This window comes from Paenibacillus donghaensis, assembly GCF_002192415.1.
GTDB classification, from domain to species: Bacteria; Bacillota; Bacilli; order Paenibacillales; family Paenibacillaceae; genus Paenibacillus_AQ; species Paenibacillus_AQ donghaensis.
In genome coordinates this window covers 461,372-576,714 of sequence record NZ_CP021780.1, presented here as the reverse complement: position 1 = coordinate 576,714, position 115,343 = coordinate 461,372, and the positions used below count along the sequence as shown (strand labels likewise).

Annotated in this window: 92 protein-coding genes and 2 pseudogenes (2 of these 94 running past the window's edge); 28 read left to right on the top strand and 66 right to left on the bottom strand. The window is 52.1% G+C overall.

Annotated features, from left to right (window positions below; all coding sequences use genetic code 11):
- Positions 1 to 466 carry the 5' portion of a LysR family transcriptional regulator gene (locus B9T62_RS02240; RefSeq protein ID WP_087913775.1) on the bottom strand. Its footprint begins 422 nt before the window's first position, so only the first 466 of its 888 coding nucleotides appear in the window; it begins with the start codon at positions 464 to 466; its stop codon lies off the left edge, out of view.
- Positions 467 to 564: 98 nt separating this feature from the next.
- On the opposite strand from B9T62_RS02240, the gene zwf reads away from it, so the two are divergent.
- From zwf to gndA, 3 genes are read left to right on the top strand one after another with little or no spacing between them, the layout of a single operon-like run.
- Positions 565 to 2,076 carry a glucose-6-phosphate dehydrogenase gene (gene zwf / locus B9T62_RS02235; RefSeq protein ID WP_087913774.1) on the top strand — a complete coding sequence of 504 codons (1,512 nt, stop codon included), beginning with the start codon at positions 565 to 567 and terminating at the stop codon, positions 2,074 to 2,076.
- Positions 2,077 to 2,115: 39 nt separating this feature from the next.
- Complete coding sequence (gene fsa, locus B9T62_RS02230; RefSeq protein ID WP_087913773.1) at positions 2,116 to 2,784, top strand: fructose-6-phosphate aldolase; 669 nt, start codon at positions 2,116 to 2,118, stop codon at positions 2,782 to 2,784.
- Positions 2,785 to 2,819: 35 nt separating this feature from the next.
- Positions 2,820 to 4,238, top strand: coding sequence for an NADP-dependent phosphogluconate dehydrogenase (gndA, locus tag B9T62_RS02225; protein ID WP_087913772.1), 1,419 nt, complete (start codon positions 2,820 to 2,822; stop codon positions 4,236 to 4,238).
- A gap of 295 nt (positions 4,239 to 4,533) precedes the next feature.
- Here the strand turns inward: gndA and B9T62_RS02220 are convergent, their stop codons facing one another.
- Positions 4,534 to 6,129, bottom strand: coding sequence for an alkaline phosphatase family protein (locus tag B9T62_RS02220; protein ID WP_087913771.1), 1,596 nt, complete (start codon positions 6,127 to 6,129; stop codon positions 4,534 to 4,536).
- Between the two features lie 130 nt (positions 6,130 to 6,259).
- Here B9T62_RS02220 and B9T62_RS02215 point away from each other — a divergent pair, with 130 nt between their 5' ends.
- On the top strand, positions 6,260 to 6,871 hold the full coding sequence (locus tag B9T62_RS02215; RefSeq protein WP_087913770.1) for a class I SAM-dependent methyltransferase: 612 nt from the start codon (positions 6,260 to 6,262) through the stop codon (positions 6,869 to 6,871).
- Between the two features lie 65 nt (positions 6,872 to 6,936).
- On the opposite strand, the gene B9T62_RS02210 is transcribed toward B9T62_RS02215, so the two are convergent.
- From B9T62_RS02210 to B9T62_RS02205, 3 genes are read right to left on the bottom strand one after another with little or no spacing between them, the layout of a single operon-like run.
- Complete coding sequence (locus tag B9T62_RS02210) at positions 6,937 to 8,334, bottom strand: 2-hydroxyglutaryl-CoA dehydratase (protein WP_245864313.1); 1,398 nt, start codon at positions 8,332 to 8,334, stop codon at positions 6,937 to 6,939.
- A 2-nt stretch (positions 8,335 to 8,336) separates the two neighbouring features.
- A complete protein-coding gene (locus B9T62_RS40425) occupies positions 8,337 to 8,528 on the bottom strand; it encodes a hypothetical protein (protein WP_245864312.1) in 192 nt (63 codons plus the stop codon).
- 7 nt (positions 8,529 to 8,535) lie between these two features.
- Positions 8,536 to 11,976 (bottom strand): BadF/BadG/BcrA/BcrD ATPase family protein, encoded by a 3,441-nt coding sequence (locus B9T62_RS02205; RefSeq protein WP_087913769.1) that lies wholly within the window; start codon positions 11,974 to 11,976, stop codon positions 8,536 to 8,538.
- 147 nt (positions 11,977 to 12,123) lie between these two features.
- On the opposite strand from B9T62_RS02205, the gene cls reads away from it, so the two are divergent.
- The gene (cls, locus tag B9T62_RS02200; protein WP_087913768.1) at positions 12,124 to 13,539 is read left to right on the top strand and encodes a cardiolipin synthase; all 1,416 of its coding nucleotides are present in this window, start codon (positions 12,124 to 12,126) and stop codon (positions 13,537 to 13,539) included.
- Positions 13,540 to 14,437: 898 nt separating this feature from the next.
- On the opposite strand, the gene B9T62_RS02195 is transcribed toward cls, so the two are convergent.
- Together B9T62_RS02195 and B9T62_RS02190 are read right to left on the bottom strand one after the other, a co-directional pair.
- On the bottom strand, positions 14,438 to 16,216 hold the full coding sequence (locus tag B9T62_RS02195; RefSeq protein WP_087913767.1) for a phosphatase PAP2 family protein: 1,779 nt from the start codon (positions 16,214 to 16,216) through the stop codon (positions 14,438 to 14,440).
- Between the two features lie 177 nt (positions 16,217 to 16,393).
- The gene (locus B9T62_RS02190; RefSeq protein WP_087913766.1) at positions 16,394 to 17,572 is read right to left on the bottom strand and encodes an MFS transporter; all 1,179 of its coding nucleotides are present in this window, start codon (positions 17,570 to 17,572) and stop codon (positions 16,394 to 16,396) included.
- A gap of 389 nt (positions 17,573 to 17,961) precedes the next feature.
- On the opposite strand from B9T62_RS02190, the gene B9T62_RS02185 reads away from it, so the two are divergent.
- Positions 17,962 to 19,158, top strand: a complete 1,197-nt coding sequence (locus B9T62_RS02185) for an MFS transporter (protein WP_087913765.1) — start codon at positions 17,962 to 17,964, stop codon at positions 19,156 to 19,158.
- Between the two features lie 24 nt (positions 19,159 to 19,182).
- Here B9T62_RS02185 and B9T62_RS02180 read toward each other — a convergent pair whose 3' ends face one another.
- On the bottom strand, positions 19,183 to 19,830 hold the full coding sequence (locus B9T62_RS02180; protein WP_087913764.1) for a TetR/AcrR family transcriptional regulator: 648 nt from the start codon (positions 19,828 to 19,830) through the stop codon (positions 19,183 to 19,185).
- A 428-nt stretch (positions 19,831 to 20,258) separates the two neighbouring features.
- Between B9T62_RS02180 and B9T62_RS02175 the strand changes: the two genes are divergently transcribed.
- From B9T62_RS02175 to B9T62_RS02165, 3 genes are read left to right on the top strand one after another with little or no spacing between them, the layout of a single operon-like run.
- The gene (locus tag B9T62_RS02175) at positions 20,259 to 21,074 is read left to right on the top strand and encodes an ABC transporter ATP-binding protein (protein ID WP_245864311.1); all 816 of its coding nucleotides are present in this window, start codon (positions 20,259 to 20,261) and stop codon (positions 21,072 to 21,074) included.
- Positions 21,075 to 21,130: 56 nt separating this feature from the next.
- On the top strand, positions 21,131 to 21,961 hold the full coding sequence (locus B9T62_RS02170) for an ABC transporter permease (protein WP_169834313.1): 831 nt from the start codon (positions 21,131 to 21,133) through the stop codon (positions 21,959 to 21,961).
- Positions 21,962 to 21,969: 8 nt separating this feature from the next.
- Entirely contained in the window at positions 21,970 to 22,761 is a 792-nt protein-coding gene (locus B9T62_RS02165; protein WP_087913761.1) for an ABC transporter permease, read from the top strand.
- A gap of 161 nt (positions 22,762 to 22,922) precedes the next feature.
- Here the strand turns inward: B9T62_RS02165 and B9T62_RS02160 are convergent, their stop codons facing one another.
- The 11 genes from B9T62_RS02160 to B9T62_RS02110 all read right to left on the bottom strand — a co-directional run bounded on the left by B9T62_RS02160 (position 22,923) and on the right by B9T62_RS02110 (position 35,481).
- Positions 22,923 to 23,369, bottom strand: coding sequence for a hypothetical protein (locus B9T62_RS02160; RefSeq protein ID WP_087913760.1), 447 nt, complete (start codon positions 23,367 to 23,369; stop codon positions 22,923 to 22,925).
- A 227-nt stretch (positions 23,370 to 23,596) separates the two neighbouring features.
- Entirely contained in the window at positions 23,597 to 25,183 is a 1,587-nt protein-coding gene (locus B9T62_RS02155; RefSeq protein WP_087913759.1) for an FAD-dependent oxidoreductase, read from the bottom strand.
- A 39-nt stretch (positions 25,184 to 25,222) separates the two neighbouring features.
- The gene (locus B9T62_RS02150) at positions 25,223 to 26,146 is read right to left on the bottom strand and encodes an ROK family protein (protein ID WP_245864310.1); all 924 of its coding nucleotides are present in this window, start codon (positions 26,144 to 26,146) and stop codon (positions 25,223 to 25,225) included.
- A gap of 137 nt (positions 26,147 to 26,283) precedes the next feature.
- A complete protein-coding gene (locus tag B9T62_RS02145; RefSeq protein WP_087913758.1) occupies positions 26,284 to 27,111 on the bottom strand; it encodes a MurR/RpiR family transcriptional regulator in 828 nt (275 codons plus the stop codon).
- A complete protein-coding gene (locus B9T62_RS02140; RefSeq protein WP_087920097.1) occupies positions 27,089 to 27,808 on the bottom strand; it encodes an N-acetylmannosamine-6-phosphate 2-epimerase in 720 nt (239 codons plus the stop codon). The genes B9T62_RS02145 and B9T62_RS02140 overlap by 23 nt, the downstream gene beginning before the upstream one ends.
- Positions 27,809 to 27,839: 31 nt before the next feature.
- Entirely contained in the window at positions 27,840 to 29,381 is a 1,542-nt protein-coding gene (locus B9T62_RS02135) for a DUF4127 family protein (RefSeq protein ID WP_425436634.1), read from the bottom strand.
- Between the two features lie 8 nt (positions 29,382 to 29,389).
- The gene (locus B9T62_RS02130) at positions 29,390 to 31,093 is read right to left on the bottom strand and encodes a protein O-GlcNAcase (RefSeq protein WP_087913757.1); all 1,704 of its coding nucleotides are present in this window, start codon (positions 31,091 to 31,093) and stop codon (positions 29,390 to 29,392) included.
- Positions 31,094 to 31,108: 15 nt separating this feature from the next.
- Entirely contained in the window at positions 31,109 to 31,957 is an 849-nt protein-coding gene (locus B9T62_RS02125; RefSeq protein ID WP_245864309.1) for a carbohydrate ABC transporter permease, read from the bottom strand.
- Positions 31,954 to 32,835 carry a carbohydrate ABC transporter permease gene (locus B9T62_RS02120; RefSeq protein ID WP_087913756.1) on the bottom strand — a complete coding sequence of 294 codons (882 nt, stop codon included), beginning with the start codon at positions 32,833 to 32,835 and terminating at the stop codon, positions 31,954 to 31,956. Before B9T62_RS02120 ends, B9T62_RS02125 begins: the two co-directional genes overlap by 4 nt.
- Positions 32,836 to 32,902: 67 nt before the next feature.
- On the bottom strand, positions 32,903 to 34,231 hold the full coding sequence (locus B9T62_RS02115) for an ABC transporter substrate-binding protein (protein WP_245864308.1): 1,329 nt from the start codon (positions 34,229 to 34,231) through the stop codon (positions 32,903 to 32,905).
- Positions 34,232 to 35,244: 1,013 nt separating this feature from the next.
- Entirely contained in the window at positions 35,245 to 35,481 is a 237-nt protein-coding gene (locus B9T62_RS02110; RefSeq protein WP_087913755.1) for a hypothetical protein, read from the bottom strand.
- A gap of 265 nt (positions 35,482 to 35,746) precedes the next feature.
- On the opposite strand from B9T62_RS02110, the gene B9T62_RS02105 reads away from it, so the two are divergent.
- Positions 35,747 to 36,622 carry an aldose 1-epimerase family protein gene (locus B9T62_RS02105; protein WP_087913754.1) on the top strand — a complete coding sequence of 292 codons (876 nt, stop codon included), beginning with the start codon at positions 35,747 to 35,749 and terminating at the stop codon, positions 36,620 to 36,622.
- Positions 36,623 to 36,778: 156 nt separating this feature from the next.
- Here B9T62_RS02105 and B9T62_RS41155 read toward each other — a convergent pair whose 3' ends face one another.
- Complete coding sequence (locus tag B9T62_RS41155) at positions 36,779 to 41,392, bottom strand: LamG-like jellyroll fold domain-containing protein (protein ID WP_087913753.1); 4,614 nt, start codon at positions 41,390 to 41,392, stop codon at positions 36,779 to 36,781.
- A 269-nt stretch (positions 41,393 to 41,661) separates the two neighbouring features.
- Entirely contained in the window at positions 41,662 to 44,049 is a 2,388-nt protein-coding gene (locus B9T62_RS02095) for an ABC transporter ATP-binding protein/permease (RefSeq protein WP_087913752.1), read from the bottom strand.
- 161 nt (positions 44,050 to 44,210) lie between these two features.
- On the opposite strand from B9T62_RS02095, the gene B9T62_RS02090 reads away from it, so the two are divergent.
- Genes B9T62_RS02090 through B9T62_RS41150 form a run of 3 tightly spaced genes read left to right on the top strand, consistent with a single transcriptional unit; the run spans position 44,211 to position 46,085 of the window.
- The gene (locus B9T62_RS02090; RefSeq protein ID WP_087913751.1) at positions 44,211 to 44,885 is read left to right on the top strand and encodes a response regulator transcription factor; all 675 of its coding nucleotides are present in this window, start codon (positions 44,211 to 44,213) and stop codon (positions 44,883 to 44,885) included.
- Complete coding sequence (locus B9T62_RS02085; RefSeq protein ID WP_087913750.1) at positions 44,882 to 45,922, top strand: HAMP domain-containing sensor histidine kinase; 1,041 nt, start codon at positions 44,882 to 44,884, stop codon at positions 45,920 to 45,922. Before B9T62_RS02090 ends, B9T62_RS02085 begins: the two co-directional genes overlap by 4 nt.
- Positions 45,900 to 46,085, top strand: a complete 186-nt coding sequence (locus B9T62_RS41150) for an S-layer homology domain-containing protein (protein ID WP_087913749.1) — start codon at positions 45,900 to 45,902, stop codon at positions 46,083 to 46,085. Before B9T62_RS02085 ends, B9T62_RS41150 begins: the two co-directional genes overlap by 23 nt.
- A 356-nt stretch (positions 46,086 to 46,441) precedes the next feature.
- Here the strand turns inward: B9T62_RS41150 and B9T62_RS02075 are convergent.
- Positions 46,442 to 46,848 (bottom strand): annotated as a pseudogene (locus B9T62_RS02075) (RidA family protein).
- Between the two features lie 253 nt (positions 46,849 to 47,101).
- Between B9T62_RS02075 and B9T62_RS02070 the strand changes: the two are divergent.
- Both B9T62_RS02070 and B9T62_RS02065 read left to right on the top strand, forming a co-directional pair.
- Positions 47,102 to 47,941 (top strand): YitT family protein, encoded by an 840-nt coding sequence (locus B9T62_RS02070; protein ID WP_087913748.1) that lies wholly within the window; start codon positions 47,102 to 47,104, stop codon positions 47,939 to 47,941.
- A gap of 88 nt (positions 47,942 to 48,029) precedes the next feature.
- Positions 48,030 to 48,248, top strand: coding sequence for a hypothetical protein (locus tag B9T62_RS02065; RefSeq protein WP_087913747.1), 219 nt, complete (start codon positions 48,030 to 48,032; stop codon positions 48,246 to 48,248).
- A 53-nt stretch (positions 48,249 to 48,301) separates the two neighbouring features.
- Here B9T62_RS02065 and B9T62_RS02060 read toward each other — a convergent pair whose 3' ends face one another.
- Positions 48,302 to 49,057, bottom strand: a complete 756-nt coding sequence (locus B9T62_RS02060; protein ID WP_087913746.1) for a class I SAM-dependent methyltransferase — start codon at positions 49,055 to 49,057, stop codon at positions 48,302 to 48,304.
- Positions 49,058 to 49,310: 253 nt separating this feature from the next.
- On the opposite strand from B9T62_RS02060, the gene B9T62_RS02055 reads away from it, so the two are divergent.
- Entirely contained in the window at positions 49,311 to 50,417 is a 1,107-nt protein-coding gene (locus tag B9T62_RS02055) for a GIY-YIG nuclease family protein (protein ID WP_087913745.1), read from the top strand.
- Positions 50,418 to 50,533: 116 nt separating this feature from the next.
- Here B9T62_RS02055 and B9T62_RS02050 read toward each other — a convergent pair whose 3' ends face one another.
- Together B9T62_RS02050 and B9T62_RS02045 are read right to left on the bottom strand one after the other, a co-directional pair.
- Positions 50,534 to 51,352, bottom strand: a complete 819-nt coding sequence (locus tag B9T62_RS02050; protein ID WP_087913744.1) for a sugar phosphate isomerase/epimerase family protein — start codon at positions 51,350 to 51,352, stop codon at positions 50,534 to 50,536.
- Between the two features lie 75 nt (positions 51,353 to 51,427).
- The gene (locus tag B9T62_RS02045; protein WP_157685405.1) at positions 51,428 to 52,186 is read right to left on the bottom strand and encodes a methyltransferase domain-containing protein; all 759 of its coding nucleotides are present in this window, start codon (positions 52,184 to 52,186) and stop codon (positions 51,428 to 51,430) included.
- 137 nt (positions 52,187 to 52,323) lie between these two features.
- Between B9T62_RS02045 and B9T62_RS02040 the strand changes: the two genes are divergently transcribed.
- Positions 52,324 to 52,947, top strand: coding sequence for a CPBP family intramembrane glutamic endopeptidase (locus tag B9T62_RS02040; protein WP_087913742.1), 624 nt, complete (start codon positions 52,324 to 52,326; stop codon positions 52,945 to 52,947).
- 30 nt (positions 52,948 to 52,977) lie between these two features.
- Here B9T62_RS02040 and B9T62_RS02035 read toward each other — a convergent pair whose 3' ends face one another.
- Complete coding sequence (locus tag B9T62_RS02035; RefSeq protein WP_087913741.1) at positions 52,978 to 53,559, bottom strand: TetR/AcrR family transcriptional regulator; 582 nt, start codon at positions 53,557 to 53,559, stop codon at positions 52,978 to 52,980.
- Positions 53,560 to 53,833: 274 nt separating this feature from the next.
- Between B9T62_RS02035 and B9T62_RS02030 the strand changes: the two genes are divergently transcribed.
- The gene (locus tag B9T62_RS02030) at positions 53,834 to 54,982 is read left to right on the top strand and encodes an MFS transporter (RefSeq protein WP_087920093.1); all 1,149 of its coding nucleotides are present in this window, start codon (positions 53,834 to 53,836) and stop codon (positions 54,980 to 54,982) included.
- A gap of 386 nt (positions 54,983 to 55,368) precedes the next feature.
- Here the strand turns inward: B9T62_RS02030 and B9T62_RS40135 are convergent, their stop codons facing one another.
- Complete coding sequence (locus tag B9T62_RS40135) at positions 55,369 to 55,743, bottom strand: hypothetical protein (RefSeq protein WP_087913740.1); 375 nt, start codon at positions 55,741 to 55,743, stop codon at positions 55,369 to 55,371.
- Between the two features lie 278 nt (positions 55,744 to 56,021).
- Here B9T62_RS40135 and B9T62_RS02020 point away from each other — a divergent pair, with 278 nt between their 5' ends.
- Both B9T62_RS02020 and B9T62_RS02015 read left to right on the top strand, forming a co-directional pair.
- Positions 56,022 to 56,240 carry a PspC domain-containing protein gene (locus tag B9T62_RS02020; protein WP_087913739.1) on the top strand — a complete coding sequence of 73 codons (219 nt, stop codon included), beginning with the start codon at positions 56,022 to 56,024 and terminating at the stop codon, positions 56,238 to 56,240.
- A 38-nt stretch (positions 56,241 to 56,278) separates the two neighbouring features.
- Positions 56,279 to 56,986: a PspA/IM30 family protein gene (locus tag B9T62_RS02015; protein WP_087913738.1), complete on the top strand. Its 708-nt coding sequence runs from the start codon at positions 56,279 to 56,281 to the stop codon at positions 56,984 to 56,986.
- 329 nt (positions 56,987 to 57,315) lie between these two features.
- Here the strand turns inward: B9T62_RS02015 and B9T62_RS41420 are convergent, their stop codons facing one another.
- The 8 genes and pseudogenes from B9T62_RS41420 to B9T62_RS01980 all read right to left on the bottom strand — a co-directional run bounded on the left by B9T62_RS41420 (position 57,316) and on the right by B9T62_RS01980 (position 67,511).
- Positions 57,316 to 57,987: a vWA domain-containing protein gene (locus B9T62_RS41420; protein ID WP_342746182.1), complete on the bottom strand. Its 672-nt coding sequence runs from the start codon at positions 57,985 to 57,987 to the stop codon at positions 57,316 to 57,318.
- 114 nt (positions 57,988 to 58,101) lie between these two features.
- Positions 58,102 to 58,617 (bottom strand): annotated as a pseudogene (locus tag B9T62_RS41415) (TerD family protein); the annotation flags it as partial.
- Between the two features lie 340 nt (positions 58,618 to 58,957).
- A complete protein-coding gene (locus B9T62_RS02005) occupies positions 58,958 to 61,150 on the bottom strand; it encodes an alpha-galactosidase (RefSeq protein WP_087913736.1) in 2,193 nt (730 codons plus the stop codon).
- 21 nt (positions 61,151 to 61,171) lie between these two features.
- Positions 61,172 to 61,999 (bottom strand): carbohydrate ABC transporter permease, encoded by an 828-nt coding sequence (locus B9T62_RS02000; RefSeq protein WP_087913735.1) that lies wholly within the window; start codon positions 61,997 to 61,999, stop codon positions 61,172 to 61,174.
- Positions 62,000 to 62,029: 30 nt separating this feature from the next.
- Entirely contained in the window at positions 62,030 to 62,905 is an 876-nt protein-coding gene (locus tag B9T62_RS01995; protein WP_087913734.1) for a carbohydrate ABC transporter permease, read from the bottom strand.
- A gap of 31 nt (positions 62,906 to 62,936) precedes the next feature.
- Complete coding sequence (locus B9T62_RS01990; RefSeq protein ID WP_087913733.1) at positions 62,937 to 64,268, bottom strand: ABC transporter substrate-binding protein; 1,332 nt, start codon at positions 64,266 to 64,268, stop codon at positions 62,937 to 62,939.
- A gap of 247 nt (positions 64,269 to 64,515) precedes the next feature.
- Positions 64,516 to 65,706, bottom strand: a complete 1,191-nt coding sequence (locus B9T62_RS01985; RefSeq protein WP_087913732.1) for a response regulator transcription factor — start codon at positions 65,704 to 65,706, stop codon at positions 64,516 to 64,518.
- Positions 65,707 to 65,720: 14 nt separating this feature from the next.
- Positions 65,721 to 67,511, bottom strand: coding sequence for a sensor histidine kinase (locus tag B9T62_RS01980; RefSeq protein WP_087913731.1), 1,791 nt, complete (start codon positions 67,509 to 67,511; stop codon positions 65,721 to 65,723).
- A gap of 227 nt (positions 67,512 to 67,738) precedes the next feature.
- Here B9T62_RS01980 and B9T62_RS01975 point away from each other — a divergent pair, with 227 nt between their 5' ends.
- Positions 67,739 to 68,374, top strand: a complete 636-nt coding sequence (locus tag B9T62_RS01975; RefSeq protein WP_087913730.1) for a 3'-5' exonuclease — start codon at positions 67,739 to 67,741, stop codon at positions 68,372 to 68,374.
- On the opposite strand, the gene B9T62_RS01970 is transcribed toward B9T62_RS01975, so the two are convergent.
- The 5 genes from B9T62_RS01970 to B9T62_RS01950 form a co-directional block, all read right to left on the bottom strand.
- Positions 68,296 to 68,646, bottom strand: coding sequence for a hypothetical protein (locus B9T62_RS01970; protein WP_087913729.1), 351 nt, complete (start codon positions 68,644 to 68,646; stop codon positions 68,296 to 68,298). The genes B9T62_RS01975 and B9T62_RS01970 overlap by 79 nt on opposite strands.
- A 24-nt stretch (positions 68,647 to 68,670) precedes the next feature.
- Positions 68,671 to 69,090: a hypothetical protein gene (locus tag B9T62_RS01965; protein ID WP_087913728.1), complete on the bottom strand. Its 420-nt coding sequence runs from the start codon at positions 69,088 to 69,090 to the stop codon at positions 68,671 to 68,673.
- A gap of 3 nt (positions 69,091 to 69,093) precedes the next feature.
- A complete protein-coding gene (locus B9T62_RS01960) occupies positions 69,094 to 69,291 on the bottom strand; it encodes a helix-turn-helix transcriptional regulator (protein WP_087913727.1) in 198 nt (65 codons plus the stop codon).
- Between the two features lie 293 nt (positions 69,292 to 69,584).
- The gene (locus B9T62_RS01955) at positions 69,585 to 70,541 is read right to left on the bottom strand and encodes a 3'-5' exoribonuclease YhaM family protein (protein ID WP_087913726.1); all 957 of its coding nucleotides are present in this window, start codon (positions 70,539 to 70,541) and stop codon (positions 69,585 to 69,587) included.
- A gap of 238 nt (positions 70,542 to 70,779) precedes the next feature.
- A complete protein-coding gene (locus B9T62_RS01950; RefSeq protein WP_087913725.1) occupies positions 70,780 to 73,062 on the bottom strand; it encodes an FMN-binding protein in 2,283 nt (760 codons plus the stop codon).
- Positions 73,063 to 73,540: 478 nt separating this feature from the next.
- Between B9T62_RS01950 and hemH the strand changes: the two genes are divergently transcribed.
- Positions 73,541 to 74,593, top strand: coding sequence for a ferrochelatase (gene hemH / locus B9T62_RS01945; protein WP_087913724.1), 1,053 nt, complete (start codon positions 73,541 to 73,543; stop codon positions 74,591 to 74,593).
- Between the two features lie 46 nt (positions 74,594 to 74,639).
- Here hemH and B9T62_RS01940 read toward each other — a convergent pair whose 3' ends face one another.
- The 14 genes from B9T62_RS01940 to B9T62_RS01875 all read right to left on the bottom strand — a co-directional run bounded on the left by B9T62_RS01940 (position 74,640) and on the right by B9T62_RS01875 (position 92,738).
- The gene (locus B9T62_RS01940) at positions 74,640 to 75,092 is read right to left on the bottom strand and encodes a hypothetical protein (RefSeq protein WP_087920092.1); all 453 of its coding nucleotides are present in this window, start codon (positions 75,090 to 75,092) and stop codon (positions 74,640 to 74,642) included.
- 577 nt (positions 75,093 to 75,669) lie between these two features.
- Positions 75,670 to 76,887: an IS4 family transposase gene (locus B9T62_RS01935; protein WP_087913723.1), complete on the bottom strand. Its 1,218-nt coding sequence runs from the start codon at positions 76,885 to 76,887 to the stop codon at positions 75,670 to 75,672.
- A 385-nt stretch (positions 76,888 to 77,272) separates the two neighbouring features.
- Positions 77,273 to 79,102: an adenine deaminase gene (locus tag B9T62_RS01930; protein WP_087913722.1), complete on the bottom strand. Its 1,830-nt coding sequence runs from the start codon at positions 79,100 to 79,102 to the stop codon at positions 77,273 to 77,275.
- A 174-nt stretch (positions 79,103 to 79,276) separates the two neighbouring features.
- Positions 79,277 to 80,509 (bottom strand): pyridoxal-phosphate-dependent aminotransferase family protein, encoded by a 1,233-nt coding sequence (locus tag B9T62_RS01925; RefSeq protein WP_087913721.1) that lies wholly within the window; start codon positions 80,507 to 80,509, stop codon positions 79,277 to 79,279.
- 760 nt (positions 80,510 to 81,269) lie between these two features.
- Positions 81,270 to 82,541, bottom strand: coding sequence for a Zn-dependent hydrolase (locus B9T62_RS01920; RefSeq protein ID WP_087913720.1), 1,272 nt, complete (start codon positions 82,539 to 82,541; stop codon positions 81,270 to 81,272).
- Positions 82,538 to 84,049 carry an allantoinase AllB gene (gene allB, locus B9T62_RS01915; protein WP_087913719.1) on the bottom strand — a complete coding sequence of 504 codons (1,512 nt, stop codon included), beginning with the start codon at positions 84,047 to 84,049 and terminating at the stop codon, positions 82,538 to 82,540. Before allB ends, B9T62_RS01920 begins: the two co-directional genes overlap by 4 nt.
- Positions 84,050 to 84,085: 36 nt before the next feature.
- Complete coding sequence (uraH, locus tag B9T62_RS01910) at positions 84,086 to 84,454, bottom strand: hydroxyisourate hydrolase (RefSeq protein ID WP_087913718.1); 369 nt, start codon at positions 84,452 to 84,454, stop codon at positions 84,086 to 84,088.
- On the bottom strand, positions 84,451 to 84,993 hold the full coding sequence (gene uraD, locus B9T62_RS01905; protein ID WP_211296397.1) for a 2-oxo-4-hydroxy-4-carboxy-5-ureidoimidazoline decarboxylase: 543 nt from the start codon (positions 84,991 to 84,993) through the stop codon (positions 84,451 to 84,453). Before uraD ends, uraH begins: the two co-directional genes overlap by 4 nt.
- Positions 84,994 to 85,348: 355 nt before the next feature.
- Positions 85,349 to 86,278, bottom strand: coding sequence for an ABC transporter permease (locus tag B9T62_RS01900; RefSeq protein ID WP_087913717.1), 930 nt, complete (start codon positions 86,276 to 86,278; stop codon positions 85,349 to 85,351).
- Between the two features lie 24 nt (positions 86,279 to 86,302).
- Positions 86,303 to 87,418: an ABC transporter permease gene (locus tag B9T62_RS01895; RefSeq protein ID WP_087913716.1), complete on the bottom strand. Its 1,116-nt coding sequence runs from the start codon at positions 87,416 to 87,418 to the stop codon at positions 86,303 to 86,305.
- Positions 87,415 to 88,947: an ABC transporter ATP-binding protein gene (locus tag B9T62_RS01890; protein ID WP_087920090.1), complete on the bottom strand. Its 1,533-nt coding sequence runs from the start codon at positions 88,945 to 88,947 to the stop codon at positions 87,415 to 87,417. The genes B9T62_RS01895 and B9T62_RS01890 overlap by 4 nt, the downstream gene beginning before the upstream one ends.
- A 124-nt stretch (positions 88,948 to 89,071) precedes the next feature.
- Positions 89,072 to 90,244, bottom strand: a complete 1,173-nt coding sequence (locus tag B9T62_RS01885) for a BMP family ABC transporter substrate-binding protein (protein ID WP_087913715.1) — start codon at positions 90,242 to 90,244, stop codon at positions 89,072 to 89,074.
- Between the two features lie 217 nt (positions 90,245 to 90,461).
- Positions 90,462 to 91,079 carry an NTP transferase domain-containing protein gene (locus B9T62_RS01880; protein ID WP_157685404.1) on the bottom strand — a complete coding sequence of 206 codons (618 nt, stop codon included), beginning with the start codon at positions 91,077 to 91,079 and terminating at the stop codon, positions 90,462 to 90,464.
- Positions 91,080 to 91,157: 78 nt separating this feature from the next.
- On the bottom strand, positions 91,158 to 92,738 hold the full coding sequence (locus B9T62_RS01875; protein ID WP_087913713.1) for a PucR family transcriptional regulator: 1,581 nt from the start codon (positions 92,736 to 92,738) through the stop codon (positions 91,158 to 91,160).
- 404 nt (positions 92,739 to 93,142) lie between these two features.
- Here B9T62_RS01875 and B9T62_RS01870 point away from each other — a divergent pair, with 404 nt between their 5' ends.
- Together B9T62_RS01870 and B9T62_RS38595 are read left to right on the top strand one after the other, a co-directional pair.
- Complete coding sequence (locus B9T62_RS01870) at positions 93,143 to 93,526, top strand: RidA family protein (RefSeq protein WP_087913712.1); 384 nt, start codon at positions 93,143 to 93,145, stop codon at positions 93,524 to 93,526.
- Between the two features lie 486 nt (positions 93,527 to 94,012).
- A complete protein-coding gene (locus B9T62_RS38595) occupies positions 94,013 to 94,162 on the top strand; it encodes a hypothetical protein (protein WP_157685403.1) in 150 nt (49 codons plus the stop codon).
- A gap of 882 nt (positions 94,163 to 95,044) precedes the next feature.
- Here the strand turns inward: B9T62_RS38595 and B9T62_RS01865 are convergent.
- Both B9T62_RS01865 and ggt read right to left on the bottom strand, forming a co-directional pair.
- Positions 95,045 to 96,283 carry an amidase family protein gene (locus B9T62_RS01865; protein WP_425436674.1) on the bottom strand — a complete coding sequence of 413 codons (1,239 nt, stop codon included), beginning with the start codon at positions 96,281 to 96,283 and terminating at the stop codon, positions 95,045 to 95,047.
- A gap of 371 nt (positions 96,284 to 96,654) precedes the next feature.
- On the bottom strand, positions 96,655 to 98,247 hold the full coding sequence (ggt, locus tag B9T62_RS01860; protein WP_087913711.1) for a gamma-glutamyltransferase: 1,593 nt from the start codon (positions 98,245 to 98,247) through the stop codon (positions 96,655 to 96,657).
- A 201-nt stretch (positions 98,248 to 98,448) separates the two neighbouring features.
- Here ggt and chrB point away from each other — a divergent pair, with 201 nt between their 5' ends.
- Both chrB and chrA read left to right on the top strand, forming a co-directional pair.
- Complete coding sequence (gene chrB / locus B9T62_RS01855) at positions 98,449 to 99,027, top strand: chromate efflux transporter ChrB (RefSeq protein WP_157685402.1); 579 nt, start codon at positions 98,449 to 98,451, stop codon at positions 99,025 to 99,027.
- Positions 99,027 to 99,575 (top strand): chromate efflux transporter ChrA, encoded by a 549-nt coding sequence (gene chrA / locus B9T62_RS01850; protein WP_087913710.1) that lies wholly within the window; start codon positions 99,027 to 99,029, stop codon positions 99,573 to 99,575. The genes chrB and chrA overlap by 1 nt, the downstream gene beginning before the upstream one ends.
- Here the strand turns inward: chrA and B9T62_RS01845 are convergent.
- On the bottom strand, positions 99,568 to 99,945 hold the full coding sequence (locus B9T62_RS01845) for a PH domain-containing protein (RefSeq protein WP_087913709.1): 378 nt from the start codon (positions 99,943 to 99,945) through the stop codon (positions 99,568 to 99,570). The genes chrA and B9T62_RS01845 overlap by 8 nt on opposite strands.
- Positions 99,946 to 100,556: 611 nt before the next feature.
- On the opposite strand from B9T62_RS01845, the gene abc-f reads away from it, so the two are divergent.
- Positions 100,557 to 102,503: a ribosomal protection-like ABC-F family protein gene (abc-f, locus tag B9T62_RS01840; RefSeq protein WP_087913708.1), complete on the top strand. Its 1,947-nt coding sequence runs from the start codon at positions 100,557 to 100,559 to the stop codon at positions 102,501 to 102,503.
- A gap of 743 nt (positions 102,504 to 103,246) precedes the next feature.
- Here abc-f and B9T62_RS39855 read toward each other — a convergent pair.
- The 4 genes from B9T62_RS39855 to B9T62_RS01825 all read right to left on the bottom strand — a co-directional run bounded on the left by B9T62_RS39855 (position 103,247) and on the right by B9T62_RS01825 (position 105,640).
- On the bottom strand, positions 103,247 to 103,393 hold the full coding sequence (locus tag B9T62_RS39855; RefSeq protein WP_169834311.1) for a hypothetical protein: 147 nt from the start codon (positions 103,391 to 103,393) through the stop codon (positions 103,247 to 103,249).
- Positions 103,394 to 103,595: 202 nt separating this feature from the next.
- The gene (locus B9T62_RS01835) at positions 103,596 to 104,213 is read right to left on the bottom strand and encodes an NUDIX hydrolase (protein WP_087913707.1); all 618 of its coding nucleotides are present in this window, start codon (positions 104,211 to 104,213) and stop codon (positions 103,596 to 103,598) included.
- Between the two features lie 33 nt (positions 104,214 to 104,246).
- The gene (locus tag B9T62_RS01830) at positions 104,247 to 105,197 is read right to left on the bottom strand and encodes a TRM11 family methyltransferase (protein WP_087913706.1); all 951 of its coding nucleotides are present in this window, start codon (positions 105,195 to 105,197) and stop codon (positions 104,247 to 104,249) included.
- Between the two features lie 41 nt (positions 105,198 to 105,238).
- Positions 105,239 to 105,640: a winged helix-turn-helix transcriptional regulator gene (locus tag B9T62_RS01825; RefSeq protein WP_245864306.1), complete on the bottom strand. Its 402-nt coding sequence runs from the start codon at positions 105,638 to 105,640 to the stop codon at positions 105,239 to 105,241.
- A 908-nt stretch (positions 105,641 to 106,548) separates the two neighbouring features.
- Between B9T62_RS01825 and B9T62_RS01820 the strand changes: the two genes are divergently transcribed.
- Complete coding sequence (locus tag B9T62_RS01820) at positions 106,549 to 107,904, top strand: dipeptidase (RefSeq protein WP_087913704.1); 1,356 nt, start codon at positions 106,549 to 106,551, stop codon at positions 107,902 to 107,904.
- A 69-nt stretch (positions 107,905 to 107,973) separates the two neighbouring features.
- Here B9T62_RS01820 and B9T62_RS01815 read toward each other — a convergent pair whose 3' ends face one another.
- From B9T62_RS01815 to B9T62_RS01795, 5 genes are all read right to left on the bottom strand, one after another.
- Complete coding sequence (locus B9T62_RS01815) at positions 107,974 to 109,044, bottom strand: undecaprenyldiphospho-muramoylpentapeptide beta-N-acetylglucosaminyltransferase (RefSeq protein ID WP_425436632.1); 1,071 nt, start codon at positions 109,042 to 109,044, stop codon at positions 107,974 to 107,976.
- Positions 109,045 to 109,561: 517 nt separating this feature from the next.
- Positions 109,562 to 111,352: a glycoside hydrolase family 36 protein gene (locus B9T62_RS01810; RefSeq protein ID WP_087913703.1), complete on the bottom strand. Its 1,791-nt coding sequence runs from the start codon at positions 111,350 to 111,352 to the stop codon at positions 109,562 to 109,564.
- Entirely contained in the window at positions 111,349 to 112,311 is a 963-nt protein-coding gene (locus B9T62_RS01805; protein ID WP_087913702.1) for a glycoside hydrolase family 43 protein, read from the bottom strand. The genes B9T62_RS01810 and B9T62_RS01805 overlap by 4 nt, the downstream gene beginning before the upstream one ends.
- Positions 112,312 to 112,390: 79 nt before the next feature.
- Complete coding sequence (locus tag B9T62_RS01800) at positions 112,391 to 114,109, bottom strand: cache domain-containing sensor histidine kinase (RefSeq protein ID WP_087913701.1); 1,719 nt, start codon at positions 114,107 to 114,109, stop codon at positions 112,391 to 112,393.
- Position 114,110: 1 nt separating this feature from the next.
- Positions 114,111 to 115,343 carry the 3' portion of a response regulator gene (locus B9T62_RS01795; RefSeq protein WP_087913700.1) on the bottom strand. The gene runs 333 nt beyond the window's last position, so the window shows 1,233 of its 1,566 coding nt (coding positions 334-1,566); its start codon lies beyond the right edge, outside the window; it ends in the stop codon at positions 114,111 to 114,113.

Genomic DNA, 115,343 nt, shown 5'->3' with positions numbered 1-115,343 from the left:
GATCGGTGATCGGCATGCGCACTACGCCCAGATCAATGAGGCCTTCTTTTAAATATGAGATGACTTCCGGTGTGGTTCCGTGCTTCAGATGAATCTGAATGCCGGGGTAGCGTTGGTGAAAGATTTCGATGAATGGTAGTAGAAAATGCTTGAACAGAGAATCACTTCCACCAATCCGCAGCTCGCCGTTATCGAGGTTTTTGAGTTTAGCCATTTGCTTCTCGGCTTGAGTGATAAGGATGTGCGACTGTTCAATATACGAGTACAGAGCGACTCCCTCCGATGTCAATACGACGCCCTTGGAATTCCTGATAAAGAGGGTTAGACCAAAGTTGTCCTCCAGTTGCTTAATCGCATGACTGACACTTGGCTGGGTAATATACAGGGATTTGGCGGCTTGGGTCAGACTGCCAGTCTTGGCTGCCCAGTAGAAAACCTTATATAACTCAAAATTGATCATAGACATGGTCTATAGCTCCTGTGAAATATATTAATTACTTGTATGGGTTGTATTTGTATTATAGTGTAACCAGGAAAGATAAACCAGAGAGAAGGAGAATGGAGATGGAGGCAACCACATTTGTTTTATTTGGAGCGACAGGAGATTTGGCCCGGAGAAAAATCTACCCTGCGCTGTATAATCTGTTTCTCGACCACAAGCTGAACCATTCATTCTCTGTGATTGGTCTTGGCAGAAGAGAATTGGGTGACGAAGCCTTTCAGGCTATGGTGGAGCGGTCCATCCGGGACTTTTCCCGGCGGGAAGTGAATGATTCAGCGTCCGTGCGCGGCTTCCTGAAGGCCTTCCGATATAATGTGCTGGACGTAGGGCATACAGAGGATTATCTCAAGCTGCTGCAGCGGGTTGAGCAGCAGGAGAAAAGAGCGGGTGGTTCCCCGAACCGGATGTTCTATTTATCCGTCGGACCTGAGTTTTTTGAGACGATTGCCTTGAACATTAAGGGAAGCGGGCTGGGTTCCGCGAAGGGCTGGAAACGCCTGGTGATTGAGAAGCCCTTCGGACATGATCTGCAGTCTGCGCAGGAGCTGAATCTGAAGCTGAGCGAAGCTTTTAGCGAGGATGAAATTTTCCGGATCGACCATTACCTGGGCAAACCGATGGTGCAGGAGCTGGATGTATTCCAGCAGACGAATCCGGTGCTTCATGCACTCTGGAACAACCGCTACATTGCCAACGTGCAGATTACTGCGGGGGAAACGGTGGGCGTGGAAGAAAGAGCGGGCTATTACGATCATGTTGGTGCACTGAGAGACATGTTCCAGAATCATATGCTGCAGCTGCTGATGATGCTCGCGATCCGCTTGCCGAAAGACAGCTCCGCAGACGAGGTGCGCTTCAAGAAGAAAGAGGTGATGGAGGCCCTGGAGCCGTTGGAAGAAACGGATATCCCGTTTAAAGTGATCCGTGGGCAGTACACTGCAGGCGCCATCAAGGGCAAGCAGGTCCCAGGCTATCTCTCCGAACCGGGAATTCCGGCAGGATCGATGAACGATACATTTATTGCGGCCAGATTGCAGATCGATGATCCATTCTGGAAGGGCGTGCCGTTCTATATCCGAACCGGGAAGAGAATGAAAGAGAAATCAACACGTATTGTGATTGAATTCAAAGAGCCGCTCAAGCAGAACTCGTCAGCCGCCGAGGATGATATCCCCAATCTTCTGGTGTTCGAGATCAGCCCGAACGAGGGCATTACTCTACAGCTCAAGGCAAGAGATCCCCAGCACAAAGGGAAGTTCAAGGCAATGCATATTGACTTCCATACCAGATCTATTGAGGTCCCGGAGGCTTATGAGAACCTGATTTATGATGCTTTGCACGGAGATCCGTCATTCTTTGCGCATTGGAATGAAGTGGAGCTGTCCTGGAAATGGGTGCAGCCGATCCTGAATGCTTTTGACAAGAATGCGGTTCCTCTTCATCCCTACGCTGCGGGTACGTTCGGACCTATTGAATCAGATCAGCTGCTGGCGAAGGATGGAAATCACTGGTGGCTCGACTCTGCCATTGAAGAAGTAAACGATCTTTCTCTCCCTGATGCTTCAAATTTTTAAAACTGTAATTAATTCAACTAAAATTGGAGGTTTACGAATATGAAATTTTTTATCGATACTGCAAATGTGGAAGACATTAAAAAAGCATACCAGATCGGAGTCCTGTCCGGAGTCACTACGAATCCGTCTCTGGTGGCCAAAGAGGGCGTGAAATTTGAAGACCGCATTGCGGAAATTCTGCGTACTGTGCCTGAGGTAGAGTCCGTATCCGCCGAGGTAACACCGGATGCCGTCACTGCGGAAGAGATGATCGCACAGGCGAACGAGCTGATCAAGATCAATAACTATGATAAAAACATTACGATCAAGCTCCCGATGACGCTCGCGGGTCTGGAGGCCTGCCGGCATCTGACTCAAAAAGGCGTGAAAACAAACGTAACGCTGATCTTCACCGTGAACCAGGCGCTTCTCGCTGCCCGTGCAGGAGCTACCTACGTATCGCCATTCCTGGGCCGTCTGGATGATATTTCGGAGGATGGGGTGCAATTGATCGTGAAGGTTGCTGAACTGTTCCGCATTCATAACCTGGATGCGCAGATTATCGCCGCTTCGGTCCGCCATCCTGACCATGTGACCCGCGTTGCCATGGCCGGTGCGCATATTGCCACCATTCCGTTCAGCCTGATCGAGCAGATCTCCAAGCATCCGCTGACCGACCAGGGGCTGGAGAAGTTCGCTGCCGACTGGAAGAAAGCGCCGCAGGTCTAATTGTCCAGCACATATTATAGGGAGGTCTATTGTCGATGGGTAAACAGCAGATTGGTGTGGTCGGCTTAGCCGTCATGGGTAAGAATCTGGCCTTGAATATGGAGAGCAAAGGGTTCTCGGTGGCCCTGTACAACCGTTCCCGGGAGAAAACCGATGAACTGATTAAAGAAGCGGAGGGCAAAAATTTCACGGGTGCCTACAGCATTGAAGAGTTCGTCCAGTCTCTGGAGCTTCCGCGCAAAATCATGATTATGGTCAAGGCTGGCAAGCCGACAGATGATACGATTCAGCAGCTGGTGCCGCATTTGTCGCCAGGGGATATCCTGATTGACGGCGGGAACGCCTTTTTCCCGGATACGCAAAGACGGAACAAAGAGCTGCAGGCTCAAGGCTTCCGCTTCATCGGCGCTGGGGTATCGGGCGGTGAAGAGGGGGCGCTGAAGGGACCGGCCATTATGCCAGGCGGACAAAAGGATGCCTACGAGCTGGTGGAGCCGATCCTGACAGCCATTTCGGCCAAAGTGGACGGCGATCCGTGCTCCACTTACATCGGAGAAGATGGTGCCGGACACTATGTCAAAATGGTCCATAACGGCATCGAATACGGCGATATGCAGCTTATTGGCGAAGCGTATCAGCTGCTGAAGGATGTGCTGGGTCTTGGCACCACTGAACTGCATGAGATTTTCTCGGAATGGAACCGCGGCGAGCTAAGCAGCTATCTCATTGAGATTACAGCCGACATCTTCGCCAAGGTAGACCGGGATACCGGCAAGCCGATGGTCGATGTGATCCTGGATTCCGCCGGACAAAAGGGAACCGGCAAGTGGACTAGTCAAAATGCACTCGATCTGGGCGTTCCGTTATCCATCATTACCGAATCGGTCTTTGCACGATTTATCTCGGCCATGAAGGAAGAGCGCGTGGCTGCAAGCCAAGTCCTGAAGGGGCCCGCAACCAAAGCCTACGAAGGAGATGCCAAGGAATTCATCGAGGCGGTCCGCAAAGCGCTCTATGCCAGCAAAATCGCCTCCTACGCCCAGGGCTTTGCCCAGATGAGAGTGGCTTCGGACGAATATAACTGGAACCTGAACTACGGCAGCATTGCGATGATCTTCCGCGGTGGATGCATTATCCGCGCAGGCTTCCTGCAGAATATCAAGGATGCGTATGACCGCGACCCTGAGCTCAAAAACCTGTTCCTCGACGAGTATTTCAGCAGCGTCGTTCATAGCTACCAGGATGCTTGGAGAGATGTAGTAGCAATCGCTGTGAAACGTGGCATTCCGGTTCCGGCCTTTGCTTCCGGACTGGCCTACTATGACAGCTACCGTTCCGAACGGCTTCCGGCCAACCTGCTGCAGGCGCAAAGAGACTACTTTGGAGCCCATACCTTTGAACGGGTGGATCAACCGGGAAGCTTCCATTTTCAATGGATGAACAGCAACGAATAATGAGCTATTGTTAGTTATAAACGTCTATCTAGAAGTCCGGGTGTATAAGCCCGGACTTTTTGAGCAATCCATGAGAAATAAAAATGAAAGACTTTATTAAATCTCTCATCTACAGTAGACCATATGTTCGGAGCAGGTAGCATAGTGAATGGGTTAATTTTTTATTATGTCCGAATTAGAGGGAATCGGCTAAGAGACCCTGTTCTTCCCCTACTTTTCCTCACTATATTCCACAACACTGCTTGGCCCTGTTACTCCTAATTCCTGGTTCTGCCTCATCGAATTCGACATATCGTCAGTGTTTTCCAGTAGTCAAAAGGTTAAGCAAATAAGCTTTTAAATCAACAATTCGTAAATATTCTGGTTTTTGATCCGTTCCACAGATGATCAAGGGAACAAGCGATTCCATTTTACGAATGGAACCGTGACCGCCGCCACCTTTGTGCGTTGGTGAACTTCTGTCCGCTAATTCATATCCCGGTTTTGCCGTAACAACTAAAAACTTGCCTGGATGCGAATCGAGCGAGCCTGACAATCGCCGCAGAACATCGGGATACTGATCGTAATCCAATGAATGAGCAGCAGCATTCACCCTTAAATCCAATATCTCACTGTCCTGTTTGACCGTCCATGATTGTTTATAAGCATCGGTCAGGTTTCCGTTGGCTTTGAACTTGAGCTGCTTGGCTGTTGATCCCTGGATTACGTTAATCCAATCCTTTTCTTTCCATGCAATAAAATCAATGCGCGGATCGTTTTTTATTAAATTCGCCACATCTCTTAGGGAGCGCTCCGCTTTTAATGGATATACATAGGCCATCGTTTCATTGACAGCCAGAATGATTTCTGTCTCCTTCGATACGGCTTCACCCGGACGCAAAATTCGGGCATCTCCGAACATAGAGGACAGATCAATGATCGGATTTTGTTCAGCAGGCAGGATTTGGGTCATTCCGCTGTCCCCTGCAATGATAATAATCGCATCCTTCAAAGCTTTTTCCGGAGAACCGAACGTTTGCAACAAAGATTGAAGCTGCTGATCCAACTTTTTGACCCCATTTAGTTCAGTGGGGCCTTTCTTATGTAACTCCCGGTCCAAATCGGGCAAATAAACAAACAAAAAATCCGGCAATTTATTGGCTTGAATCAAGTATTTTACGGCTTCTATAGCGAAATTATTATTGATTCCCAACCGATTCGTTATTCCATCGGGCAAATTTTTTATACCTTCAAACGGATTAGTCAACGAACCCAAGGACAAAAAATCCGGTCCTTTCACTTGAATTTCTTTCGGCAAAGAGGTAGGTCCTTGAATCCAGCCAGGAATCGATAACTTATGATCCGATGCCCCGCGGTAAATTAGGCCGTTTATCGATCCGGACTTTAACCCTTGCCGGGCTAAATCTTCATAGATCGTGGGCAAATTCCGGTTTAAGTGACTCCCGTTCAAATGGATTAGTGCATCGGTTAACACCGGATTAATTCCATGTCTAAGCAATTCCATCGGCCCGGTCCCGTAATTGATTTTTTTTTTGTCGCCCGCAGAATACCAAGTCAAACCCGGCACACGGTGAACATCCGGATACTTTCCGGTGAGCAACGAGCTGTCGATCGTAACGGACATCGTGGGAAAAGAACTGACCAGGTCTTTATAATATTGCCCGTGATTGATCAGGAATTTAAAGGCGGGAAGCTCGTGCTCTCTGATTCCTTGGTCGATTGCCTGAGCCATTAAAGAGTCCGCCATCAGTAAAATGACTTTCTTCGTATTTTCTTTGTTAGCGGATTTTATCCGCATCAAATCTTGTTCTTTAGGTTTCGGATTCTGGCATCCAATAATCAAGATCAATAGTAAGATCGACGGCAAAATTCGACTCTCTTTTATCCACATGACAATTCACCTACTTCATATACATTTTGTCGCGGAACTCTTGAAGTTATACAGCGAGACACCGTTTGGTGGATTTTTCCTTTGTATGATCCTAGAACGTTAGAGGCACACTATTTTCAACATTAATGAAATGGTGGGTGAGTTTAATCTCATGTATTTGTCCCCGCGTTTGTATCACCGGTTTGTACGTCCACAATGGTTCACCAATAAATATATTCACGAGCGTATCAGAAGCCGTTTCTCATTAGAAAATAAAAGCATTCTGGATTTTGGCTGCGGAACCGGAGCAAACTGTTCCCTATGCGATGCAGATCATTATTATGGCATTGATCCCGATGCCAAAAGAGTACAATTCGCCAAACAGTTACATCCCAACCATACCTTTATGGTGTTTGACGAAAAACGTATTCCGATATCGGATCAAACCGTAGATCTCATTCTCATCATCGCGGTTCTCCACCATATCTCCAACGAACAAATTACCGGATATTTGAACGAGTTCAGCAGAGTAATGAAACCCGAAGGGAAATTAATTATCATCGAGCCATATTTATGTCCGCGGCACAAAATCAACAACTGGTTTATGAAACAGTATGACAACGGTGAGTTTATTCGCAGTGAGGATGAATATCTGCAGCTGTTCAAACGCCAACAATATGAGTATCAAGTGATCAAAAAGTTCAGGAAGGGCCTTCTCTACAACGAAATCTTTTTTTCAGCTATGCCCAAAGTACAAGCTTAATCCTCTAGACGCTAAAAAGGGCCTGTCCATAAGTCATCAAAGACTTAAGGCAGTCCCTTTTTGATTTATCTAACGGTACGCCTGCCGTATACCCAATTTGCCGCCGTACAAGCAACTACATGACGGGTTGTTTGCAACGGACGGGCCGATTTTATATCCTTCTTTTTCTGAAGCTGTTCGAGCGTCAGGCTTTTTTTTAATAAGGCTTCGTCAAATTCTTTCTGGGCCGCCTGCTTCGCTTTAAAAAGCATCATCTGCACCCGGCTATATACGTTTATTGCTCCATCTCCCGTCGTTTCTATCGGCAGAAAGATGGCATCGGGGTATCTTTCGGTGATCAGGGACTGCACACCGTCGGAAACGCCGGAAGACGGCATGCATCCAAAAGGCTTGACAGAAATAGTCATGTTCACTTTCCGCTTGGTTACGTTCAGAATCAGCTTCCCCACCTCCATGTGCCCCTCTCCGCCGCGCAGATGGTTATTATAGTGTTCATGGGCAACCCGGGCGATCTCTTCCATATCGGGCAGGTGGTAATGATGCAGGCCAATAATTTTGGCATACGTCTGGAACGTCACACGAAGGACACGGTCAGCCAACCCTAACATACGCAGATGCAGGAACGGGTGCTTTCCCTTCAGACCATTTTTTCCAGAATCCGCTTCGCGCAGATGGATTCGCTTTAAGGTATCGAAGCGCCCTGACCAGATGAGGAACAAGATCCAAGCCGTCAACGATTGCACCTCCACCTCGCCTCCCTCGCTTTCTATAAAGCGCTGCAGCTGGTAGTTCCCGTCACCCTCGGTAGTCATCGCCCAGAACTCTCCGATTATGCTTACCTTCGGTTTGACTCTGCTACGATCCACCCGAACGGTTTGCAGTTCCCTGCGGCTTCTAATCAACGCCGGTTTCAACCGTTTATGCTCGCTCAGGGCATCATATATGTACTGCTTGCATCGCTCCAGAGCTGCGTCTGTTGAGCCTGCTTTCACCTCATAAGGACGGATACGGTAAGCCAGCGCATTTAAGATGTCTCCCACAAAAATGGCTTTCAAGAGGCTGATAAAAAACGGCATATCCAATTTCAGCGCCGACTCGCTGCCGGTCATCTGTTTCAATCCATTCGCCTGTTGGAACTGAAGAACCCTAAATCCGTCAAATCCCGCATCACGCAGAGCCTTTCGATACTCCGTAACATAGGTTCCGAAGCGGCAGGGGCCGCAGGAACCGCAGGTAACGAGCAGATAGTTGCCGATGATCTCTTCCTTTGATTTGCCTTCCACATCACGAAGGTAATGCAGATATTTAATTAAATTGCCGACCGTGAAGTATGTCGGGTTGCATTGCCCGCGGTTGCCGAACTCTTTACCGTAGCGCAGGGACTCATTGTCCGGACATTCCATATGCTTCACCCGATAGCCTAACCCTTTTAGCGCCGCCTCCACCAAATAATCGTGAGCCATCGTCAGCCCCCGAAAAGAAGGGTGGTGGTGGATTTATCTTTGGCCAAAAACTGATGAGGAACGGGATCAAACCACTGGTTCTTGTTTTCAAGATCCAAGCCTAACGCTTGTTCCTGTTCCTTCTGAAAGTTCAATAGCCTCTCCTCGAGAGAAGACGGAACCCCGGCATTTTTCTTTTTTTGGGCGATATTCAAAATCGATTCACTCCTTCATCAATTCAGCGCGTTTTTGCTCCAGTCGCTGCTGCAGCTCCGCTTTTTTGCGGGCCAAATCCTGCAGACGCTCTTCATGAAGCTCCAGACTGTGAGCATATGTCTTAACCCGGATTTTGATCGAACCGCTCGGTTTGTTGGCATCGATATCATGCAGCGCCGAATACGGGGTACCCGCGGCCGTGATCATCGAGTCGATCAACCCATAAGTGGGAGCATCATGTCCACATTTGAAGCTGGACAAGTCCAGCACAGCCACATGGGGATGGCGCGTGGCAAACTTGGCTGCCCACACTTTTTGCACGCTGTTGGAACTGAAATTTTCCGGCCACACATCGCTGACTTCAAGTGCTTGTTCCACCCGCCCGCTCTTCAGATCATCACTGAAAAAGCGGTGCAGCCACGCCTCGTCTTTGGGAATAGAACGCATGGAGAGAATGGGGTAGCCGAGTACCTGGAATTCTTCAAGCACACTGTGATTCAGGCCCGGATCGGAATGGTAGGGGCGCCCGATCATCAGAATGGCAAGGCGGTTTTCCTGCTCGACCTGCTCCAGGATGATGCGACCCTTCTCTTGCATTTCCGTATCGAACAACTCCATGGCCTTCCAGCCCTGCTCAACGGCAAAGTCGCTTTCATCCCCGGTGATTTGCAAATGTCCGGCAAATGCTTCATACAACTGCTTTTTCATCATATTTGGCTCGGTGAACGTAACCGCCGGATCCAGATAGGAAATTCCTCTCGTCTCGAAGAAATTTACTTCTTTGGTAAAAGCGGCCTTAATCACCTTCGGGGCGCCAGCCACAATCGGGCAACTGGCCGAATCCATTACATTGTGCATATACGTCGGGATATGGGTGATGCACGGGAAGAAGATGTAATCCAACGTTTTTTGCTCATGGTGCTTAAACAGCAGGTTATGAACATGTGCCTGGGCCACTTTCGATGGGTAGCATGGATCGATAGAGCCGTATTTGCCGCCTTCCTGCCACATTTCCCCGCTCGTATGATCGCTAAACACAATATTGCGGCCATCAATGCCCAACGTCTCGAAATACGTCCGCCAAAAAGGTGCAGTGGACCAAATGTTCAATACCCTGGGAATCCCGATACGGATCCGGTTGCGCCGCTTCATGGCCTCGGTGGAAGAACGCGCAAACTGCCGCTGTTTCGGCTTTGTACGACTTCCGCCAAAGCCAAACCACCCCCGGTTCAGCCAGACATCATCCATCGGCAGCTTGGGTTCCGGAAGAGGCTCAGCATCGTACAAATGCTGAAACATGCGGCGGGCCTCGTATTCCACGAGATTGGGATAGTGTTTTTTTAGTTCCTGCCGCTCCCTTGTTAATTTGATGACCGCTGCTTTGTCTTCCACCGTTCCCTTTTCGCAGGAGAAGCCGGAAATGTATCGGGCGGTTTGCCCGTCCGGCGTCTCGGCATCAATAAAGGTGCGGCTGCAGTGGTTGGGACAAAAATGGCAGCGGGTCGATTCGTCGTTACGGCTTTCATAACGCAGGTCGATTACGGTATCCAATCCCAAAAAGGTGGAATACCCCCGCCGCTTCACTAGACGCAATGTTTCCATGGCAGCACCAATGGCCCCCGCTTCTCCCGGATGCGGATGGACGTATATTTCGGCATCGGGAACCCGCTGTTTGATATAGTCGACCTGGGCCTTGACTGCAGCCAAATTATATTGGGTTCCGCCCTGCAGGACGAACTTGCGGCCAAGTTCGGCCATACGCGGAATCTGCACTACGTATTGCCATATATTTTTCGGCAGAACCAGAGCGAGTCCGGCAAGCAATTCCTCTTTGGAATACCCCTCCTTCTGAAAATTGACCCGATCCGCGTCCAGAAATACTGCGCAGCCATAGGAAAATTTAGGGCTCAGAGCTGCGCCAAAAGCCGTATCCGCATACTCCTGAACCGGAATACCGAACTGATCTGCCATCGCCTGCAGCAGCATCCCGTTCCCGGCGGAACATTGATTGGACAGTTTGAAGTTGCGGAGATCCTTGTTTTTCAGAAACAGGACCTTGATGTCCTGCCCCCCGATGTCACAGATCACATCGATGTCGCCGAATTGGTGAACGGCGCTCATCATATGCGCGACGGTCTCCACGATATTGACGTCCGCTTTTAACGTTTTCCCCAAAACATCAGCGGCATAACCCGTGGTACCAAAGCCGATAATCTCCAAATCGGCCCCCTTCCCCTTCACCTTATCCCGGATCCGCGTTAACATTTCTTTCGTATCTTCAAGTGGATTCCCTTTGGATAGCTGGTATTCTTTAAGCAGAATATCTCCTTGATCATCAACCAGCACAGCCTTGGATGAAGTGGAGCCGCCGTCAAGACCGATCACTGCTCTCACCTTCTGCCCCGGGGAGAAGGTTGCCCGCGTAAATTCGGGGATGCTGTAATTCCGGTGAAATTGTTCGAGTTCATTGTCACTGTTCACCAGCGGCGGGCCCGCTTTCTCGCTCAGTTTGGCTTGGCGGCCGTGGGCAATAAATTCCTTCAGCCCCTTCAATCCCAGGTATACACCAGCATCAACCGGTTCATACATCCCGTACAGGACCGCTCCGTAGGCTGCATAATACTGCGAATGGTCCGGAACAAAAATCATGTCCTCGACGGGCTTGTCTTTCGGATAATCGTATCCCCGTTCCTGCCAAGTCTGAGGGATCCTCCTCTGCCAGCATTCCTGCAGAAAGGTCAAGTAAGTATTCGGTCCTCCCAGCAACAGAACATTGTGCCGCAGTGTATTGCCGCGGGTAAGGACAGAAAGATTCTGCATGACGATGGCATCCGCCAGCGAACACATAATTTCTGGGGAAGGGATTCCGCTTTTAACGAGATTGACAATATCTGTTTCGGCAAATACCCCACACTTTGCGGCCACATGGTGCAATTTTGAATCGTCAAAGTGCAGTTTGTCCATATCATCCATAAGCATCCCCACCTTGATCAGACACTTGTCGATCATGGCACCGGTGCCGGATGCACATTTGTCATTCATAGAGGTGTACGCTTGCTTATAGCCTGTTTCCTCGTTTTTCTTAAAAATGATGATTTTTGCATCCTGTCCTCCAAGTTCAATCACGCTCCCGACGTCGGGATGAAGCTGCTCTACAGCCATGGTAACCGCGTTGACTTCCTGCACGAATTTCGCTCCGATATGGGGAGCAATAGGGCCGCTGCCGGAACCCGTCGCAAACACGCGAACGTTTTCTTGTTGGATATCCGGAAATTCATTCTCAATGGCGATTAACATTTCCAGAGCTTTTTCCGCCTGCTTCGTATGATGGCGCTGATAGTCCGACCACAGGATTTGCTTGCTTTCAGGATTTACTACCGTGGCCTTGACGGTCGTTGAGCCTACATCAATGCCAATAATTAGAGAATCCCGACCTATGTGACTCATAACATTGCTCCTTATTCCAATTCACATTCTGCTTAGCTTATACAAAAAATGCAACTTTTATCATACTTGGATTTTTTAGAGGGTGGAGGGTGAAAATAATCGGAACGGTCCCATACATCAAACGCTTTTGAAAGGGAGACTAAACAATTGCTTTGGATCATTCTGGCTTACTCGTTATTGATCATCCAAATCATTACCATTGTCATCACCGAATATCGTCGCCCGGACAAAGAGGCAGCTTGGCTAGTGATCTTGTTTATGATCCCGTTGATTGGTTTCCTGCTGTATTATTTTTTATCGAAAAAATATACCTGCCACCGTATCCTTAGCCAGAAAGAGTATAGCCGTCGGGAATCGTTCAGGGCAGACCTCATAGATCGTTGCAATCAGCGGATACCGAAAAACAGGCTTGCTGAAACGGTTTCAAAAAATAATAAAATTTATACTTTACTCCAAAATAAACAGACCCTGCCCATCACCGCTTGCAATGAAACGACGGTATACACTGAAGCAGAACAAGCCTTTAAAGCAATCCTGGAGTCGATTGCCATGGCCAAGCATCATATTCATATGGAGTTCTACATTATCCGTGATGATAATCTCGGTACTCAATTTAAGCAGCTGTTGATCCAAAAAGTACAAGAAGGGGTTAACGTGCGGCTTTTATATGACGGGATTGGCAGCAGGCGTTTGGGAAAGGCTTTTGTGAAACGGTTGCAGCAGGCTGGTGTGGAAATCGGGTGCTTTGCCCCTCCGCTAACCACTTTTTTCAATAGACAGCTCAATTACCGTAATCATCGTAAAATCGTAGTCGTCGATGGAAAAATCGGTTTTTTTGGAGGTTTAAATATCGGAGATGAATACTTGGGGAAAGATCCCTCTTTTGGTTATTGGAGGGACACTCATTTCAGCATGAAAGGCTATGCTGTACTGTGGATCCAATATACCTTCCTGACCGATTGGTATACGGTTAAAGGACAATTGCTCACCGATCCAACTTATTATCCGATTCAGGAAACTCAAGGAAAAGAACTTGTTCAAATCGTGAAGAGTGGACCGGATGAGACGATCCTGGAGCTTATCTTCTCCCTGATCGTTTCGGCGAAGAAGCGAATTTATATAGAGACGCCTTATTTCGTTCTTGATCCCAGTGTCCTGTTAGCTATAAAAACGGCCGTCATGAGTGGTATAGATGTTCGCATCATCATTCCTGGCATCCCTGATAAAAAACTTGTTTACTACTGTTCTTTGTCCTATGTCCAGGAATTGCTGCAGGCGGGAGTGCGGTTTTATTGCTATCAAAAAGGGTTTCTCCATGCCAAAGTATTGATTTCAGATGACTTGGCTTGCGCCGGCAGCACAAATATGGATTTGCGCAGCTTTTGCGACCAATTCGAGATGAACGCAGTCTTTTTTGACGGGAAGGTCGTGAACCGTTTGGTGGAGGATTTTTTCACGGATCTTAACGTAAGCCAAGAGATTGCATTATCCGAATTCGAAAGGCGGCCATCCCTTCAAAAAATGAAAGAAGTTTTCGCCCGGCTGCTCTCACCATTTTTTTAGATTTATTCTTGCTTTAATGTTACTGCTTAGGATTCAGCCAGGATTTAGAGTGTTGCCCTGGAACCTTCGGAGTAATTAGATGCGAAACTGCAACTAATTTCCGCCGAAACACCCATTATCAGGAGAATAAGTGCAAATCTCGTTACTACTTAGGACCCTGCGAGGGTATAGAAGGTTACTCGAGAAGGTTATGGGATCGCGCTACCTTAACCCAAACACTCCCCCTTCTGGTAACCCACGTCCTAGCGGACCGTATAGCTCCTGTTTCCGCATTCCTGCGATGGTTTGGAGTCTAGCGGACCGCATAGCCTCTATATTGGAAAAACAGGCCCTAACTAGTGGGTTTTTGCCTGAATAGAGGCTCCTGAGTCCGTTAGACCTGCAAAACAGCCTTTTTTCAGCAAATAGAGGCTCCTGAGTCCGTTAGTAGTCTGAAAGTTAAGCGCTGGTTACTGGCGACGGCCTTCATTTGTTATTCTTAGCCTCCTTGTCGTGTTGTATGACAGGCTCGGACGAGTAACACATGAAAAAAAAGGGGGTCCTAAGTAGTAACCAAATCTGCAACTAAATGCGGACCTCAACAAAACGGTAATAACGATCCAATTCTTCACCATCCGAAGCCAGTGTATCTTTAAATTTCCAGAATCATCCCTTAATTGTTCATCAGCTACAGTCTCAGTAAAGTCGTTCATATCGCCGAACCCTTCATATGATTCGCTTTGCGGAACTCGAAAATAATTTTTAGTTAAAAAAGAGAGGGAGCCTCATTATTTCGGGGTTCCCTCTTTTTTTGCATTAACATCAACAATATTGCTTCACATAATTCTTACCGCATCTCGTGCGGACAAGACAGCCCTCAGCCTTTAGTTTAGCAATTGTGTCAATACTGCCTGGATAGCTACTTCTTAACAATCTGAAGTTGAACGCTATGCCCGTTATAGATCAGTTTGGTCTTATACTGACTGTTAAGGCCTGTGGTTTCTACAGATGAGAACACACCGTTCTTCAAGGAACTGCCATCCGTAATGATCGTTACAACACCCTTAGGCATATATTTGTTGGTGAAATTAAGCTTGAGCTTGCCGCCATAGGTGCCCGAACCCATAATTCGCAGTACATCAGACGGGCTGCCTACGTTCAGTGCAAGCGTACCTTTGGCGGATTGTTTGAAGTTTCCCTTAACAGCGAGTTTGCCAGACACTGCTTTACTAAATGTACCTCCGTTGTTCACTACACCCCCGTTACCCAGAGCAGTCAACGACTGTGCTTCAAGCTTGCCCTGCTCCAATTGGGTGCCGCCAGTATAGCTGTTTCTGCCGCTCAGCTGCAATGTACCTGTGCCCTTTTTCGTCAGCTTGCCTTTGCCGGAAATGTTGTTTCGCCATTGATCCAGAGCATTGTAGCCGCCTTTTGTAGCATCCATGGCGACCGTTACATCGGTAGCGAATGCGCCATAACCGTTCACGGCAGCAAAGAGGTTCAAGCGCCCCCAGCCTTCGGCATCATCCAGAACAGGATATCCGGATTCTACACCGGTCGTCGCGAGCACCCAGCGGCGCTGCGTGTTGTCTAGATACGGCTGACGCGTCTCTAGTAGTACTTCCGCGCCTTTTGGTACCACAACTGTTTTCGTTGTTGAGCTGATCTGCGGGAATCCATAGGTCAAGCGGTCTGTGAAGCTTTTCTCATTAGCAGTATAGCTGCTGAATTTATCGGCTGCAGTCCCTTTTTGAGACAGGAGCATGCTGTGGGCATCGGTATAGGCAGTTTTCTTCAGTTCCGCGTTCTCCGGATCATTCAGGATCGCTGCGGCCAGCGCTGTCGCCATTACGCGTCCGCCCATGACATCAAAAGGAGAATGCATACCGGCCACAATCCGGTTGTTGCCAAGCTCCGAAGCGCGGGTCAAGAGTTCCTGGTAACGTTCCGGTACGGCATGGGCCATAGCGAAGGCAGTCAAGTAGGCAGCATTCGTATGTCCACTCGGATATCCTCCGTCACTGGTAGGATCGGATTTGATCGCGGGCACTAGTGTCGGAAGCACCGTTACATCCGTGCTCCAGCGGAAGGGACGCATATAATTATAGAAACTTTTGGACGGGTTCGTGGTGGAGTACGTGCCGCGAACCGTATTAACCAGGTTCACCATACTGCCCAGTTTCGATTTGGGATCGCCGGAATTATTGCCTTCATCCTCATATTTCACACTCGTCGCGTCGGGCGGTATGCTGTTGATCGTTGTGATTGCACCAGTTAGATTGCGGTACACATCCGTCAGTGACCCGAGACCTTCCATCATACTGTAGCTCTGGTTCCTGCGGTCGTCATAATACGTTGCTTCCGCCTGCTGCGGGGTAACCTTCTTGGTCATTTGCACGACCTTCTGGATGTTGGCATCCAGCACTTGGCTGTTCAACTTCGTCCCGTTCTCCCAGGTTTCCCCCGGTGTCCACAGTTTGATATATTCCGACAGCACTCCGATCGCCGGATTAGATTCTAAGGCCATATTATCCTTGGAGTTGTTCTTGTACACATCGACGAAATAACCCCACGATGGCTCTACGGGATTCACGTTTGTCGGAATAGTCGCTGCGCTCGCATAAGCGCCACCGGAGGCGGTAAGCAATACGGATGCAGATAGTGATAGGATGAGCAATTTCTTCTTGTGCTGGTTCATTGTTAGCATAGTCCTCCCTTGTGGTCTTCACCTGTTTCATAGATGCATGGAATATGAAGTACATCTAATAAGGTAACCTCTATGTGTTAAATGAGAGCAGCGTTGTTGTAAAATAACCGTAAATTAAAAACCCTCTCCGGTTGGCGAGGGTTCTGCGTCTGTATCTTGTAGTTTGAACTACGGGTTCAGGGTCCTTTTGGTGTACGTGGATCTATTGACCATTTCCGAAGCTACGAACATGATTCCAAAAAGCAGAAGCAAAATCAGGGGTACCATAAACATTCCAAATTGGCTTGCAATAATCCCCATTATTAATGGAATCAGTGTAGAGCCCGTATAAGCGCTTGCCATTTCGAGTCCAATTACACTCGAAGACGCTTTTTCCCCAAAACGTTCCGGTGTTGCATGAACAATACTCGGATAGATTGGTGCTCCACCTAGTCCCACAATAAATAATGCTCCTGCAGCAACCCAAATAGGAAGCGGTAGAATAAGAATTACAAGTCCAGCACAGCCAACTAATCCACCGTACCTGATCAGACTTTTACTTGATACCTTAGTCGAGAGAAATCCCGATACTATTCGTCCTATTATGATTCCAATATAAAACAAGGAAGAACAGGCTGCTGCCGTGCCGGGAGAAATTCCTTTGCTTGCTATAAAGAAGGATGCCATCCATAGACCAGCGGCTGTTTCCGAACCATTGTAGCATAGCATGGAAACCATGGACATTTTCACACCCCGGATTCGTAAAGCTTCTCTGTTACTGAGTAGCTTCTTTTCGTCGCCTTCTTCTATTTTTCCATTCTCAAAAACCCTCCACAAAGACAGCGATGCCAATAATATTACAACTATAGCAGTAAGTATTATCCCTATCGTAAGGTATCCTGCACGCCAGTTATTCCCATTATCCAGCGAAAATGACATTACAATAGGACCTGTCATGGCTCCAATTCCCCAGAAACAATGCAGCCAACTCATATGCTTGGCTTTGAAATGCAGCGCTACATAGTTACTTAATGCTGCATCTACAGAACCAGCGCCTAATCCCAAAGGAATCGCCAGAAGTATAAAGAATAAGAACTCGTTGGATAAAGAAAATCCAAGCAAGGCAATTGTTGTGGATAGGATACTGAACAGAGTTACCTTTCCTGTGCCAAATCTATGCAACAATCTGCTTGCAAATAAACTGGATATAACCGTACAGAATGAGACCGTTAACGATATATAACCTGCCATTTCTGTTGTGGCACCAATATCATGTTTCATAATGGACCATGCACTGCCAAGCAAGGCATCAGGCAGTCCAAGACCTATAAATGCCAGGTAAATAATAAGTAGTAGTAACGTAGCCATCCTTGTTCTCTCCTCAATTTGTGCAATCTCGTTTCACTAATTCGTGCTTCTGCTATTTCTCAGAATTACATAATAGCATTATAACGATATATACCTATATTAAATAGCAATTAACGATCAATTTATAACACGATAGTGATATCTAAGATTGCAGCTAAGTGGAAACGGCTTCGCCGTCCTTTTAAAGGACGGGGTATTTCAGCGAGAAATAGAAGGATAATTAATAACGTGGAACATATAAACTCTTATATTTCAAAGAAAGGATGTCTCTGTGACATCATTTCGTACCGGGCTGAAAATGTTCATTTACAAATAGTTAACCTATCTTTATAATGGTTTACACCAAGTAAATGTTTACTAATAGTAAACATCATAAGGAGATTAGTTACATGAGTCGATTATCATCTGCAGCGAAATTCCCGCTTTTTATTCTTATGCTTAATCTGTTTATCGCGTTGCTTGGTCAGGGTATGGTGATTCCCATTCTGCCAGATTATCTGAAGCAGTTTGATGCAGGCGGCACCGTTGCAGGCTACCTTGTTGCTGCTTTCGGAGCAGCACAATTTCTTTTTTCTCCGATAGGTGGACAGCTATCAGACAAGCTGGGACGCAAGAAGATGATTATGTCCGGGCTGTTTCTAACCGTGCTGTCTGATTATATGTTCGCAGTATCAACTACCCTGCCATCCTTATATGTAGCGCGTTTCATCGGGGGGATGGGCCTTGGATTGATGGTCCCTTCAGTTATGGCTTACGTTGCTGACATGACAACTATGGAGACTCGTGCAAAAGGAATGGGCTATCTTAGCGCTTCCATGAATCTAGGCATGGTTCTGGGACCGGGGCTTGGGGGTATCATTAGCGAATTTGGCATTCGTGTTCCCTACTTTTTCGCAGCTGGGTTGGGGTTGCTCGCTACCGTTCTTACTCTGTTCTTACCGGAGACTCGAACTCGTGAATTGTTACACTTGAAAAACAAGGTGATTGAGAGAAAATCATTCAGTCGGCAAATAGTAAGCTCATTCCAGACTCCGTATTTCCACTATTTGATTCTAATTTTCGTAATCACTTTTGGTTTGATAAATTATGAAACGGTGTATGCCCTGTTTGTCAAACAGAAGTATGGCTATACTGCTAGTCAGATATCCATAATTATTACTTTGGGAGCGATTGTAGGCATTATCGTACAAGTATGGTTATTAGACCAAATGATCAAATATGTCGGTGAGATAAAGCTCATACGCATTTCATTGGTAATGACTTCTGTTACCCTTCTGTTAATGCTTTTTCAAGTTAATTTAGTGTACCTTCTGGTTGTATCCACTTTATTTTTTGCATTTAACGCCTTCATCAGACCGACGGTGAGTACATTGATCGCGAATGCCGCAGAGGATCGTCAAGGATATGCATCAGGTCTTAACACAACCTATACCAGCTTGGGGAGTATTATTGGTCCCATTCTGGCTGGCATCTTATTTGATTATCACATCCATTTACCTTACATATTTGGAGCTGTTATTCTCTTGGCTGCTGTAGGCCTCACCTTTCAACAACAACAAAAATTAAAACGGAGCGTTACACGGTAAGAAACCTATCTGAATTGAAAATGATTAACGATATTTATTCTCCAAATAATAGAGAACAAACTCCTTGGACGTCTTCGTAAGCTCTTCGATATCCACACCTTGCTCTTCCTCCAAAAGTTTTCCACGAAACGCCAAACGCTGCATTAGACTTATGATCATCTCAATGATGAAGGAACTGGTCTGTTCCAGACTAACCTCGGATCGTATAGATCCATCCTGAATTCCTTGAGCTATGAAATTTCGCAACACTTTCCCTAACATTCCTTCTTTGACCAATTCAAGATAAGACTCCTGTAATTCCTCGTTGGGGTAATTCTCACGGTAAGTATGATCAAAGAAACCGATATATTTAAGATGACCCGGAGTTGTCTTCAGGAATACGATCCAGGCATCCAGATACCCTGCAACACTTTCTAATCCATTGCTTCTTGAGGAAGGGTAATTTTCAATGAAATCCGTAATTTCCCCAAATACTTTTTGCTGAATCGCAAATATAAGCTCATGCATCGAGTTAAAGCACTTATAGAAGGTAACCTTGCTTAGATTGGCTTGAGCGCAAATTTCTTTAGGTCCCACATTTGTGAAATTATTCTCGATCATGATCTTTTGTCCAGCATGAATAAACTCTTCCCGATTTCGATTTCGTACCTCTTGGTGCCATGTAGTAGCCATTAAGGTCTCCTCTTCTCTCTCAGTAGTTAACCATTCACTCAGAGTAAATCATTTAAAGGATAATACAGCAGTATGCAAATAGCAACTTCAGTCGTACAACAAAAAAAGCCGCCAGAATGGCGACCTACAAGTGTATATGCCGGTCATTTGTAATATGTCTATAAACGCAAAAATGCCAGTGAAATATTCACTGGAATCAACATATAATTATGAGATACATATATAAAAATAATCCCTATTTGCTTGCGTTAACTATAAAATTAATATAGCACGGAAATGTCAAGATAGCAAGGATTTTTATGAAAAACGGAGTAAATATATGTGATCTCCCCTCCCAGGCAGTGCCAAAGAAGCAACAGAAGGTAGAGTGCCATTTTATCTCTTTTCCAGGTAATGGTATGATCTTCTGCACGAAGGAGGGGTTACAGATGCAAATTATACTCAAAGATATTCGAAAAACCTTTAAGGTGTACAAACGGCCTGAAGGAAAATGGGGGCTGCTTAAGGGAGCCTTTATGCGCAATGTGACGCATGTGGAAGCGCTGGGCGGCATTGGTTTTAAGATTGCCGAAGGCGAACTGGTGGGCTATATCGGCCCTAATGGTGCTGGCAAATCCACCACGGTCAAGGTGATGAGCGGCATCCTAACACCGGACAGCGGGGAATGTACCATTATGGGCAAGGTACCGTGGAAAAACCGTGTGGAGCATGTGTCGAGAATCGGTGTTGTCTTCGGGCAGCGCTCCCAATTGTGGTGGGATGTGCCGGTGGCCGATTCTTTTGACGTGCTGAGGGATATATATGCCATCCCCCTTGGGGATTACAAGACAAGGCTCACTGAACTGACGGCAACCCTAGGCGTGGAAGCGCTTCTAAAAACACCCGTCAGACAGCTGTCACTGGGACAACGGATGCGCTGCGAGCTTGTAGCCGCCCTCCTGCATCGGCCTTCCATCCTCTTTCTGGATGAACCGACCATCGGCCTCGATGCGGTCTCCAAGCTTGCGCTGCGCAGCTTCCTGAAAGAGGAGAACCGTCAGTACGGAGTAACCATGGTGCTGACCACCCATGATATGGACGATATTGAAGCGCTCTGCGAGCGCGTAATGGTCATCGGGCATGGACAGCTGCTGTATGACGGACGGCTTGACGGTTTGCAGGAGAAATATGCGCCTGAGGTGATTATGAAGGTGAATACAGATGCCATGATTGCCGCTATGTATAATGACTTGTCGCTTACTTAAGCAAGCAGAGAATGGGCCACCCGGCCGCTGCGCTCCATACATCCAGGAGGTGTGAAATGAACTTTAGTGCTACCTGCAAGGCCTGCAGCTCCCTTTTTCGCATACGTATGGCTGAAGGACTGCAATATCGCGTATCCGCCATATCCGGTGTGTTCGTCAGTGTATTCTGGGGATTGCTGGAATGCATCCTGTTCACCGTATTTTATACATACAGCGACAACGGCGCCTGGAATAACAACGGACTTACTCTAGCCCAAACCCTATCCTATGTGTGGCTGGCCCAAGGGCTGTTTGTGCTGCAGACGATGAGCATAGACAGCGAGATTATGGGCAAAATCAACAACGGCGATGTTGCCGTGGAGCTGTGCCGCCCGCTGAATCTGTACACACATTGGTTCGTCAAAAGCTCGGCGGGCAAGCTTGGAACCTCCTGGCTCCGCAGCCTGGCGACCATTGGCGCTGGACTGCTGATGCCTGCTGGTTATGCGCTCGGCGCTCCAGCTTCCGCCCTTGGATTTGTCTGCTTCCTTCTGTCAGTCGTGATGGCTTTTGTACTGTGTTCCGCGTTCGCTATGCTCGTTACTGCCATACGCTTGAACATCACATGGGGTGACGGGCCGACCTATATGCTGTTGCTGCTAAGCGGCATACTATCTGGCACCTACCTTCCGCTCCGGCTCTGGCCCGACTCTATGCAGACCTTTCTCTATCTCCAGCCGTTTGGAGGATTTGCAGATATTCCGCTGCAATTATACGTAGGCACTCTTACGCCTTCACTCGCCCTGCCAAGCATTGGTCTGCAGATCCTGTGGAGCGCGGCGTTTATCGCTGCCGGACGGTCCATCATGAACCATAAACTGAAGAGCATTATCGTGCAGGGAGGCTGAACGAAACTATGATTGCTGAAGGCAAAATCTATTTCAAATACTTGCGGATGCATCTCTTGTCAGGCATGGAATACAAAGGCTGGTGGCTGATGCTGATCCAGGTGTTTGTCGTGGTCATCTCGGACCCTATTGCGACTATTCTGCTCTTCTCCCGCTTCGGCAATATTGGAGAATGGACGGTTGCACATATCATTCTGGTCTATGCACTTGCGGTTGCTTCCTTTGGACTGGCGGAGAGCCTGTGCCGTGGCTTTGATTATTTCCCGTGGCAAATGCTGCGCTCCGGTGATTTCGACAGGCTGCTGCTCCGCCCCCGCTCCCTGTTTGTGCAAGTGGCCGCCTCAAGATTTCATCTGCACCGACTGGTCCGGCCAATCACGGGAATCTGCGCGATAGGCTGGGCACTCTCAGAGCTCGGCGTTTCGCTTACTCCCGGGAAGATCGCTATTCTAGCCATGGCGCTGGCGGGAGGCTGCATTATGTACTGCGGAGTATTCGTGCTTACCTCGGGGCTGGCGTTCTTTACTATCAAAGGCCTGGACTGGATCTTTCTCCTGACCAATGCCAGCTACCAGATCACCCGTTGCCCCGAGCCCTATATGCCAAGGGCGCTGAAGTCCATGTTCAGCTTTGTGCTGCCGATGCTCTTTATCAGCTTCTACCCTGCGGCCACGGTTTGCGGCTGGGGATACCCGCAGTGGCTGGGGTACCTGTCCCTTCCCGCCGGAACCGCGTTCTTAGGCTGTTCACTGTTGGTGTGGCGTTTTGGCGTCAGGCATTACAAGAGCACAGGAAGTTGACTTGAATAGGGGATTGGAATTGAATACGGTTGCTAATCCTTGAGAGGATAGCAACCGTTTCTGCGGGAAAGAGAAGGATCATGGATTAGGTGACACTAATCCTTCCTTATAAAGAGTCACACAGTACATGGTGTGAACTCTCCACTCTGGAGCAGTCCCTATCAGGACTGCTCCTTCTTGATTATGATTTCCGGCGATGGAGCCGTATTCTGTGGTGCGGGATTCGCGGGTAGGGCAACCGTTCCTGCGGAATCGGGCAAAGCCTTAATGGGTAGGGTTAGGTCTGCCGGAGTAACATCTGTGGCAGCTTCCACGGCGTCAATATATTTGGCATTGCTTAGCTCGGAGATAGTCCACAGATTGGCGTTTATCTCCTCTTTCAGTCTAAGAATGCGGCTCACGTGCTTCTCATATTGCACTTTCGGCAGAGGTTCTGCCCCAGAGACAGCGGCTTCGAACAGCAGCTTGCCCATCGCCTGATATTCCCGTTTGATCTCATTCTGCTTGCTGTTGTTCTGCAGCTTCAAGCGGTTAATCTCAACAACAACTTTAGCCTTGTTCCCGGCCTCGGCTACACCGGCCTTGAATTTGTCCAGAAAGCTCACCATTCACCCTCATTTCTCTAAAAAGTTGTGATGCCCTGCTTATTTTCCAGTCTATTATACTTAGCACAACAGAACAAGGACGTGATCCCGGCCAGCTGCCAGAATAACGTCCTTGTTGATTTGAATTGCGGGTAATTAGTCACTTGCACTTGTCACTTGTTTCTTGTCGTCACCATTACGCCTATAATTCTTCGTTGGACCTAAGTAGTAACCACTTGCGCATCTATTCACTACTCCCCCAGCTCCTCATCCGTCCAGTGCAGTTGCACTCCAGAGCGGATCAACTGCTCCTGGTAGGCACGCAGATGATCTGCGGAAGCTCTAACCGCAGCGGGTTCCAGCTGCTGAGTAACGGCATAGGCAGCGAGGGTACCCGCAGCTTCCCCGATATTCCATTCCGTCGGGTGGAGCCGGTAGCAGCCGTTGGCAATCTGGGTCATGGAGATATTTTTGCAGGCTGGCAGCAGGTTCTTGACCCGCACGGGAATCAGTGAGCCCAATGGGATCTCGTACGGATGATTGGGAATATAGAAGGTCCGCTGGCTTACGGTGGTGGGGTGAAGATCGAGATGGTAGCTGCCTACGCCCACACTGTCCTCGTATCGCTTCGGTCCGTGCTCTCCGCGCAGCTCCTTGCTCACATCCTGCTCAGCCACCGTATATAGTCCGCGAATGCGCCGGGATTCCCGGATATAGGGAGCCTTCGCCAGGCCATCCTCGGTGCCAAGCACATCGCCGCGCAGCCTTACTCCGGGATAACCTTGTCCGCCATCCAGACGCGGGGCTTCGGTCTGCAGCCAATACACCAGCGACAGGGTCAGTTGCCTGGCGCCTTCCAAATGCCGCTCCCGTTCCTCCAGCGGGACGCCGATCAGCGGTCCGGCATAATAATCGTTCAGCGCCCAATTGAGCAGGGTTACCTCACCGTCATTCAGCGGCTCTGCCCAGATCGCCGGATCGACGATACGCCGGTAATCCCACAGGGAGACAACCCCCTGGTTGTTCGGGAACATGGTGAATTGCTTCAGCTTGCTGGTATCGTCCGCATCCGAAGCGAACCAGCTAAGGATCGGGTACTGTGAGAACGAAGGCACATACTGCCGCCAGTAGTCGTAATCCCGAGGGCGGGGGATCGTAAAATCACCATCCGCTACATAATCTACAGCTGCCACATGGGTAATCGACTGCATATCGAGCGGGTCCGCCTCATCTAATGCATGCGGCTCGCCCGTCTCCTGCCGGGACTCCGCACCGCTGACATGCTCCACTCGGGCCAGCGGAAGCAGATCGCCGCATTCCGTGGCGTCCAGATAATACGCTCCCCGCAGTCTTGTGAGCGCTCCACTCGGCAGATGCTGTACCGTTACCCCTGTTACCAGATCATCCTCGGTATCTGCATCAACAGGAAGCGTATGATAGAGAACTTCAATTCTGCCTGTGTTCACATACGGAGCAAGCATCTCGTGCAGAACAGCCAGCGCTACCTTCGGTTCATGCGCCAGTCGGCTGACCCAGCCATTGCCTGGGTTCAGGATGGGATTATTACGCGCTTTTTCCGTAAGCGGATAGTTACGTTTGTAGTAATCTCTCACTCTACTGCGAAACTCGCGGTAGGATGCGGTGCTGCCCGACTGTTCAATCCAGCGGTGCTCATCCGGCGGAACCGCCTGCGAGGTCAGCTGTCCCCCCAGCCAGTCCGTTTCCTCAGTCAGGATGACACGCATTCCTGCCTTGGCTGCGGCCAGCGCTGCGGCGGTTCCGCCCAGCCCACCGCCGATAATAATCACGTCACTAATCTTCTCCTGCTCAACTGCCATGCTGTAAGTCCTCCTTCTCCCTAAGCCGTATTCACCTGCTTATCTCTGCTGCTGCAGCCAGGTTAACGCCAGCTTCGCCGCTCCGAAGCAGCCTGCGCGGTTGCCCAGCTCGGCAGCAGCAATCCGCTCGTCAAGCCCTGCCTCGCCTTGCAGCTTAGCGGTCAGCATGGGCCACCAAATGGCCCGGTCATGAATAACCCCGCCGCCGATAATAATCAGCTCGGGGTCAAGCTGCACGCCAATATTGGCAAGTACCCGCGCCAAATCGGAGGTGTAGCGCTCCAAAACCTGCACCGCAGCCGTCTCTCCCTTGCCTGCATCGGCCATAAGTTCCCGGCCATGATTGTAGGTTCTGCCTGTCATTTCATGTGCCAGCCGCACAAGCGCGCTGCCAGAGATGTATTGCTCCACACAGCCCTGTCTGCCACAATTGCAAGGCCGCCCGCCGGGAACAAGCACACTGTGCCCCCATTCACCGGCACTCCAGGTCGCGCCCCGGCTCAGCAGTCCTTGCGCCATATTCGCCCCGCCTACTCCGGTGCCCAGGGTCAGCATCACTTGATCCCGCTTCCCTCGCCCGACGCCGAGCCATGCTTCGCCGAGCAGCGCGGCGTTCGCATCGTTGTCGGCAGCGGCAGGCAATCCCAACTCCGCCGCTGCCCATTCTGTAAGCTGCATCCCTTGCCATCCGGGCAAATTGTCAGTGGCATAGACCACTTCACCGGTATTGACATTCACTCTTCCCGCCGTGGCAATGCCTACGGCTTCTGCGGACGTGCCGCCTGCCCGCAGTTCGTCCACCAGCTCGCGCAGCTTGCCAAGAATGGCCTCCCGCCCGAGCCGGGCATCCGTATCCCGCGCGGCTTCTGCGAGAACCGTTCCGGCTTCGTCAACCACCAGCCCTTTGATCCCCGTTCCACCGATATCTACACCAATAACCTGCCGCACCCGTTCCTCCTCCAATCTGTCTGTCCTCCACCGATCTGCCCTCCACCTATAAAAAAACTCAAGTGGAAACGGCTTTGCCGTCCTGTTATAGGACGGTACCGTTTCAGCGAGAAATAGAAGGCTAAGCTATCGCGTGAAACATATACCTTATTTCAATAAATACGGTCAATAACCGCCCTTGCCGTCAGTTCCTTCATTTTCTTGGTTTCCTCAGCATGAAGGCGTTCCAGCTCCTGGCAGAGCAGGTCGATAATGAACAACTGGGAGATCTTTGCGCCTATGGAGCCGCCTTCGAGTGGAGATTCCTTCCCGGCGGTCAGCAGCACGATATCGGCAATCGAGGCAATCGGAGACTTGGCATAATTGGTCATGGCAATCACCTTGGCCCCGTTCTGCTTGGCCTTCATCAGCATATCATTCGTATCCAGCGTACTGCCAGAGACACTGATGCCAAAAGCGACATCCCCTTCGCCCATCGTCACCGCCATCATCGACTGGATATGGCTGTCCGCAATCGCCTCTACCCGCCGTCCGATACGCAGGAAGCGGTTCTTGGCATCCAGCGCGGTTATACCTGATGAGCCCACTCCGAAGAACTGCACATGGCGCGCAGAATCAATACACTGCACCGCCTGCTCCAGCTGTTCCCGGTCCAGCATCCCGAGGGTGGACTGGAGCACGCTCACCATCGAGCCATACAGATGGGAGGCGTAATCGCCTTCCCCTTCCGCGCCTTCCGGCAGGTTCTGCCCTTTAGGCAGTCCCTGGGCCAGCATCAGCTTGAAATCCTGATATCCCTTGAAGCCGATCTTGCGGCAGAACCGCATGACCGTGGTCTCCCCCGTACCGGCGAAATCGGCCAGCTCGGTTACAGAGAGATAGATCAGATTATCCGGGTGCTCCAGCACACACTGAGCTACCTTTTGCTCCGATTTGGTCATGGAAGGATAGTACGTGTTAATTCGGTCGGTCATTTCCATTGCTACTCATCCTCACTTTTCTCGTCACTGCCGCAAAACGCTGGGTGATGAGCTGCGGTCTTGTAATCGCAGAACCTACTACGACTGCGTATGCCCCAAGACCCAGCGCTGCTTCAACCTGGGAGGGCTCATGAATTCGGCCTTCGGCAATCACCGGAATACTCAGGCGTTCCGTCGCCATCCGCAGCAGCTCCAGATTCGGCCCTTCCTGCTGCAGGGAATACGGCGTATAACCGGCAAGGGTAGTCGAGACACAGCTGACCCCCAGCGACTCGGCATATACAGCCTCCTCCAGGATTGAAATATCCGCCATCGAAGCCCTTACGCTCCGGTTCAGATACGTGGTGATTTGTTCCAGCGTACAGCCGCCTGGCCGGGTCTGGCGTGTCGCATCGAAGGCAATCATATCCGCCCCGGCCTCCAGCAGCTCATCTATCTCTCGTAATGTCGGGGTGATATATACAGCAGAATCAGAATAATCCCGCTTCACTATTCCGATAACCGGCAGTGACACGGTCTGCTTGATCGCCCGCACATCGGCTGCGCCATTCGCCCGTATGCCCACTGCGCCGCCTTCTTCCGCAGCTCTGGCCATCCGCGCCATGATATCGGCTCCGTGCAGCGGTTCATCTGCCAGTGCCTGGCAGGAGACTATCAGCCCCAGATGCAATTTCTCCACAATGCTACTTGTAGTCAGCTTCCCCACCCTCTCTCTTGTATTCTACTCTCTATCTCAGCTCACGCGATGGCTTAAATCTGACGGACAGCCCCACCTCGAACATCCGGTTCCACGGCATGTAACAATCCGTAATCTCAACGCTTCCCGCTGAACTGTCAATCCGTACGGCAAGCTCCTGGCGCAGCCGTTCTTCCACACGGGACGCAACCTCGCCGCGGGGTCCGTCCAGCAAATATTTGCCGTACCCCATCTCCTGCACCGGGCCATTGCTGAGTTCACCCCTCACCACCGAGCAGTAGCAGACATCCTCCGCATACCGCAGGGCCAGGAAATCCAGATGCTCCTGCGTGCTGCCGTAGAGCAGGAAGATCATCGCTTGCGAGATCACCGTTCCGAGTGAGTTCGAGCTGGTGTTCCAGCCGGCATAGCCGGCAAGCTCGAAGAGCATCTCTTTGCTCCGCAGCATCTTGACCAGCTTCTGGTCGCCTCCATTGGCGTACCCGACATCCGCTACAGCGACCGGCTTACTCTTGCAATGTAACATGTAATCCCCGTATTCTACCAGCTCCATCAGATTCCGGTATACATCATAGCTGTGAAAAGGGTGCTGCTGTGACACCGCCTCCATCATTGTCTCTCCCGGTGTATTGACCAGCAGGATCAGATCCGCTTCGGCGGCACTGGAGGCGATCAGACCGCCTGCCGCCAGAATCTGGTATTTCAGCGTCTCATAGAAGAAGCGGTCCTCGAACAGCGGCGTAACATAAGCCCCCTGCACAGCGGATAAGCGGGGATAGATCAGCGGCATCTGCTCCCGGGCTTTGTTCATCATCCTCGCGAGCAGGATACAGCCCACTTCGTCCGCCCCTGGATACATATAGACGTCTAGCTCCAGATCAAGTGCGGTAATAGTTGAACGCACCTTTTCCTGGTCCTTGGCGGTATGGCCATAAGGGGCCGAGTCATCCTGCGGTACAATCATGAACTCGATAATGCCTTCCTCCACCAGCGCCAACACCTGCTTATTCGCTTCAATATTTACGGCCCGCCGGCCCAGATAATCCTCCAGCACTGCTGCGGGAAGCCGGTTGTCAATATCGGCCAGCTCACGGATCTCCTCGTCTGTAGCGATTCCCAGCTCCAGGCGGTGCCCAATGAACCCTTTGCGGAAGATCTCCCGGCCCCAATCGGCATAATAATCCGGCTCCTCATCGGACAAGGAATACTGCGGACAACGCATAATCAGCTGGAACGCGTACAGGGTCAGCTGCGGGTAACGCTGTTTGATGCCGCGCAGTCTGGCCAGCCTGGCCGACAGCTCATCCAGCTCCAGCTCATGCAGCCGCGAAGGAATAATTCCGCCGTACAGCAGGGTATCCAGCGCAACCACCGCACCGTCCGCTCCTGCACAGCTCTCTTCGAACCAGGTCCATAGCTGCTCCACATCCCCCGGACGTTTCTTCAGTCCCATCATCTCCATAGGGGGACGTTTCACGGTGAAGTCCGTTCCCTGGGCCAGCAAATAAGGGAACTCGTAATTGCAAGGCCGTTCATCCAGCGGCATAAATGTGATCTGATACGGTGTAGACATGGAGGCCATCATCCTTTCTTCTCTTCAGCAATCGGTGGTTCAGGCAATTCTATGCCCAGCGCTTCAGCTGCCCGCATAGCCGGATCACTGCCCAGACGGACCGCGAGGCTATGGCAGAGCGCAGCGCATTCACGCACTTCCTCCTGCGCTTCCGGCAGCTGCGGCTCAGCCAGCTGTCTGCGGATCGCCCGCCATAACGCGGCATCCGCTTCGGCCCGGCGCAGCCAGGGTGCTGCTTCGCTTATAAACTTGGCGTTATCCATCCGGCCAAGGCGCTGCGCCGCCTGTTCCAGCCGGAGGAAATAGTCATCGAGCTGCGGCAGATCGCGCTGCTCCAGCGCTTGCTTCAACTCCTCATAGCCTCCCGAGTAGAGCCGGCTGTTCAGGTTCTGGCGGCAGAAGAACATCATCTCTTCAGCAGCCTCCCCGGCAAATTCACGGACCGCGAGGTCCCAGGACAGCTCTGGCATGTAGCGCTCACTGTTCCACATATAATGGGCCATCGTAGTCAGGGTGATTTTGGAGCATTCCCACTGATTCATCGGATTGGCGACCACAGCGGTATGCCCAAGCTGACCCAGTCTGGAATACCGTCCCCGCACCGGATCGAGGAACAAGCGGTCCCGGTCACAGTCATTCACCGGAATATTGTCCCACAGCCACAGGTTATGTCCATAATATTTGTGGTTGTCCTCTGCATGCTTGCGGCCGATTTCCGGGGCGAAGACGAAATATCCGGTCCAGAATACGTTCACCTCGGGATGAAGCTTCTCCTGCATATCCTTCTTGTACTCCGTGTTCCAATAGGACCAATACTCCGATGGGCACATCGCCAGCGTAAAGTTCGACAGCTGCCCTGCCAGATATTCATATACCTTGTTCGTCACATAAGCATGGGCCACACCTGAGCGTTCGAGGAAATGCTTGTTGTCACCCTTCAGCACATAATCAATATCATCCATCAGCAGCGCAAAATGCCTTACCCCAATCGCGATCATCGCCGCCAGCTTCTCCTCCAGCCGCGCGAAGTCATCCGCGCTGCGGAACTCCAGATCATTGCCCGGGCTAATACAATAGTAGAAATCCACCAGCTGCTTGTCGCATTCCTGCTTCAGCTCCTGAATACCGGCGAATATTTCGTCCGGATACGGCTCACGCCACAGCTCCCGGTGATACGGATCATCCTTCGGCGCATACATGAAGGCATTCATGCGGTGATCTGCCATATACCTCACGGCATCCATACGGTCATCGAAGCTCCAGGGCGTGCCGTAGAACCCTTCAATAATACCCCGCACCGCAAAAGAAGGCTCATCCTCCACCGTCACCACCGGCAGCCTGCATTGCCCGTCCTCCACCGTCAGCAAGCATTGTAGCGCATCTATTCCATATTTAAGCCCCCGTCTGCCCGACGCGGCAATAACAATCTTGGCGTCCTTGCCGATCACGAGCCGGTAACCATCTGCAGCGAGCGAGCCATCGTAATCCAGCTCCAACCGGGCATTGCCCTGCTCATCCGCTGCAACGCCCGGTCCGCGCGGCTTCAGCATGACTAGGCTGCCGCCTTCGTCCAGCAGCCCTTCCACATCCTGATTCATCGCATACCGCGAGGACAGCTCACAGCGCAGCTGCGCACCGTCCAGCACAAGCACCTCGCCTTGATCATAATAATCTCTAAACAGATACTGGCAATGGCTGAGCGCAATTCCCATGCGTTCTCCCTCCTTCTACCCTTTGATCGCACCTGCAATGCCTTCCATATAATATCGCTGTGTGAACAGAAACACGATGATAATCGGCAGCACCGAAATCATGGTTCCTGCGGCAATCCAGCCGAAGTTATAGGAGAATTGCCCGTTCAGATAGGTTAGTGCTGCCGCCAGCGGATATTTCTGCGGATCATCCAGCACCACAATCGGCCAGAGGAAATTGTTCCAGAAGGCCATCACTTCAAGCAGCCCAATAACGGCAATGCCCGGCTTGACCAGCGGCATGACAAGCTGGATAAAGATCCGGAATTCGGAAGCTCCGTCCATTTTGCCGGAATCGCGAATATCCATCGGCACGCCGAGAAAGGTCTGGCGCATCAGGAAGATGTTGAACACCGATACCGCAGCCGGCAGCACCACACCCAGGTAGGAATTGCCCAGATGGAACGCCTGAATGGTCAGATAATGGACAATCATCGCCGTTGCCGACGGAATAATCATGGTCGAGATCAGCAGTGTGAAGACCAGATTCCGGCCCTTGAACCGGAAGGTCGCCAGCGGATAGGCCGTCAGACAAGACAATACAATATTGAAGACTACGCCTAGCAGCGTGATAATCACCGTATTCGAGATATAACGCGGGAACTCCATGAACTGCCACACCTGCACATAGTTGTCGAAATCAATGAAGGTAGGCAGAATCGCCGGCGGGCTCGCGAACACATTCCGTCCCGGCATCAGCGATACGCTGAGCAGCCACAGGAACGGCCCCATCATAAACAGGGCGAGCAGGATCAGCAGAATGTAGGTGATCAGGTAACGTGTGACTTTTTGGATTCGTTTAGTGGATACACTGGTCAGATTCAATAGGAATTCACCCCGCCTTTCCGGTTGAGCCGGAATACCAGCACGCTAAGCGCACCCACCAGCACACTGACGATCAGGCCCAGCGCCGAGGCATAACCGAAGTTGAATTGCTCCAGCCCTTTTTGAAAAATATAGACACTGGAGGTCAGCGTAGATGTACCCGGTCCGCCCTTGGTCAGAATATACACCTCGTCGAAGACGCGAATCGCCCCCATCACCGAGATCAAGGTGCAGAACAGAATATGCGGCCGCAGCAGCGGAATCGTCACATGAACAATCAGCTTCAGCGGACCTGCCCCATCCACCCGGGCGGCTTCATACAGATCTGCCGGAATGCCCTGCAGTCCCGCGAGATAGAGCATCATGTAATAGCCGAGACCCTTCCACATCGTAATGAACATCAGGACGTACAGCGCGGTGCTGCTCGTAGAGAGCCAGGACACCTGTTCACTAATAATTCCCGCCTGCATCAGCAGATAATTCACAACCCCGTTATTGCCCAGCAGCCAGCTCCAGATCAGCGCCACCGCGACCATGGAGGTAACCACCGGGATATAATAAGCGGCCCGGAACATTTTGACGCCCGGAATCCGGCTGTTGACCAGAATCGCCATTAAGATCGACACAATCTGAATCACCGGCACGACCAGCACATACACCAGTGAGTTCCATAGTGAAATCATAAAGTTATGATCCTGAAAGGCCCGGGTGAAATTCGATAGACCCACATAATTGGTTTCGGTAATCACAGAATAATCGGTTAATGAGAGCGGTATTCCATAAATAATCGGCCAAAAGGTAAAAACCGCCAGAAACAATAATCCCGGCGCCATAAACGCCCAAGCGGTAAAAGACTCCGATCGCATCGCCTTCTTCACATCCTACGCCTCCCTCTCTTGCAAGAATAGAGGGGAGGGTTCCCCTCCCCATTCTGCTCCGCGTAGCTTAAGATCCCTGACTCAGAATGTTGTTGACCTCTTTCTCCACGGCATCCAGCGTCGCCTTGATATCCTTCCCGTTCATCAGAATCTCCTGCAGTCCCCGGGCCAGTGCAGAGTTGATATCCGCCGCACTTGGTACACCGACCATGTAATCGGTGGCTTTATCGAGACTCTGCGAGGAGGCTACCTTGGCTTCGGCTTCGAGTGAGCCGTCCGATTCGGTGAAGAACGGATCATCAATGGAAGCTTTGCTGGAAGGCAGCGTGTTGGCGACCTTGGAGAAGGCCGTCTGGTTCTCGGCATTGGTAATATAAGCAGCAAATTCTACAGCCTGCTCCGGATTCTTGGACTTCTGCGGCACGACCAGGTCCATGGAGTTGGACAGCCGCAGATTCGCCTTGCCTGTCGGCAGCGGTACAGCAATCGTATTCTTGTAGACATCCGGTGCGGAAGTCTTGATGAAATTGATGAATGTCGGACCGGCCAGCTGGAAGGCTACCTGCTCACCGGAGAAATACTGGATCTGCTTGCTGAAATCCGCATCCTCCTTCAGCACAACGCCCTCCTCCATCAGGTCACGCAGCTGGGAGATCATCGCTTCGGCTTCCGGCGTATTGAAGGCCGCCGCCGTCTTGTCCTCGTTCAGGATCGAAATCCCGTCGATCGGGAACAGCTTGGAGACCAGCTGCTGCGCATAGCCGGCGGCTCCGGTCTTCTCATGAACCTGGCGGGCCCACTCGACCAGTTCCTCACGGGTCTGCGGTGGATTCGCCGGGTCAAGACCCGCTTCTTCCACCAGCTTTTTATTCATGAACAGCACTTCGGTACCGGTGTACCAGGGAAGCGCGTAGGCTTTTCCATCAAAAACAGTAGAATTATAAATCCCTTCGAAGTAACTCTTCGCTTCTTCATCACTCAGATGCTCGCTCAGATCCAGCAGCGCACCCTTACTTCCCAATTGACTGGCGAATTCGGTGTTAAGATTCACGACATCAGGACTCTTGCCACTGGCTGTACTGGTCAGCAGACGCTGGGAGATCGCATCGTAAGGGTAATCCTTCCACTCCACAGTTACACCTGGATGACTGCTCTCATACTTGGCGATCAGATCATTGAAATAATCGTTGAACGTCGGTTGAAGCGCAATGGTCCAGAACTCCAGCGAGACCGGTTCCGCGTTGGGTGAAGTTGTGGCTTCGGTTCCAGGCTCCCCAGTGGCCCCCGCATTCGGCGTATTGGCCGTATTTCCATTTCCTCCACAGGCGGCAAGCAGCGTAGACATCATCATTACCAGCAAGAATGATACCGTAAAGCCCTTTTTCTTGTTTCTCACACAACATTCCCCCTCAGTATTGGTGTAAGAAGAGAATACGCATTGATGTCATGTTTTCTGACTCATTGCTATCTCTTTCACCTGGAGTATAGCAGATTATGGATTAATAATGAAGTATTTTTCCTGAAATAAAATAAAAAAAGAAATAATTTTTCTTTTTTCGGCTAAATTTTAAAATCAGCGGGTTGACTGCTTGTGAAAGAAGTCCGCTGCGAGTTCGGAGGGTTCTTACGATCGCTGTTAAAGCCCGATTTCCTGATGGTAACCTATCGTTTCTCCAGAATCCCGCAGGGCCCTCCGCTCTGTTCACACTTATAGTCAACCGCTGATTTTGCTTATAAGCCTCTTTTTCAGCTGAAATAATCTGGTATGTTATGTCCGAGTTTAGGTTGTGAACAGAGGGTTAGAATCGTTTCGGTTTCTATAACTAGGTGTGAGGAGACTAGGCCTGACGTGGATTGGAAGTTTGTGTGGAACGTTCAGTTCAGAGCAAATAGATGCGAAAGTGGTTACTACTTAGGACCCCGCGAGACTCCAAGCCCTTGAACTAGGTAACTTGTATTCTAGCGGACCGTATAGCCCCTATTTCCTCCTATCTGTGATCTTTTGACGTCTTACGGACCGTATAGCCCCTAAGTCGTCAAAACAAGACCTAACCCAAGGTTGTACTGTGGTATAGAGGCTCTTGGGTCCGTTAATCCTGCAAAACAGCCTATTTACAGCAAATAGAGGCTCCTGAGTCCGCAACCGTCTGAAATCGAAGCGAGGGTTACGAGCGAAGAGGGTAGGGGACCTAAGTAGTAACCAAATCTGCAACTAATTTCTAGTAAATCTGTACTCTAACGCTCAAAGGACGAAATTAGATGCCTTTTTGCATCTATTTCCTTCAAAACGGAGAAAAACCATTAATTAGATGCGATTTCGCAACTAAATTAATGGTTCTGTCCCACTTGCCCTTTCGGCGCTCCTTGTTTCCCTTTACCGTCCTCTAAGAGAGGTAGGTTCAGGCACTCCTACTCTTGGTTTAACGGGTCAAAGGTAAATTGCTTGGTGAAATATAGCGGCTTGCCCTGCTCCAAATGCTCTAGAAAATTCGAGATTTTGGATACAACATAGAGCCGTTTGACCCCAACCTTTAGTTCAAGAGTAAAGCTGTGATTGTACGCAGATTTATTAACTTTCAAAATGAATTCAAACTGCAGCTGTTCCTTATGATTAATAACCAGTCCGTCATTAACTGTCTCCTCCACCACAAGGGGCTCCTTGAAGAAAGAAATCAGTTGGTCTGCCTGCTGATAGGAAGTTTTAGATGCTGTTTTTTCATGTGAAGGAATTGAGCTTCGTAATAAGATTTGCCCCGCCTGTAAAAAGTTTCACCGCAGATATCTCTTATATCATTCAAATTAAAAAATAGCGTGACTTCCTCACATCCTATGATGATTTTTTTATGAAAATAGTATTATTATTGTACCAACATATTAGGTATAGTTAAAGTAGTATAAGGAGGCTAACGAAATGAACACAACGTTACGCAGTGAATCGGCCGAGGCCGTGATTAGCACACTTGGAGCAGAGCTGATCAGCTTCAGCCGACAGGATACCGGGGTGGAATATATGTGGAGCGGGGATGCCGCCTATTGGACCGGACGTTCGCCAGTGCTGTTCCCGATTATCGGTGCAGTCCGCAACGGGGAAATCAAAATTGGGGAACATACGTATAAGCTGGGCAATCACGGCTTCGCCAGACGCAGCGAATTCACCCTTGTAGAGGCAAGCGACACTACCGCAGTCTTCCTGCTGTCTTATAATGAGAACACGCTGGCCAGCTATCCGTTCCAGTTCAATCTCTACCTCACCTATACACTGAGTGGCAACCGGCTGGAGATTGGCTATAGGGTGGACAATATCGATCAACAGGAGATTCTCTTCCAGCTTGGAACACACCCGGCCTTCAACTGTCCTCTGAATGGACAAGGGGGTATAGAGGATTATTATCTGGAGTTTGGCGAGCCGGAAACCTTGGAGCGGTTGTTCCTGAATGACTCCGGTCTGCTGATCAATGGCAGAACAGAACCTGTGCTCACAGAAGAGCAGGTGCTGCCGTTGTCTCATGAAATGTTCTATGAGGGAGCGCTAATCTTCAAGGTTGTGGCTTCTCGCCAGATCGCTTTAAGAAGCAAACTTTCCGACGCTAGTGTATTAGTTTCCTACGAGGGATTCCCTGATCTTGGCATTTGGCAGCCGAAGGATGCCCCGTTCGTCTGCATCGAGCCATGGCATGGTGTAGCGGATGAAGAGAATTTCACAGGGGCCATTCAGGATAAAGCCGGCATCATCACGCTGGCACCGGGAGCACAGTTCAACAGTTCGCTGACGATAGAGATTAACTAGGAAGTGTCTTCAAATCTGAATTGTTTACCACTAGAGCATGCATAAGCAAGAAGGCCACAGCACCGGGCGGTGACTGTGGCCTTCTTGCTTAACTACGCACGTCTCAGGATGGTGAGAGGGCGAAGTGTCTATCAGACAGTACGCCTGCCCCCGCTGTCATAGACCCGGCCCTTCCAGCAATCCCAAGCTATAATCCGCCTCAATCTGTTCTCCTGTAAGCGCCATACTGTAGATCTTCAGTTCATCCATCATACCCTTATATGGAGTATCCCAATAGTTAACACCCAGGCCGAAGACCGCCTTCTTATCTTGGAAAATATCCGGGAATTGGCTGCCGGAATACCCCAGCTTGCCATTTACATATACGTTCACTGCTCCATGATTGACTGTAAATGCAACATGTGCCCATTGTCCAGTCTGCAGCGTCAGCTTCGTGGCTGCATCGTACCAGGCTGTGCCTGACCAGAGCATCGTGTGCTTCGTGCCGCCGATCGGCAGGAAGCTGATCCAGCTGTCCAGCGTTGCCGCCCCGAAGAAGGCAGGCGTATAAGCCGTCAGTTCCGCCGGATTCAGCCACATCGACACAGAATATACTCCGCTATCGAGCAGGCCGTCCGGCAGGCGGATGCCGGAGGCTCCGTCAAATACAGCAGCTTGGCCGGCAATCCCGTCACTATAGGTAATGGTTCCGACGGTGACGGCATCCAGTCTGCTGCCGGTCACGGTGCCTTCGCCCTCTCTGCCCAGCTTATCTGCCAGATTCCCGTCAAAAGCATAATGCGCCACAAGACCATCTGTCACCTTAACGCTGTAGTTTGCCGACACGCCACCGCCATCCGCCGCCGTTGCCGTAATCACCGCTGTGCCCAGCGATACGCCGGTGACTTCTCCGGTTGCGCCGTCCACCTTGGCAATGGAAGGATTACTGGAGCTCCAGATCAGCGCCTTATTCCCTGCGTTGCCAGGCAGGACGCGAACCGCCGCAGTATACGTGTCTCCTACACTAATTTCCTGCTCCGACGTGTCATAAGAAATCTCGCTGACCTTCACATCCGGGTCAGGCTCTCCGCTCACCAGCCATCCAATGCTCTCGGGCGAGAGAGCCCGCTCATAGATTCGCAAGGCATCGATCTTGCCCTTATAAGCTGCATCCCAATAATTAACCCCAAGGCTAAACACACCCTCTGATCCATTGAACACATCAGTGAAGCCAGTGCCTTCATACTGAAGCACTCCATTCAGGTAGCCCTTCACCGCTCCCTTGTCATAGGTGAATGCCAGATGATTCCATTGATTGGTCTTGATCTGGCTGCCCATACCTGCGCTATACCAAGCATTGCTGCCGAACCAGAGCATGGATTCCGCCGCTGAGGCAGTCCCCGCAGGCAGCAGGCTGATCCAGTTGTTCTGCGACGCTGCCCCGAAGAAGGCGGTTGTATGCGCCGTTAATTGCTGCGGATTCAGCCACATCGACACCGTATACGTGTTGCCTGCAATAAGTCCGTCTGGAAGCCGCACCCCTGAGTCTCCGTTGAAGACAGCGGCTTGACCGTTCATTCCTTCGCCGTAAGTTATCGTTCCTCCGGCAGTGTTCAGCAGATTTCCGGTTGTTATCCCAGCCGAGGTCCGGCTTGCCGCTTCCTGCAGATTGCCTTCAAAATCAAAAGCAGCCACCAACCCATCCTCCAGCGCATTTCCGGCTTGCTGTACTACAGTAACCTGGAACACCTTGGTTGCGGATGCCCCTGCCAGCGTAACCTCTGCCTTCAGTTCAGCCATACCGTCTCCGCTGCCCGCTTCTGGACGGATCACCTTACCTGCTGCCGTGACCACGGCTTCATTCGCTGAGGTCCAGGTGATCGCTGCCCCGCGCACAGACGTTGAGGGCAGGATGAGATCATCATATACACGGCTGGTATCTCCCAGGCTGAGTTGATAGGCGGCATTCGTCACCAATTGCTGGTTGCTCAGCGATTCGATCTGGCTGCCCCAGACTGCGACTCCCTTATTAGACAAAGCGCTGAACGTCATGACATGGGTCTGTCTGGTGGAATCCCACTGGCGGAGGAATACACCCTTGTAGGCACTCTGAACATTGTGGCCATCGACAGTTTCATTGAGATACAGATCAGCATAATAATCGTCCTTCAGCTCCCAGGTTCCGGTTACCGCACCGGCAACCGTACCATCTGCCAGCAAAGCGACCTCTACAGCAGGCTTGATCTCGGCGGTAATATCCTTGCCATGATTAATGAACTGATAAGAACCGGCGATCTCCGGCTCCGTTACAGCTGCAGCACTCTCGCCGGCATAACGATGCGGCGCTGCCACCGGCCAGCCGTCCTCATTCATGAGCATCTGATGCACCCTCACCTCATGCGCTTCGCCGCGGAACGGAAAACGGCTGTGGAAGACATTGAAGGTCTTGCCGCTCTCTGGTTCGTAGTACACGGAATTATGCCCTGCCGACACATAGCCATAAGTCGGGAAATCGACCTCCGCATTCAGATTGCTGAACAGGAAGTTTCCGAACAGCTTCACACCATAAGGCTCAATCGCTGCGTCATCAAAAAACGAACCTGCCGGACCATGCGCGTTAATCATATCCTGACCTTCGTAATCTACATATGGCCCATCAGGATTCAGCGAGCGGGCTACACGCATATTGTATCCCCCTACGGCATCCAGACCGCCAAAGGTTACATATAAATAGTAGTAGCCCGTGACCGGATCGTAGTTCACCATAGGCGCTTCAATCCGGCTGTGATTCTGGCCCAGCAGATGTTTGCCATTTCCCTGGCCCTCAAGCGGGAAGCCTGTCACCGGGTCCATTTCCAGAATGAATATGCCCCCGGAATAAGAGCCATATACCATCCACAGCTTACCGTCTTTATCGAAAAAAACATCCGGGTCGACCACATTCGGCAACACCGTTGCATCATATCCCGTAGCCCCGGACTTCAGGAATATACCCAAATCCTTGTAAGGGCCTTCCATATCGTCTGCTACGGCAATTCCCATCGCCGACAACGGCTGGCTGCCTTCGCAGGCATTGTAGTACATGTAATATTTGCCGTCCGCCAGCTGAATTACATCGGCAGCCCACAGCGTATCCGTCTTGGCCCAATCCAGTGCCTCGGCCAATTCAACCGTCACATCGCTGGTTTCGCTTTTGAACAGCTTGTTGCTTGGCGTAACCCCGGAATCAATTAGGGTCCAGTTCATGAGATCCTTCGATTTGGCAGCTCCCAGATGGGAGCCGAACACATAGTAAGTATCCCCCTCCTTGATAATAGAAGGGTCATGCACCGACACGTTGGTAAATACCGGCGGTGTTGCTGCCGGAACCGCCGTTGGTACGGAGGTTGGTACCGGGGTTGGCTCCCCTGTGGGCAACGGTGTTGCTGCCGGAGTCGGAGTCGGGGTCGCTGCCGGGGCGGTTGCCCCACCAGTGGATGGGTCCGCTATATAACCTCCGCCAGGTGCCGATGATGCCACAGCAACTGCGCTTGCCGCCGGCGCTGCCGATTCCCGGTCAATCCGTGACGCGTACTGCGGATCAAAGGTCACCTTGCCTGAGCCTGTAACCACTATGCGTTCATCGCCCTCCACAAGAAGCTCCCGGATCTCCGCATTCTGATCCACTTGAAGCACTGTCTTGTGGTGCAAGGTCATCTGGCCAATGCTGCCTGCCGCCAGGTGTATCCGGGTTTCATTCCTGGCTTTTACATCAACTTGATCAAAAGTACCGCTCAGCGTAACCGCCGCATCTTGGGGCAGAGTCTCGTTCACAACCACCCGGCTAAAGCCCGCTCCTGTCAAGGAGACATCCTCCTCCAGCTTGCCTCCGGAATACAGCTCAGTCAGGGGGATGCGGCTGCTGCCCTTTGCCAGCACACGCAGCTTGCCATTTTTCTTAGCTACCCTCAGCTTGGCAGCCTCAGTATTATTAAGGATTATGCTGTTTGCGCCACCTCCGTTTGCTACAATTGTGCCTTCTACCTTCACATTGTTCAGCACCACTTCTCCTTCGCCAATGCCTTCCGTGAGGTACAGATTACCGGCAATACGGGTATTCTCAAGCACTACATTCTGCCGGTTGATGATCACATTTCCCGCTTCAGCCATCGTATAAGTGCCCGGCTGGTTTACAATCTCCCCGGAAAGACGATTCATAAGCCGCACCACCTCTGCTCTGGTAATAGGTCTGTAAGCTTGGAAAGAACCATCTTCGTAACCGTTTACATATCCACTAGACACCAGGGTATCTACCGCTTGTCGGCTCCAGTCCGGCAACCCCGGCACATCCTTCAGCTTGCTGCTGTTCCTGGCAGAAGGGTCCAGGTGAAACAACCGGCTGAATACGACGGCAGCTTCCTGGCGGCTGACCGCCTGCTCCGGGGATATCCTCCCGTCGCTGTAGCCCTGAATATAGCCTGCTGCCACCGCTTTCTGCACATCTTGATAATTCTTGCTGCTTGCGGGAACATCGGTGAATTCCCTACCGCTCAGGGCTTCGAAGTTGAACAACCGGTTGCAAAGTGCCATGAATTCCGCGCGGGTGATCGATTGATCCGGTTTATAACCCCCCGCTCCATCCCCCTTGATTAGTCCCTTGTCTACCCATTTCCGGAAATCCTGCTCCGCCCAGTGACCTCTGAAATCAACTTCCTCAGTGCTGCCTGTGCTCCCTGCAGCTGACATGATTGGCCCAGGCATCAGTAATCCAACGCTAAGTATAGCAGCCAGAAATTTGTTCGGTTGTTTCATTTGTTATCTTCGCCTCCCATTCCTCCAGTTATAATAACGCTTACATTAAGAACTAAAAAAATAGAAATTCAGCAGCTTTTATTTCATAAAAACATAAAACAGTTCATTCTATTATGAACCTTCGTGTTGCCATTATTGTAACGATATTAAATCAAAACGTCAATAAGGATGTCCCGACCGCCATCATCTGGCTGCCGGAACATCCTTAAGTTATAAAGCAATATACGTATTATACTAATCGATCAGTTAGACTGGTCTGTAAGGCCCCATTACTCACTACGCAGTGCAGTAACCGGGTCTTTCTTCGCTGCCATCTTGGCCGGAATGAACCCGCCGATCAACGTAAGCACCACACTGATAATACCCAGACTCAGGGCATGCAGGGGATTCAGCTGGGCTACATTCGACAGCTCAGTCAGATTGTAGAGAATCGCGTTGACCGGGATCGTCAGCAGATAAGTGATGCCAATCCCCAGAATACCCGAGCAAGCACCGATGATAAAGGTCTCGGCGTTAAATACCCGTGTAATATCCTTCTTTCTGGCTCCTAAGGCACGCAGCACACCGATCTCCTTGGTGCGTTCCATAACAGAGATATAGGTAATAATTGCAATCATAATCAAGGAAACTATAAGTGAAATCGCGGCAAAAGCAATCAGCACCATTGTGATTCCGTCCATAATACTGCCCGAAATGTTGGTGACGATGGCAGCCAGATCGGTGTACATCACCTGATCTTTGGTATCCCGATCCGCATTCCACTTGTCCAGATAGGCCGTAATCGATTCCTTGGTTCCAAAATCAATCGGGTACAGCGAGACAGACGTCGGGATTTCTGTGGCTCCCAAAGAAGCAAGCACGTTCTCTTTGGTCAGGGACCCTGCCATACCTCCCGCAGCGCCCATGCCTGGAGCCATCATCGGCGGCATTCCGCCTGCGTCCATACCGGCTGCACCACTGCCTGATACAGCTTCTGATAGGACCTGACCCGTCAGCACATTAATATCTGCCTCCTGCTGGGCCAATACAATCTCCGACTTCTTCGCATCTTCAATGAAGGAAGTCGCCAGTTCATCAGAGAAGGCCAGCCCCGCAGGCAGCGTGGACATTCTTGAATCTTCCTGGCCGCGCAGCACGCCTACGATATTGAGAGTTACGGCCTTGTCGTTGTTATACAACTCCATTAGGTTCGAGGCTGTACCATTAACAACAAACTGCTCGCCATTCTTACGGTAATAGTCATTGTTCATGATCAGCTTCAGTTCTTTACCGACCACTTCACTGAAATCAATACTGTCTACGTTGTAGTCCAGCCCCAGAGCCGCAGTTGCCGCATCGGTCAGACGGTTATATTCATCCACGATAAGCACGACATCCGTCTTCTCGGAAGGGAAGCTTCCATCCAGCAGATCATAATATTGCTCCAGGTAACTTCCCGAACCATCACCCTGCTTGCTTGGATAAGGCGTAACGCTAAGGTTGCCTTTATCCAGCGTTGTCGCCTTTTCCCCATCGGAGAGGAGCATATTCATATTCACGGTGCGGGTATAGGAGATTCCGTCAATGAGTTTAGGATCAATTTTGTCCAGATACTCCATATATTCCTTGGTTAATACATTGGTATGCAGAATGGAATTTTCGCTTGGGTCATACGGATAAAGCTTCTTGTCCGCAGGATAAGCAGGCGGCTTGGTATCCTCCAGCGCAGCATGCTCCGAAATATCCACACTCATCGCGGTTTGATTAATCGAGATCGGGAAGTTGGAGAGCGCCCCGGCTTCATAAGAGCTGATCTGTTTATCGAATCCATTGGACAACGACAGAATTAAGGCAATGCCAATGATTCCAATACTTGAGGCAAAAGCGGTCAAGCCCGTTCTCCATTTCTTGGTCGAGATATTCTTGCCGGATAATTTAAGGGCCGTGAAGAAGCTCATGCTGGTCTCTTTGAGCTTATAGTTGCTGGAGGCCTTCTGAGTGGCCAGCGGGTTGCTGTCGGATATGGCATGCCCGTCCGAGAACCGGATCACACGGTCGGCATAACTCTCTGCCAGCTCCGGGTTATGGGTAACCATAATGACCAGCTTGTCTTCCGCTATTGACTTGATCAGCTCCATGATCTGTTCACTGGTTTCCGAATCCAGCGCGCCTGTTGGTTCATCCGCAAGGATAATGTCCGGATTGTTCGCCAGGGCACGGGCTATCGCTACCCGCTGCATCTGTCCGCCGGACAGCTGGTTTGGCTTCTTGTGGACATGCTCCTTCAGTCCAACCTTCTCCAGCACCTCAAGCGCCTTGCGGTGTTTCTCGGCAGAGGCTACCCCACTGAGTGTCATTCCCATCTCCACATTATCCGTAATGCTCAGATGCGAGATTAGATTATAGCTCTGAAAAATGAATCCCACACTATTATTCCGGTAGGCATCCCATTCACCGTCTTTGAAATGCTCTGTCGATTGGCCGTTGATGATCAGCTCTCCGCTGTCATATTGATCCAGACCTCCGATGATATTCAGCAGTGTTGTTTTGCCTGATCCGCTTTGTCCAAGAACCGCTACGAATTCACTTTCCCTGAAATTCAGGTTCACCTTGTTGAGTGCGACCTGTGTGAACTCCCCGGTCTTATAGCTCTTTGTAATATTTTTTAATTGCAGCATGTAAGCATGTTCCCCTTTCCATCCTTGTCTCTCTACTTGCTGCTCCCAGTATATCTCCCCAATGTAAACTGAACCTAAACGGAGACTGTTTAGATTGAATTGATCTTGATAAGCTATACTGGAAATAATCAATAATACGAATGTTTTGTGGAGGGATTACTATGTTTAATGTCCTTGTCGTTGAGGATGACAGCAAGTTACGTCAGCTCTTCTGTACCGTCCTATCCCGCAATGGCTACCGTGCGCTGCCGGCCGCAGAAGGAGAAGAGGCTCTATCCGTTCTGGACAAGGAATATGTCGATTTGATCATCTGCGATATTATGATGCCTCAAATGGATGGCTTCGAGCTGACCCGGACGCTCCGTGACAACAACAATACTCTTCCAATTCTCATGGTGACGGCGCGCGAGAACTTTGCCGACAAGCAGCAGGGGTTCCTGGTGGGAATAGACGATTATATGGTTAAGCCAATTAATGTCAATGAAATGATTCTGCGGGTCGGGGCGCTGCTGCGCCGTGCACGGATTATCAGTGAGCGACGGATCGAATGTGGCGGCACGCTGCTGGATTATGATTCGTTAACCGTCTTCTACCCGGAGGGCAGCCTTCTGCTCCCACAGAAGGAATTCTATTTGCTATATAAGCTGATCTCCTATCCGAATAAAATCTTCACCAAACAGCAGCTGATGGATGAGATCTGGGGGATGGATTCGGAGTCTGACGAGCATACGGTGGTTGTCCATATCAACCGCTTGCGGGAGCGGTTTAAGGCAAGCCAGGATTTTGAAATCGTCACAGTTCGTGGACTTGGCTATAAGGCGGTGCGGCTGGGATGAGACATCAGAAGAATAAAGGCTTGTGGTGGTATTTCGTATCCTTAGTCTTCATTATTATCCTTGTCTTCATCCTGATCTCTTCTCCCTTAGTTTTTCTCTATATTCATTTCGGCAATTTAGATGCACATGGCAGGAATCCCTTCCCTCCCGTGATGACGATTATCCTGTTCAGTCTGGTGATTGGTACAACCATCACGATTATGGTGGGCCGCAAAATATTGTCCCCCATTACCGGCTTCAGCAATGCGGCCAAGGAAATCGCGAGCGGGAACTTCCATATTCATCTGGATGAATCCCACCGGGTCCGCGAGATCCGTGAAGTGGCCCATCACTTCAATATCATGGTTCAGGAGCTGCGCAGCATCGAAACGCTGCGGAATGATTTCGTGGTCAATGTGTCCCACGAATTCAAGACGCCCCTTGCAGCTATCGAAGGATACGCTACACTTCTGCAGGAGCCGAATCTCACCAGAGCAGAGCATGATGAATATACAGGCATGATTATAGACAGCGCCCGGCAGCTCTCCAGCTTGTCCGGAAATATTCTCAAAATCTCGAAGCTGGAGAACCAGGAAATGCTCACCGAGCTGATCAATTACCGGCTGGATGAGCAGATCCGCCAAGCCTTGTTGTTGCTGGAATCGTTATGGGCTCCCAAGCAGCTGCTGCTGAATCTTGAACTAACGGAGCTGCTCTATTACGGAAATGAAGAGCTGATGCTGCAGGTGTGGCTGAATCTCCTTGGCAATGCGATCAAATTCACCCCGGAAGGCGGAGAAATTTCAGTCACTCTGCAGCTTACCGACAGCGGAATCTCGGCCAGTATCACTGACACAGGCATAGGCATGACCAAAAACGTACGGAAGCATATTTTCGAGAAATTCTATCAGGGCGACCCTGCCAGGTCCGCCGAAGGCAACGGTCTGGGGCTGCCGCTGGTCAGCCGGATTGTCAGCCTGAGCGGGGGAACGATCGAGGTGAGCAGCGAGCCGGGGCTAGGATCTACCTTTACCATTGTGCTGCCAGTTGCAACCTGATTCAAGGTATCGCCTTGGACAGCTCCCTGGCATCAGCGCTTCCCTGCAGGCAGGGATTGTGTCTGGCAGAGGCAACAACATGCTGGCTCCTAAAGCCAACGTAACCCGCGCTGAAGTGGCCGCTATGATACACCGTTTCCTGCAGAATGCCGACCTGTTCTAATCAGGAACCGCACGACTTTCAGGCAACACTAACAGCAAAAACAGCTCAGAAAGCATAAACAAGGTGATTCTCAGCCGTCAGATTTACGGTTGAAGAGTCACCTTGTTTTCTTGTTACTGCTTAGGACTCCGTATGGTAAGAACAACAGAGACTCAGCTCCATAATTAGGGAGGCGAATAATTAGTTGCGAAAACGCATCTATTTGCTCCGAAGGTTCCAGGGCAACACTCTAAATCCTGGCTGGAACGTAAGTAGTAACCTTTTTGCAGCTATTTTCTCTGAAACGCTCCGCACAACCTCCTATATCCTCGCTGCGATCTAAGCAGTAACCTTAATTGCAGCTAATCTCCGCTCAGCTACAAGCTTCCCGCCGCTGTAGCTTCAATCTCAATCAGCAGCTCCTCGTGGATCAGCTTGCGGACCTCGACGGCAGAGCTGGCTGGGGGATGCTCCAGATTGACATATTGATCCCGGATCTCCCGGACCACCTGCATCTGCGAAATATCGGTCATAAAAAAGGTCAGCTTCACAACATCATGAAACTCAAGTCCGACAGCCTGCAAGGCAGCTTCGATATTCTGAAATACCTGCTTGGTCTGCGCACCCAGATCCCCTGCCCCACTAACTCTCCCTGCGGATTAAAAGCCACCTGCCCGGATATATAAATCGTCCTCGAGTTCCTCACTTCCACCACATGGGTATAACCGAAGGTTGCCGGCATCGTTTCAGGATTGATGAATTTCACCCGTTCATTGGATTGCATCTGATACTCTCCTTTTGACAATATGGGATATTTTACCATTACAAGCTCATACTTTGTAACTAACTATACATGATGAACTTAAGATTAGCACCCTTGACAACTCCAACATCCCGCACCTATTATAGTAAGGTGAGATATGACATTGTTCATTTCCACTCAAAAGAGCTTTGCAATCCAGCAGTTTGCATAAAGCGATTAAAGGGAACCCCCCTTTGATCGCTTTTTTTATTTTAATTTAGGATGGTGTGCGGATATGAAAAAAAGAGTTACAGATGTACTAATGGTTATTCTAGGGGCGTTTATCTTTGCGGTAGGCATTAATGTGTTCGTCATTCCGAACGATCTGGGAGAAGGCGGCGTAACCGGGGTGACGATCATCCTCTACTATGTATTCGGCTGGTCCACTGGCCTCGTCAGTATTATTCTGAATTCGATCCTGCTGATCATCGGCTATAAGTTCCTGGATAAAACCACTACCGTATACACAATCATAGCTGTGGTCTCCCATTCACTGTTCCTGCAGCTGACCCGTGACTGGTCCATACATTCGAATGAACTGACGGTAAATGCAGTATTCGGTGGTATCCTCGCAGGGGTGGGCATAGGCATTATCATTCGTGCAGGCGGAACCACCGCAGGCACAGTCATTCTGGCCCGGATTGCCAATAAGTATCTGGACTGGAATATCAGCTATGCGCTGCTCTTTTTTGATCTGATCGTGGCGTTCAGTTCTGTGTTTGTGATCGGTGTGGAAAAGCTGATGTTCACCATTATCCTGCTCTATATCGGAACCAAAGTGATGGAATTCATCATCGAAGGCTTGAATCCGAAGAAGGCGGTCACCATCATTTCCACAAATCACGATCAGATCGCAGCCAGAGTGAATGCGGCCATGGACAGAGGGGTTACCGTGCTCACGGGTTATGGTTATTTCACCAAAGCCCCGAAGGAAATCCTGTACATCGTGATCAGTAAACAGGAAGTCTCCCAGTTGAAAAAGATCGTCCAATTGGAGGACCCTTCCGCTTTTATCACCATTCATGATGTACGCGATGTGTTCGGGGAAGGGTTCATTGATATGGCTAAATCCTGAGTCTTGCTTTGTATTATTTGATGAAAGCTTGATCTTTCTCCAGAGTAATACTACTATGAATGAAAACAAATATAAGGAGAGAACCGTTATGAAGTGGTTATTTCTTATCCTTACGCCTTTATCCGCTATTGCTTTTGGCAGTATTTTTGGATTCGATGCCTATATGCTGATAATCGGTGCCGTAGCCGGTCTTGTCAGCTCCTTTGCGATTGCGGCTTATCTGGACGCCGTCAAGCGCGATGATCGGGATTACGGATATTCCAAGGAGTCCAACCTAAATAATGCTGATTACAATAACTTGATCTAAAAACATCCCCCGTCCTTGCTGGACGGGGGATGTTTCTTCCTATATTAACCACTTTATTTCTTCGCAATAATCATCAACCGGTGCTCCCTGCTCTCCACGTACCCTCTACTTTCCAGCTCCTGCTGGAGTAGGCAGAGCTGCTCGTAACAACGATCCACCGAGAAGCCGGGGAATTCCCACTCGATGATGGAAGCCCAATAGACCAATGCACCGATGTCCCGGAACCGTGCATGCGGCAAACACTCCTCGCTTACACTGATGGTGAACCCCGCCTGCTTCAGTTCCTCCACATTCCAGGCAAGACTGAAGTCAGGGGCAATCTCAGCCGTGCTGCTGCCCAGCAGAAATCCGGCCAACTCCCTGTTGTTCATTCCGCCCACCTGCTGGGTCACGAAGCTTCCTCCCGGCTTCAGCACTCTGTACAGTTCCTTCGCCGAGTAGGCTGCTTGGCGGTTGATCACCAGATCGAAGAAGCTGCTGTCAAACGGCAGCTGATCTTGGCTGAACACCTGCCGAACATCTATACCATGGGCAGGAAGCGTGTTGGCACACAGCTCATAGTTAGGCGGATACGCCTCGGTGGCATAGGTACGGCCTCGCGGCGGATTCAGCGACAACAGAAATTCCCCACCGCCTGTTCCCATATCCAGTACCCGCTCAGCTTCCTTCATGTAATCCAGCACAACCGCCTGATAATCCCAAGGCAGCGGGTCCTTGATTACCCTGCCCGCCAGATAAGAGAAATCCCATCCAACAAACGCCTTCTCTGCTTCGGACTTCCAAATGTTCATGAACTCATTTCTTTTCATTAGCCTTTTGCTCCTCTCATGTATCCAAGCGTGCAATCCAACATGAGGCAGGTGCGGCCAACTGATAACAGGTTCTTGCTCTTAAGCCCGGTGCAATCTGTTATCAGATTTGCTGTGGCCGCACCGGGCAGATACCGAATTTAATCACCATATCCAAGTCCCTCCTTCTCGTTCGCCGTTCTCTATCATTACTATTAGCTTACCAGCTATTATGGCATAATGAAAGAATCCCCAAGAGAACGGAGGATTCCCTATGAATTTAACCGAGAAGGTTCAGAGCCTGCCCTTGCAGCCCGGCGTCTATCTGATGAAGGACAGCCTGGGCCATATTATTTATGTAGGGAAGGCCAAATCGCTGAAAAAACGGGTGCAATCCTATTTCTATAACAACAAAGGCCATTCCCCCAAGGTGAAGCGGCTGGTCAGCAATATCAGGGATCTGGAGTACCGGCTTACAGACACCGAATTCGAAGCCTTTATGCTGGAATGCCGGCTTATTAAGGAACTGAAGCCGATGTACAACCGCAAGATGAAGAACCCGCTTGCCTATACCTACATTTCCATCCGCAGTCAAGGAGGCAGACGTCAGATTGGAGTTACCGGAGATCCCTCTTCTGGAGGAGAAGGCCTGTTCTTTGGCCCCTATACAAGCAGAAGCACGGTCGAGCGGGCCGTTCAGGGCCTTAAGGAGCATCTGTGCATTCTCTGTAGCGGCTCCCGCCGTCCAGGCGCTCACTGCCTCAACTATTCACTCGGGTTATGTATGGGAGTGTGCGCAGGTGGTGAGGCCGTGCGATTCTATGAAGAGATAATCGATAGAGTAATTGCCCTGCTGGATGGAACCGATCTGCGCATTATGGAAGAAATGGAGCAGCGGATGAATGTGGAAGCGGACCGGTTCCATTTCGAAGCTGCCGCCGCCCTCCGCGATTCCCTAGGCCAGGTCCGCTTTCTGGTGCAGAAGAAACAGGTGATCCATTTTGCTGAAGAGAACCGCAATATTGCCATTGTTGAAACTATGGACGAGCATACGCTGAAGCTGCTGCTGGTCAAAGGTAGCCGCCTGCTGGGACAGCTCAGGCTGGAGAGCAGCCATCCTCAGAGCAACACCAAGCTGCGTGACACGATTTGTACAGCTATCACCGAAACCTTCGGCTCGCCATCACTCATTGAAATGACTGAGATTGGCCGCAATGAGATTGACGAAGCGCAGATTATTTACAGCTATCTCACAAGCACCAGCGTAAGCCATCTTGTAATCCCGGACGAGTGGCTGGTCTCCCCCGCAGACCGCAGGCTCGCTGATGCAGTCGGCACACTGCTTGCAGAACACGCGGAGCTCAGCAGCCCTGTCGACTAACTTGCGCTGCGTCCATCGTTAATCCCGATATCCGACCCGTCGTTCTTGGCAACCTGCACTCTTCGCTTAGGTTCCGGTATTCCGGTCCTCCAAGCGGCAAAACCCAGTCCCACCTTCTAAATAGCAAGCCGGGAACGCAGCCACTGCGCCGACTGCTTCATATAGGACAGCTGATCTACAGCATCAAAATGCTCAATCGCGAACGTATCCTCATACCCGTCTGCCTTCAGCCGGCTGATCAGCTCCTCCAAGCGGATGATCCCTGCGCCCACACTAGAAGGAAACAGCGCTTTGCCATCGATTGTGATTTTGGGCGTCCCGCCGTTGCCTTCATCCAGCGAACGGTCTTTGCAGTGAACATGCACAATAGTTGGCGCAAGCTTCGAGTAGGCCTCCAGCTCGTCTTCTCCCCGGTAGATGAAGTTGCCTGTATCGAACGTGCAGCCAAGGGCAGGTACCTGCTCCAGAAACCACAGCAGCTCCTCCGAGCCGGAGAATGGCGCACGGGCATCATCGAAATCCTCCAGGGTGACAGTTATCTCATGCTCTGCCGCATAGTCACACATCTCTTGCAGGGCAGCAGCCATACGATACAGAGCATCGTTCCGTTCTCCTGCACTGGCACTCTTTTCAATGAAGCCTGGGATCACCAGCACCTTGTCCGCCTCCAGATAGGCTGCCAAATCTATGAATTCCAGCCCCGGCTCCACACTGGGATCGTTTCCAAAATCAAAGAAAGCATACATCGAAGCCACCCCCATGTCCGCCGCCTCCAGTGACTGCATAAGCACCTCCGGGTCTGGCCGCGCCTCGTCCAAATCCAGCTCTACTGCCTCGATGCCGAAGCCGCGAACCTGCACCAGCACCTCATCCACGCTGAGGCCTGTCTGCTTAGCTGCCTCCACAATATGATTATAAAATACAGAGATTTGCATCTGCTGTTCCTCCCTATGTGTATCGTTGTATTTTCACTATAACAGCAGGAATCCCGGTTCACCAGAATATTGGCATTAACTCCGCTTCCGGGCAATAATATGCGTGAAGACAGCTATATCTCGATAGGGGCTCTGCTTGCCCGCCTCCATTTCCAGCTCTGTGACTTGTTTATGCCACTCTTCATCCTGTTTAAGCTCATTGTCTGCTATGTACCCGTATAGATTATGTATTCCATAATGCTCTGCAATCTCATATCCTGCTTCATGCAGCCATTCTGTCAACTGCTCATAGGAATACACCGTAATGTCCGTCTGAATAATACCGCTATATTCCTGACTGCTGCCCATATTCGCCAGTGCACGTTCAGGATCTTTTAGAATAATGGCTTGTTTCATGACCTTGGCAACCGGATTATGGGCAATCAGCGACAAGTAGCCTCCCGGCTGCTGGCACTCTCGGATATAGGAGATGACCAACTGTGGATCAGCGCTGTACTCCAGCACATTATGGCATAGAATCCAATCATAAAGTCCAAGCAAATGAGCCGTCTGTTCGAAGGAATCCTTGATATAACTCACCTTTTCCCCACCCGCTTCCGCAATGGCAAGCATCTCCGGTGTAGGCTCAATTCCGGTTACCCGGTTCCCTCTGCGGCTATATTCATTGCTGGATATCCCGAACCCGCAGCCAATATCCAATAACGATTGCCCCGTCAAAGTCAGAAAGTCGTCGATTTGTCTCCAGGCTGTCTGATAGAACAACCGGCCCCAAGGCATAGTCGTATAATGCAAATACTGCTCCCAAGACGCCGAGAAAGCGTTTACTGTACTCAATGTGATCAACTGCCTTCCAAGTGGAATCATTGATTTTTATTATTGACTATAAACTTTAACCCACTCTATAATCAACAAGGTATGTCACATTCCAGATGCTGGAATTAATCCTATGAATCAGTGAGGTTGGAGCCCCCATGTTGATATCCTTAATGGTTGCTGTACTACTATCCTTCTCCTACAGAATACTCGAACGTCTAATTGGCTTATGGAGTCCGAAGCAGACCCGGTATACGGTTTATTACTGGGGCATTCTGCTCATGGCGGCAAGCTTCTTCTTTCAAAACAATTACATATTCCACACCCCACACCATATCATCAAGGCGCTACCCGTATTCCTTGTGGTGCTGGCCGTGAATGTGGTGATCTCGCGAAATTCCGGTTACCGTCCGGAAGGAACCTTCCATCGGCTGAACTTCATGATTACCTATCCGGTTCTCGAGGAGATCGCTTTCAGAGGGTTAGTGCTGCCTCTGCTGGTGCAGGTTCCACTGCTGGGCGAGAGTTATCAGTTTCTGTACGTCACGGAGATCAGCTTGGCCGTTCTGCTTACAGCCTTTCTGTTTGCCGTCTCTCATCTGCAATATTACAGGCTGAACAGACAGAGCATGATCTTCATGGCCTATGCCTTCTCCGGCGGCTTATTCTTAGGAATCATTGCCCAGTTCACCGAATCCATTCTGTTGACGCTCCCCTTACATATCACCTTTAATGCCACGGCAGTCTATTATGCTTCACGGACCGTTTCGGCCGGGGCTTAACGACTCACCATTCCCTATTACACTAAGATGCTAGTCGAGCAGAGTAAGCAGTGTGGCAACAGCATTATCCAGAAAAATCCGCTCCGGGCGCGACTTCATCATCACCGTAAGGCCGATCAGAAAGATCACAAAGGTCTGAGCCAGCACTCTTGGCTGGATCTGCGCCCCCAATTCACCCGACTGCACACCTCGCTCCAGCGTTTCCTGAAAAATCGTCGCCAGATACATCTGGTGCTCCCGGGTCAAAATCTCAAATCTCTCATCATGAGGCGCAAGCTCCACCATTGTATTGATACAAAAGCAGCCTCTGCCATCCCCACCTTCATATTCCTCCGCCACCAGTCCTCGGAAATACTCCCGCAGTGCTGCTTTCGCTGAAGACTGGCTCTGCAGCTTGCTCCGCACCTCTGCCGCATGCTTGCTGGCGTATTTACGCAGCGCGGCTTCGAATAACTGCTGTTTGTCCCCAAAAGCTGAATAGATGCTGGGGCGCTGGATGCCCATCCGCGCAGTCAGATCGCTCAGAGAGGTTGCTTCAAAGCCTTTCTCCCAGAACGTCAGCATCGCCGCCTCAAGCACCTCATCCTCGTTAAATTCTCTTTGTCTGACCATATATTCACCGCTCCATTTCATATCAATCAGTATAAAATGATCGTATACCTTTCAGCAGCATATGTCAAAAATCCACAGCAATTTTTCAACATACTATTGACATCAATGATTTAGCAGGGTATATTTTCTCTATTCTTTTCATACCGATTAGTACGTTATGATGTTCGGTATGGAACTCCTGAGAGGATGATCTACAGAATTGGATACTACGTTCCATAAAAGTACGGATCAAAACACTGATCAAGTTCCCCCCGCCTCCTCGTTGTCCCGCTCTATGGCGCTATTATTTGCCATTGCCTGCGGGCTTTCAGTCGCCAACATTTATTACGCCCAGCCTCTGCTGGACACGCTGGCAGAGGATCTGCAGGTTGCCCCCTCCTCTATTGGCGTCGTCATCACAGTTACCCAACTGTGTTACGCGCTTGGGCTGCTGCTCCTGGTACCGCTCGGCGACCTGCTCAACCGGCGCAGGCTGATCGTCACCCAGATGCTGCTGTCCACAGCCGCTCTGGCAGCCGTCAGCTTCGCACCCACATTCACGGTGCTGCTGGCTGGCCTCGCCGGGGCCGGACTGATGGCCGTGGTAACGCAGGTGCTTGTCGCCTACGCAGCCAGTCTGGCTTCGCCGGCGGAACGGGGGCGCACGGTTGGGCTGGTCACCAGCGGTATTGTCATCGGCATCCTGCTGGCAAGAACAGTTGCCGGTCTGTTGACCGATTGGGCCGGCTGGCGCTCAGTCTATCAGTTCTCTGCGGTGCTGATGCTTATACTGGCAGGCGTTATGTTCCGCGCACTTCCCCGCCAGGACGTGGACAAAGCCACTTTGTCCTATCTCCAGCTGCTTCGTTCTGTACTCGCCCTGTATAAACAGGAGCGGATTCTGCGTGTGCGGGCCGTGCTGGCGCTGCTGATCTTCAGCGCCTTCAGTATCTTGTGGACCTCGCTGGTGCTGCCGCTCAGCGCACCGCCTTATGAGCTGTCCCATACGGCCATCGGCGCCTTTGGTTTGGCCGGGGTTGCGGGAGCTTTGGGGGCCGTGCAGGCAGGCGGACTGGCAGACCGCGGCTTCGGAGAGCGGACCACCGGGATCGCGCTGCTCCTGCTGCTGCTCTCCTGGCTGCCGCTCTCCTGGCTGGACCGCTCGCTGACCGCGGTTGTGATCGGCATTATCTTGCTCGATCTGGCAGTTCAGGCCGTCCATGTTACGAATCAGAGTCTGATTCTGCGTGTACGGCCGGAAGCCCGCAGCCGGCTTACTGCCGCTTATATGGTATTCTATTCCATCGGCAGCGCGGCTGGCTCCATCGCATCGACTACCATTTACGGCTACGCCGGCTGGAGCGGGGTATGCCTGCTGGGAGCCGCCGTCAGCGCAGCAGCGCTGCTGTTCTGGCGGTTGACGCTGAAGCCTTCGCAATCATAGGGATGCTTAGTATTTGGCTCTTGGCGTTTAGTTTTTAGCGTTTAGTTTTCATAAACCCAATCCATCTATTTAGTTGCGAAGCTGGTTACTACTTAGGACCACTGAGGATGTGAATGCTGCTACACAGATCCTTTCAAAAAAATTAGATGCGAAAACGCACTTAATTTCAACGAAAACGGCTGTTAGAAGATAAATAAGTGCGAATATGCAACTAATTACGAGTAAATCGGTTGTTCAGCGCTCAGAATCGGAAATTAAGTGCATTATGGCACTTATTTGCTTCAAAACGGGAAAAATCCGTGAATTAGATGCAGATTTGCAACTAATTTCGTGATTGCAGTAACCACTTTCGCATCTATTTACTCCGACGGTTCCTTTGCAACATTCTAAAGCCCGCTGGAACCTAAGTAGTAGCTTGGCGTTTGGTATTTCGTGTTTGGCGTATGGTGTTTGGTATTTCGTGTTTGGTGTTCCGTGTTTGGTGTTCCATGTATGGCGTTTGGTCTTTGGTCTTTGGTCTTTGGTCTTTGGTGTTTGGCGTTTGGTGTTCCGTGTTCCGTGTTTGGCGTACTCAGTCTGCAGTTCTCGGCGATGATGTACAGGTCGCTGATTGCGGCATTGGTATTAACGGCGCCGAGCAATGTCTCCATCAGTGCTGCCGCAGCCTGATCCTGCACAGCTTCACTGCTGCTTAATACGGCTTCGGCAGCAGCCACCGCCGCTTGCAGCTTTTTGGAATCCGGGCAGCCAGCACAGCACATCCCCGTTGTTCCCCCCGCCTAACTGCGGTCCTTATCCCCGCCTCAGGTCGAGTCTCAAAAACAGCCTGCAGTCCGTTTTGCAATGCCGGATAAAGCCTTACAATGAGTACATAACCAAGCGGACCTGCAAGAAATTATCCGGTTATATAAGATGAACTTAAGAATGGAGTAGTAGAGTTGTCAGAAAGCCTGATGCATAGGGCTTCCCTGGCAACTCCGTATGTAACATTCTTAAGTTCACGTTCTATAACAACTACAACCCTGAGAGGAAGATAATAATGAGAAAATTATTTCGTTCGGAGAGCAACAAGAGGATTAGCGGATTATGCGGAGGATTAGCCCAGTATTTCGGAATCGACGCCAGCATGCTGCGACTGCTAACTGTCATTGCCGCCTTCTTCAGCTTCGGTACCGTGCTCTTCATTTACATTGTCGCAAGTATCTTTATCCCTAAGGAAACCTTCGGCAGCTTCACAGATCCTAACGAGTTCTACTAAACCGATACTAACGAATTCTACTAAGAGGAGAGATACTAATGAGTATTATGACAAGAATTGCAACCCTAACCAAAGCCGCATTGCATGAAGGATTGAACAAGCTGGAGAACCCGGTGCTGTTGACCGGACAATACTTACGCGATCTGGAACAGGAAATTGATTCTGCCGAGAAAAAACACCGTGAGCTGAAAGTAGCGGCAACGGTTCTCGAACGCCGCCTGAGTGAATATCGCCTGCAGGCAGACCGCAGCGAAAGCGAAGCGCTTCAGGCCATGCAGCAGGGGAATGAAGCCGCTGCACGGGTCGCCGTTTCGGCCAAGCTGCGTTACCTGGAGAGTGCGGACGAATGCACCACCGGCCTGGAAGAAACCCGGCAGATGCTGATCGGACTGGAAGCCAGCCTGGCCGGTGCCAAGGAAGAATTCGTCCGGTTGAAGGCGAAACGGACTGAGCTTGCCGCCCGTGCCCGCAAAGCCGCAGAGAAGGAGCAAGCGAACCGTGCCGCTGCCGGCTCGGCACCAGGCTTCGGCCGCAGCCACAGCCCGCTGAACCTGAACGCGGGCAACGCCTCGCGCGGCTTCGAGCGGATGGAAGACAAGATCAACGAGTGGGAAGTGCTTGCGGACAGCTCCGCTTCAGCATTCTCCGCCTCCCGCCCGGGTGCCCCTGCGGTTAACCCGGAGATAAGCAGCGCTGTTGACGCTGAACTGGAACGTCTGCGCGGACAGCAAGGCAGCGGTAAGTAAAGCAGCTGCTGGCATATGCCCGCTGGACAAACAGCCAGCAATCATCTCGGCGTTCCCCCGCCCTACCCTGCATGGCTCCCCCGGTGGGGCCATGCGGGCTATTACAGGGATTTTTTACCACTAAATACAGCCATAACAACAAAAAGGACAGCTTATAGGGAATTTCTCCCGTTAAGTCTGTCCTTTTGCCGCTGAAGGAAGCATCTTACCCACAATTAGTGGTCAACTTTCCCCATACTATACAGAAACAGCTTGTTTACGGCTAAATAGTGGTCGAAATTCCCTATATACTCTTCTTACAGCTTGCCACCTCGGCTCGGCCTCTTCCCTCAATCCCGAAGAATCCGTTTGGCCTTCGCCGCTTTAAGCCACAGCGGAAACTCATTAAGCAGTTGGTCATACAGCTCTTCATCACTTACGGTATCTATCCGGTCCAGATGAATAAAGCTGGCATTGTCCACCAGCCTTCCTTGCATCGTATCCAGCCCCTTCAGCACCTCGAAATCTGAATCGCCGATGCCAACAAACTGCCAGAAGATCGGCAGGACGGAAGCCGCCCTAATTACCTTTTGGGTGGGCTTGACCACACCACCGTCATTGATAAAAATGATCAAAACAGGCGTAGTATCGTCTTCCTCCTCCGTATACTTTTTAATGATATCCTCCATAACCGGCGGTTCATTATTGCGGCCAAACTTGTGAATATGCTTATTATTTATAATGTGAGTGAAGACATACCGTCCAAGTTCCCGTTCAGTGACAGGCGGCAGACGGCTGAACTCTGTATCATACACCCAAACATCGAGTGAGCCGTTATCATCAAATTCGCAGGCGACCGCCAGAATACGTTCCACTATTTCCTGTACAGTGCCATTATTATATAAGTTTCTCATGGAGCCGGTAATATCGAGCACGATGCCAACTCTCGCTGTGACCCCGATCAATTGCTTCTTTTCGAGCGTGAATCCGACGAGCTTTTTGCGCAAGTCAATGGACGACAGAATATTCCCGGTTGGTTGCTCTTGCAGAGCCTCCGTGCTTCTCTCCGGCGCTTCTACAGTTGCAGCAACTTCAGCAGTACCCGATTTCTCGACTTCCAAGCCGTAATTTGTGCATAACGCAGCTAATCCCCCATTAAATCCGCTCCCGATCGCATGAAACTTCCATTCACTGCCGTAGCGATACAATTCACCCACCACTACAGCAGTCTCCTGTCCAAGATCCGAACCATAGTCAAAACGGAATAATTCTGTCCCAGTATCACGATCCAACAGTCTGAGATAGGCATGGCTCACAGCATGAAACGAATGCCCAAGCACTTCTCCCTCATAAATCGTTAACGTCAGCGCTATTCTGGCAATCTCAGCCGGTACAGCTGCAAGGGTTACAGAAACAGCCTCATTGCCACCCTGAGTTAAGGCGGAGTGTGAGACAGACCCATTTGAGGAGGCCGGATTTCCATAGAATATAAAGTTCTCATCCCGCTCGCAACGATTCTGTTCTGACAGCAAAAAGGCAGCAACATCTATACCGATAGACTTGTCCTCAGCCGTCCAGCCGAACTGTAAAGAAAGATTCGTGGTATTCCGCCCTTTGGTAAGATCCACCTTTTGCCCTTTCAAAAGCTGCATGCCCTCATCTCCTTCAATCATTCAATGGATAGATTCCAACCCTTCCTAGATAAGGAATATCACAGTTGCTTCTATTTGTAAATTCGCACCAAGCCGCGAATCTGCATAGATTCCACTTTAGCATCTGGATGAACGACCCAAAAGGGCTTCTGCGCTCTACGCAGAAGCCCTTTTTTAAAATACGCCAGAATTTATATGGTGGACACTATAAATTAGCCTTATATTTCTCGCAGAAACGGACGCCTGAAAGCGATACGTAGTATCGCTGCTTCGGAAGCATACGCTTTTCAGAGGACGGCAAAGCCGTTTCTACTTGTGCCAGCCTGTTGGTACAGAAACGTTACTCCACTTCCTGCAGCTGATATAGCACGCTCTGGAAGTCACCCTCCGGCAGAAGTATAGGAACGCCGAAATACATCAACTCATCGCCCCCATGTACGCTTTCACCAGGAAGCAGGCGATACCGCTTCTGCGGGTCCAAGCCCTGGAACTTCATTCGCCGCAGCGGGGCATTGGGCTCAGCGAGCACGCGGAAATACGCCGCGAACGCCTCCGAACGGTCTTCCGAGACAAACATCCAGCTTGCCCGGTTACCTTCAAATGGGCTGGACAGCCTATACATTTCCCCGAACTGGATCAATTCCCGCAGTGCTTTGTAGGTACTCACCTGCGCCTTGACTTCCTCTTTCTCGCTCAAGGTCAGCTTGGTGAGGTCCAGCTCATAACCGAAGTTGCCGGACATGGCAACATGACCGCGTGTCTTAAAGGGCGTCTCCCGGTGTACCTGGTGGTTCGGGACATCGGATACATGCGCCCCCATTGCGCTCGCCGGATAGACGATGCTGGTGCCATACTGAATCTTCAATCTCTCCACCGCATCGGTATCATCACTGGTCCAGGTCTGCGGCATGTAATAGAGCATGCCCGGATCGAAACGTCCGCCTCCACCCGAGCAGCTCTCGAACAGAATATGCGGGAAACTGGAAGTAATCCGCTCCATGACATCGTACAGGCCGAGAATGTAGCGGTGCGCCGTTTCACGTTGGCGCTGGTGAGGCAGCAGGGACGATCCGATCTCGGTCATGTTGCGGTTCATATCCCATTTCACATAGGTAATCGGTGCAGAGGACAGAATCTTGCTGACCGCAGTGACAAGATAATCGCATACATCCGCCCGGGATAGGTCAAGCACCAGTTGCTCCCGGCCCATCGTCCGGCTGCGCCCTTCCACATGCAGACACCAATCCGGATGGGCCCGGTACAGGTCACTGTCCGGTGACACCATTTCCGGCTCGAACCATAATCCGAACTCCATGCCCAGCTCCACAATCTCCGTCCCCAGACATCCCAGACCTTCCGGCAGCTTGTTCTTGTCCTCGACCCAATCGCCGAGTGAGCTGTTATCGCTGTCCCTGTGGCCGAACCAGCCGTCATCAAGTACGAACAGCTCGATGCCCAGCTCTTTGCCGGAGCGGGCGATCTCTTTGATCTTCTCCGCATTGAAATCGAAGTAAGTCGCCTCCCAGTTGTTGACGAGTACAGGCCGAACCTTGTCCCGGAACGTTCCCCGACATAAGCGGGTGCGGTAGAGCCGATGCAAGATCCGGGACATCCCGCCGATGCCCCCGGAAGAACGGACCAATACGGCCTCCGGGGTCTGGAACGTCTCACCGGGCTCCAGCAGCCAGCTGAAATCAAAATCATGCAGGCCGATGGTTACCCGCGTGTTCGAGAACTGGTCCACTTCGGCTTGAGCCGCGAAGCTGCCGCTGTAGACTAGGCTGAAGCCGTACACTTCACCGGACTCCTCAGTGGCATCTTTGGAGAGCAGCGCCAGGAACGGGTTCTGCTGATGGCTGCTCGAGCCGCGCTTGCTGTCAATCCGGTGAATACCGGGAACAAGCGTGCGCTTGTGGATATGGCGTTCCCGTACCCAGGCTCCCGACAACTGCAGCATATCGAAATCACTATGGTTGAAATCCACACTGGCGCTGAATGCCCGCTCCAGCTGGATAGCGCTCCGTCCGCCGTTCTCGAAGAATACAGAGCGGGTAATGGCATCCACAGCATGAAATACGGTATATTGCAGCGTGGCACTCAGCCCAGTCAGCTTGTCCAGCAGAATAATTCTGAGCGTCTGTGCTTCTTCATCACTCTCGGCATAGGTGGCGGGCAATCCGGGAAGTTGCGGCTTGCCCGCCACAATCTCATGGCCGCTGTACTCCAGATCCGTAACACTGGTTCCGTTCGGCAACCGCACCTCGTAGGCCGGTTCACGGAAGTCGCCCCGCCCGTAACCCGGATATTCCCGGGGCAAGGTATCGAAGGAGAAGCTGCGGTCCTCCGGATGATAATTCGGGCTGAAAGAGGAACGCTCCGTCAGATGCAAACTGCCAGCGAAGCTGTCATTCGCAAGCCGTGGTCCCCAGTATAGATGTGCGGGATGCGCCGACTTCACCAACTGGATAATATAGCTGCTATTCAGGGATTGCAGATGAAAGATTCCGCGTTCCCGGTCATAATGGATAGGCAAAGCTTATTCCTCCTCATACTGTTATCCTTTTACGGCAGAGCCTACGGTCATCGCACGCTCTACTTGCTCACTGAAGAACAGGTATACAATAACCATTGGCAGACTTGCAATGGTCATGACCGCGCCCATCCCGCCCCAGTCTGTACTGTATTGCCCCTGGAAGAACAGCAGACCCAGCGGCAGTGTCTTCATTGCCTCATCAGAGATCAGAATATAGGCTAACATGAACTCATTCCAGTTGTTCAGGAATTGGAAAATGGCTACGGTGGCAATCGCCGGGGTCACTACAGGCACAATAATCTGCAGGAACATTCTGTAGACACTCGCCCCGTCCATACAAGCCGATTCCTCCAGCTCACCAGGGATGCTTCGCATAAACCCGTAGAAGACCAGACAGGAGAACGGCAGTCCGATGGCAACATAAGGAACAATAAGCGCTCCGTAGGTGTTGCTCAGATGAAAATCACGCACGAGAAGAGCCAGAGGAATCATAATGACCTGCAGCGGCATGAACATACCAATGGTCATATACAGTCTGACGCTCTCGCGGAATTTCCAGCGCAGCCGGGAGATGGCGAACGAGAACATGAGCGACAGGATAAGGATCAGCACAGTTGAAATAGTAGATACAACTAGACTGTTCATGAAATAACGCGGAATATTGAATTCCGACCAAGCGGATACATAGTTCTCAAACCGGAAATTGGTCGGGAAACCAAAGGGATTGGTCACGAATATTTCATCATTATTTTTCAGGGAATAAGAAATCATCCACAACAGCGGGTATACAGAGATAACAAAATAGATCCACAACGGCAGCTGTACAAGTATGGCTCTCACTTTATTCATAACGTTCTCCTTCCTTGAGTGGTCTGCTCATCAGGCTTCATTCCGGTCAAAGGTTTTATTGATCACAATGGTCGCCAGCAGCGACAGCAAGACGAGCACAACCGATACCGCGCAGGCGTATCCATAGTTGCTCTCCATGAACGCATAGCGGTAAATCATGAAGGTAAGCGTATAGTTGCTTGTGCCGGGCCCGCCGTTGGTCATAATCAGCATTTGCACGAACGCTCCGAGGCCTGAGGTGATGGCCACAATCAGACAGAATTTGAACGTCTCCTTCATCAACGGCAGCGTCACCTTGCGGTGAGCCATCCATTTGGAGCAGCCGTCAATCGTAGCAGCCTCCATATATTGCTCCGGTATCGATTTCACGCCCGCATACAGCAGGCTGAATTGATAACCCATGAACTGCCAGGCATTAACGAAAGCGATGGCAATAATAGAAGTGGTCGGCGAAGTGAGCCAATTCTGCTGATAAGGAATATGCAATATATCGAAAAGCCTGTTGATCAGCCCGTTGTTCGGATCATAAATGGCGATCCACAATTGGCAGACCACGGTAACGGATAGTACAACCGGAATGAAATAAGCCGTCTTTAGCAGCTTCCGTCCCCGCACGCGGGGATCGGCGCAAGCCAACGCCAGGATGGTTCCGAGCCCGATCTGGAAGATGGTCAGCACAAGGGCAAAGATCATACCATTACGCAGAGACGTCATCAACAGCGGGTCACTGAACAGCTCCTTATAGTTAGACAAGCCGTTGAATGTTGCTGTGCTCAGCCCGTCCCACTCGAAGAAGCTGCGGAAGAAGGATTGGAGCACCGGATAAATAATAACTACACTGTAGATCAATAGAGCCGGCAGAAGAAATAGCATAATCGCCTTTTTATTGCCTAGATACTTGTGCATACAGTATGATTCCACTCCTTTTCAGAACGTTCTATTTATTCTCTTTATTAAGAACGCGGTTCATATTATCTGTAAATTGCTCTACCGAGAAGCCCTTGACCAGGATGTTCTGCGTGTTGTCGTCCAGTGCGTTCTTGATCTGCACGCTGCTCAGCCCATTCGCATAGCCCTTGACGTTCGGCAATACTTCTGTTGCAATTCTCTTCATCATCGCCGGAACCTCACCTGTCATGGGCTTATCCACCTTGGTGGCGACAATCGGGCTGCCCAGCTGGGTGTATTTATATTCAGCGTATTTCTGGGCGATGAAGCTCGCTACTTCTACAGCCTTATCTACATTTTTGCTGCTTGGGGATACGGCGAAACCTCCAGGTGCTCCGGCACCATTCATATACATCTTCGTATTCTCGTAAGTTGCTTCATCCTTAGCCGGCCAGTACATCCAGTCGACCTTGTCGCCAAGTTTCTCCGTGCTGCTGAAAATTTCCCATTGCCCGTTGATGAACATTGCTGATTTCCCTTGGTAGAACTGAGAAGAAGCCTGATCATAGTTGGTATTGGTCGCATTGATGTCGAACAGGCCTGCCTCTTCCAGTGTCTTGATTTGTTTCGCGGCAGTCAGGTAAGGTTCTGTCAGCTCCGACATGCCTTTGGTTTCCAGCGGTCCGAAGCCCTTGGTATCTTCACGAGTCGCAAATCCGCTGTACAGGGCGCTCGTAATCCATTTCTCCTTGGCAAAGATCGAGAGCGGAGTGAAGCCGGCCGCTTTAATCTTTTGGGAAGCCTCAACCAGCTGATCGATCGTCTTGATCGGTTCAGTGATTCCTGCCTTGGCAAAGATCTCTTTGTTGTAGAACAGCAGCTGGAATTCGATACCTGTATACGGGAAAGCATAGATATGTCCATCCGGTGCGATCAGGCGCGATTCATTCCCTGTATTCAGCTTTGCTTTGAAATCTGCCGTAGCGGCATGGTCGTCCAGCAGCTCTACATTCTTGGATTTGGCAAAGGTCTGCAGCGTGGTCCAGTCTGTTTCGTAAATATCCGGCATATTACCGGTTGCTGCAAACGTCTTTAACTTTTGGTATCCATCCTGAACTGCCTCGTCCAGCACAATTTCCACCTCGGGCATTTCCTTCTTCAGTTCTTCAACCGCATAATCAAAAGGCTTGGAGGTATCATCGTCAAAATGCTGAGCATAAATTTTAATTTTAATTTTCTGACCGGCATTCGCAGCCCCTGTCTCTTCCGTTTTCGTACCATTTCCGTTGTTAACAGCATTATTCCCGCCGCATGCGGTCAGTGAAAAAGCTAATGAAAGTACAGTTGCCAAACCTATTGCTCTGGAATACTTCTTTCTCATTCTAAATCCCCCTTATGCTGCTATGTGTTAGCGATACTCATGGAAGCGTTATTTGATAACGCTTCCACAATTCGTATTTCTATTATATTAGGAGCCAGAAGAGCCGGTAAGGGCCAAACCGGGCACTATCGGGAATAAACGGGACAACTAGAACATGGATCTGGAAGTCCGCCAACAATAGAAAAAAGGCTGCTCCATGCAGCCCTGAGTAGACTTGCGGTTTCCTTCTTCCTGATTCCGAGCGATCTTAAGACATTATCCCTGAAAGGCGCGAGCGGGCCACTGACTGCTCGAACTCAGAGGGAGGCATGCCATAATGCTTCTTGAAGCATTTACTGAAATAGTTCGGATCGTTATAGCCAACCTTAGCGGCAATATCAGACAGGCGCACATTCCCCCCCGCGAGCAGCTCTTTGGCCTGCTTCATCCGGGTATAAGTAATGTAGTCCAGCACAGAGATTCCGCCCTCCTTCCGAAAAACCTTGCGTAAATAGCTGGGGTCTACATACACCCCCTTCGCTACCTGTTCGACCGTAAGGTCATTATCGAAAAAGCGCTCACGGATATATTCTTTGGCTGCCATGAACAAATTATACGATTTGGAGATACGCTGCTCCCGGCCTTGGCTGATGACCGAACGATACAGCTCCTGAATCCAGCTCTCTGCCTCCTCCCAGCTACCCGATTCACGCAACCTCTGCTCCGGCGAAACTGCCGATTTCCCTAGGACTTCGGCGTTCAGGCCTCGCTCTCCGGCATAGGCCAGACAGAGGGACACCAGCCCCATCAGAAGGGTAAAAGCAGCGCCTGCCCCGCCTTTCTGGCTGCGAAGGATGGTTATCAATTTACTGATCTCCTTCTCGGCCGTGTCGCCGTCCCGCATCTTCAGTGCCATCAGCATAGTTTCCTGGATTCCCGGCTGAATCAGATCCCTTAGGGAGTAAGAGGAGCTCTGTCCGTCCACTTGTTCAGTTTCTGTGTGGAGCGGAAACAGCCCGCCGGGCACTGTTGCCACCTCTTGTAGGGTTTGCTGCCCGCCTTGCTTGCGGCTGCCGCTGTTCATCGTCCGCAATCTGTCTGTAACCTTAACCATCATTTCATTAAATTCCCGCTGGTTAAACGGCTTCAGCAGGTAATCATGCACACCCAGGCGGATCGCCTTCTGTGCGTAATCAAACTCATTATGTCCAGTTACGAACACAATCAGCATGCCCGAAGCCTTAGCCTGCAGCTTCGCGGCGAGCTCCATTCCGTCCATATAAGGCATACTGATATCGACCAATATCAGGTCAGGCTTGGTCCGTTCCGCTTCCTCCAGCGCTTCCCGGCCGTTCGCGGCCTCGCTGCAGATGCTGAAATCATATTTGCTCCAGTCCAGCTTGGTACGCATATAGTACCGGAACAACGGCTCATCATCCACAATCATCACTTTATACATCCTGGTCCTCCTCCCTACGCATCTGTTCCGGGGAGGGTCATGCTCATCACTGTTCCTTCTCCCGGTGTACTCTCCACTGTCAAACCGTATGGCTCTCCAAAATACAGCTTAATCCGTTCATAAACACTGTATATCCCAATGGAAGCCGGCTTGCCTTCCCGTGAGCGGTATTCTTCGATCCGTGACACCTGCTCCTTGGACATGCCTACTCCATTATCTCCAACCGTAATTATGACATTCCCGCCGGATTCACGGGCCTCAATTGAAATCAGCCCCTGACTGCCCTTGGTCTTCAGCCCGTGATAAATGGCATTCTCGATAAGCGGCTGCAGAGAAAGCTTCGGTATTGGAATATCCTTAAGCCGTTCCGGGATATTCATCTCATAGCGCAAGACGTCGGGATTGCGCACCTGCATAATCGTCAGGTAGTCGGCAGCATTGGCAATCTCCTCGGACAGAGGGATCACCTCATTGCCTCTGCTGAGCACCACCCGGTAGAAATCAGCCAGCGCCTTGGTTGTATCACGGGCTTCTTCATTCAGCTCCAGGTCATTCAGCACATAAATCGTATCCAGAGTATTATATAGAAAATGCGGCTTAATCTGGGCGTGGATTAGAGCCAGCTCATACTCCCGCTTGCGGGCCTGTTCATCGGTTATGGTCGCCAGCAGTTCCTTGATTCGGCTAACCATAGAATTGAAGACCGTGGAGATCAGGCCGGTCTCATCCTCTGTCGTTACAGGCGATGTGACATTCAGATCGCCGTCCCTCACCTTCCGCATCGCCTTTGTCACCTGAAGCAGTGGGTTTATAATAAGATTGGACAGCTTGCCAGCCAGCAGCAGCGACAGCAGCAGACATATCGCGCCTACCATAATGGTTAAGGTAATATTGCGGCGGATATCCTGAGTCACTGTCTGCAAGGAGATAGTATTCACAAGCTTCCAGTCCAGTTTGTCATAGCTGGTGACAGTAGCAAGCTCTCGCTGACTGCCCCGGCCGATGATCTCCGAGACCGTAGTGCCAGTCGTGCCGAGGCTGTAGGGCAGCTTGTCCTCCGGTTTGGTGAGCAGCAGCGCTTTATCCGGTGCGGACACAATCCGATGACTTCCATCCACAATGAAATACTCCTTCGTAGAGGAGCTTTCTCCGGCTGTGCCAAGGAAGGCGGCGAGCGTGTTCTCCTGCACATTGACAAAAAGTGTGCCCAGTGGAATGCCCGTGTCCAGATTGAATACCACTTTACTCAATGTCAGCACCGGCACCTCTGGATCACTGACCAGATAGTTGCGCCGCTCCACAGGGAACCAACGGTTGGTTCCGTAGCTGCCCTGTCTCCTTGCTTCCTCCAGCATCCCACTGTTGAACACCTGCTCTTCCCCGTCATTACCGTAGGCGTAGGAGGAATAAATCTCCCCGGAGGTGGCCACGAAGACAGCAGAATCGACATCCGGGAAAATAATCAAATCTATCGAGAGCTGGCTCTGCATGAGATTGCGGAACCTGGTTTCCTCTATGGGCGAAGCTGCCGTAGGACGTTCAGCGTACATCCGGTGGATATCCGTAACCATGATGTTGGCGCTGCTCTCTGTATTTTTTACAATCGTATCAATTTGCAGCATAATCAGCTTGGATTCGTCTTCAATGTTACTCTTGGCCTTCTCTATCATGGAACGGCTGAACATCTGGCCGGAGAGCAGCCCCAGAGCAAGCAGTGGGAATATGATCAGTGGCAAGAAAATAAGAAAGATCTTCCTGCGGATCTGCAATCTTCCGAACCTCTTCGCCAGCGAAAATCCTCGCATACAGCTACCTCCCGTCTGTTATCAAGATCATTCTACATCGGTCCATAGCCGATTATACGCCACAAGGCCCACATACAGCATCAGAACATTCATGGAAAATTCACCCAAGGGCAGTCACACCCCATTCAAATCGGACTCCATTGCTTCTATTTGTAAATTCGCAGGATTGTGTTTCACCCATGGCTCCTTTAATATAAACCTATCATGATAGATAAGGGGCTTTACTAATGGATTTCACCGCAATAGACTTTGAGACTGCCAATTCCAGCCGTTCCAGCGCTTGTGCGCTCGGGATCACTCAGGTTACGGGCGGAAGCATTACGGCAGAATATGCCTATCTGATTGATCCGCAGTCACGATTTGACGGGATCAACATCTCCATACACGGAATTACTCCCTCCATGGTGGCGGGCAAGCCAACGTTCCGCGAGCTGTGGCCTGTGATTGAGCCGCTGCTGGAGGGGCGGATTGTGGTAGCGCATAATGCCGCTTTTGATATGAGTGTGCTGCGTTACTGCCTGGATGAGGCGGGCCTGCCTTACCCCAATTTCCAATACCTCTGTACCTACCTGCTCGGCAAAAAAATGCTCAACCAGCTGCCCTCCCACAAACTAAACATCGTGTCCGGGCATTACGGCATCGCGCTTAACCACCATGATGCCTTGGAGGACGCCCGCGCCTGTGCTTCCATTCTGCTGAAGCTGATGGAGCAGGAGCTGCACCATGATCCGCTGCTGCTCGCACAGGCTCAGGGCTATCGGCCCGGAACCCTCTATAGCGGCGGCTATAAGCCGTTCACTGCGCTGCCGAAGGCCAAGACAACAAAGAAGCCTGCTTCGGGCGGGAGCAGACTTTCGATGTAGCCTGTGATGTTTGCCATCCCCATGCCTCCCCCAATCACATGCCCAACCAAGATGATGGCGAGCAGCGATATCCAGCTGTTGCGGATCACCGTTTCTCTATGGAAGGGCCGCTTCATGGTAACAACCAGCCAGGCTACACCAACTGCCACCAGTGCCAGCTCCATCCAGCGGCTCCACTGCACGGAGAGTATGCTGGCCAGGATGGCCAGGAACAGAATCATAACTACATTCGATTGTATGGTTACCTGACGATAACGCTCTTTGTTTATCATGTTCGTTCATCCATCCTTAATGAATTAGTAGATTCTAGAGTAATATCTCGCAAATCCCCAATACGCCAGACATTGAATAAGCAGCAGTGCACAGAGCGTTATGGCCGCTTGCTGCCACCCCATATAAGCTGTAACCACCGAGCTCAACCCTTCGACTATAACCATCACTGCAAATACCGCCGTAAAAGCCTTCATCCGCACAAACTGGTTACGCTCCTCACCGGCGGCCAGCTCAGTTTCTGCCGCTCTGGCCGGATTCCGCAGCAGACGGAAATTCAACCACCAGCCGACTCCTCCTGTCAGCAGACAACCTGCGGCGACACCATACAGCGTATCTCTGCCGAAATCCTGAGGGTACAGACCACATAGCCCTGCAATTAGAGCAGAGAATCCAATGAGCAGCTGTGCAATGTAGATCCGCTGCAATCTTTTGATATAACCCATTTATCATTCCTCCTCAAACATAAACACCTGCTCAATGGTCAGTTCAAATTCCCTGGCAATGCGGTGAGCGAGAAATATCGAAGGGTTATACTTACCGTTCTCAAGGGAAATAATCGTCTGACGCGTTACCTTGCAGCGATTCGCTAGCTCCTCCTGGGTCATTCGTTGCTGCTTCCGCAGCTCTGCCATTATATTGTTCATTATTCACCACCACAAAAAGAATAGTTGGCTTTACATTTATAGTATAGTTAACTTTACATTTTACTCTTATGAAATTTATCACAGATGTAAGGCCATTCTGCAAACTGCACACAAAAAACCGGGGCAGCTGCCCCGGTCTCTTCACTAAAATATAAGAATTTATATGCTTCACGCCATAAATTATCCTTCTATTTCTCGCAGAAACGGATACCTGAAAGCGATACGTAGTATCGCTGCTTCGGAAGCATACGCTTTGCAGAGGACGGCGAAGCCGTTTCTACTTGTCCATTAAATTAAATTTTCAAGCGGTAAACCGCTTTATTCTCCAGCCCCCGGATAAACGGCGTCCAAGGTTCGCTCTCGGCCGTGGTATCCAGCGCATCCTCCACCATCTGCAGCTTGGCGTCCATCGCATCAATATGGTGCAGGGCCACCGCCTCCGCCGTTTGCGGCTGGACCGGACTGCCCCATTCGCCAAGGTTATGGTGCGACAGTACCAGATGCTGCAGGCCAAGCACCTTCTCGGAGTTCAGGTCAATGCCCTTCGTAATCGCCGCTTCCGTGATCCAGTTGGCCGCCATCGAGATATGTCCGATCAGCTTGCCCTGCAGACTGTAATCGGAGACAATGCCCAGCTGTGAAATCATCTCCTCCGGTTTGGCGATATCGTGCAGAATAATTCCGGCCTTCATCAAGTCAGGGTTCAGGAATGGACGCTGCTTGCAGAGAAAATCGCCAATCTCCAGCATACGTACCATATGATAAGCCAGACCGGCGAAGTATGCATGATGATAGGTTTTGGCCGCCGGATAATGCATCAGCTTCTCCTCGACCTTGGCTACGCAGAAGGAGACGATAGTTGCGATTTCCTGGTCCTGAATGCTCGCCATCGCTGTTTTAATCGTATGAACCAGATCCACCGGACGAACAGGCGCGGAACGGATAAAGTCTGTCATATCCACGCCGTCCGTTTCATTGGCCAGCCTGATTTTGTTGATCTTGATCTGCAGCTTCTCGCGGTAAGTATGCGCAATCCCACGCACCTTAACCAGCGCCATCGGAAAAAACGTCTCTTTATCCGTGGTGCTTACGTCCCAATATTTAGCTGACAGTTGCCCGCTGGCATCGCCCAGAACGATGTCGAAATAATCCTTTGGAGGAGTACCGTTCGTTTGTTTAAGTGTCAGCTCCCGCAACAGATAGAACCCGACGAATTCATCCTGCGGAGCTAGCTTGTTAATTTGTGTCATTTAGAAGCCTCCTATGGGTAACAGGCAGATTACCTGCTTTGTATATCTCTTATTATACGATGGATTGCCGCACATAAGAAGAAACGGCTCACCGACCGTCCACTGAAAAGCTTATGCTTTCGAAGCAGCGATACTACGTATCGCTTTAAGGCATCCGTTTCTGCTTCATTTATTGGAAAAAGGGAGCTACCTCCCGCCATAGTCTGGCTTGAGATAACCCCCTGCTTACGCGATATGCTTATTTGCCTGCGGATTCAAGCGCAGCCTTGATTGCTTCCACAACCTTGGCAGACACTTCCTTCTCCGCATCATTGCTGCCGAAAGCGGCGGCACGGTATCCGTACTTATGAAGCATTTTGCCGCTGGAAGTGGTATCAATCTCATTCTTCACTGCTATCTCGGCGCTGGTCAGCTTGTCATTCGCTCTGGTCTTGCCGTCTTTATCCAGATAATAGACTACCATCTCTACAGGAATACCTTGCTTCACAGTAGTCATCACATTAACAAGCTTGTCGCTGCTCACCCCGATGAAGATGCCATCAAAGTAAGCGGCTTTGTTCAATTCAACCACCTCAGCTTTGCCATAGGCTCTGTCTACGGCTGCTTTCAGTGCATTACTGCTGCTGGTAGCGCCGGAAATGGCATCCACCTTGGCTACTTCTTCTCTAGTACCTGCAGCAAGGAAGCTGCTGGTCAGCTGCGGAATCGCTTTGACTACTTCAGCGTAGGCAGCTTCGCCTCTGTCTTCCATGTTCATGCCTACACGAAACAGCGCCACATTTACAATATTGCCATTGCGCAGGGTTACATCCGCCCGGTTCGTTCCTTTGTCATAAGCATCGCCAAAAGCGGTGAATGTGCCGTCCTTATAGTTCCCCTGTGCCTTGGAAGCATTGGCGAGGGCATCCTTAAGCGCGGCTCTGGCCGCGGCAGACAAGGCTTCCTGTCCGGGAACATCAGCCATCTTCACACCGCTGGCAGTTAATCCGGCAGTAAGATTGGCAACCAGCGTCTTCTGATCAGCAGTAAGCTTGTCATCGGCGATCAGTTTCTTGTCTTCGCCGAACAAGCTCAGCTTCACAGCAGTGATCTTATCAGCAGCTACATCTACGAGCAGCATAATCTTGGACTGGTTATCCACACCCGCGAATTTGCCGTCGAAATATTGGCCGGCAGTCTTGACCTTCAGGGCTTTCTCAAAGGCTCTTTCCACAGCCTGGTTCCAGCTGTGACTGCTCTCGGTAGCGCCGGAAATACCGTCTACCTTCTCATCATATTTGGCAATGAACGAGCCGTTCGCTAGCAGCTTGGCTGTCATAGGCGCATTGGCCTTAATCACTTCAGCATAGGCGGTTGCCCCTCTGTCGATCAGGTTGTTGCCAAGTCTGAACAGCTTCACATCAACCAGCTTGCCGTTACGGATAATAATGTCCGCTCTCTCCACACCTACACTTCGCGCTGTGCCGTAAGCGGAATAGAATCCGTCCACGTAAGCCGAGGTGTTGTTCACAGCTGCATTCTGCTCTGCATCGCGGAAGGCAAGCAGCGCCGCTCTGAAGTCGGCTTCAAGACCTGCAGTTGGCTTAGCTTCTGCGCCGCTTGCCAGCAGGGCAGGAGTAATTGCTGCAACCGCTGCCGCTTGTTCAGCTGTGTAGGTCTTCTCGTCTACAAAATCACCGGTGCTGTTCAGCGGGTACACTGTAACGGCTGTTAGATTGTTGGAGGCATAGGTAGCAAATACGGAATATTTGCCTTCAGGGTCTACACCCATATGCACGCCGTCGAAGTAACCGGCAGTCGCAGTCTTCACTGCAGCCGCTCTCGCGAACGCTCTGTCTACCGACATTTTCCAGCCTTCGCTGGTGCGGGTAGCTCCGGAGACTGCATCCACCTGGGCTGCACCGTCTCTGGTTTTGCCGAGCAAAGAGGATTTCATGATCCCGTAAGCCTGCCATACGCCGCTGTAATTGTTGCGCGCGTCTCTGTCAATCAGCTTGGGGCTGGTTCTCATCAGCTCTATATTTGCAATTTTACCGTCTTTGATTTCGACTTTAGCGCCTTCGGTTCCCTTGGAATAGGCATTGCCGTAGGCTACATAAATCCCGTCTTGGTAAACGCTTTCTTTAACTGTAGCAGGTTTGGCCGTTGCTTTGGCGGTAGCAGTCGGTTTAGCCGTCGCTTTGGCTGTTGCTGCAGGTTTCGCAGTTACTTTGGCTGTTGCTGCAGGTTTCACAGTCGCTTTGGCTGTTGCTGCAGGTTTCACAGTCGCTTTGGCTGTTGCTGCAGGTTTCACCGTACCCTTAGGTTTAGCTGTTGCTTTTGGCTTTGCTGTTGCTTTCGGCTTCGCTGTTGCTTTGGCGGTAGGCTTAGGTGCCGGTTTAGCCGCTTCTGCCGGAGCTTCGGCTTCCGAAGCGGCGGAGACCGCGTCCACCTTCAGGTTCAAAGCAGGTGCATCAATGGTATAAGCCAGAGGTGATAGCAGCAATGCTGCGGTGATTGTTAGCGATATTAGTTTTTTCAAATGAGTATTCTCCTTTACCAAATCCCCAGTGATATGTAGCGTTTCACTCCAAATGAAATTCCATTGTCTTACCAGCCGCAGCCCTATTGCAGCTTATAAAGAATCCTCACGATTCCCTACAAGCGTTCATCCCCCCTCTCCCGATTTAACCCTTGCGGCCTATTCTGCGGCATCAACTGGTGCATCTGTTATGTATAGGTTAATAATAAGGTGAAACAATTCACATATATGGTGAATTAATTCACATGATTTCTGGCTTGATGTTATCAAATATATCCGCACAGCTTCTGTATACAAAATCACACACCCTATAATAAACATCACTAATCTGCAGTTAACACAGAATATACATATTCTCTTTCTCCTAAATACTGCCATTTTTAGGCCGTTCTAAATTAGCAGTGTTTTAAATCACTGTTCTCTCCGCAGGAGCTGTGATAATTTGAAATGATGTCAACTTAAGGGAGATGCTATCCGCATGAAGAATAACCAACCTCCAATTGGAGTGGTCATTGCCCAGATCGGAACACCCTCGTCGCCAGACGCTCAAGCTGTGCGCCCTTATTTGAAACGTTTTTTATCCGATCGGCGGATTATAGATTACTCGCCTTTGTTCTGGCAGCCGCTGCTGCGCGGGGTTATCCTGCGCACCCGGCCGCGCCGTTCCGCAGAGCTGTACAAGCAGATCTGGCTGGAGGCAGGCTCGCCCCTGCTGCTTCATTCGCTGGCCCAGCAATCCGGGCTTCAGGAGCTGCTCGGCAGCGGCTACCAAGTGGAGCTTGGACTCGCCTACAGCGAGCCGAGCATGGAGACGGCCATAGCCAGGCTGGAGGCAGCGGGAGTTTCGCGTATTCTGATCCTGCCGCTGTTTCCGCAATACTCCTCAACCACAACCGCTTCCGTATACGATCAGGCTTGCTTCGCGGCCCTCGGCCGACGCAGCGCCGGAGGGCCGGCAGCCAAACGTTTTGTCCCCGCACTCCGCCTGGCCGAAGACTTTCATGATGCGTCGGGATACATCGCAGCCATGAAGGCACATCTGGAGCGGCAGCTGCAGAGCCTGCCGGAAGAACCGGATTATTATGTGCTAAGCTTCCATGGCATCCCGCAGAGATATGCCGATTCCGGCGACCCTTATCCCCGGCAGTGCATGGAAACCGCCCGGCTGCTGGCCGCAGCCATGAACTGGGCAAGCGGCTGCTGGGAGGTCACCTTCCAGTCGCGTTTCGGGCCGGAGAAATGGGTGGAGCCTTCAACGGCAGCGGTGCTTGGGGAACTGGCAGGACGCGGCATCCAGAGGCCACTGGTGTTCTCGCCCGGCCTTGTGACCGACTGTCTGGAGACGCTCCATGAGCTCGGCGTGGAAGGCCGTGAGCTGTTTGCTGCCGGAGGCGGCCAGCCTGGGCAGTTCATGATCTGTCCCTGCCTGAATGACAGCCCGGAATGGCTGGAGTTTCTGGCCGGGCAGGCCGCACTGCATACAGCAGGCTGGATAACGCCGACAAGCCGCCCGGCCTCAGATATTCACTGAGGCATCAGGCGGCTTGCAAGCGGAAATAAGATCGACAGCCCCGGCGTTAGGCCGTCAGCTGTTTATATTTGGCAGTCAGTTCATCGAACCATTGTTTATCCTGCAGAACCAATGCGAAATCAATCAGCTCGGCGATTTCTCCGGGCTTCAGCTCCGGCGAATCATTGAAGCGGATCTCGGCTGAAGCGGCTGCTTCACCGTTCGAGCCTTCTGCAAAGTCATAGGAGAAGCCCAGCTTGACTTCACTCTCCAGAAATTCATTGCGGAGGAAATAGAGCACCTCGCACATCAGAACCGGTCTGACATGGTTTTCGAAGACACATTCCATCACCTTGGCCCAATAATGCTGATTGCTGAGGTGCAGCTTGTCATTGGTCAACAGGTAGCTTTCCCCTTGAAAATCATTAACGAATCTGAGCTCAAGCGGCTTCATTTTGAAAATATTATAAATCTGCTTCATGGTAATATTCAGGATATCCTGGGTATCTAATCTAATCATCTCATGCACCCCATTTCTCTTATTAGGACTTGCAATAGAATATTGCATTCGCAATATGCCAAGAATTTGAAGTAATTTATTATATTATCGTCCATTCGATTACGTTTGTTAATATATTTTGTTAAATTTACGAAAAAAATGTTTCGATTTTTGTTGATTTGGTTAATTGTTTAGTTCTTGCTTAGTACTTAGCTCTCATTAGGTCTCATTAGGTCTCGTCAAGGATTTAGAGTGCTCCCCAACAAGCTCTCAGAGAAATTAGATGCGAAAGTGCATCTAATTTCAGCTGAAACTCATGCTACCGGTCAAATAAGTGCGAATCTGCAACTATTTTCGCGCAAATCGATCCTTTCAAGCAGTAATTTTGCAAAGAACATCACACGAGGAGGCGTGGTAGGCTTATTTACTGTAAGTTACGTTTTGGGAGGGGCGTATTTTGTACACTTTCCCTGGCCCCAGGCGAACGCGTCTGGGGTCTACTCAAAAAAAGCAAAAAAAAGCCACCTCCACTTAAGCCTACACACACCTCATTTTTTTGGATTGGTCTAGCTTCAGTTGTTCATCACTTGTAACTTACCTAAAATTGGATAGGCTTAGGCTTCAACACTTTCGGCCGAGTCGCTGGTCTGCCTCCCTTGTTCCTTCGCCCTTTGCTCGTTCGCTCTTTCGGTCGGTTTAGATGCTTCAGGAAATCCGCCAACGTTCCTTTTATATACAAGCGGAACACGGCTAGCACCCGGCCGATTCGCTGCTTCGGTGCATAACACAGACGGAGCTCTTCGCAGAGCACATACGCAATCAGGTAGAGGTAGATCAGGTTCCATACGGCTTCCGGGTTCCGGCTGCTATAGATTTTTTTCAGGTGTAAGTTGGATTTCATACATTTAAAAAAGAGTTCTACTTTCCAGCGGTAGCGGTACAGCTGTGCGACTTCGAGAGCCGTGATATCCCAGCGATTGGTGAGAACACGAACCAGGTGAGCCTTCTTTTTCTTGTCCGTATACTTGTACTCCACGAGCCGAAATACACCGGTTTTCCCCGTCTTCGGACACGTCAGCTCCACATCCGCATCCAGCACCAGTCCCGCTGCCTTCACCTTCCGCGTTTTAAGCACCTTCACTTTGCTATTTTGCTTGAGGCGAGCGACGAACAGAATACCTGCCTGGAGCCATTGTAGATATTGAGTGTAGTGAATATACCCCCGGTCGAACAAATACGTAATCCCTGTTTGCCAAACCAATGCCGCTAGCACATCAGTGTCCATATCGGCCACCGTCGCGGTAGAAAGCACCGGAGCCATGGGAATCGCCGAGTGCTCGCCCGTCAGGTGCAAGCAGGTATGCATCTTGACGGCGTTTTTTCCAGTTTGCTGGTAGGCCCATTGGCCGCGAACCCGCCCCAGCGTCAGGCTGGTGGAATCGACTGCTGCGAGGGGGCCCAACTTTTTCAGTTTTTTAGGCAGGGACGGTCCTTCCTGTTCCAACAGATGCTCCAGGCGAGAGAGGTATAGCTCACGGAGCACCTCCGGGGGCAGTTCGCCGAGCTTGCGGTTCAAGGACGACTGGTGAATGGATTGAATTCCGGTGCATTCTTGCATCCACGTAGAACTCTCTACATGATCTGCAATCTCTTGAGTCCCTTTTCGTCCTCTAAATATGGCCTCTAAAAAGAGAAACACCGTGTTGCCCCAGTGAAGTTTTTTGGCATAACGGTCGCCGAGCAGCAAGGAAGCATTGCGATCTAACCATTGGGTGACTTGACATAACAACACCTTTTCAGCTACTTTATTAACCAAGAGATCTCCTTTCGTGGGTGTGTGTATACTTCTACGATAATGGAGTCTCTTTTTTTTGTAAATATTCCCTGACTGCTTTGATGTCAGGTTCTTTGCAAAATTACTGCCTTTCAAGCCCAAAATAAGAAATTAGATGCGTATTCGCACTTATTTGCTCCAAAACAGAAAAAATGGGCTAATTAGATGCAGTTTCGCAACTAAATTTGCAAATTCGACTAATGAGGCTAGCCTGGAGCTATGTCTTCGACATTCTTATCCTGCGGAGAACTAAAAAGTAATATATTATGTGGCTCAAAATCAAAATCAGCGATTCTCCGGTTACTGGAGAATCGCTGATTCTTTTTACATTATCCAACTAAGAAGAAACGGTTCGCCGCTCCGCAGCCTATTGCAGAGAGTCCTCATCCAGAAACAAAGGCACCAGCTGAATGCCTTCCTCCGGCGAAATCCGCACCAGCCCTTTGTCCGAAAGACGGAGTGTAGGGATAACCGCAAGGGCAAGCAGCGACAGGGTCATAAAAGCATAATTCAGCGTGCAGCCCGCATCGTACAGCGCTTTGCTGATCGCAGCCGACTGGGCGGCAGCCACCTCAAACGGTTCTGCAGACATCAGGCCTGCAATAGCCAGCGGGAACAGCGTCGTTCCGGCTGCAGTAATTACCGCGACTCCCCCCTGGGCTTCAGCCACAGCCACAGCGGCCCGGGCCATCAGCCCATCCTCATTGCCGATCACCAGCACATTATGGCTGTCATGCGCCACGGTCATAGCAATCGCCGCCGGCTCATGGAACCCGATTCCCTCCACTACACCTACCGACTTATTGCCGGTTCCCTTGTGGCGTTCGAATACGGCGATTTTGCACAAGCCGTCCCCTGCCCCCACCAGCAGCTTGCCGTCTTCCACTGGCAGCTGCAGGATGACTTCCAGTGTCTCCACATGGTTCTCCTGAACCTTGATCACTCGGGTGGGGATCAGTCCGGACTTAACAGGAGCCTGGATCTCAAAGTCTGCCGGAACCGGCAGCTGCTTCAGATGGACCGAAGCCCTTACCTCTTCAGGGTATAGATAGACCGGAAGCTCGGTCGTCATCACACCGTTCTCGGCAACAACGGTCCCGGCAGCTATCGTCAGTCCTACGCGGACATCCGCCAGATTACCGTCCAGCAGGATGATATCGGCATAAGATCCGGGGGTAATCGAACCGATATCCCGGCTGAGTCCGAAACGCTCGGCCGTGTTGAGGGTCGCCATCTGGAAGGCGGTCACCGGCTTCACGCCCTGGGCAATGGCATGGCGTACCACAAAATCCATATGCCCTTCATCCCGCAGCGATTCCGAGCTGCGGTCATCGGTGACCAGCAGCATCCGCCGCGGGTCAAGCCCATGCTCCGTGTGCGCAGTGATGGTCTTGGCGACATCATGCCAGGCGGAGCCGCGGCGCATTTTGGCATACATTCCGAGCCGTACCCGTTCAATCACATCCTCCGCCGTCACACATTCGTGATCGCCGGTAATCCCTGCTGCCGCATAGACTGGAAGCCTCCAGTCGCTGGACGGCCAGGTAAAGTGCCCATCGGCATATCGCCCTGCCCGCAGCGTAGCCTGAATCTCACCAAGCATCTTCTCGTCGCCGTACACCACTCCAGGGAAGTTCATCACTTCCCCCAGACCGATCACATCCGCTCCCCAGGTGTAGGCCTCCGCCACTTCCTCGGGTCCGATGGTTGCTCCCGTGGTCTCGAATTCTGCCCCGGCAGAAGGCACACAGGAAGCTACTTGCATATAGGCCGCCAGCGGCGTGCCGCGCATCTCGTTAAGCATCAGCTTGACGCCCTTCAGACCAAACACATTGGCAATCTCATGCGCGTCGAAGAATCCGCCCGTCGTCCCCATCGGCAGCACCGCCCGGGCAAATTCCGTCACTGTCAGCTGCGTGCTCTCGATATGGCAATGTCCATCGAGCAGCCCAGGGGCCATATACCGGCCTGCGGCGTCAATTACCTGCGTTCCTTCACCTATCATGTGGGAAACATCCTTGCCTACATACGCTATCCGGCTGCCCTGAATTCCGACAGACATATCCGGCAGGATCTCTCCGGAGCAGACGTTGACCAGCTTGCCTCCTGTAATCACCAACGTTGCAGCCTGATCGCCTCGCGCAGTTGCCACCAATGCGGGGATAGCATCCGCCAGCGGTTCTCTTGTATAAGCCATTATCCTCGCTCCCTTCCATACAGCCTCTATTTATATACTCATTGTAAGCAAAAACGGCCTCAACATCCCTCGGGACGAAAGCCGTTTCTCAGGTTGAACAGCTTAAGCCCTCCTGCTCAGGCTCAGCTCGCCGCGATCATAAATGATCCGCAGCCCGGCATTGTATTCCACCGATTATCCTCCTTGCGCCTCATATACGTCAAGCGCCGCCTGAACGCCCTGTCCTGCCGGCAAAATATGACCGTGGCGCAGCAGCACTGCCTCCAGCGCTCCGAGCAGACGCAGTACATTGTTCTCGCGGCAGCTGAAGCCCATGGTGCCAATGCGCCAGATTAGACCCTTCAACGGTCCGAAGGAGCTGGCGATTTCGATCCCGAAGCGTTCCAGCAGCATCGATCGTACCGCTTCACCGTCCACTCCTTCCGGAATCAGCACACAGGTAACCACCGTAAGCTTGCTGGCAGGATCGCCATACAGTTCAAGCCCCATGGCGGCCAGTCCTGCCAAGAGCGCCTGCTCATGGAGTTTATGACGCGCAAAGCGCGGTGCAAGCCCTTCTTCCAATGTCAGCCGCAGGCCTTCACGCAGCGCATACAGCATCGAGGTCATCTCCGTGTGGTGGTTCAACCGCAGGGGGCTCCAGTAATCCTGAAGCATGCTCAGATCCAGATAATTGCTGCGCACCGGCGGCAGTCCGCCTTCCCGCTCACTGCCGGTGCGCAAGCCGCGCTCCACCTGCTTGCGGGCCAGCAGCTTCGCTTCGGCCCGGGCATTGTATGTCACCGGAGCCATGCCGGAAGGAACCGACAGGCATTTCTGGGTGCCGCCGATGACGGCGTCCAGCATCCAGGCATCCGTCTCCACCGGCACCCCGCCAATGGTGGCTACCGCGTCAACAATCAGCAGCGCATCCCGTTCCCTGCAGGCCCGCCCAATCTCCGCCAACGGCTGCACTCGGCCTGTAGAGGTTTCGCCATGAACGATAGCGACCACCTGCGGCTTGAAGCTGTCCATAGCCGCAATAACCTCATCCGCGTCAAACACACTGCCCCAGGTCTTCTCGATCACCTGCACCTCCGCACCGCAGCGCTCGGCAATCTCATGCAGCAGATGCCCGAACCGGCCAAAGATCGGAATCAGCACACGGTCTCCCGGTGCAATCAGGCTGACCATAACCGCCTCAATCCCTGAACGCGAGGTGCCATCCACCGGATAGGCCCACTGGTTGCCGGTAGCGAACAACTCGCGCAGCATTTCCATCGTTTCATTCATAATGCCGGTAAACTCAGGGTCAAACTGCCCCAGCACCGGAAAAGACATCGCCCGCAGCACCCGCGGATCTACCTCCACCGGTCCTGGCGTCATGATGCACCGCAGCGACGGCGACAAATCCTCGTACCGCTTCATGCCCATCTCTCCTTCTATATTCACTGATGTTATTCCATAGATTGTATGGGTTTGGCGTGTTTGCCGGCTATAGGCAAAATGTTTTTTTAGCATATTGATAAAAAAAACGGCTTCATTCTATGCGTTCAGCACTAACAGTATAATCTTCCGCTTGCGCTTGCGTTAAGGCAAACACTAATTCTCGGAGGGCCAGGGTTGCTAGAATTAATCAAACTCATGTTCATAGTTTAAAGAAATACCACCTCTAATTGGTCTAGCAAACGGTAATTCGAGCTTTTCAAGTTATTGCTTACGTTCCATTAGGTGCCCCACGTGAATTTAGAATGTTGCCTTGGAACGTTCAGAGTAAATAGATGCGAAAGTACTACTAAATTTGCCCTAATCGTAAGTAAACAGGTAAATAAGTGCGATAATGCAACTAATTATGATTAAAACAGGCCTCTGACGCTCCAACGCCCAAATTAGATGCCTTTTTGCATCTATTTTCTCTAAAACGGAAAAAATCCGCCATTTAGATGCAGTTTCGCAACTAAATTATAAGTTCGAGCCTAGGAGACCACTATGGAGCTGAATCTTCGATGTTTTAGCATACGGAAGACTAAGCAGTAACTTTGTTCTCTATAAGGCTCCAGCCTATTCGATACTTACGCCTGATCCTCTAATGCTGATTAGTTTATGGATGTGTAAATAGCCAACGTTTATTCGGTAGGCCTGATCCTTAGATGCTGAGTAGTAATATAGATGGTGTAAGTAGCCAACCTTATTCTTCCCTGTACGCCAGCTCATATAACATGGCGGTCAGCACATCCAGTCCGGCCGCCAGCTCCTGCGGTGATGAATATTCGTCCGGTGAATGGCTGATACCCGCTTGGCTCGGCACAAAAATCATCGCCGCCCTACAGCGCGGCGAGAATAGCTGCGCGTCATGCCCCGCTCCGCTGACCATACTGCGGTAAGTCCTTCTCTGGCTGCGGCAGATGTTCTCCAGCAGACTGCGCAGCCCGCTGTCCATCGGTGCTGGAGCAGCCTGAAGAGTCGGAGTGATGTGCAGCTCCAGGCCGCGCCTTGCGGCAATCGCCTCGAATTCAAGCAGCACAGCCGCGCAATACGTCTCAAGCGCAGCCGCCTCACTGTGGCGGAGGTCCAGCGTGAACAGCACCCGGCCAGGAATCACATTGGGGGTATTCGGATATACCTCCAATCGACCGGCCGTCGCCACCAACGGATCACCCGCCGCCGCAGCTGTCTGCTCCAGCGTCAGCAGCATTTCAGCCGCTCCCGCCACCGCGTCCCGGCGCAGCGCCATCGGCGTCGTTCCGGCATGGTTGGCTGTCCCGCCGACCTTGACAGTAAACCGCAGCTGTCCAGCTATCGCCTGCACCACACCGATCTGCTGGCCGCTCTGCTCCAGCACAATTCCCTGCTCGATGTGCAGCTCGACGAAAGCGCCGATATCCCCGCGCAGCGCGCAGCTCCGCGGACTTCCAGTGCTTGGATCAACCGAGCCAGGCCCATAGCCGCAGCTCTTCATTGCGGCCAGCAGCTCCACTCCGTCAGCATCGCTGCGGTCTGCACCCGAGCCAGGACCATAGACTCCGGTCACATGTCCCGATCCCCAGTAAGCGAGCGGGAAGCGGCTGCCTTCCTCTTCGCAGAAGGAGACGACCTCCAGCGTGCGCCGGGGCTGGCCGAAGGTGCGGCGCAAATAATCCACCGCCGTCAGGGCAGCTGCGATACCATACGCTCCATCATATGCTCCGCCGTTGACTACGGTATCGATATGCGAGCCGGTCAGAATCACCTTGGCCTGCGGATCTCGGCCACGCAAGCTGCCGTACAGGTTGCCAACCTCGTCAGTGCCCGTCGCCAGGTCCAGTGCAGCCATCCGCTTGCGCAGGAAGCTCTGGGCCCCGCTCCATTCGGGCGTATACAGCAGCCGGGTGACCCCCGGCCCAGGCGCGCTGAAGGCCGCCAGCTCTTCCAGCAGCTTCAACATCTCCAGGGCAGGTGCCTGTAGCAGCGGCCCGCTCATAAGCCCGCCTGCCCTTCCCTGCCCTGCAGTCGCTTCCCGCTCTCGCCCTGCTCCTCACTACCCTGCAGTTGCTCCCCACTCTCGCCCAGCTCCTCACTGCCCTGCAGTCGCTCCCCACTCTCGCCCTGCTCTTCCTTCCCGTGCAGCCATCGGCCACGGTCTGCAGCAAGCAGGCCGTCCGCAGCCGTGTACACAGCCGTTCCCCGGCTAAAGGTTGCCACGACTCTGCAGGACAGCGCCATCCCCACATAGGGGCTGTGCTTATGGCGGTAGAGCAGGTCCCCGGCGGCTAGTGTATAGGAAGCCGCCGGGTCCAGCAGCACCAGATCGGCATCGAGGCCGGGAGCAATGCGCCCCTTGCGCTGCTCCAGCCCGAAGCGCCGCGCCGGGCCATCGGCCAGCAGCTGCGCAATCAGAGTCACCGGCAGCCCGCGCACATGCACCGCTTCATGGAACAGCAGCTCCAGGCTGCTCTGCGCCCCGGAAATGCCGCCCCATGCTTCCGCAAAAGACAACCCCGGCTTCACCTTCAAATCAGTGGGACAAGGGGAGTGGTCCGAGGCCACCAGGTCAATCTTGCCCTCAGCCAGTACCTGCCATAGCTGCTCCCGCTCGACTTCACTGCGCAGCGGAGGCGCACATTTGGCCACCGGCCCCAGCGCTGCCATCTGCTGCTCATTCAGCAGCAGATAATGTGGACATGTCTCTACCGAGACATCCAGCCCCCGCTGCTTCGCTTCATGAATCCGCTCCATGGCAGCCGCCGTGCTGATATGCACGAAATGCAGCCGGCAGCCTGTGCGCTGAGCATAGAGCAGCGCCCGGTTCACCGCTTCAAGCTCTGCCTCCGGCGGACGCGTGGAAGCCCAATCGAGCGCCCCCTGCAGTCCCTTACTCTCCGCATCCGCAGCCAATACCGCTGTAATCGCCTCGCTTTCGGCATGTAGGGCCAGGATGCCTCCCAGATCGGCAATCTTCTTCATCCCCTGATAAAGAGTGTCGTCGTCCACCTCGCGGAACCGTCCTGCACCGAAGCCGCCAGGATTGGAGAGGAAGGCCTTGAAGCCGGTCACTCCCGCAGCCCACAGCTCCTCCAGCTGCTCCAGATTACCGGGAACAAGACCGCCCCACAGCACGTAATCCACAACTGAATTCCCGGCAGCAGCCTCAGTCTTCAGCCGCAGCGCAGCACCGTTCACCGTCGGCGGATTGCCGTTCAGCGGCATATCCGCGTAGGTCGTGCAGCCTCCGGCGGCAAGCGCCGCCGAACCGCTGCGGAAGCCCTCCCAGTGGCCCAGCGCCGGCTCATTGAAATGGACATGCATATCAATCATGCCCGGAAGCACATACAGCCCTTCCGCATCGACCACCCGGGTGTCCGGTCCAATGGGAAGCCTACTACCCAGCGCAGCGATCCTGCCGCCGGCAATGCCGATATCCAGCTGTTTCACTTCATCCGGCAGCACTACCCGCCCTTGTCTGATTACCAGTTCGTAAGTTTCTTCCATGACGCCGCCCTCCGCTCCTCATATTTTCACGTTGTACTAACTGCCCCGGTAGGTGCTGTATCCCCCGGGTGCAACCAGCAGCGGTACATGGTAATGCTCCTCTATATTTCCTATATTGAACCGTATGGGGATCTGCTCCAGAAAAAAACCCCCGGCAGACTGTCCGCCATCCTCACCGGATAATTCCCGGAAATAATCACCGGCCATAAACAGCAGCTCATAGCTGCCAGCGTGCATCGAAGGGCCTTCCAGCAGCGGGGCATCCAGTCTTCCGTCTGTGTTAGTGACCGCTTCCTGCAGCAGCTTCCCGCCATCTCCGCCCAGCTTCCATAGCTGAAGCACCAGCCCCGCAGCCGGAACACCGCGGGACAGATCAAGTACATGTGTGGTCAACCGCCCGCTCATAGCGACGCCCCTTCCCCATTCGGCACATCCGCAAGCAGATCGTGCAGCCGGAAGCTGGTAATGCGGCCGATTTCGCTCAATGCCTGCTCCCACTCCTCCTCCACCGAACGGTGAACCCGCTCCTCGATCGCCTGAATAATGTCATCCTTATTTTTGCCCCGCACCGCGAGGATAAAAGGAAACCGGAATTTCCCGGTATAGCTGCAATTCAGCTCGGTCAGACGTTCGAATTCCTCCGGGGTCAGCCGGTCCAGCCCGGCTCCCTGCTGCTCTGCCGCCGACAAGGGTGTGACCGCAAGCCGGGTCGCCAGGTCCGGGTGCGCCTTCAGCAGCGCCTCCACCTGGCTGCGCTTCGCCCCCCGGGCCGTATCCAGCATGACCTGATGCAGCTCCTCTACAGAGCGGAACGGAAGCCGGGAATATGCCCCCTCTGCCACCCATGGCGAATGTTCAAAGATCCCGCCCAGGCTTGCGACAAATGTCTCTTTATCCATGCTGTTGATCTGGTCCAAGTTCAATAAGCTCTCCTGTTTGCTCATCTATATAGCCACCCTTCTGAACGCATTTATGCGAATGTGTATCCTGCTGCAAGTATATACGGCAGAAGCTTCAGCCTCCAGTTCTTCACCAGCCCCTATCGGAGTTTCATTCATTTTCTCAATACGCAATTTTGAAAATATAAAAATTCATATGTTCCACGCCATAGATTATCCTTCTATTTCTCGCAGAAACGGATGCCTGAAAGCGATACGTAGTATCGCTGCTTCGGAAGCATACGCTTTGCCGGGGACGGCGAAGCCGTTTCTACTTGCGCTTCTCAAAAGAATAAAAAGTCCACTTCATTGTCCTCTGACAACTCCGTGGACGATTCACGCTTGCGCAGCAGTCTTCAGCTTAGAAACGCTGCTCGCGGATATAAGGTACACCCAGCGCTTCCGGCGTACCGGAAGGTTTGTTGCGGTTGCGGTAACCCAGATACATCAGCACCAGGATGGTTACAATGTACGGAATCATTTTGAGGAAGTACGAAGGAATCGCACTTCCCAGCAGCTGAATGCGGAAGCCTAATGAGTCGAGCGCGCCGAAGAAATAAGCGCAGAACAACGCGCGCAGCGGATTCCATCTGGCGAAGATAACCAGTCCGACGGCAATCCAGCCGCGCCCTGCGGTAAGCCCCTCATTCCAGGTCGGCGCATACGCCAGCACCATATCGGCTCCGGCCAGTCCAATCAGAGCCGCGCCGCAGATGACATAGCTGTAGCGGATTAGTTGCACGCGGATGCCCATCACATCGGCAGTGGCCGGATTGTCTCCGACCGAGCGCAGGTGAAGCCCCCAGGAGGTACGATGGATCAGCAGATGCAGCACCACTACCAGCAGCAGGCTGAACCAGGTCAGGTAATCCATATGGCTGAAGATCGGGCCAATGACAGGCACCGGCTCCAGCCACGGCAGATGCAGCTTCGGCGAGGTTCCCGGCAGCGGAATGCCGCTGATTGGTTTGCCAAGATATGCGCTTAGGCCGCTGCCGAACAGTGTCATGGCAAGTCCCGACATCGTCTGGTTCGCCCTCAGCGTGACGCAGAGGAATGAATGCAGCAGGCCAAGCACAGCGGTTACGGCCACCGTTGCCAGCAGAGCGAGCAGCAGATTGCCGGTGCGTATGTAGATGATGCAGGTCGTGACTGCCCCCATCAGCATCAGCCCTTCGGCCCCCAGCTGGATAATGCCTGCGCGTTCATTCAGAATGCCTCCAAGCGTCGCCAGCAGCAGCGGCGTTCCCGCAGAGATGGCGGCGATCAATAATTGGGTTGTGAAATCCATAAGTCAGCTCCTCCTTCCTCTAAATTATGCGCCCCGGCGGATGCGGAAACGGTGAATCATATCGCCGGCAATCAGGAAGAACAGGATGGAGCCCTGCAGCATTTCCGAAATGGACGATGGCAGACCGATGGTCTGTACGCTGTATCCGCCGACAATCAGGCCGCCGAACAGAATCGAGGTAACAATCAGACCCATGGGATTCAGTTTGGCCAGCCAAGCTACGATAATAGCGGTATAACCATACCCCGGAGAGATGCCCTGCATCAGCTTATGCGTAACCCCGGATACCTCGGCCATTCCGGCAATCCCGGCCAGCCCGCCGCTGATCAGCATGACGATGATAATATGGCGTTTGATGTGAATCCCCGCATAACGGGCTGCCGTAGGGTTAGCGCCAATCAGTCTCAGCTCGTAACCCCATTTGGTGAAACGGATCATCAGATAATACACAGCTACGGCAATCAAACCAAACAGCAGGCCGATATGCAGCCGAGTGCTCCCGAGCACAGGCAGCGACTGGGCCGCTGTAAACATCGGAGAGCCGGGGAAGTTGAAGCCCTTCGGGTCCTTCCACGGTCCGAATACGACATAGTCCAATGCCAGCAGCGCCACATAATTCAACATTAATGAAGTAATCAGCTCATTGACTCCGAAATGCGTCCGTGGAACAGCGGTCAGCAGTCCCCAGAAGGCACCGGCGGCGAAGCCGAATACAAGCATCAGCGAGAGCGCCCAGAACGTAGGCAGATCGGGAAAATAAATCGTAACCGCCGTAGCAGCCATCGCCCCAACGGTCAATTGGCCTTCGGCTCCGATGTTCCAGATCGAAATACGGTAAGCTACCGCAATTCCGAGTCCGCAGAGCAGCAGCGGAATCGCTTTGACCATCGTTTCCGTGAAACCGTAGGCTGTGCCGAAGGCGCCGTGGAACATCTTTTCATATACCGTAATCGGGCTCATGCCATTGGCGGCAATAAACACCGCGCACAGCAGCAGCGCAAGGATCACAGACAGGATCGGTGTCCACCAGGGTGAACGAATCCGGCTGGAATCGTACTCCAGACGCCAGGAGAACTTGCCGCCGGATTTGGCGGGAGAAGGCTGGAGCAGCGCTGTGCCGCCGGTTTCTTTTGCACTCATACCGCACTCTCCTCCCTGTTGTCGATTCCGGCCATCAGCAGGCCGATCGTCTGTCTGTCCGCATGCTCATGAGTTGCTTCGCCGATGATCTTGCCCCCATACATCACGAGGATGCGGTCCGATAACTGCAGCAGCTCATCCAGATCCTCCGAGATCAGCAGTACCCCGCTGCCCGTGCTCCGCAGCTCCATCAGCAGCTCATGCACACCGGCTGTAGCTCCAACATCCAGCCCCTGCGTCGGATGCACCGCAACCATCAGCTTGGGAGCATGGCTGATCTCCCGCGCGAACAGCAGCTTCTGCTGGTTCCCGCCCGACATTTGCTGCACCGGCGTATCCAGCTCCGGCGTTTTGACATTAAACCGCTCTACCAGCTCCTGTGACCAGGCCCGGTTCTTCGCCGCCTTCAGGAAGCCCATTCGTGAATGCTGGCCGCTGCGGTAAGATTTGAACAACAGGTTATCCACCGAACCCAGACGTCCGGCCAGACCGCTCTTCATCCGGTTCTCCGGCACATGGGAGATGCCTGCATCAATGGCACCGCGCACAGAGGCCGTCTTGACCAGCGCACCGTCGAAATGAATCTCACCGTTCTTCCAGGACCTCAGACCTGTCAGCACCTCGGCTAGCTCCTTCTGTCCATTGCCCGCTACCCCTGCCACACCAACGATCTCTCCTTTGGATACGTTCAGAGACAGGCTGTTCAGAGCCTTGCGGCCATGATCTGCGAACACATCCAGATTCTTCACTACCAGCAGGGTTTCGCCTGCCGTTTCTTCACGCTCCTGCCGGGTAATCGTCACTTCCCTGCCCACCATCAGGCGGGCCAGCTCCAGTTCGTTGGTATCCGCCGTAGCGAGCGTAGCAATCATCTTGCCCTTGCGCATGACAGAGATCCGGTCCGAGGAGGCCAGCACTTCCTTCATTTTGTGGGTGGTCATAATGACCGTCTTGCCTTCCCGCTTCATCACCTGCAGCGTTTCGAACAGCTGCTCTGCTTCTCCCGGCGTCAGCACCGAGGTCGGCTCATCCAGAATAATGATATCCGCTCCCCGGTACAGCGTCTTTACAATCTCGACTCGCTGCTGCTCGCCGACGGACAGCTGCCAGATTGGGCGGTCAACCGGAAATTTCAATCCGAACCGCTCTGCCAGCGCCTCAATCTCCATATGCTTGTTCTTGATCCATTTGCTGCCGCGCCAGAAAGACGACTTTTCGCCAAGCACGATATTTTCCGCTGCCGTGAGGCTCTGCACCAGTCTGAAGTTCTGAAATACCATGCCTACGCCGAGAAGGGCCGCATCCTTGGGAGAACGAATTCTGGCTGCTGCGCCATGAATCAGAATCTCTCCTTCGTCTGCCCTGTACACACCCGACAACATGCTCATGACCGTGCTTTTACCTGCCCCGTTCTCGCCAAGCAGCGCATGAATCTCGCCCGCATTTGCCGAAAAATCGACTTGATCGCTTGCCGTCACCGAACCGAATTTCTTGACAATCCCCCGCATCTCAACTGAATACTCCCGCATCATGGAATGCCTCCTTCCCTTCTGGTTGTAGTACGGGTGGGGAAGGTTGCTCTTGAAGAGGAACCCGCCCCACCCATATGATACTGCCAGTTATGTTATTGCCCGCTCCCTATTCCACTGCCTATTATTGAGGGATCGTTCCTTCTACACCTTTGGCCAGCCAGTCCATGCCCAGCACTTCTTCAAGCGTCAGCTTCTGTCCGTCCTTAACTTTCACTTCGCCTTTGTTGTCAGAGATAGGTCCGGTGAATACCTCCAGCTCTCCGCTGATAATCTTGGCCTTGGCTTCTTCAACCAGCGCCTTCACATCGTCAGGCACCTTGTTGCCGAATGGAGCAAGCTCCACCATGCCGTCGGCCATGTCACCGGAATACTGTTCGCTCTTCCACGTTCCGTCCATCACGGACTGTACGGCCTTCACGTAATAAGGGCCCCAATTCCAGACCGGGTTAGTCAGGTAACTGTCAGGTGCGTATTTGCTCATATCGGAGTCATTCCCCCCGGCAAAAGCACCGCGCTCGGCAGCCGCCTGAATCGTTGCCGGTGAATCCTGGTAAGCCAGCAGCACGTCTGCGCCTTTATCCAGCAAGCTGATTGCCGCCTGGCGTTCAGTGGTCGGGTCATACCAGGTGTTGGTCCATACCACATCGACCTTCACATCCGGGTTGACACTTTGCGCGCCCAGAGTAAAGGCATTTAGGTTATAGATAACTTCGCTGATTGGAAAAGCGCCAACGTAACCGAGATGGTTTTTCTTGGTCATTTTGCCTGCGGCGATTCCGGACAGGTAACTGGCCTGATAGTTTTTGCCGAAATAAGTACCCATGTTCTCAGCTGTCTTGTACCCGGAAGCGTGCAGGAACTTCACGTTCGGGAATTTGCCAGCAACATCCAGGGTGAAATCCATATATCCGAAGCTTGTTGTAAATACGATGTCATGTGATTGCGCCAGCTCTGTGATGATCCGCTGAGCATCCGCGCTTTCCGGCACGTTCTCAACGAAGTCTGCTTTGATGCCTAGCTCCTTCTCCATAAACAGACGGCCCTGGTCATGCTGGTACGTGTACCCGCCGTCTCCCGGTGGTCCGATGTAGACAAAAGCTACGGTAGGCTTCTCTGCTGCCGGTTCCGTTGTAGCTGCCGGAGCTTCTGTCGCCGTACCTGCGTTGGTTGCGGGAGCTTCCGTCGCAGCCGCATTCCCCGCCGTGTTGGCATTATTGCCGCATCCTGCCAGAACCACCGTCAGCAGCAATGTCAGCATAAAGCTGCTTTTAAATAACCGACCCCTCTTTTTCATAATTCTCCTCCTCCAACATATCTCTCACCATGGCCGCAACCATTAATGTATCTCTACTATACTTAGAGACTGGCTTGACGTAAATTTATATAACATACGTTTGTGCATTAAACTAAGAAAGTGTTTGGTTTTTGTATAAAACGCACTATTATAGGCTTGATTTTACTTAAAATGTGTTATATTTTCTAACCTAAAGTTCGAAAATTCTCTAAACATGTCACTTTATGTTTCTCTCTGACCATAGTGCGGTAAACTCTCTCGTATCTTTGCAAATACCCTCTTCCCAGAACCCCATGGGAGAAACGACGGGCAGCACAACTCCCTTATAATCAGCCGAATGCAGAATTCCCGCCGCACCTCCATCGTCATCCATTTCCGCCAGCGCAGGAAACATTACCTTTGAGTACAGCGCCGTCGGCATCCCTGCCCCTTCGGCAGCGCTTGACACATAATCCAGCTCCGGTGAGCGCTCGAACGTCTCCATCAACCGACTAACTATGGAGGCCGTAATGTACGGCTGGTCTGCTTGGGCAATAATCACGGCATCCGGCTGCAGCGGCAGCACGGCATTAAGCCCGCAGCGCAAGGAGAAGGACAACCCCAAATGGGCCGTCAGACAGGTCTCCGTACGCACGTTTCCCTGTTCCCTGCCCGTCGGCAGCCATTCCAGCCGATCACCGGCCCGCACCACTACAACCAATGGCTCCAGTCCGCAGCGTTCCAGTTCACTGACCGCAGCGCTTCCGGAAGTGTTCTCCCGAATAGCAGGCATGGAGGTTCTTGCCGCTGGCCGCCTGTTCTGTCCTGCTGCAAGGTATATACCGGCTACTTTCAATGTTCTCCACTCCTTTTTTTGGGGGGGCAGCTTGAACTAGCCTGCTCTCCTATTGGCAGTTTTTTTGTCAGACTCTTATTAGTCCTGTGACAGCATTCTGCGGAACATAAACACCAGCTTCAGGCGCATCAGATCATCGATTTTTTTGAAATCCACATCCAGCAGCTCACTTAGCTTCTCAATCCGGTAGGTGGCCGTGTTGCGGTGGATAAACAGCTTCTTGGCCGTCTCATTGACGTGCCCGTCATTCTCCAGATAGACTTCAAGCGTCCGCAGCATTTCCTTGACATACTCCGGTTCCCGGTTCAGCAGCCCGCGCAGACTGCCGCTACAGTACCTTTCCATCATTTCGGGCGGCAGCTGCCCCAGCAGAAGATTCAGCTCCAGCTGCCGGTAATGCACCACATGCCCAAACACACCCCACTGCCTGACCATCCCCATACATTCCTTCACCTCGGCAAAAGCCTCCTTCAGACCTTCCGGCTTCGCCTTGCAGTTGCTGACTGCAGCCCACGGATAGTAGCCTTTGCCCAGCTTCAGGTTGTCGAAACAAACGTTAAGCAGATCCCGGAAAGTTTCCGGGCTATGAGCAGCCCCTGGATATAATGACAGCAGCCCCTCTTCGAGGATCAAATGGACCCCTTTCAGCTCCTGCAGCGCCGGATGCCCGATATATTCCTCTTTGACCCGCATCAGTTCACTTTGCCGCGCCTCTCCTGTGGAGGCTGTATCCGTAAGCACCAGCTGGAAAGACGCTGCCAGCAGTCCGATATCCAGACGGGAAGCAGCCTGCGCGAGCTCCGCACAAGACAGTCCGCCGCCGAGACACCTCCGCAGCAGTCCGCTGAATTCACGCTGCCCGGCATGCTCGAAATAGTCCTCAGCCCCGGAATGAATATGATAGGAGATCAGCTCCGCACCCTGTACGAACAGACTTTCCTCCACTGGCAGCAGCAGCGGATCAATTCCGCAGTACACCAGATAACCCGAGCACTTCTCCCCCTGCAGCAGCGGAATGCGATAGCCCGACTGTTCGCCGATACGCAGACGCTGATTGCGGCTTGGCTGCTGCCAAGGCCACCCTTGAAGCAGCTGTTTCTCTGTATAAGGGGAATTATTGTAGACCACTTCTCCCCGGACACTGATCACTGCCAGCGTATAGCCAATGACCTCCGATACCGATTCAAACAGCGGGCGGCTGCCGCCGGAACGCAGGGCGAAACGCATCAGCTTGCGCTGCTTCTCCATCATTCCCTGCAGCACATGGGTGCTGCGAGTCAATTCAGCCCGGAACAGCCCGTTCATCTGGTCGGAGAAGGTAAACTGGAACGGCAGCTCAATCAGCGGAAAGTTCAGCATCTCTGCTTCGGCAATCAGCTCCTGCGGCACGGCGTCCCAGAAACGTCCCAGCTTAATCCCCAGCGCCGAGGAGCCTCTGCGGTTCAAAGTCTGCAGCAGGGCGGATGCGTCCTCCAGGTTATCCTTGATCAGATAGGCTGTCGTCAGCAGCATTTCCCCCTCTTTGATCCAATCCGAGATATCAGGTGCATCCATCACATTAATCGACTTCACAATCCGGTGTGTCCCCTTGGACCCGGCAATTAGCTTGGCTTCGGATAAAGGATAAATGGACAACGCTTCTTCTACTGTAAGATGCATGCCACCCCTCCTTCTGTATAGTTCAGAATGATGTTTTATCTATAATGTTACTTTATGTAACATTATAGATAAAATAACCAGAATTGAAAAGGAAAAAGTAATTGTTATCGCCTTATACGTTAGTTAATATTACATAAGACACAGAAAGTTAAAATATGCAGCTGTCCATGGATGGGGAAAGAAACAGGGAAGTAGTTCACTAGCCTATTATTCAAGCAGAAACGGCTCCGCCTACTCTGAATAAGGAAGGCATCCGTTTCTGCCGGAAATAGAAGAAAAAAGATTCAAATGAAACTTATCCAGCTAATATTCCAAGAAAAACAGCCTATCAGCTAGTTGCAAAATACCTCATCAAGGTATGATGAAACTTGATTAAAATTCAAACAGAATAGGAGCAAAATAGGATGAGCATACAAAAGGTGTATACAGGATCAGCCTGGGAACAGTCGGTGGGGTATTGCCGCGCTCTGCGAATCGGAAACCGGATTGAGGTGGCTGGAACTACTGCCATGCAAGGCGGCGAGGTCATCGGTGAAGGTGACCCTTATGAGCAGACGAAGTATATCCTGCAGATCATTGAGCAAGCACTGAAGCAGCTGGATGCCGGGATGCACCAGGTCGTGCGGACCCGAATGTATGTAACCGATATTTCCCGATGGGAGGAGATCGGACGCGCGCATGGCGAGTTCTTCCAGGAGGTTCAGCCTGTGGCAACCATGGTGGAGGTCCAAGCTCTGATTGACCCCCGTCTGCTGGTGGAGATTGAGGTTGAGGCTTATGTGGAGTAACGCTGGATTCTGCGCCTCCTCTGAGGATGGGGGCGTGGTATTATGAATCGCTTCTGGGTGCCGAAGAGCAGCAGCTAGTTAGAGTCGCACGATGTGCAGCAGATCATTGTTGGGGATCAGGTGCAGGATGCGGCAGTTGCTAGGGTGCGAAGTAGAGACACTTGGGTCGGGAGCGCGTAGAGACACTTGGGTCGGGAGCGCGTAGGGACACTTGGGTCGGGAGCGCGTAGAGACACTTGGGTCGGGAGCGCGTAGAGACACTTGGGTCGGGAGCGCGTAGAGACACTTGGGTCGGGAGCGCGTAGAGACACTTGGGTCGGGAGCGCGTAGAGACACTTGGGTCGGGAGCGCGTAGAGACACTTGGGTCGGGAGCGCGTAGAGACACTTGGGTCGGGAGCGCGTAGAGACACTTGGGTCGGGAGCGCGTAGGGACACTTGGGTCGGGAGCGCGTAGAGACACTTGGGTCGGGAGCGCGTAGGGACACTTGGGTCGGGAGCGCGTAGAGAAGCAGCTGTTCACAAGCGGCCTGACGGCGGATGAGCCGCGGGAGGCAGACGGAAGACTGGTTAGTTCAAATGTAATTCAGCGTTGCTGCTTAGGTCCAGCGGAGAGTTGTCTGGAGCGTAAGGTGTGAATCATGCGAAACTGGTTACTAATTAGGCCTCCGAAGGATAAGAGCATCAAAGACTAAGCTTCTTGATCCCCACACAAGTCCGATCCACCGATTTAGTTGCAAAAACGCATCTAATTCACCATATTTTTTCGTTTTAGAGCGAATAAGTGCATAAACGCATCTAATTTCGGGTTTGGAGCGCTCAGCAATCAATTTATTCGAAAATAGTTGCATATTCGCACTTATTTACCTGATAACAGCAGTTTCACCTGAAATTAGATGCAGTTTCGCATCTAATTTCTCCTAGGGCAGCACTCTACATCCTCAGGGACCTAAGTAAAGGAAATTCTTACCGCTAATTGGTCTCAGAATGTAAATTTAAGCTGGTTATAGGGAATTTAGACTCCATGGACGATTTAAGCGGTAACTTTTCCCTATATACGATAGCAACGGAGCGTTAACTGAGGATTAGTGGTATTTTTTCCCTACAGCCACCTACGAGTTACTCCTTAGAAAGCTGAAACGTATATCAGAGGACACGGGCCTAAGTAGCAACCGAAACTGCAACTAAATTATGATTTCGAACCAAGCAAGCCACCATAGAGCTGAATCTTCGATGTTGTCAGCCTGCGGTAGCCTGTATCAAGTTTCAGTTAGTTTCAGCAGGCCAGCATACTTCAGGATAGGGTAGCGTACGTCCGCATGAGAACGTAGGTTCATGATACACAGATTACGAGCTGAAGGGTGCAGCTTCGTATACCGGAGCGACCGCAAGGCCACGAGTGCAAGGATGCATTTAGTACGCGAGTTGAGGCGCGCTGCTCTATTTACCAGAGCGAGCGCAAAGCCAAGGGCGCGAGGCCAAGAGTGCGAGGGCGCGAGGCGTGAGCTGAGGGAAGCCCCTCAGCTCCAGACCCGGCTGATCCAGGAGAGCAGCCGCAGATCCTGGCCGCAGCCGCCAATGACCGACAGGCCCAGCGGCAGCCCGCTGCCCTTGGCCGTTACGGGCAGCGTAACCTGCGGCAGCCCGGCCAGTCCGGCGATGCAGCTCAGCATCATCGCCCCGCTGCGGTTCTGCTCCAGCTGCTGCAGATCGCCGCCGCGCAGCGGCGCTGGTCCCGGCACCGTCGGGACCACCAGGCAGCTGCCATCCGCCAGCAGCAGGCGCAGCCTGGCGGCTATGGCGCTGCGCAGCTGGCGGGCTGCGCTGTGGTCCTGGCCGGACAAGCCTGCCGCCCATAGAAATCGCGCAGCGATGTCCGGGCCGAAGGCAGGCTGCTCCTTCGCCACCCAAGCGCCGTGGGTGGCCCAGATCTCGGCGCCCTGCAGCTGTCTGAAGGTGTCCATCCACACCTTCAGTCCTTCGGGCGCTATCGCCGTTTCGGCTGTGGCGGCGGCTCCCGCCTGCAGACGGCTCAGTCCGACAGCCAGCGCAGCCGCCGTCTCCGCCTCGATCAGCTGCCAGCCTTCAGTCACAAGATGCAGCTTCGGCATCGAAGACGGCTGCACCAGGACACGCTTCGCAGCATCGCAAGCTTCGTCCTCAATAACGGTCGCAGTGGTCTGACCGACGGCAGCTACGCTATCCTCCTGCACCACCTCACCTACATCCCCCAGCAGCGCCTCACCCACACTTTCCAGCAACACCCCGCCAACCCGCTCCAGCAACTCGGCGCTGTCTGCCATCCAGCCTACCGTATCGAATCCCGGCGCCAGCGGAATGACCCCCTCCATCTCTACAGCGCCATGGGTTGGCCGGAAGCCGTACACCCCGCAATAGGCAGAAGGAACACGGACGGAGCCGCCGGTATCGGTACCAAGCGCGAAGTCCACGCTTCCCGACGCTACGGCAACGGCCGAGCCGCTGGAGGAGCCCCCGGGAATCCGCCCCCCGGCCCGGGGATTCAGCGGCGTGCCGTAGTGATGGTTCTCCCCTCCCAGGCTGTACATCAGCTCATCGGTATGGGTTGCACCGTGCAGTGACGCACCTGCACGCAGCAGCTTGGAGACCGCAGCCGCATGCTGCCCTGCAGGCGGATGGCTGCGCAGCCAGTCCGGGTTCCCCGCGGAGGAACGATGTCCGGCAACCGCCATAACATCCTTCACTGCAAAGCTAAGCCCCGTGAGTCCCCCTCTGTCCATGCCCTCGGCTCGAAGCCCGGGGACTATATACGCACCATAACGGTTATCCACTGCCTTCTTCATCTTCATCTCCATCCATCCCTTCCAACTCCCGGCCTCCGGGGTGTTCCACTCTCTGCCACACGCTCTCTGTAACGGTACCAGCCGGTACTTCACTTCCGCCGCCTGCAAGCCTCCTATCCGATCGCCATAGGATCTGCCGCATGCTCCGTCATACGATCTACCAGCCAATCCACCTCCACTCTCTCCCTCCCGTCCGCTCTACCAGCCACTCACCGCCTCGTCACACCGCGTGTCAGCCCCTCGGCTACGGTAGCCGTTGTCATCAATCTTTTACTACCTGCCATCACCCATCCAATCTTCCAGCCGCTCTACCAGCCAATCGCCGCGCCGTCGCAACGCGGGTCCGTCCCCCCGCTGCGGTAGCCGTTGTCATCAACCGCAATCGCGTGGGCATGCCCGACGATGCCATCGTAGCTGTCCACCTGGCGGACCAGATGTCCGGCTGCGGCCAGCCCGGCCAGCACGTCCGCATCCACGCGGCTCTCCAGCTTCAGTTCCTGGGTAGGCTCACCCCAGGTTCTGCCCCATACGAACCTGGGCTGGTCCACCGCCGCCTGCGGGTTCATGCCATAATGCAGCATGCGGGTAAGCAGCAGCGTCTGTGTCTGCGGCTGGCCTTCACCGCCCTGCGTGCCGTAGAGATAGACCGGTCTGCCATCCCGGCAGGCCATCGCCGGCATCAGCGTGTGGAAGGTCCGCTTATGCGGCTCCAGCGTATTGATGTGGCCCGGGTCCAGCGAGAAGAAGGAGCCTCTGTTCTGAAGGAGAATACCCGTATCCCCGGCAACGGCGCCGGAACCGAACTCGAAGTAGAGGCTCTGAATAAAAGAAACTGAATTGCCCTCCTCATCCACCACGGCAGCATAAGCCGTATCCCGGCCCATCGGCTCACTGACCAGACCTGCCGCACGGTCCAGTGAGAGGGTCGAGGCCAACTGCCGCGCATATCCCTTATCCAGCAGCCGTTCCAGCGGAATTCTGCTGAAATCCGGATCTGTCAGCACCTGATCGCGGTCCCGGAAGCTCAGCTTCAGCGCCTCAACCAGCAGATGATAATACTCATACGAGCCATGCTCAATCTGCCCGAAATCGAATGACTCCAGAATATTCAGACTCATTAGCCCGGCGAATCCCTGAGAGTTGGGCGGGGCCTGATACACGGCAAGTCCGTGGTAATCCGTATGGATCGGGTCGCTCCAGCTTCCCTGATGGTCAGCGAAATCCTCCCTTGTGAGATATCCGCCTGACGCCTGCATATAATCACAAATACGAGCGCCGATCTCACCTTTATAAAAAACATCCCGGCCGCCCGCTGCCAGCGTGCACAGCGTAGCGGCCAGCTGCTGCTGTACAAACTTCCCGCCGGAGACCGGAACCACCCCGCCCGGCATATAGATCGCTGCAGCCTCCGGGCTGAGCGCATGTCCGAACAGCCGGGTATGGATATGCTGGTCCGGCGAGAGCGGGAAGCCGCCTTCGGCATAGCCGATCGCCGGCTCCAGCACCTCCGCCAGACTCAGGCGGCCGTATTGCCGCAGCATGGCGTCCCAGCTGTCCACCATCCCCGGCACCGTGATCGCGCTGCGCACACCCCGCCGGGGAATGGCTTCCTCACCGGCATAACAGCTTCGGCGCACGGCGTAGCCGGATCTGCCGCTGCCGTTATAAGCGCGGACCTTGCCTTCAGCCGCACTGTAGCTCAGCCAGAAGGAATCCCCGCCCAAACCGGTCATATGCGGGTACACTACTGCCAGTGTGGCACTGACCGCAACGGCCGCGTCGAAGGCATTGCCGCCTTTTTGCAGCATCCGCGCTCCTGCTGCCGAAGCCAGATAGTGGGGACTGACGACCATTGTTTTAGTGCCGATTACCGGTTTCTTCTCCAAGCTGTCCTCCTCCATTCCGTCTTGCTAATTAGTGCCATTTAACATTACCTGAAATTCCTTTGTCAATCGGTTCAGAGCAGGCGCAAATTGTTCACCCGCATTTTTGTGAGCCACGCACAAAGAATGCCCGGTCACAGGGCAGCGGCATAGATACGGCTCTGTAGATTGTATAGAATGGCTCCAGGAAGAAACGCCTTTGACACTGGGAGGTCTGACATGAAATCAATCCATAAAGAGTATGTGCAGCTGGCTGTCGCTATGTTTCGAACCGGTATTCTCGGGTACGGCGGCGGTCCCTCCGTGATCCCGCTAATCCGGCATGACGCCGTCTCTCGCTATCACTGGTTGAACGATGATGAATTCGGCGAGACACTGGCCATCGCCAATGCCCTGCCCGGACCGATCGCCACCAAAATGGCCGCCTATCTCGGCTACAAGCTAAGAGGTATACGGGGCGCTGTCCTCTCTGTGTTGGCGCATATCCTGCCCAGCTGCGCCGCCATGATCATCCTGCTCTCGGCAGTGAATATTCTGGCCGGCTCCAAGGTTGTGGCCGGAATGATCGCCGGGGTGTCCCCTGTAATTGCGGTCATGCTTGGCATGATGGCCTATGAATTCGCCCACAAAGCCTACAAGGGGCTGGGCCGATGGCTGGCCGCCGGATTCATTCTGCTGGCGCTTGTCCTGCTGGAGGTGCTGCACCTGCATCCGGCCATTGTAATCGTGCTTTTCCTCGGCTATGGCACGGTTCATTACCGCCTGCTGGCGCGGAATAAGAAAGGGGAGAGCATCTAATGGAGTGGCTGGAGCTGATCTATGGTTTTTTCATGGCGAACCTGCTCGGATACGGCGGCGGACCCTCCTCGATTCCGCTGATGTACCAAGAGATCGTGCCTCATTATGGCTGGCTTACGGATGAGCAATTCTCCAATATGCTGGCGCTCGGCAATGCACTGCCCGGACCGATTGCCACCAAAATCGCCGCTTATGTCGGATACGATGTCTACGGCTGGCTTGGGCTGATTCTGGCCTTGCTGGCGACGGTGCTGCCCTCGGCTACTGCGCTGATTGTGCTGCTGCAGGTCATGCAGAAATACAAGCAATCGCCCGTAGTGAAGGGCATGACCCTGCTTGTACAACCCGTAATCGCCGTAATGATGGCAGCGCTGACCTGGACAATGGCCCAAGGTCCCGCCGGATCAATCGGCTATGTACAGACACTTATTATTGCCGCCATCGCCTTCTGGGCTATGAAGCGGCTGAAGCTTCACCCTGCGCTGGTGATCTTAGCCGCTTTTGCCTATGGCGGGCTTGTGCTGAGGTATACGGTAGTAGCTATTTGAGAATATATTGCGATAATACAGACTGCACTTCGTAGATATTAACGCTTTTGTTGAAGGTCTTCTTAATCGGCAGCGTGCTATTGGAGATATACAGGCACAGCTCGGCATCCAGATCGAAATGCCCGGCCGTTTCCACCGAGTAGTGGGAGATGCTTTTGTAAGGAATGGAATGGTATTCGGTTTTCTTGCCCGTAATCCCTTGCTTATCGACCAGAATCAACCGTTTGTCGGTAAAAATAAACATGTCCCTGATCAGCTTGTAAGCCCGCTCGATATTCTCCTGCGGGGCAAGAATCTGCGCGTATTCACGCTTAACCGCTGGAAGATCGACCTGGGCAGCATTGCCCAGCAGTCCATCAAAAATTGCCATCTGCCATCCTCTTTTCAGCCTGTAGATTTAGCGGTTGGCCCTAGCCGCCATATCTCCATGTTATTACAACATTCCAAAGATATGCCGTACTGCAATACCCGTTCGAAATTTGAGGGCTTGCAAATTCTGCAATAATTCATTACAATAACTTTAAATTTGTTAATGAAGGAGGTGGGTAGGAATGGACCGCAATGTGACCAACAGTGTTATGAGCCGGCTGCCAAAAGTTGTAGCTGGTATTGCTCATGTATATGCCAACAACGGGAGAAGTCTGTCTATCGGCATCCATATGAACTCAATAACACTACAAACATGCGAAATGCCTTTCCTGCCTGCATCTCTACGGAACTGATTACCGGAGAATGACAAGGCCGCGGGGAAATTTCCCTGCGGCTTTTTTTGAAATATAAGGATTTATATGTTTACGTTATAAATCATCCTTCTATTTCTCGCTGAAACGGATGCCTGAAGGCGATACATAGTATCGCTGCTTCGGAAGCATATGCTTTGCTGAGGACGGCGAAACCGTTTCCACTTGTTGCTCTAGGTACGTGTCGGCTCAACGCTCGAGATCAGCGCGGGGGCATTCCTATCAAAGGAGAATCCCTATTATGATGATTCAATGTATCAATGTACAGAAATACCACGGCGCCCAGCTTGTGCTGCAAGACGTCAGCTTCGATATCCGCCAAGGGGAAACGGTGGGCCTCATCGGCCGTAACGGTTGTGGCAAAACTACCCTGATCCGGCTGCTGAACGGAGAAGAGAAACCGGACCAGGGCCAGATCGCCATCCGCCGCGGAGCAACCGCAGGCAAGCTGGCACAGATTCAGGAGGCAGACGGCCAAGAAACTGTGTACGAGGTGCTGCAGCGCAGCTTCGCGGAGCCGCTCCGCTGGCAGAGCCGTCTGCGGGAGATGGAGATGGAGATGGCTTCGCCCGATGCGCAGCAGCAGGAGGCCGCCTGGAACCGGCTGCTGCGGGAATACGGCAGCCTGCAAGAGAAGTTTGAAGCGGCCGGTGGCTATGAGATTGAGGCTTCGATCCAGCGGATCGCCAGCGGGCTTGGCATCGGCCGGGGGCAATATGAGCGCAGCTTCGCTTCGCTCTCCGGCGGCGAGAAGACCAAGGTTGGGCTGGCGGTGCTGCTGCTGCAGAAGCCCGATATTCTGCTGCTTGATGAGCCCACCAACCATCTGGATATGGATGCGATTGAATGGCTGGAGCAGTTTCTCCAGGGCTATGACGGCACCGTGCTGGTCATCTCCCATGACCGCTATTTCCTCGATGCGGTGGTCAAGAAGGTTGTGGAGCTTGAAGATGGCGAAGCCATCCTATATCACACTAATTACAGCGGCTATCAGACCGAGAAGGAGACCCGGCTGCTGCTGCAATTCGCCGATTATCAGGAGCAGCAGAAGAAGATCAAGCAGATGCAGGAGAGCATCAAACGGCTGATCGAGTGGGGCAACCGTTCCAATCCGCCCAATCCCTCCTTCCACCGCCGGGCCGCTTCCATGCAGAAGGCGCTGGACCGGATGGTCAAGGTGAAGAAGCCGATTCTGGAGCGCAAGGCGATGGATCTGCAGCTGCAGCAGAAGGACCGTTCCGGCAACCAGGCGGTTGTGCTGGACAGAGTAGGCAAAAGCTACGGTGAGCGCAGCCTGTTCCAGGGAGCCAGCGAGGTGCTCCGCTACGGTGAAACCACCGCACTTCTGGGCGGCAACGGCGCTGGCAAAAGCACGTTGTTGCGGATCATTCTCGGGGAGGAGACCCCGGACAGCGGCAGCTGCCAGCTTGGTTCACGGGCCGTGCCCGGTTATCTCGCCCAGGAAGCTGTGCCCGGAGACAACGGCCAATCGGTGCTGCAGTATTTCCGCGAGCAGGCCGGTCTGGAGGAAGGCGAAGCGCGTGGCCAGCTGGCACGGTTCCTCTTCTATGGAGCAGATGTCTTCAAGGGGATTGCCAAGCTCTCCGGCGGCGAGTGGACCCGTCTGCGCTTCGCGGTGCTGATGCACCAGCAGCCCAATCTGCTGATTCTTGATGAGCCGACCAACCACCTGGACATTGATTCGCGTGAAGCCTTGGAAGAAGCGCTGGAGGAGTTCCCCGGCACGGTTCTGGCGGTATCCCATGACCGTTATTTCATCAACCGCCTGTTCCATAAGCTGTGGACGATTGAAGACGGGCAGTTCAGCGTGTTCGCCGGGAATTACGAATATTATAAGGAAAAAAAGGCCGAGTCTGCGGCTCAGTCTGCCAAACTTGCCGCCAGTCCCCCTGCCGCCGCTCAGCAGCAGAGCCGGCAGCAGCAGAGTGGACTTGAGGCGAAGAAACACGCCTCCGTTTCTTCTTCCAATAATCGTCATACCGCTGCTTATTGGGAGGCAGCCGTTGCCGAAGCCGAAGGCTTGCTGGCAACAGTTGATGCGCAGATGCAGGGGCCGGAGATCTGCAGCGATGCAGAGCGGCTGAGCGAGCTGCAAGAGCAGCGGGATGCCGCCCAGACACAGGTCGATGCGCTGTATGTAGCCTGGCTCAGCGAAGCAGATTTATAGCAGGAAGAACCTTCTTCCCGGTTGATTCATGAATTTTTCGTTACTACTTAGGTCTCCAGAGGATATGAGCCATCAAGACTTAGCTTCTGGATTGCTACGGTAGTCCAGCTACAAAATTAAGTGCGAATACGCATCTAATTAGCTCCTTTTATCTGTTTTAGAGCAAATAAGTGCGATAACGCACTTATTTTCCGATTCTGAGCTCTAAACAAGCGATTCACTCGGAAATAGTTGCCATTTCGCACTTATTTGTTCGATATCAGGAGTTCCGACCGATATTAGATGCAGTTTCGCATCTAATTTCTCAAAGAGCGCTAGTGCCACACTATATCTTCAGTTGTACCTAAGTAGTAACCACTTTCGCATCTAATTTCTCTGCAAGCACCCTTGCTGCCTTTTACATTATCAGAGAGACCTGAGTAGTAAAAATTTTTCTTGCTATAGAACGTGAACTTAAGAATGTTACACACGAAGCGGCCAGAAAGCCCTATGCATCAGGCTTTCTGACAACTCGACTACTCCATTCTTAAGTTCATCTTATATATAGCGCAACCTTTCCAGGCTCGGTGCGTCTAAATAAGTAACAACTCCGTAACCTATATTCAGAAGGTCAGTAATTCACTTACATTCTGCGCTAATCCGGACATGCCAAAAACGGATGCGCCCTTAAACAGCTGCATCCGTCTATTATATATAAACCAATAGTATCCGTAGTAGTTACAACTGCGGCATAACTCTATGGCTTACCGCCCCATAAACCAGCCAATTAGCGAGATCCATAACGGAATGCTGATTAATATCCCCCATATCAAACCCGTAGCGATGTTGCCTTCAGCAGGACGTGTGATCTTCTCCTGTTGTAGCGGAAGTCTAAGCTCTTCTTGTTCCATGCGATCCCCTCCTAAAATATCTTATCGTCACAGCAGAGGAAAAAATGTAGACCGCTTGACCCACAAATGCAGCATTTCCGGATTTTTTTAGATATAAAGGCTCAGCGGCCATTCATGTAAGTGCTTACATATTAATTATAACCCATAATTAAGCTCTTTCAACACCTTTTTTTTAAATAATTGATCCATTATATGCAGGCTCCTAGTCCAATATGACTGGCTTGTCGGGATTCCGGTTAAATTCAAACAGCGTATGCAGCTGGGCCAACGTATTCCGCTCTTCCGACAGCTCCGGCAGCCCATCCTCGGCAAAAAAGGCTACCCCGCTCGTCTCCACGCCTTCGGCTGCGGCTCCACCCGTAATCCGGCAGAGGATAAACAGCTTGTACACATGGTAAGGCTCCGGCGGATGCTGATGAAATTTCTTGTCCAGCACCGCCAGCAGCCGGATGGCTTCCGCCTCAAAGCCTGATTCCTCCCGTATTTCCTTTACGACCACTTCACTTGGGGACAGGCCGATGTCACCCCAGCCGCCAGGCAGAGCCCATTTGCCATCCATTTTCTCGCGCACCAGCAGAATCTCATTCTCCCGGAACACCACACCCCGGATATCCACCTTCGGCGTGGCATAGCCGTCTTCACCCGCGAAAGACAGCCGGATCTGCTCTTTGCTCTCATACGTGTAGTTCGCCATGATATCCACACTCAGCTCGCGCAGCGCCTCATAACGTTCAATGTCGTAGACGTCTTTGGCATAAGTAAGTCCCGTCTGGGCAATGCCCTGAATCTCCTTCGCCCAGGTTAACCATTTCGCTTCCATTCCTTCATCCCCTTTGCTTGTAGTTATGGACAGTTACTGGCAGAGCATCAGATGACGTGAGAAGCCTGCCTTCTTCGCTATACAGCGGTCGATGATCGTAAATCCCGCCTCGGCAATCATCTCGTCCATCGCTTCGATGGCTACAATAACTACACGGTCTGCAATCCGGCGCGTATTCTCCAGAATAGCGAACTGCTCCTCCGGCGTGATCCGCGAGTACAGATTGTAGGGCATATCCACAATCGCTACATCGTAATGCTCGGCAATGTCGGCGATATCCCCCAGCACCACCTCTGCGGTGAATCCAAAATGGGCCAGATTGGTTCGGGCACCGGCGGCAATCAGCGGGTTAATGTCACGGCCGGTCATATCGATGCCCATCGATAATGCCTCTACCATCACGGTGCCGATGCCGCAGCAGGGGTCGATGGCGCGAATGCCTTCCGGCTCGGGAACGGCCATATTGACAGCTGCCCGGGCCACCCGGGTACTGAGCGCTATGGAGTAGCTGCGCGGCTTCTTCATCTGGCGGAACCAGGTCGCCTGGTTCTTATGGTAGGAACCGAAGTACCACCGTCCACCCAGGGTAACTATGCCGTACACCAGCTGAGGATGATTAACATCCGCCTCGCCTTCAATACGCAGGCCGATTTCCCGTTCAATGACTCTTCGTGCGTCGTATTCGATTTTGTCCGCAGGGGCGAGATCATTGGTTTTGACAAAAATCACCTTAAAGGTCTGGCCCTCCAGCTGTACCTGCTCGGTCAGCTTGTAGATCTCAGGCAGGGTATCGGCCTCATACATCACATCTATCCGTTCCTTGATGAAGGGGCTTCGGCTGACCTCCCGCTTCACTCCGCTGGCAAAAATAGTCGGTGGCACTTCCCGCCCGAACAAGCAGCGCAGCTCCATCGCGCAGAGCGACTGCTCATCCTCCGCACAAGCGTAAGTATAGATATACAAGGGTTCTCCGGTATTGTTCAATTTAATCCATCCTCTGCCATATGTAATGCACGAACGTCCTCTTATTCCGTCTCCGACTCTTTCTGCCGGTCGTCATAACCGCTGCGCGCCTGTATAATGTCTCCGCTGTTTCCATTGACCCATTCCACCAGACCACTCAAAGGTCCGAGCAGTGAGTTTCCCAGTTCCGTAAGCCCGTATTCAACGGTTAGCGGTACGGTGGGTGTAGCTTTGCGCCAGACCAGCCCATCCCGTTCCAGATGGCGGAGGGTCTGAGTCAGCATCCGCTGGGAGATACCGCCGGAACGGCGCTGCAGCTCCTTGAACCGCAGATTCTGCACACCCAGATTGGTGATAATCAGCACACTCCACTTATCTCCGACGGTATCCAGAATCTGCCGGTTAAGCATGCAGTCCTCCAGTCTTGCCAACGGGCTGCCCGTTAATGCTTGTAATGGTTTCAAATCTGGTTACCTCCATGTAACTAGCGCAAGTAATAGTGCCTTCTTGCCGCTTGGGATTCCTTAGTCTAACATGGTTACTGTTAGTAATCAACATCCTGAAGGGAACTGATAATCATGAGCAAAACTACTATCGTAGGCGCAGGCCCGGGTCTTGGATTATCCATCGCCAATACATTCGGTGCCCGCGGATTCAAAGTAGCGCTAATTTCGCACAATGGTTACTACTTAGGACCCTGCGAGGATATAGAAGGTTACTGGAGGAGGTTACTTGCGAAGGTTAGGGGATCGCACTACCGTAATCCAAACCCTCCCCCACCCGAACTTCAGGTAACCTACGTCCTAACGGACCGTATAGCTCCTGTTATTTCCTCATTTCTGCGCTGGTTTGGAATGTAACGGACCGCATAGCCTCTATATCGGAAAAACAGGCCTTAACTAGTGGGTTTTGGCTTGAATAGGGGCTCCTGAGTCCGTTAATAGTCTGAAAGGTAATCGCTGGTTACCGGCGACAGCCTTCCTTTGTTATGCTCAGCCTCCTTGTCGCGCGGTGTGGTATGACAGGCTCGAACGAGTAACACATGGAACACAAGGGGGCTCTAAGTAGCTCCCCACGGCATGTATGTGTGTCACCTGGCGCTTGGTGTGTTCATCAAACCCCGGGCACTGCCGCCGATCCCGGTTTGATCGCCAACGCGTGGTACTCCGGAAACCATCGTGTACTGAGCTGTCTCTCCCTTTGATCCTGCGGGAAATGTCCAGTATAATAGGGGCTAGCATAACTTTGCCAAGAGAACTCAGGTAACCCAGCGGCAGCGTCCGGCCCTTCCCTTCGACTTCGGGATCTGGCCGGGCGCTGCCGCCGATTCTTGCGTTTATCTTATAACCGCTCTAGGAGGTACATACCCGCTATGTCATACGAAGCTTATTTTCAAAAGGAACGGGAAGCCCATCTCGAAGAACTGAAGCAATGGCTGGCTATACCCAGCATTTCCGCTCTGTCCGCCCACAAGGACGACGTGCTGACTGCAGCCCACTGGCTGCTGGACACCCTGAAACGGGCTGGTCTGGAGAACATCGAGCTGCATCCGACTGCCGGACATCCGGTCATATACGCCGATTATCTTCATGCTCCGGGCAAACCGACCATTCTGGTCTATGGCCATTATGATGTGCAGCCGGTGGACCCGCTCAACCTCTGGACCACGCCTCCGTTCGAGCCGGAGATCCGGGACGGCAAGCTCTATGCACGCGGAGCCACCGACGACAAAGGCCAGGTCATGATCCACATCAAGGCCATCGAAGCCATCCTGAAACAGGAAGGCACGCTGCCTGTGAACCTCAAGCTCTGCATCGAAGGCGAGGAGGAAATCGGCAGCGTCAACCTGCCTCCATTCCTTGAAGCGAACAAGGAGAAGCTTGCTGCGGATGCCGTGCTGGTCTCCGACACCTCTCTGCTGGAGCGCGGCCGTCCTGCCATCTGCACCGGACTGCGCGGCCTCTGCTCGCTGGAAGTCACCGTGAACACCGCTGTGACCGATCTGCACTCCGGTTCCTACGGCGGCGGCGTGCCTAACGCGCTGCATGCGCTTGTCTCCCTGCTGGATTCGCTGCATGACGACAAGGGCCGGATAAGTGTGGAAGGCTTCTATGAAGGAGTGCCTCAGCTGTCTCCGCTGCTGCGCGATGAATTCAGCAAACAAGGGGTAGACGAGAACAAGATCAGAGAAGGTCTTGGACTGGAGGCGCTGTATGGCGAGGAAGGATATTCCTTCGTAGAGCGTGTGGGCGCACGTCCAACCCTTGAGCTTAACGGGGTATGGGGCGGATTCCAGGGAGAAGGCAGCAAGACCGTCATTCCGAAGGAAGCACACGCCAAGATTACCTGCCGCCTGGTGGGCGATCAGGATCCGCAGCATATTCTGGATGCCATTGAAGCGCATCTGAAGGCCCACATCCAGACCGGAGCCAAGGTGCAGGTCAAGCAAATGGAGAAGGCGCGCGCTTTCAACAGCGATCCGTCCCATCCGATTCTGCAGACAGCAGCCGATGCCTACGGTAAGGTTTATGGCAGCCGCGCCCTGTTCACCAAAGACGGCGGCTCGATTCCGATCATGGAGAGCTTCGCCCGTGTGCTGGAAGCGCCGGTTGTGCTGATGGGCTTTGGCCTGGATGACGAGAATCTGCATGCGCCGGATGAGCACTTCAACCTGGAGAACTTCGACAAAGGTCTGCTGACCATTGTAGAGTTTCTGAAGACGGTCTAAGATTCACAACGAATAGAATTGGCAAACAGGCCCCCCCGGTTTACTGGATGGCCTGTTTGTTGGTTTAATCTATCGACTTCTTGTGAAGTCATTAATAATATTTATAATATCCTCTAAAGTGTCTTTTTTGGGAGCTTGCTTCATTTTATCGATAATCGGTTCCCGATTAGTGTATAAAAAATTTACCTCTTCAATGAAAGTACCCATATTACATTTTTCCTCAGTCATGACTCTACTGTACCCAAGTTGTTGAAAAGAATTTGCATTTAGAATTTGATCCCCCCTGCTAGCTTTACCAGAAAGAGGAACCAGCAACATCGGCTTATTTAAATATAAAAACTCAAAAATCGAATTAGAACCTGCTCTGGATACGACTATATCCGCCAAAGCCAATAGATGCTTCAATTCGCTGTCTACATATTCAAATTGTTTATAGCCATCAACGTTAAAGGAAGATTCCACATTATCCTTTCCGCATATATGTATAATTTGAAATTTACTCATCAGTCGGGGAACACTATCTCTAACCACTTGATTGATGAAATTGGAGCCCAAGCTTCCCCCCATCACGAGCAGAACTGCTCTCCGATCGTGAAAACCACACATTTCCATGGCCCGTTCTTTACTTCCATTTTTGATATCATTTCTAATAATCGGACCTACAAATATACCCTTTTCTTTGGGAACCAGTCTTTCAGTATCTTTAAAGGTGAGGCAAATTTTGCTCGCAAATGGCATTGAAATCTTATTGGCCAAGCCAGGAGTAACATCCGATTCATGTATGATTATTGGGACCTTATTCATCCAGGCAGCCAATACTACAGGAACCGATACAAAGCCCCCCTTAGAAAAGATGACATCAGGTTTATACTCTCTAATTATTTTGTAGGACTGCCTAATGCCTTTTATAACTTTTACGGGATCCTTTAAATTTTCTATTGAAATGTATCTTCTAAGTTTACCGGTCGAAATAGCGAAGTATTTCACGTCTTTTATACCATTGATTAACTCATGTTCTATACCATTTTTTGAACCAATATACCCTATCTCCCAGTTGAGATTCCGAAGCTTGGGAATTAATGCAAGATTAACTGCCACATGTCCAGTTGAACCCCCACCAGTTAATAATATTTTTTTCAAAACTGTGATCACCTCATCTCATTATCGCACATACAGTAATCAAATTCTGTGGTGGAATTGATTTTACGCGAAGAGAAGCCTTTTCACAATTCTATAATCCCTGGGTTAATCAACTCATCTCCGTAATGGTTTCCTCAACAAGCTCGAATCATTAATTTAGTTGCAAAAGTGCATCTAATTAGTCCGTTTTTTCCGTTTTGGAGTAAATAGTTGCAAAAAGGCACTTAATTCCGTCATTCGAGCAAAAAATACTTGATTTATTCGAAATTAGTTGCAATATCGCACTTAATCGCCTCCTGACAGAGGTTTCAACTGAAATTAGTTGCAGTTTCGCATCTATTTGCTCCGAACGTTCCACAGTAACCTTTTAAGACCTCTCAAAGGACCTAAGTAGTAACCAATTTCGCATCTATTTGTTCACTGGTTGGTGATCCGGCTATATTCAATTGCACTTTTAAAATAAGGTTTTGATAGAAATCGTAATATGCACGGGATGCTCAGGAATTTAGTTTCAGGTTTATTCATTCGCCATGCGCAGTGTAATCAACCCTGCTGCCGGCACCTCCAGCATATGAACGCCTTTGCCTAAGTTGACCAGCTCTTCCCGGACCACTGCCCCCCGGCAATCCTGAACCTTAACACCCACTCCTTCGTAGGCCTGATCCAGCTCCACCACCAGCCGCTCCAGCAAGGTTCCGTTCACGATGTAGACCTGCTCCGGCAGCTCTCCGGCCAAAGGAATTACTGTGTCCTGATAGGCCGCAGCCGCCAGCTTGTACGGTGTGCGGGCCAAGACCAGCGGATAGAGCAGCTCGGGATGCTGCGGCGCAAGCTTGCCGTCCAGCAGTACATCACGATGCTCCCGCCAGAAGGTCAGCCAGAAGAACAGCATCTGGAATTGGGAAGTCGGGATACGGTTTAGCAGCATCGAGATTTGCGGAACGGCGAACAGCACATTCAGCAGCTGTAAGGCTGCATGCTCCGCCGTTTCCTCCGGATGCCACATCAGCATATCGGCATGGGCTGCGGTTCCGCCTCCCAGCAGCCGGATATCGATCGTCTTGATTCGGTTCTGGAGCGCATCGCCCGGACAATCGGCCGCCCGAAAGATATTGCCGTATTTACGCATTAAGGGTCCGATATAATTCTGCCTGAATTCAATCATGATTCCCGGCTTCAGTTGCTTCAACCGGGAGATGATGCCGCTGAGCAGGAGATCCACCGCCTCCGGTACAGAATCGGTATCCCGGCCATCGCCAAGCCGGGCGGCTGAAGTGCTGTCCGCGTAGAAGCTGTCGACGAAATCCAGCTTGAAGCCGTCGAGATCCCAATCCAGCAAGGCCTGCTCATAAATGGCAGTCAGGTACTCCCGCACCTCCGGGAACCGGGGGTCCACGATCCCGGCACCAAGCTCCTCATTCATATAGAGCAGCTTATGCCCGAATCTGCTCCAGGCCATGCTGTGCTTGCCGATGAAAGGCACCGCATACCATAACAGGTATTTCAGGCCAAGCTGATGCACTCTGGCTACATGATGTTTCATCTCCGGCAGCTTAGCTGGGCTGACCGCCCAGTCGCCGCAATAGGCATAGCCGCGGCTCTCGTCCGACGTCTGCCAGCCGTCATCGATGATGACCGCCTTGCAGCCAAGCTGTGCGGCGATTCGGCACTGCTCCTCTACCGCCTCCGGCTCCAGCTGCTGATGGAAGCTGTACCAGGTGGAATACATCGGCTCTCTCGCCGTTTCAGGAACCGGAGCCGGACGGCAGCCCTCCAAGCTGGCCCACCAGTCCGAGACCTCCTGCAAGGCCTCGTAGTAAGGATGCCTGCGGGCGTCCAGACGCAGAGTCAACTCGTACTGCTGCAAGGGAGAACACGGCTCCGCGAACAGAGTCACACGGCAATCGAAGCTGGCCGACTCTTCGTGCAGGCCAGCATGCAGCTGCAGCGGATTCAGCACATCTGAGCAGGCGAAGCTCAGCACATTGTGTCCTGTGCCGCCATATAGACAGACCACGGGTGCCGAAGAAGTAGCCCTGGAGGAGAATCCCGGCCACCAGTCCGGAATCAGCGCCCGGTTCCGGTCTGCCACCGGATGCCACAGCCCTTGAACATCCAGTGCCTTCTGGCTCCAGCGCAAGGTGAATGCAGGCGGAACTGCAACATGGTCTGCCTGGAGTACAAGCCGGATATACTGCAATCCGTCTGCTTCCTGCGCGAAGCTAAGCTCAGGACGGAAGACATCTGTATCGCCATCCAGCACTACTGTATATGTCCCTGTGTGCAGCGTTGAACGTGCAGCGCTCATCTTGTATCCCCTCCCTTGTTGCTTACAGGGAGCTTCCACTCATCCCGCCAGCCTAGACTCAGCTGTCCATTCTGCGTTGTTACGGGCAGCCACATATAACGGGAATCACCGAGATCACTGCTGTTCCAGCGGTCGGCCATGAAGATATATTGTCCCGGTGAACCTGCTGCCGGGAATACGAAGGTGCTCTGCGAGCGGAACGTAGTCTCAACCTCCGATCCGGTGCAGGGATTGCCCATCACGGTCCAAGGGCCAAGCGGATGCTCCGCAATCGCGTATTCGGCTGCATTCGCCTCCCAGCCGGTGCAGCCGGAGGTGATCAGATAATAACAGCCCTTGTCCTTGAAGACCGCTGGCGCTTCGCGATAGCTATCCGGGAACTGGCGGGTATAGCTCTCTGTCGGGCTGAGATAATCGCCGCTCAGCCGGACGATATGGAGGGTGCTGTTATGCTCTGAGGAATAGAACAGATACGCTTCCCTGTCGTCGTCCACAAACACCGTCATATCTCTGCTCATCATGTCGTTCGGGCGCACGCTGCCCAGATAGCGGAAGGGTCCGTCAGGTGTCTTGCTGACCGCAACCCCAGCCCGGGCGCCGGAATAATCGGCTTCATCACTATGCAGCCACATAACAAAGGTCCGGGTGGCTTCATTATAGATAACCATGGGCCGCTCCAGCACCTTGCTCGGATGAAGATCATGTTCCGGCTCCTCCGGCATGGCAGCGAGCACAATCCCCTTATTGTCCCAACGGGCCAGATCGGTTGAGCAATAGCAGGACACACCCACCACATCCGTTCTAGCGTTGCAGGTAGCGGCGCTTTTGTTCTCGCCGTACCAATAGTAACTGCCTTCATAATACAGCATTCCACCACCATGGGCCTGGATCGGCTCGCCACCGGTATCCAGCCATACCTCTCCTGGCCGGATGAACATGCTATTTTCTATTTGACTCATTGCTCTGCATTCTCCTATACAGCCAAAGTATCCATCCTTGTATTTGCAGCTATTCTTCCTTCCCCCAATGTAACTTCCGTCATTTCCGGCAAGGAATCGTAATCTGCATGGTCGTGCCGATTCCGGGACGGCTGCCGATGACTACACCATAGCCTGGGCCGGCATGCAGCTTGATCCGGGAATCCACATTGCGGATGCCGTAGCCGATCTTCGGGCCTTCGGCAGCAAAAATCTGCGTAATCGTATCGCCGTTCATCCCAACGCCATTATCAATCACCTTGAATACAATAGTGTGGTCCAGCTTCTCCACAACCAGCCGGATAGCAATTGTCGCTCCGAACCAGGCATGCTCCAGCGCATTTTCAATCAACGGCTGAAGGATCAGCTTCACCGTCGTATATTCCAGCGCCTCAGGGTCGATGTCATAATAAATGCTCAGCCGTTTGCCGTATTTGATGCCCTGAATGGCAATGTAGGCCTGAGCATGCTCCACTTCCTTGGCAACCGTGGTCTGGATCTCTCCGCGGTTGAGCGAAATCCGGTAGAACTTGGCCAGCTCCTGAACCAGCGTATGAAGTTTGGCGGTATCTCCGAACTGGGCCAGACGGCTGATCGAGGAGAGTGTATTATAGAGGAAATGCGGATTGATCTGGGCCTGCAGCGACTCCAGCTCCGCTTCTTTCTTCTGGAGATTCGCTACATAGTTGCTGTGGATCAATTCCTCAATATTGGTGCCCATTCTGTTAAAAGCAGCGGCAATCTGCGCCAATTCATCATTGCCACTATAGGAGATCCGGCGCTGAAAGTCGCCGTCGCGGAAGGCATTCAGCGAAGCGACAATCTTCTGAATCCGTCGCGAGAAGTAACTCGACACCAGGATTCCCAGCAGACTCAGCACCAGCGCACTTACCAGGCAGACCAGCAGGGTCATCCGCCGCACCTTGCTGGCACTGGCATCGAACAGGCTGTTGGGGATATGCGCCTGGAGCTGCCAGCCGAGTCCATCCAGCGGTTCCGTAAGCAGCAGCCAGTGGGCAGAGGAGCCTTGGGCTTCTACCGCTCCGGCCTCCGGCGAGGATTGCAGCAGCATGCGGCCATCGGCTCCGAGCACCGTGAGCATGCTGTATTCGCCTATTTTGCGGTAATCGACTGAATTCAGCAGATCGCTGATCTGCACATTGATCCGCACCAGACCAATTTCCTTCAGACGCTGGATATCGTCCAGCCGCTGCAGCAGCGAGATATTGCCATGCGCCTCATCCTGCGTAATCTGGCGCCACTGACTGAAACCCATAGGCTGCTTGGCGAGATTGAGGCCCGTATACCAGTCCTCCTGCTCAATCCGCTTCAGATGATAAATCTCATACCTCTTGATGGAAGACAAGGAATTCTGCTCGCTGTCCTTGTAGAACACCTCCGAAATCGCATCATTGCGCAGATATAAGCTAAGTCCTATATTGCTGGCCGTGTAATTAAGCAGATTATCGAGCGCCGGCATCAGTGTGCGGGTCATCGTATCGTAGCTGTACCAGCCTTGCTCATAACGGCGCAGCGCGTTCTGCAGACCATAATTGTAATAGAGCATGCTGGAGATGCGTTCAATATCGTCGGTGCGGTAACGGATATTGTCGCGCATCTGCCGCAGGGTTCCCTGAATGTTCTCGCGTGTCTTTTCCTTAAGCGAATTCACGGAATGAGTATACGCGAACATTCCTACACTCAGCACAGCCAGCAGCAAGCACACCACATAAGGAATAATCAGCTTGTAGCCAAACGGGACATTCCCAAGCCGCCTCATGTTACAAATGCCTCCGATAATCGCCCGGGCTCACCCCATAATTCTCCTTGAATTGCTTGCTGAAATGGGAAAGATTCTTGTAGCCTGCCAGATGGGCAGCCTCATAGACCTTCAGCTTCGGATCTCTCAGCAAGGCCTTGGCCCGTTCCAGCCGCTTCAGGCTCACATAGTCGGAGAAATAGATCCCGGTCTCTTCATAGAAAATCTGACCCAGATGATTCGGCGAGAAAGAGAAATGATTGGCCGCATCCCGCAGCATGACGTTGTGCTCCAGATTCCGGCTGATATACTGCTCGATCTCCTCGACCAGCTTGCGCTTCTTGCCCTGCCGCTTGTGCTGCAGCAGCTCGGACAGCTCGAACATCCGCCGCCGCAGCCAGGATTTCATATCCTCGATCGTTTCGAAATGATACAGGATGTTCAGATGCTTGCGGTCCAATCCAAGCAGCATGTAGAAATCCTCATTCAGTGTATGCAGATAGCTGTCCAGCTTGGATACAATGTGCAGGAACAGCTGATAGATCTCCAGCTTCGTCTCCAGATTTCCCACCAGCACAAACAGCTCCTCATTGCAGTCATCCACCGCCACCAGCCGGTATGTGGACATGGCCAGAAACAGGGATTGCAGGATGCTGTCGAGGTCCTTGGCCTGCTCCGTAATCGGCCCTTTGGCTGCGGTGTGGGCAATCAGCCTGCTTTTGCCCAGAAACAGCTTCAGGCCCAGCGCCTCCCTGGCTCCCTCAAAAGAAAGATGCAGCCCGCCCAGACTGTCCACGGCAGGACCTACGCCAATGGTAACGGTGAGCGGAATTCCGTTCCCCGCCTGGCGGATCAGACCCCGCAGCCTGGCACTGTCGTACTCCTCCTCCAGAATAAGGGCCGTATGCTGGCGGTCCAGCTTGCAGGCCTGAATGCGCTCCTCGGCGCAGAATTGGCCAATCGCCGAGTCCAGTCTTTTCTCAATCGCCGCCCGCTCACCTTCTCCGTAGCCATGCAGCTTCCAGGTTAGATCATCCGGCTCCAGCAGCGCCACATACCAGCGGCCGGAGCGCCACGGCATGCCGATCCGCTGCAGCAGGGACAATACGCGTTCTTCATCCGGCATCCCGTCCAGCAGCTGATGGAACAATTCGCGCCGCAACAGCGGCTCGGAGTCCGAGAAATACTGCTCCAGATGGGAATGCTGCCGCTCACGGTCCAGCGCTTCCTTCACCTCCAACAGCGTCTTGTGCAT

Excerpts from the sequence above, each read along its gene's own strand:
- B9T62_RS02095 (WP_087913752.1), bottom strand. The coding sequence starts at position 44,049 with ATGCTGCAATTAAAAAATATTACAAAGAGCTATAAGACCGGGGAGTTC.
- B9T62_RS01975 (WP_087913730.1), top strand. The coding sequence starts at position 67,739 with ATGGATTTCACCGCAATAGACTTTGAGACTGCCAATTCCAGCCGTTCC.
- uraD (WP_211296397.1), bottom strand. The coding sequence starts at position 84,993 with ATGAGCAAACAGGAGAGCTTATTGAACTTGGACCAGATCAACAGCATG.
- B9T62_RS01980 (WP_087913731.1), bottom strand. The coding sequence starts at position 67,511 with ATGCGAGGATTTTCGCTGGCGAAGAGGTTCGGAAGATTGCAGATCCGC.
- abc-f (WP_087913708.1), top strand. The coding sequence starts at position 100,557 with ATGATGATTCAATGTATCAATGTACAGAAATACCACGGCGCCCAGCTT.
- hemH (WP_087913724.1), top strand. The coding sequence starts at position 73,541 with ATGAAGAATAACCAACCTCCAATTGGAGTGGTCATTGCCCAGATCGGA.
- allB (WP_087913719.1), bottom strand. The coding sequence starts at position 84,049 with ATGGAAGAAACTTACGAACTGGTAATCAGACAAGGGCGGGTAGTGCTG.
- B9T62_RS39855 (WP_169834311.1), bottom strand. The coding sequence starts at position 103,393 with ATGGAACAAGAAGAGCTTAGACTTCCGCTACAACAGGAGAAGATCACA.
- zwf (WP_087913774.1), top strand. The coding sequence starts at position 565 with ATGGAGGCAACCACATTTGTTTTATTTGGAGCGACAGGAGATTTGGCC.
- B9T62_RS01805 (WP_087913702.1), bottom strand. The coding sequence starts at position 112,311 with ATGAGTCAAATAGAAAATAGCATGTTCATCCGGCCAGGAGAGGTATGG.
- B9T62_RS01870 (WP_087913712.1), top strand. The coding sequence starts at position 93,143 with ATGAGCATACAAAAGGTGTATACAGGATCAGCCTGGGAACAGTCGGTG.
- B9T62_RS02015 (WP_087913738.1), top strand. The coding sequence starts at position 56,279 with ATGAGTATTATGACAAGAATTGCAACCCTAACCAAAGCCGCATTGCAT.
- B9T62_RS02145 (WP_087913758.1), bottom strand. The coding sequence starts at position 27,111 with ATGGAAATGACCGACCGAATTAACACGTACTATCCTTCCATGACCAAA.
- B9T62_RS02000 (WP_087913735.1), bottom strand. The coding sequence starts at position 61,999 with ATGAATAAAGTGAGAGCCATACTTGTACAGCTGCCGTTGTGGATCTAT.
- B9T62_RS01925 (WP_087913721.1), bottom strand. The coding sequence starts at position 80,509 with ATGAAGCGGTACGAGGATTTGTCGCCGTCGCTGCGGTGCATCATGACG.
- B9T62_RS01820 (WP_087913704.1), top strand. The coding sequence starts at position 106,549 with ATGTCATACGAAGCTTATTTTCAAAAGGAACGGGAAGCCCATCTCGAA.
- B9T62_RS02195 (WP_087913767.1), bottom strand. The coding sequence starts at position 16,216 with ATGAACCAGCACAAGAAGAAATTGCTCATCCTATCACTATCTGCATCC.
- gndA (WP_087913772.1), top strand. The coding sequence starts at position 2,820 with ATGGGTAAACAGCAGATTGGTGTGGTCGGCTTAGCCGTCATGGGTAAG.
- B9T62_RS02130 (WP_087913757.1), bottom strand. The coding sequence starts at position 31,093 with ATGGGAATTGCGCTCAGCCATTGCCAGTATCTGTTTAGAGATTATTAT.
- B9T62_RS02205 (WP_087913769.1), bottom strand. The coding sequence starts at position 11,976 with ATGAGTCACATAGGTCGGGATTCTCTAATTATTGGCATTGATGTAGGC.
- chrA (WP_087913710.1), top strand. The coding sequence starts at position 99,027 with ATGGAGTGGCTGGAGCTGATCTATGGTTTTTTCATGGCGAACCTGCTC.
- B9T62_RS01895 (WP_087913716.1), bottom strand. The coding sequence starts at position 87,418 with ATGAGTGCAAAAGAAACCGGCGGCACAGCGCTGCTCCAGCCTTCTCCC.
- ggt (WP_087913711.1), bottom strand. The coding sequence starts at position 98,247 with ATGGAGGAGGACAGCTTGGAGAAGAAACCGGTAATCGGCACTAAAACA.
- B9T62_RS01875 (WP_087913713.1), bottom strand. The coding sequence starts at position 92,738 with ATGCATCTTACAGTAGAAGAAGCGTTGTCCATTTATCCTTTATCCGAA.
- B9T62_RS02220 (WP_087913771.1), bottom strand. The coding sequence starts at position 6,129 with ATGTGGATAAAAGAGAGTCGAATTTTGCCGTCGATCTTACTATTGATC.
- B9T62_RS01960 (WP_087913727.1), bottom strand. The coding sequence starts at position 69,291 with ATGAACAATATAATGGCAGAGCTGCGGAAGCAGCAACGAATGACCCAG.
- B9T62_RS01955 (WP_087913726.1), bottom strand. The coding sequence starts at position 70,541 with ATGACACAAATTAACAAGCTAGCTCCGCAGGATGAATTCGTCGGGTTC.
- B9T62_RS02135 (WP_425436634.1), bottom strand. The coding sequence starts at position 29,381 with ATGTCTACACCGTATCAGATCACATTTATGCCGCTGGATGAACGGCCT.
- B9T62_RS02040 (WP_087913742.1), top strand. The coding sequence starts at position 52,324 with ATGTTGATATCCTTAATGGTTGCTGTACTACTATCCTTCTCCTACAGA.
- chrB (WP_157685402.1), top strand. The coding sequence starts at position 98,449 with ATGAAATCAATCCATAAAGAGTATGTGCAGCTGGCTGTCGCTATGTTT.
- B9T62_RS01885 (WP_087913715.1), bottom strand. The coding sequence starts at position 90,244 with ATGAAAAAGAGGGGTCGGTTATTTAAAAGCAGCTTTATGCTGACATTG.
- B9T62_RS02155 (WP_087913759.1), bottom strand. The coding sequence starts at position 25,183 with ATGGCAGTTGAGCAGGAGAAGATTAGTGACGTGATTATTATCGGCGGT.
- B9T62_RS01800 (WP_087913701.1), bottom strand. The coding sequence starts at position 114,109 with ATGAGGCGGCTTGGGAATGTCCCGTTTGGCTACAAGCTGATTATTCCT.
- B9T62_RS01985 (WP_087913732.1), bottom strand. The coding sequence starts at position 65,706 with ATGTATAAAGTGATGATTGTGGATGATGAGCCGTTGTTCCGGTACTAT.
- B9T62_RS01995 (WP_087913734.1), bottom strand. The coding sequence starts at position 62,905 with ATGCACAAGTATCTAGGCAATAAAAAGGCGATTATGCTATTTCTTCTG.
- B9T62_RS02060 (WP_087913746.1), bottom strand. The coding sequence starts at position 49,057 with ATGAAAAGAAATGAGTTCATGAACATTTGGAAGTCCGAAGCAGAGAAG.
- B9T62_RS02085 (WP_087913750.1), top strand. The coding sequence starts at position 44,882 with ATGAGACATCAGAAGAATAAAGGCTTGTGGTGGTATTTCGTATCCTTA.
- B9T62_RS02165 (WP_087913761.1), top strand. The coding sequence starts at position 21,970 with ATGATTGCTGAAGGCAAAATCTATTTCAAATACTTGCGGATGCATCTC.
- B9T62_RS02175 (WP_245864311.1), top strand. The coding sequence starts at position 20,259 with ATGCAAATTATACTCAAAGATATTCGAAAAACCTTTAAGGTGTACAAA.
- B9T62_RS02105 (WP_087913754.1), top strand. The coding sequence starts at position 35,747 with ATGAACACAACGTTACGCAGTGAATCGGCCGAGGCCGTGATTAGCACA.
- B9T62_RS02065 (WP_087913747.1), top strand. The coding sequence starts at position 48,030 with ATGAAGTGGTTATTTCTTATCCTTACGCCTTTATCCGCTATTGCTTTT.
- B9T62_RS01940 (WP_087920092.1), bottom strand. The coding sequence starts at position 75,092 with ATGATTAGATTAGATACCCAGGATATCCTGAATATTACCATGAAGCAG.
- B9T62_RS41155 (WP_087913753.1), bottom strand. The coding sequence starts at position 41,392 with ATGAAACAACCGAACAAATTTCTGGCTGCTATACTTAGCGTTGGATTA.
- B9T62_RS02215 (WP_087913770.1), top strand. The coding sequence starts at position 6,260 with ATGGTGGGTGAGTTTAATCTCATGTATTTGTCCCCGCGTTTGTATCAC.
- B9T62_RS01865 (WP_425436674.1), bottom strand. The coding sequence starts at position 96,283 with ATGGACAGAGGGGGACTCACGGGGCTTAGCTTTGCAGTGAAGGATGTT.
- B9T62_RS02160 (WP_087913760.1), bottom strand. The coding sequence starts at position 23,369 with ATGGTGAGCTTTCTGGACAAATTCAAGGCCGGTGTAGCCGAGGCCGGG.
- B9T62_RS01900 (WP_087913717.1), bottom strand. The coding sequence starts at position 86,278 with ATGGATTTCACAACCCAATTATTGATCGCCGCCATCTCTGCGGGAACG.
- B9T62_RS02050 (WP_087913744.1), bottom strand. The coding sequence starts at position 51,352 with ATGCAAATCTCTGTATTTTATAATCATATTGTGGAGGCAGCTAAGCAG.
- B9T62_RS02035 (WP_087913741.1), bottom strand. The coding sequence starts at position 53,559 with ATGGTCAGACAAAGAGAATTTAACGAGGATGAGGTGCTTGAGGCGGCG.
- B9T62_RS01965 (WP_087913728.1), bottom strand. The coding sequence starts at position 69,090 with ATGGGTTATATCAAAAGATTGCAGCGGATCTACATTGCACAGCTGCTC.
- B9T62_RS02190 (WP_087913766.1), bottom strand. The coding sequence starts at position 17,572 with ATGGCTACGTTACTACTACTTATTATTTACCTGGCATTTATAGGTCTT.
- uraH (WP_087913718.1), bottom strand. The coding sequence starts at position 84,454 with ATGAGCGGGCGGTTGACCACACATGTACTTGATCTGTCCCGCGGTGTT.
- B9T62_RS02170 (WP_169834313.1), top strand. The coding sequence starts at position 21,131 with ATGAACTTTAGTGCTACCTGCAAGGCCTGCAGCTCCCTTTTTCGCATA.
- B9T62_RS01835 (WP_087913707.1), bottom strand. The coding sequence starts at position 104,213 with ATGGAAGCGAAATGGTTAACCTGGGCGAAGGAGATTCAGGGCATTGCC.
- B9T62_RS01990 (WP_087913733.1), bottom strand. The coding sequence starts at position 64,268 with ATGAGAAAGAAGTATTCCAGAGCAATAGGTTTGGCAACTGTACTTTCA.
- B9T62_RS02090 (WP_087913751.1), top strand. The coding sequence starts at position 44,211 with ATGTTTAATGTCCTTGTCGTTGAGGATGACAGCAAGTTACGTCAGCTC.
- B9T62_RS01920 (WP_087913720.1), bottom strand. The coding sequence starts at position 82,541 with ATGAGCGGGCCGCTGCTACAGGCACCTGCCCTGGAGATGTTGAAGCTG.
- B9T62_RS02055 (WP_087913745.1), top strand. The coding sequence starts at position 49,311 with ATGAATTTAACCGAGAAGGTTCAGAGCCTGCCCTTGCAGCCCGGCGTC.
- B9T62_RS02030 (WP_087920093.1), top strand. The coding sequence starts at position 53,834 with ATGGCGCTATTATTTGCCATTGCCTGCGGGCTTTCAGTCGCCAACATT.
- B9T62_RS01890 (WP_087920090.1), bottom strand. The coding sequence starts at position 88,947 with ATGCGGGAGTATTCAGTTGAGATGCGGGGGATTGTCAAGAAATTCGGT.
- B9T62_RS02180 (WP_087913764.1), bottom strand. The coding sequence starts at position 19,830 with ATGGCTACTACATGGCACCAAGAGGTACGAAATCGAAATCGGGAAGAG.
- B9T62_RS02185 (WP_087913765.1), top strand. The coding sequence starts at position 17,962 with ATGAGTCGATTATCATCTGCAGCGAAATTCCCGCTTTTTATTCTTATG.
- B9T62_RS01930 (WP_087913722.1), bottom strand. The coding sequence starts at position 79,102 with ATGGCTTATACAAGAGAACCGCTGGCGGATGCTATCCCCGCATTGGTG.
- B9T62_RS02070 (WP_087913748.1), top strand. The coding sequence starts at position 47,102 with ATGAAAAAAAGAGTTACAGATGTACTAATGGTTATTCTAGGGGCGTTT.
- B9T62_RS01845 (WP_087913709.1), bottom strand. The coding sequence starts at position 99,945 with ATGGCAATTTTTGATGGACTGCTGGGCAATGCTGCCCAGGTCGATCTT.
- B9T62_RS02210 (WP_245864313.1), bottom strand. The coding sequence starts at position 8,334 with ATGGCTCACGATTATTTGGTGGAGGCGGCGCTAAAAGGGTTAGGCTAT.
- B9T62_RS01970 (WP_087913729.1), bottom strand. The coding sequence starts at position 68,646 with ATGATAAACAAAGAGCGTTATCGTCAGGTAACCATACAATCGAATGTA.
- B9T62_RS02020 (WP_087913739.1), top strand. The coding sequence starts at position 56,022 with ATGAGAAAATTATTTCGTTCGGAGAGCAACAAGAGGATTAGCGGATTA.
- B9T62_RS01810 (WP_087913703.1), bottom strand. The coding sequence starts at position 111,352 with ATGAGCGCTGCACGTTCAACGCTGCACACAGGGACATATACAGTAGTG.
- fsa (WP_087913773.1), top strand. The coding sequence starts at position 2,116 with ATGAAATTTTTTATCGATACTGCAAATGTGGAAGACATTAAAAAAGCA.
- B9T62_RS40135 (WP_087913740.1), bottom strand. The coding sequence starts at position 55,743 with ATGTGCTGTGCTGGCTGCCCGGATTCCAAAAAGCTGCAAGCGGCGGTG.